This is a genomic window from Sinorhizobium fredii (assembly GCF_002944405.1).
In the GTDB taxonomy this organism is placed as follows: domain Bacteria; phylum Pseudomonadota; class Alphaproteobacteria; order Rhizobiales; family Rhizobiaceae; genus Sinorhizobium; species Sinorhizobium fredii_C.
In genome coordinates, this window is sequence record NZ_CP024308.1 from 228660 (window position 1) to 342268 (window position 113609).

Here is a 113609-nt window from a genome sequence, read left to right on the forward strand (position 1 = left end):
GGCGGGGGTATCGATGATGAATTCCGTCACGCCGTGGCGCCGGTGCAATGCATCGAGCTCGTCGTGCACCTGCTGCGCCGTGCCGTGGACCACGCTCGGGGTTTTCTCCTCGATGCGGTATTCGGCAACACCGGCCTGACGGGCGAATTCCGCGGCCTGTTCCTCGCTGCCGACATTGACGCTCTGGCCGTCGGCAAGGAAAACCTTGAAGATTTTCAGGCCCGCGACGCGCTCGCGTGCCCCACCCTCGGTTTCTGCCGCGAGCGCCGCGAGCGCCAGGATCGGTCGGTCACCACCGGACGCCTGTTCGTAGGCCTTGAACGTCTTGTCTAGATTGTCCGGATCGCCGTTCAGGTGCCCGGCGAAGACGAGCTTCCAGCCCTTTTCGGCCGCGAGCCTGGCGCTCTCCACGCCGGCTCCGAGCAGGAAGCGGTCCGGCGCGGTTGGCGGCAAAGGGGTCGCGAATAGACCGCCGTCCCGACCCTCGTCCGGATCAAGATAGCGGTTGAGATCGGCAAGCTGCTCGGCAAAGCTTTGCCGGCGCGAAGGATCGACCGCCGCCTGAAGCGCCCGCGTAGCAAGGGGCAAGCCGCCCGGCGCCTTGCCGACGCCTAGGTCGACGCGTCCGGGCGCAAGCGTGGCGAGAAGGTTGAAGGTCTCAGCCACCTTGTAGGTGCTGTAGTGCTGCAGCATCACACCGCCTGATCCGACGCGGATCTTGGACGTCCTCGCAAGGAGATAGGCGATCAGCGTTTCCGGCGCCGAACTTGCAAGACCCGCCATGTTATGATGTTCAGCAACCCAGAACCGGCAATAGCCCAATTCCTCTGCCCTGGCTGCGAGCGCGGCCGTTGCCTGCAGCGCATCGGCGGCCGTTTTTCCTTCATCGAGGGGGCTCTTGTCGAGCAGGCTGAGCTGGTAAGCCATGGAGCTGTTCCGGTTTCCGCCAGGACTGAACTCCAGTTAATACATAATTTTTATGCACTTTAAGAAATGCGGTTCTGTTTGCGCCTGCGAATGAGGAAAGTTGTCGCTTCTACCGCCGATTGAAGAGGCGTTTACCGTCCTTAGCCTCCTGCCCGTGCTAACCGATCGACGTCAGACATTCGCGGCGCCCACGCCGGGCGGACCTAGCCGAGCGGCGAAAGTCGGGCCAGGGTGTCCCCTCGCCTGTCGCTGTGAAGCAAGTGCAGGCAGCGCCGTTTCAGTCGCATGAACTCGCTTGATGCGATGATCTTGGTGGTTCTCGGTCTGTCAAAGGGGACTTTGATTTCTTCGTGAATCCGGCCGGGCTGCGCCTGCATGACGATGATGCGGTCTGCAAGCAACAAGGCTTCGTCGATGTCATGGGTGACGAAGACGATGGTCTTGCGGAACTGCTCCCAGATTTCGAGCAACAGTTCCTGCATCCTGAGCCTCGTCAATGCATCCAGTGCTCCGAAGGGTTCGTCCATCAGCAGGAGCTTCGGCTGGTTGATGAGGACGCGCGCGATCTCCACACGCTGCTGCATACCGCCGGAAAGCTCGGACGGATAACGATCGGCAAACCCGCTCAAGCCGACCAGATCGAGCACCCTCTCCGCTTCGAGCCTCCTCTCCGAACGCCCAATGCCGCGCATCTTCGGACCGAAAGCGACGTTGTCGCGGGCATTCTTCCAGGGAAAAAGCGTGTGGTGCTGAAAAACGATGCCGCGCTCCGGATCGGGGCCGTTAACGGCTAGACCATCGACCGAGAGCCTGCCCGCGGCCGGAATGATATGCCCTGCCAATGCACCGAGCAGCGTGGATTTGCCACAGCCGGAGGGACCCAGGAGGCAAACGAACTCGCCGGGCGAAACCTCGAAGCTGACATCGCTGACGGCTTCGAACATCGTGCTGCCGCGGCCAAGCCTGATCGAAACGTGCTCGGCCTCGACTCGTCCGGTCGCAGCACCGGCTATGCGCTTCTGGATGTTCATTGACGGCCTTCCTTCTTGTTCCATGGCAGGAGTGCGGTCCCCGCCGCCTTGAGGAGCGCACTGCTCGCCATGCCGAGCAGCCCGATCACGACCATGCCGACGATGATCTCGGGATAGTTCTGCAAGGTGTAGGATTCCCAGGTGTAGTAGCCGATGCCGAACTGGCCGGAGATCATCTCCGCCGTGACGAGGCAGAACCATGACGTTCCCATGCCGATCACCAGCCCTGTGACGATATTCGGCGCCGCACCCGGAATGATGACCTCGAACAGCATGGCGGCGCGGGTGCTTCCGAGGCTCCTGGCCGAGGCGATCAGCCGCGGATCGACACTTTCCACGCCATGGACCGTGTTGATGACGATTGGAAACAAAGCCCCGGTGAAGGTGATGAAGATCATCGAGAGTTCCGACGATGGGAACATCAGAACCGCGAGCGGGATCCACGCGACGGCAGGGATCGGCCGCAACAGTTCGAGAGGCGTCTGCAGAAAATCCCCGAGAACGCGAAAGCGTCCAATGATGAGGCCGAGCGCGACTCCGACGGCAGCCGCGATCGCATAGCCTGCAAAGACCCGTCCAAGACTGCTCGAGACATGGGCGAAAAGCCGCGGCGAGGCAAGGAAATCGAGCATTGCGATAACCACATCCACCGGCGACGGCACATTCTCGAAGGTAACGATGCCGAGACTCACCTTGAGGCTGGACGCCATCTGCCAAACGAAGAGGCAGATGGCGAGCGAGCCGGCCCGGCGCAGCCAATGTCCGATGAGGGAGCCGGTCATCGGTGGCCTCAGTTGCTTGCCAGGATCGACGATTTCACGCCGGTAAAGTCAAGCACGTTTCCGCCATGTGCCTTTGCCCAGCTTTCCGCATTTTCCTTGAGGAGGAACGCGCTGACCTCGCCGCTGTCGGCACGCACGAACCAGGCCTGCTCGCCGATGAGCTTGATTCCGCTCTCGCGATCCTGGGCGTAGAAGACCCGGATCGCCTTGCCATCTCCTTCTATCGCCTTGAGGGCCTTCAGCGCGTTTTCGGGCGAGGCATAGTGCCTGACCTGCGGTTCTCCATCGACCCAGATCTCGGCGACGCGCTTCGGATCCTTGATTGGCTCGCTGGTGGCAGCATCCTTGGCTGTAAGCGGCAACTGCTCATAGTTCTTGAGGGCCGCCTCGTAATCGAGGCCCGACGCCTTGAACGCAGCGCGAATGAAGCGGTCGTCGACGAAGCTGTCGACGTCCAGCGATCCGTCCGCCTTCTTGAGAGACTTTAGGGTTTCGATGGCCGTGGCGACGGCCTGCCGATACTGAGGTTTCCATGTGAGGTCGCGGGTCTGCAGTCCGAGAGGACCGTGGAACAGATAGTCGACCTCGGCCTCGACACCGGTGACCTTGCCGATCAGCTCGCTGTATTTCTCAGGCTCCTTGGCGATCAGCTGATCCGCCTCGATCGCAGCGCGAAGATAGGCGACGACGATTTCCGGATATTTTTCCGCATAGGAGGCGTCGACCAGAGCGCCATGAAAGGTCGGCGTCTTCGCCTGCGAGCCATCATAAATCTTTCGGGCAAAGCCGCGCCACGGGAAGAGCTCGGCGAAGGGAACGAAATCGGCATGGGCCTCGATCTGGTTTGCCTTGAGTGCGGCGCCGGCGACCTCGGGAGCCTGGGTGATGATGCTCACGTCGCTCTCCGCGTCCCATCCCTGCGCCTTGACAGCGCGAAGCAGCATGCCGTGCGAGGTGGAGGCAAACGGCACCGAGATCGTCTTGCCCTTCAATTCAGGAAGCGACTGGATCGGCGAATCCGTGGGCACGACAATGCCGTTGCCGCTACCGTTCACGCTACCCGAAAGGACGGTGATGAACAGGCTCTTCCGTCCGGCCTTGAGGTGCGCGAGGCCGTTGAAGGAGCCGGGAAAATCCGCCATCACCCCGAAGTCGAGCTTGCCGGCGATCTGCTCGTTGGTGATCGGTGCGCCACTCGTGAAGTTCTTCCATTGAATGTCGTAGGTGGCGTCCTTGTACTTGCCGTCATGCGGAAGATATTTTTCAAGCAGCTTCAGCTCGCGGATGAGCAGGCCGCCGGTCGCGGTGTTGATGGTAGTATCCTGAGTGCCGATCGCCACCCGGATGGTCTCGGCCTGGGCGGTTGAAGCAAAGCCGGGTGCCGCCAAGGCAAGGGCCACGAGATGTGTGCGCAAGTTCATGGTTCTATCCCATAGTCGTGCCGCGGGTTCTTGCCCGCCGGCTTCCAGTTGACTGACCCCAGTGTCGATCGCCGAACCGCTGTCGAGCGAATTTATGAGGCGGCTGTCAAAGCGGGATAAGCAATTATTTGCGGCGTGCCGGCCGGCACTTTGGCGCAAGCGTTCGGCTACTAACCCGGATTTTTGCTTATGTAATAAGCTGTTAGCTGCGGCATAGGCATCCCGGCCGGTGGTGGTAGCGGGACAAACGTCCAAGCTCCTCCGGAAAAGAGCAATGATTTTCCTTTATATTAGATAGATTCTATATAGTTTTATCCGGGGACTGAAGAGGGAAGTCATCATGAGCCTGGAACTACGCACCGAGAATATTGGGAAAGATCGACGGCCGGAACTGCCGCCGGAGCTTCCAGACCCGGTCATCCTGCCCGGCTACCAGGCACTGTTCCTGAGCGAAAGCGTCGACGGATTGGACGAGGGCGCCCATTTCCTCGACGCTTTGAAGCCGGAGGAATGGGCAAGGCTCAACAGCCATGGCCGGCACTTAGCCTTCTCGAGCGGTGCGGCAATCTTCGCCCAGGGCGACAGCCACGACGGCATATTCATCATCAAGACCGGTCAGGTTCGGGTCTTCTATACCGCTCCGTCAGGCCGTGAGATCACACTTGCCTATTGGACGGACGGGCACTTCATCGGCGGCCCGGAAATGACAGGAGGCGGCACGCATATCTGGTCCGGCGAGGCACTCAGCGATTGCGAGATCCTGTTCCTACCGGCCTCCGCCCTGAGAAAACTCGTCGTTGAACTTCCGAGTTTCGCCCTCTGTCTTCTGCAGGGATTGGCCGCGAAGGGCAAATGCTATTCCGCCATGGCCCAGATGCTCGGGACGCGATCGGTCATCGAACGCCTGGCGCAGTTCCTCACCAATCTCGGACAGCTTCATGGCGTGCGCGACGGGCAGGCGGTGATCATCAATGCCAAGGTGACACACGACCAGATTGCCGCCATGGTCGGATCGACGCGTCAATGGGTCACGATGATGATGAAGCGCTTCCAGAAGGAGGGTCTGGTTACGGTGACGCCGCGGCATATCCGCATCGAGCGCCCGCACAAGCTTATGAACATGGTATCGAAGGGCGGCGCCTGACGCCGCCCTTGCGCGAGAGATCTACCCTAGCTTTGTAAGTGCCCAGCGAACCGTCTTGCGCACGTCCGGATCGGCATCGGATGCAAGTTCCATCAGCGACTCCCGTGCGGCGGGATCAGCGATCTCGCCGAGTGCGGCGGCCGCCTCTTTACGCAGAGCCGGGATCTCGCTTTCGAGCAGTTGCGCTATGGCCGGGACCGCCGTCTGCACCTTGAGCTTGCCCAACGCGCCGAGGCTTTTCTGCTGGACCTGCCAGTATTCATCGCCAAGACCTTTCACCAGCACGTCAGCGTCGCAGACCCGACCGATGCGGCCGAGCGATTCCGCCGCGGCCGCCCTGACTTGCCAGTTCTCGTCGCTAAGAGCGGCGGCCACGGCGGCACGGGCTGCGGCTTTCGTCGTGAAGGTCAATGCGTCGACGGCGACGGCCCGGACGCTCGCGTCGGCGTCGCACGTCGCATCGATCAGCGACGGCAGGGTCTCCTCGAGCTTGAGGTAGGCAATGACGGCAAGGGCCTCGGCCCTGACGTTCGGATCCGCGTCGCGCATTGCGCCAAGCGCCGGCCCGAGCGATGAAGACGAGCGCAGCGCTCTCAACCCCCGAAACAACGCGGCACGGACAAAGGCGCTTGGGTGGCTAAGGGAAGGCAGGATTTCCGCTGCCGCTGCCGGGTCCTTGACCTCAGCAAGACTATCCGCCGCTGCTTGTGCGACCGATGGGTCGTCATCCTTCACCAGCTTGGCGAGGGCTCTCGCGGCATCGCGCGTCTCGAACTCGCCAAGCGCGATCGCCACCTGCAAGCGCACGCTCGCATCGTGATCCTCGCCAGCGGCCAAGAGATGTGGCAGCACGTCGATGCTTGCAGTTTCGGCAAGATCAATCACCGCGAGCCTGCGTACGGCCGGGTCTGCGTCGGTGAGCCGCTCGGCGATCTCCTCGGCGTCGCCGAAGTCTTCGAAGGGGTCGAACGCACTCATGTCAGCGCAGCAGATACGGAATGTTGACGGTGACCGCGCCGGTCGGGCAGTCCGTTTCGCACGGCATGCAGTACCAGCATTCGTCGAACTTCATGAAGGCCTTTCCGGTCAGATCGCTGATCCGCAACACGTCGAGCGGGCAAACGTCGACGCAGACGGTGCAGCCTTTGTCGGCAATGCATTTCGCATCGTCGACGACGACGGGAACGGTGGTGGGCGAAAGCGCGAGGGGCATTTTCTCTCCTGGTCAGGCTTGATTGGAAACGCGCAGGCGCTCGTAGGCGGTGCGCTCCTCGTGCTCGATTGGCACGATATAAGGCTCGATCGCCCGCTTTTCGGACACCATTCGGCCGTCGACCTTGCGAAGCAGCGTATGGCAGAACCAATTGTCATCGTCCTTGTCGGGGTAGTCGACACGATTATGGTAGAGGCCCCAGCGGCTCTCGGTCCGATAGAGCGAAGCCTGGGCCGCCATGTCGGCGCAATCGAGAATCGAGGAGACTTCCAGCGAGCGCATCAGTTCATGCGGATTGCGCGCGACGAGCGCCCTCTCGAGATCTTCCCTGACTTCTGCAAGCCGCGCCTGCCCGATCTGCATCTTCGCGGTAACCTTGGGCGGCTGGAGATAGTCGTTGACGAGGCGCCGGGTCTTGTATTCCAGCTGGTTCGGCGGAATGCCGTCGTCGCGCCGGGTCGGCGCCAGCACACGTTGGCGCTCGAGGCTGACCAGTTCGCTGTCGAACTCCGGCAGGTCGATCTCACCCGCAACCCCGGCAGCGTGTTCGCCGGCGATCGCGCCATTGGTGAATGCGCCGAGCATGTAGTTGTGCGGGACACTCGCCATATCGCCTGCGGCATAGAGGCCCGGCACGGTGGTGCGGGCGAATTCATCGACGAAGACCCCGGACGCACTGTGCCCCGAGCAGAAGCCGATTTCCGAGATATGCATCTCGATCATCACCTCGCGGTAGTCGGTCCCGCGCGCTTGATGGAACCTGCCGCGCGACGGCCGCTCAACCTTGTGCAAGATCTGTTCGATCTCGCCGACGGTGTCGGGATGCAGATGATTGAGTTTCAGGAAGACCGGGCCCTTGCCCGACTGCAGTTCGTTGTAGAATTCCTGCATCATCTGTCCCGACCAGTAGTCACTCTCGATGAAGCGCTTGCCTTCGCTGTTCGCCGTATAGGCGCCGAACGGACCAGCGACATAGGCGCAGGCCGGTCCATTATAGTCCTTGATCAACGGATTGATCTGGTAGCATTCGAGATTGGCCAGCGCGGCGCCTGCGTGATAGGCCATCGAATAGCCGTCACCGGAATTCGTGGGGTTCTCGTAGGTTCCGAACAGGTAGCCCGAATGCGGCAGGCCGAGCCGGCCCGCTGCACCCATGCAAAGGATCACGGTCTTGGCGCGAAGCACGAGAAACTCGGCCGAGCGCGTATTCACCGCGATGGCGCCCGCTATCCTGCCGTCCTTCGCCGTCAGCAGCCGTGTTGCCATGAAGCGGTTGGAAATCAGGATCCTTTCCCGCCTGATCTGGCGGTAGAGCGCCTTCTTCACCGTGTCGCCGTTCGGCATCGGCAGGACATAGGTTCCGAGATGATGAACCTTCTTCAGGTCGAAGTCGCCATTGGCGTTCTTCTGGAAGCGTATGCCGAAGCGGTCGAGCTCCTCGATGATTTCGAAACAGCGTGAGGCATACTTGAACACCGGCGCCTGATCGACGATGCCGTCATTGGCGATGGTGATCTCCTTGGTGTACTGCTCCGGCGTGGCGTATCCCGGCACGACGGCATTGTTCAGCCCATCCATGCCCATCGAAATCGCGCCTGAGCGCTTCACATTGGCCTTTTCGAGTAGCACCACGTTCAATTCGGGATTTCGCTGCTTCGCTTTCAACGCCGCCATCGGTCCGGCCGTACCGCCGCCGATCACCAGAACATCGCAAGTTACTTCCGTGAGGCCTTCGACAAAATTGTCTTCCATTGTTGTTCCCTAAGCCTCACGAATTGGCGATGTCCCGCAGATAGCTCCACGGATAGATGCCGCGGTCATGGCCATCGGAAAAACCTAGGCGCACGGCGTAGGAGCCGATCGTCTCGGCGCTCGTGATGGTCACGTCGTCGAACGAACCCTCCCTGCCCTCGATGGAAGATCGGACGTGATGAGCCGCTCGGCTGAGCGCGCGCAACCGTGAAGCCGGGATGGAGGAGAGATTGCCGTCATCCCACGTGATGGCGAGTGAGCGGCGCTCGGCGTTGATTCTTAGTTCCAAAGGTATCATGGCGTTTCCTGATCGTTGGACGCCATTGTAGGAATCGACCCCGGTTGGACACGCAATAAATTGCCTGATCGGCCGCCGCGGTGAAAAAGCGGCGGCCACTCTCTCTTCCCTGCAGCATTGCTGACTTGTCGCTCTACTGCGGGAGGCGAAAATGGTCGTCGACCCGGCGCAGGTGGCGCGTTTCCTTCGCCCATCCGATCGATCGACGATAACTGCCGAACAAGTTCGCTTGCTTCACGTTTTCCACCGTCAGCCCGTATGCGTTCGCCGGATCGGGATCGACGTAGAGCGAATCCACCGGACAATAGACCTCGCACATGAAGCAGGTCTGGCAGTCGCCCTGTCGGGCGATAACCGGAGGGCCGTCGCAATGGCGTCGAACACGTTGGTCGGGCAAACCTTGACGCAAAGATTGCAGTCGGTGCAGGTTTCCGTGTCGATGACTTCGATCATTACTCGGCCGCCTCGCGAAAAATCGGTTCTTCAACGGGTTCCGGCCTGACCGCGATATGTCCGAGCCCGCTGACGATCAGCCTATGGCGCTGTGCCGGATCCTGTTTCGAGAAATCATCCCGGCGGTGCATGCCGCGCGTTTCGGTGCGCGCAAGCGCAGCGCGGTACATCCAGCGCGCCGTCGCGGTCATCGCCGCCACCTCCCGCAGACGAAGCAAGTCTAAGTGGGAGACGCCGCCGCTAGTCTCCAGTCTTTCCCAAAGATCATCGAGGCGATGAACCTCGCGGGACAGAGCAGCCTCGGTCCTGAAATAATTCACGTCGAGCGGAAAGACCGCCTGCTGCACGGCCTGCAGTGCCGCGTTCGTGTCGAGCTCTCGCGCGGCCCCCGCATAGCCCGCTCGACCAAGGCGCCGCAGCACGGGACTGGGCTTTTTCTTCAGCGCAAACTTAGCAGCAGCGGTCCCGGCAAAAGCGCCGGTCGCAATCGCCCACGCGGCATTGTGGCTGCCGCCGCCGGTAAAGCCGCCGCAAATCGGCTCGCGGGTCGCATTGTCGCCGGCGCATAGAGACCCGGCACCGTGGTGGCGCAGTCGAGCCCCGTCAGCCGCAGCCCACCGGTGCCGCGCACCGTGCCTTCGAGCCGAAGCGTAACCGGAAATCTCTCGGTGAAGGGATCGATGCCGCGCCGGTCGAAGGGAATGAAGAAATTCGGTTGTGCGCGGCGCATGATCGCCTTCAACGCGTCGGTCTCGGCGAGATCGAGCCGTGCATAAACAGGCTCCGACAACAGCGTGCGGGCGATGATCGAGCGTCCCCGCGCTGAACCCGCGCCCTCGATCAGGGTTCCATCCTCGCGATAGAACCGCGCGAAACGATAAAGCGCCGTCTTGGTAATCGAGGCGAAGCTCGGCGAACGTAAGCCGACGAGAACTCCATGCCGGAAAGCTCCGCTCCCGCTTCCGCCGCCATCAGATATCCGTCTCCGGTTAGCACGTCGCAGCCGAGCGCCTTGCTCATGAAGGCACATCCGCCTGCTGCCATGATGACGGCAGCCGCGCGCACGATCCAGTTGCCGCCCTCCTGCCGACGAATGCCGGTCGCGCCGGCGATCGCGCCGGTGCCGTCGCGGACAAGTTCGAGCGCCGGCGAATGATCGAGTATCCGAACACCGGCATTCTTCACCTTGCGGCGCATCAGCCGCATGTATTCCGGCCCCTGGACCGAGATACGCTGCTCGATCCCCTGCTCATTGGACGGAAATGGATAGCCCCAGGCAGCCAGCCGATTGACGCTTTCCCAGGTTTTGTCGAGGATCGGAACCATCCAGCGCCGCTCAGAGAGATAGCCGCCCATCCCCTCCCGGCTTGCCATGGCGGTTTCCCGCTCGCGCGGATCGGGCGGCACGTACCAGATCTGGGTGCCGGCTGAGGCGGTGGCGCCGGAACTGCCGCAATGCCCCTTGTCGACCAGGACAACCTTCGCGCCAGCTGCGAACGCATTGAGCGCTGCCCAGCAGCCGGCTGGTCCACCGCCCACGACGAGGACATCCGTTTCGATCTCGAGAGAGGATTCCCGATTGCCTGGTGTCGGATCGCGCTCAGTCATGACGATACCTCTTGATCGTGTTTCGTATTTAGTACACTAAAACGGTCGATTATAACTGCAACCGAGGTCCTCATGCGGATTGCCAGCCTTGCAATGTATGTCAGCCCGCCACCGGTCGCGGCGGCGACGACGGCGCTGTGGGCGTTCATTCGGGACGACTTGCGGCGGGAGGGACTCCATGATGTCCCGGAAGGCTTGAGCGCCGACATCCGCTATGACGAAAGCTGGAGTCACCCTGACCTGTTGCTGGCGCAGACCTGCGGCTATCCTTACATCCGGCATCTGCGCGGCAAGGTCCGGCTCGTCGCGACACCGGTCTATTCGCATCCGGGCTGCGACGGTCCGGCGAAATGCAGCTTCATCATCGTGCGCCAGAATTCGCCAGTGCGCGCCCTTGAAGAGCTCCGCGGCGCGCGGGCCGCCATCAACGAAGCCGGCAGCAATTCCGGGGTCAATCTGTTCCGCGCCGCCGTCGCGCCGTTTGCGAGCGGCGGCCGGTTCTTCGCCTCCGTGGTCGAGACCGGAGGCCACCGCGCCAGCATCGACGCCGTCGCGTCCGGTGCCGCGGATGTGGCCGCAATCGACTGCGTCACCTATGGCAATACGCTGCGTTTCGATCCCGAACGCCTGGCCGGAATCCGCGTGCTTGAAGAGACCGTCAAGGGTCCGGGGCTGCCGTTCATCGCTCGCGCGGCGGCATCCGACCGAGAAATCACGGCTCTGCGCGGGGCGCTCAAAAGGGCGATCGCCGAACCGTCGCTGGCCGAAACGCGCGACACGCTGGCGCTCAAGGATTTCGTCGTCCTTGCGGACGCGGATTACGAACCATTGGCCGAGCTTGAGCGATCTGCGCATCGCCTTGGCTACCCGGTCATCGCCTGAACGACGCCTGTCTCGACTGGAAAATGGCAGGCAACGGCTCGGCCGTCCGAGACGGTCTCGAGCCGCGGCTGCGTCGTTGCGCAGACAGCCCTTGCGACGGGACAGCGGCCGTGGAAGCGGCAGCCGGGCGGCGGCTCGTGCGGGCTCGGCAACTCTCCCTTCAGCACAATCCGGTCGCCGCGTCTTTGCGCATCGACTGTCAGGTTCGAGGAAAGCAGCGCCTGGGTGTAGGGATGCGCCGGACTTGAAAAGAGCTGGCGTGTGCCGCCGCATTCGACGATCTGTCCGAGATACATGATAGCGACCCGATCGGTGACCCGTCCGACCACGTTGAGGTTGTGCGAGATGAACAGGTAACTCAGTTGCAGCCGGTCCCTCAGCGATCGCAAGAGGTTGAGCAGTTCGCCCTGGACGGAGATGTCGAGACCCGCAGTCGGCTCGTCGGCAACGATGATCGAAGGCTCGGCGGCAATCGCCCGCACCAGCGCCACCCGCTGGGCCTGCCCGCCGCTCAACTGGTGCGGATAGCGCGGCAGCAGTTGCTTGCCGAGGCCGATGCTTTCGGCCAGCGCTGCGATGCGCGCCCAGCTTTCGGCCGAATAGGTCCTGCGGATCTTCAGCGGCTCGGCCATGAGCGCGCCGACGGTGAGGCGCGGGGAAAGCGAGCTTGCCGGATCCTGGAAGAGAAGCTGGACCTTGCGCTGCAGATCACGCCGCCGTACGGCAGTGCTACTGCCAAGCACTTCCCCGCCAATCGCGAGCTCTCCCGAAGACAAGGGCTGCAGTCCGGCGATCGCGCGGGCCACCGACGTCTTTCCGCATCCGCTCTCGCCCACGAGGCCGAGCGCTTCGCCGGGACGCAGTTCGAGCGAGAGGCCGTCGACGGCGGTCATCCTGCCGTAGCGGATTACCGCGTTCTTGAGGGAAAGAGCGAGCGCACTCATCGCGAAGCATCCTGCCAACAGGAGAACCTGTGTCCCGCCTCCACCTGCCGACGTGGCGGCGGTTCGCTGCATCGCGCGTGGCTTTCGGTGCAGCGCGCAGCGAAGATGCATCCGGCGGGACGACATGCCGGATCCGGTACGATCCCCGGAATCGTCGCGAGGTCCTGTTCGGGATCGAAGTCGGAATAGGGATCGATCTCGCAGGCAAGCAGCGCGCGGGTGTAGGGATGGAGCGGCTTGCGCAGGACCGCCTTGACCGGCCCGCTTTCCACCACCGTTCCGGCATACATGACGACGACGCTGTCGCAGAGTTCGGCGATCAGCCCCATGCTGTGGCTGACGACGAGCATCGAGGACCGGGTCCGCCGCCTCAGGCGCTGCAGCGCTTCGACCACCTGCATCTCGATCGTCGCATCGAGCGCCGTCGTGGGTTCATCGGCGATCAGCAGCTTGGGCTCGACGAGCAGCGCCATCGCGATGACGACACGCTGCCGCATGCCGCCGGAAAACTCATGCGGATAGGCACGCATCCGTCGTGGCGCATCCGGCACGCCGACTTCGGCGAGCACGCGCTCCGCCCGCGCCCACAGTTGCGAGCGGCGGTCCTTGGGGAAGCGGCGGCGCTGTATGTCGACCAGTTGCGTGCCGATCGTGAATAGCGGATTGAGCGAACTCATCGGATCCTGAAAGACCATGGCAATCTCGGTGCCGCGGAGCGCTTCGGCCTCCTTTGTTGCAAAGACATTCTCGCGGCTATCGAAGGCGGCGCGGCCGGCAGACACTTCAGCATCGTCCGCCAGAAGGCCAAGCAGGGCGAAGGCCACGGTCGACTTTCCGCTGCCGCTCTCGCCGACGAGACCGACGGCCTCTCCATGTCCGATGGTGATGTCCACCGAATCCAGAACATGCGCGGTCGCCCCGGCGCCGGGATAGGAAACGTTCAGTTTCTCGATGGCGACAAGGGCTTCGCTCACAGGTGCTTCCTCAGCTTGGGATCGAGTGTGTCGCGCATGGCCTCCCCCAGAAGCGCAAAGCCGAGAGTGGCAAGGATCAGTGCCAGGCCGGAAAAGGTGGCGAGCCAGATCGATTGCTCGAGATAGGTGTAGCCGTCGTTGAGCAGACTGCCCCAGCTCGCCAGCGGCGGCCGCACACCGAGACCGAGGAAACTGAGGCCTGCCTCGATGGTGATGACGACCGGGATGTCCATGCAAGCGAGCACGAAGATCGGGCCGATGATGTTCGGAGTGACATGGTGCAGGATAACCCGCCAGCGCTCCGCCCCCAGCACCTTTTCCGCCTCGATAAAAGGACTGTTGCGAAGCGCGATCGTCTGCGCCCGTGCGACCCGGCCGAAATGTGGGATGAAAACGATGCTGACAAGGAGCACGACGTTTCCCAGCCCCGGCCCCAGAACCGCGACGAGCGCCAGCGCAAGAATGATGCTCGGAAACGAGGTGACGATATCGAAGATTCCGACGATCGAGAAGTCGACCGCACGCGGCGACAACGCGGCCGCAATGCCGAGCGCAACGCCGGCGATAAGCGAAATGGCGATCACCGACAAGGCGACGCCAAGGGCGACGCGGGAGCCGTAGATCAGGCGGCTTAGGATATCGCGGCCAAGATGGTCGGTGCCGAGAAGGTGCTGGAAGGATGGATCCATCAGCCGCTTTGCTGGCGCGATCGCATTTGGGCCATAGGGTGCGATCAGCGGCGCGGCGATTGCGACCAGGCAGATCATCGTGACGGCAAAGAGCGCGAAAGCTCCGCCCGGTCGGCGGGCGATTTGGAGCAGGGCCGGCATGGCTCAGGTCCCCCGCGCTGCGGCGAGGCGGGATCGCTCGCGTGGATCGAGGAGGCTCTGCGTCAGATCGGCAGAAAGATTGGTCAGCACGTAAAGAAGCACCGTGATGAACACGCCACCCTGCACCACCGGATAGTTGCGGGTGCGGATCGCGTCATAGATCAGCGAGCCGAGGCCAGGCCGATTGAAGATCACTTCGACGAAGACTGCGCCGCCGAGAAGTTCGCCGAACCCCATCGAGAGAATCGCAATGGTCGGTAGAATCGCCGGCTTCAATGCATATTTCATCAGGATCTTCGCTTCGCTGACGCCATAGGCGCGTAGAGTGCGGATGTGGTTCTCACCCAAAACCTCCAGCAGCGACGAGCGCAACAGGCGGGCGAGGTAGCCGATCCAGCCGACGGCAAGGGCGGCGGTCGGAAGCACCAGATGCCACAACTGGTCGCCGACAGCACCGGCCTCACCTGCTCCGAGTACCGGGAACCAGCGCAAAGTCACCGAGAACGTCATGAGCAGGAAGACCGCGACCACGAAGCTCGGCGTCGAGATGAAACCAACGCTGAGGAACGCCACGAGACGGTCCGTCTTGCCGCCGGGATTGCGCGCCGACAACAGCGCCAGCGGCACCCCGAACAGAATGGCCGAGAGCATGGCGGAGAACGCCAGCGCCACCGTGTTGGGCAGCGCCGCCGCAACGAGCCCGGCCACCGGCCGGCCGTTGAAGACATCCTCTCCGAGATCACCGGACAAAAGGTGGGCGAAGAAGGCGAGCACTTGCTCGCCGACCGGCCGGTCGAGGCCGATACGGGCGTTCAGCGCGGCGACGGCCTCCGGGGTCGCGCGCGAGCCGAGAATGACGGTTGCCGGATCGCCCGGTATGAGGCGCGTCAATGCCATCAGGATCACGACGGAACCGGCAACGGCGAGAAGCGCCGTCGCCAGCTTGAAGGCAAGGTGGATCCGGAAAGACGCGCCTCTCATTGCCGGGCGCCCCTTTCAGGCTTGGCGAATACCGGCACGGTGTCAGGCCGTGGCTTCGGTGAAGGCCGTGTACAGCCAGTTGTTGCCGTTCGGCAGGACACCCGGCTTCAGCCATTTGCGCGAGGCAAAGGCATTGAGGTTGTGGGTGATCCAGATGAAGGCTGCGGATTCATCGAGAAGCTTCTGGGCATCGATATAGATCTTTTCCCGTTCGGCCTGATCGACAGTGACGCCACCCTTCTCATGCAGCGCGTCGAATTCGGCATTTTTCCAACGCTGCCAGTTCCACTGCCCGACCTGGGCCGAAGTGAACCATTGCGTCTGGAAGCCCGGATCGAACTTGCCGTTGAACTTTATGAGCGACAGTTCGAGGTCTTTGCTGGCATCGTTCTCGCCGAGCGCCCAGTAAGCGGCGGATTCCAGCGCCTCGATCTCGACCTCGATGCCGACTTCGGCGAGATTCGCCTGAATGATCTGCGCGATCGCTTCATAGCGTGCGGTGGACTCGATGGTCAGCTTCGTCTTGAAGCCGTTCGGATGGCCGGCTTCGGCAAGAAGCGCCTGCGCCTTCTCGAGGTCACGCGAATAGACCGGGGCGTCCTTCCAATAGCCGAGCAGGCTCGGCGCCAAGAGCGAATTGGCGCGCGGATAGAGTCCGGAATAAGCGCCCTGCAGAATCGCATCGACGTCGACCGTATAGCGGATCGCCCGGCGCACGCGGATGTCGTCGAACGGCGCTTTTTCGATATTCGGGCCGAACCAGACATAGTCGATCGCGGGGATCTCGGTGACGCTCGCATCCGACAGCCCGGCAAGCTCCTTGCCGCTTTCCGGATCGATTGCCGTGAAGTCGATCTCGCCGGAGCGGAACGCGATTTCCGCGGTCTTCTGCTCGCCGATCGGCTTCCCGACGATTTGCTGGAAATGCGGTTTGATCGGCCCCTTGTAGTCCGGGTTGATTTCCAGGACGAACTGTTCGCGCGGCGTCCATTCCTTCAGCACGTACGGTCCGCTGCCGATCAGCTTGGTGGCGATATCCTTGCCGAGGGCCTCGAACGCTTTCTTCGAGATGATGCGTCCGGACCCGTCGGCCAGCGCGATCGTGTAGAGGGCGGGCGCCGGGTTCTTGAGAATGATGCGCCCCTCGAGCGGACCGGTCACTTCTACGCGCTCGAGTGCCGCCCAATCCTTGGCATAGGTTACCGGCTTGCCCTCTGCATCGGGCTTGATGAAGCGCTCGAAGGAGAATTTCACATCCTCCGCCGTCAGCTCCCCGTACCCGCCGGTAAAGGTCAGTCCGCTGCGAAGCTTGAAACGGATCTCCCTATCGCTGACCTGCTCCATCTCTTCGGCCGCGTCGAGCTCCCACTCGATCGAGCCGGGTTTGAAAGAAATCAGCCCCTGCTGCACCGACCAGATTACATTGAGATCGATCGGCCCGGAACGGTTCGCCGGGTCGAGATTGGATAGGTCCTTCTCCACGCGCACCACGATCTTGGTGCGATCGGCACTTGCAAATGCCGGATGAGTGCCGCCAATGGCGACGACAGTGGCAAGCGATGCGCCGCCGATGAGTACCTGCCGGCGGGTCGAATTGAATGTCATGGGATGCCTCCAATTTTCGCGGCATCCGACCACACTTGGCCGGTCCGCGCCCTCAACGAAGGCGATTAGAGTTCATTGTACATTAAATCTACAGACTAAATCAACTCAGTCGTAGGTCAATTTCGGAATGCCATTTCGTATTTTCACTTGAGTTGGCAACGGCATTGCGAATCCGTCGTTCGCAGCTCGCTAGCACTTGATCTAAATAGTCGTAATCTATAGAAATGATATATTAGATTACAGTGCTGTTTTTGCAGCGCTTTTCCTTGTATCCCGGAGTTTCGAGTGTTGCCTATCGGCAGTTTTTCTGCTCTCAAGAGCCCATCCATAAGCCGACTGGAATGGCCGACCGTCGCGCTTTCGGGGGCCATCTACGGCGGCTATCTGGCGCTCACGTGGTGGTGGGCGTCACTACCGATGCCGCTGGTCATGGCCGCTGGCAGTTGGCTAATTGCCTGGCACGGCTCGCTTCAGCACGAAGTGATGCATGGCCATCCTACCCGCAATCGGCGGATAAACGATGCGATCGGCTGGGCACCACTGTCCTTGTGGCTTCCCTATGCGATCTACAAGGATAGCCACCTCACCCATCACCGCGACGAGCACCTGACCGACCCGATAGAAGATCCGGAGTCCTCTTACTTCACAAAGGCCGCCTGGGATCGGCTCGGAGCTTTCGGGCGGTTGCTCGCCGCATGGAACAGCACCCTGCTCGGCCGGCTGGCGATTGGCCCGGCCATAATGATCCTGAACTTCCTTGCCCAGGAACTGCGCGCGGTCTTTGAAGAAGGCGGCGAACGTCGGAGGATCTGGCTGAGCCACAGTGCGGGTGTGGCAGCTGTGCTCGCCTGGGTTTTGCTGGTCTGCGATATGCCTCTTTGGCTTTACGTGTTTGGCTTCATCTACGGCGGCGCGGCACTTACACGGCTTCGCTCCTATGCCGAGCATCGCTATGCCGACAATCACGAGGAGCGTACGGCGATCGTCGAAAACAGCAGGCTCCTTGGTTTGCTGTTTCTGCACAACAACCTGCACGTCCTGCATCACAGCCGGCCAGGCATTCCCTGGTACCGGATCCCTGCGATCTACCGCCAGAACAGAGATGCTCTCGTCGCCCTGAACGGCGGGCTGGTCTACAACAGCTACCTCGAAATTGTCCGGCGATTTCTCCTGAACCCGCATGACGATCCGCGGCATCCGCGACATCGATGAAATCATCCGGAAAGACGCCTAAGTTCGTCAAATTGGACAGCGACCGACGCGTTATTAGCCTCGTTACCAGCCCGCATGGGCAGTGCGGGATCCCGGCCTACCGAAATTGTCACTGCCTTCGATGTCACCTCTCCGCGCTGGAATTTCCGTCAAGGGCTGGGTCGGAGCGACCTCTTGCCCGCGGGGTGCGGCTCACGGCTGTTGCTGATGGCTGAAATCCGCCACATGCTGCAATAGCCTCTGTGATCTTCCCTCTCACTGGACGCATTCTGCAGCCGGGTGCAATCACCTGACTGCAGAATGCGGCAAAAGCAAAAGCAAACGCAGAGACAGGTGGCCCACCCAGCTCTAGTTCGGGGCGAGACGCGCACCGGTGAACGCTCTCGGGAATAGCTCGTCCTTCGGTCGTCGCTCAGTAGACAAACGCTCGCTCGATGACCTGAGAAGGTCGAATAAGGCATATCCAACTTGCCAGCGACCGAAGCCGCTCGCGATGTTGATATGCCCGGCCTCGCCGAGATCGATGAGCGCACTGCCCCAATATCGTGCCGTAAGCCGTAATCTTTCCACTGACATGTAGGGATCATTAAGACTTCCGACGACGAGGCTCGGGAACGGCAGTCGCCAGCGTGGCATGTCGCCGAAATTTATTGCGCAGGGATGCAGCTCCTCCGTCGTTTCGAGGTCACATGGCGCCACCAGCAGTGCGCACCGTACGCGTGATGCAAGGGGATGGTTCGCAAGGTTTGCAGCAAGCGCGCAGCCGAGGCTATGGGCGACCAGCCCGATATCGCCCGGGCTGGCTTCAATGGCGCTTTCGAGGCACCCCATCCAATTGTCCAGATCGGGACAGGTCCAGTTGTCCTGCTCGACAATTTGGCTGTCCCTATTGTCGCGCGCCCAATGACGCTGCCAATGTTCTTCGGGCGATCCATTGAGCCCCGGAAGAATGAGTGTTTCGATGTCCGGAACCAGTGGTCTCATGCGCGCGATCTCCTTCGCGAGGACTGGCAGCCACTTACATCCGGCATGCCAAGTGCTTCCACGTGCTCGTGCTCGAAGTTTTGTCACTGGCAGCGCATTGGGGTCCATTTCCAATGCCGACGCGGCCATGGTTCGCCTATACCTCGTCGAGAATTCGCGCCTGCAATGAGACGGCTGCGGTGTCCGCTGCCCCACGACGCGGGCGGGGAAGGTCGATCGGCATGTCGAGGGCGATCCCGCCGTCGCGCAGGACGATCACCCGATCGGCAAGTGCGACCGCCTCGGCGACATCATGCGTGATCAGAACCGTCGTAAAGCCGTGCTCGTGCCAGATGCGTTCCAGCAGGCGGTGCATCTCCATGCGCGTGAGGGCATCGAGAGCCCCGAAGGGTTCGTCCAGCAGGAGGACGCCCGGCCGGCTCACCAATGCGCGCGCGAGGGCCACGCGCTGGGCCTGACCCCCCGAAAGAACAGCCGGCCAGTCGTTTGCCCGATCTGCAAGCCCGACATCGGCTAGAGCCGCCGCCGCGCTATCGCGCCAATTCTTTGTCCGAGCGATGCCGACATTGCTGATCACCCGATGCCAGGGAAGCAGCCTCGCATCTTGAAACAGGAGCCGCACATTCGACTGAAGCGACTTTACCTCAGCACCGCCCACTGAAATCACACCGCTGCTCGGCCGGTCGAGGCCGGCAATGAGACGCAGAAGCGTGGACTTGCCGCAACCGGATCGCCCGACGATCGCCAGCAATTGGCCGGCCGGAATCTCCAGATTCAGCCGCGAGAGCACTCGCCTGCTCGCGAACGATTTCGACAATCCGTCGAGGAGCACGGTCTTCCCATTTACCGGGCGTTCCTCCTGTTTCCGCGGAATCAGCTCGCTGACGACGGTCCGCTCGGTCGGACCCGGCACTTCCCGGAGAAGGGGCCGGCCACGCACACGAAGATAGGATACAGGCTCGCTCATGATGTCGCTTCCCCGGTTGGGTTCATTCGATAGGCGGGATGCCAGGCGAGCGCGCGTGCCTCAATCAGGCGGGTGATGGTATCGGCAACCTTGCCGAGCAGCGCATAGACGATGACGCCGAGCACGACGACATCGGTCTGCAGAAATTCCCGCGCGTTCATGGTCATGTAGCCGATACCCGAGGTCGACGAGATCGTCTCGGCGACGATGAGGGTCAACCACATAATGCCGAGCGAAAATCGCAGACCGACCAGGATTGACGGCAAAGCGCCCGGAAGGATCACCCGCCAGAACAGGGCCAGGCGGCCGAGCCCGTAAACGCGTGCCATCTCGATCAAGCGGACGTCGATCGTGCGAATTCCGTGGAATGTATTCAGATAGAGCGGAAAGGCGGTTCCGATGGCCACGAGAAAGATTTTCGCCTCCTCGCCTATTCCGAACCACAGGATGACGAGCGGGATGATGGCAAGATGCGGTACGTTGCGGAGCATCTGCATCGAGGTGTCGAACACGACTTCGACAAGCCGTGAAATTCCGGCCAGGATGCCGAGGGCAAAACCTATCCCGCCACCGATAATGAGGCCCTTCAAAGCCCGTTCCGTCGAGATCGCAGCATTCGTCAGGAGCGTGCCGTTGCGCACGCTTTCCAAAAAGGCCGCGGCGACAGCGCTCGGCGCCGGCAGGAGACGCATCGACAATAGTCCGCTGCGCGAGGCGATCTCCCATATGACCAGAAGACCCAGCGGCAGCGCCCAGGAAGCCAGGAACGTAAGTGCCGCCGCGCTTCTGGGTTGGGGTAAACGGGTTGCCATCAGGACGCCTTTCTCGCCGGCCTGGTTTCGTTGCCGCCGGTCACTTCTGGACTGCGTCGGCGATCTTGATCGCCGACGGGATCAGACCGAGCTCATGAAACACGTCGGCGATCTTCTGCTGCGCGGCGACCACCTCCGGCGTGATCGGCTTTACGCCGTATTGCCGCCGCTCGACGGCGACTTCGAGCACCTCCTTCGGAAGACCGAGTGCCGGGGAGAACTGCTCGGCAACGTCGCTGCGGTTGGCATTGATCCAGGTGTCCACCTCGCCAAGCGACGCGACAATGGTATCGACCACCCCGGGATGCGCATTGATGAAGTTCCGCGAAGCGAGATAGAACTCGTGGTTGTCCACCACGCCGGTGCCATTCGCGAGCTGTCTCGCGCCTGTAGCGGCTTCGGCGGCTGCGAGGAACGGCTCCCAAATCACCCAGGCGTCGACGGCGCCCTTTTCGAAGGCGGCGCGCGCATCCGCTGGCGGCAGGAATGAAACTTCTATGTCGGAATAGGAGAGCCCTGCCTTCTCGAGCGCCTTGACCAAGAGATAGTGGACGTTCGAGCCCTTGTTCAGCGCGACCTTCTTGCCCTTGAGGTCGGCAACCCCTTTGAGCGGGCCATCCTTCGGGACGATGATTGCTTCCGCTTCCGGGGCCGGCGGCTCATAGCCGACATAGACGAGCGGGGCCCCGGCCGCCTGCGCAAAGATGGGAGGCGCTTCACCCGTCGTACCGAAATCGACGGAACCTACGTTGAGCGCCTCGAGGAGTTGCGGTCCGGCGGGAAATTCCGTCCACTCGACCGTATAGCCCTGCGGCTCCAGCTTTTCCTCGAGCAACCCCTTTGTCTTCAGCAGAATGAGCGTGCCGTACTTCTGGAACCCTATCCTGACGATCTTGTCCTGCGCATCGGCAACCGTGGCGAGGCCAAGAGCGATACCCCCGGCGAGGGCAATCTTTGCAAGGTACCGTATAGCTGCGTTCATCGATTGGTCTCCCAAAAGCAGTGCATCCTGACCGACAAGGCTGCCACCTACGGCCCCGCGAGGCGGGAACTGCAATGGAGATTGCCGATGTGCCACTTTACGGGCTCGAAGACATCTCTCTCAAATAATAATCTACTAATTTCATCAAAAAAATGGACAACATTTTTCTTCGGACCCTGAGCGCCAGTCCGGAAACCCGGAATGACGCTCGGCTGCCGAAACCGCCATTCGCGTGCTGCTGCGAATGGCCATATGCTGTTATTGTCCCGGCTTGTAGATCTGGTCGAAGACCCCGCCATCGGCGAAGAATTTCGGCTGAGCTTCCTTCCAACCGCCGAATTCGTCAATAGTGACGAGTTTCACGTCGGCGAAGCGGGCGGTGTCCTTCGGGTCGGCAAGCTCCGGCTTGAACGGCCGGTAATAGTGCTTGGCGGCGAGCTTCTGGCCGGCATCGCTGTAGAGATAGTTGAGGTAGGCTTCCGCCACCTTGCGGGTGCCCTTCGCGTCGACATTGCCGTCGACGAGGGCCACCGGCGGCTCCGCCTTGATCGAGATCGACGGCGTGACAATCTCGAAATTGTCGGGGCCGAGTTCCTCGAGCGAAAGATAGGCCTCGTTCTCCCAGGCCAGCAGCACGTCGCCGAGGCCACGCTGTACGAAGGTGGTGGTTGCGCCGCGCGCCCCGGTATCGAGAACCGGGACGTGCTTGAAGAGCTGCGTCACATATTCCTGCGCCTTGGCATCGTCACCGTTGTTGGCGGCGCGCGCCCAGGCCCAGGCCGCGAGAAAGTTCCAGCGGGCGCCGCCCGAGGTCTTCGGATTCGGGGTGATGACCTGGATGCCTTCCTTGGTCAGGTCGCCCCAATCCTTGATGCCCTTCGGATTGCCCTTGCGGACCAGGAAGACGATCGTCGATGTATAGGGCGCGCTGTTGTTTTCGAGGCGGGTCTTCCAGTCGGCCGGGATCTTGCCGGTCGCCTTGGCGATCGCGTCGATATCGGCTTCGAGCGCCAGCGTCACCACATCGGCCTCGAGGCCGTCGATCACCGAGCGGGCCTGCTTGCCCGAGCCGCCATGCGAGGTCTGGATTGTTACGGTTTCGCCCGTATCGGTCTTCCATTTTTCCGCGAAGGCGGCGTTGAAATCCTTGTAGAGTTCCCGCGTCGGATCATAGGACACGTTCAGAAGTGTGGTGTCTGCCTGAGCGAGACCAGCAGCACCAAGCTGCACGCTACCGAGCACGAGCGACAGTTTCAGAATTCCGGCAATTTTATTCGAAAGCATTCGAACCTCCATTATTTGCTAATCTATCCATTTAATTGATTGTCACAACGCAAACAAATGACGCGGCAGGCATCGTCCGGGGAAAGACCTATTCTCTTTGACCTTCAACCCGCAATTTCCTGCCATCTTGAACCGAATCTCCGTTCGCGCCCGCGGATGGTTTGAATTCGAAGCGAACCCGCATACTGAATCATTCCCCCCGAAACAGCTTCCACTTGGTCGGCCGGAACGCGATGCGGGTGCGGTCAGCCGAGGACGCACGCTCGGGCGACAACTCGATTTCAACCGAAGATCGTTCCTTACCTATTTCCAATTCCAGATGGCGGGTGCCCGCCACGCGGCGGCTCGCCGTCACGCGGCCGGCGAGGCAGCCGCTCGAACCGTCGATGAGCTCGACGTCGTGCGGGCGGAAATAGAGGGTTGCCGCGCCGTCCGGCTCGTTCGCGGCACGCAGGCCGATCGGCCTGGCCTCGAACCAGATCTCGCCGCTCGCCAAAGTGACGTTCAGGCAGTTCGATTGGCCGATGAAGCCGTAGACAAAGGGCGAGACCGGGTGGTCGTAGATCTCGTCCGACGTGCCCACCTGCTCGATCACGCCCTTGCTCATCACGACGACGCGGTCGGCAAGCTCGAGCGCTTCTTCCTGATCGTGGGTAACGAAGACCGTCGTGTAGCCGGTGCGGTCGTGAATTTCCCGCAGCCAGCGACGGAGTTCCTTGCGGACCTGCGCGTCGAGCGCGCCGAAGGGTTCGTCGAGCAGCAGCACGCTCGGTTCGACCGCCATGGCACGGGCGAGAGCCACTCGCTGACGTTGGCCGCCGGAGAGCTGGGCCGGATAGCGTTTTTCGAGCCCCGCGAGTTGCACCAGCTCTATGAGGTCGATCGCCCGGCGGCGGATCTCGTCGGCCGGCGGACGCTTCTTGCTGGGCCGCACCTTCAAACCGAATGCAATGTTGTCAAGCACGGTCATGTGTCGGAAGAGAGCGTAGTGCTGGAAGACGAAGCCGATGTTTCTCTCCTGCACCGTCTTCTTCGATGCATCCTCGGTGCCGAAAAGGATCATGCCTTCGGTCGGGCTTTCAAGCCCGGCAATCAGCCGGAGCAGTGTCGTCTTGCCTGACCCCGAGGGGCCGAGCAGCGCGATCAGCTCGCCTGAGTGGATATCGAGGCTCACATCCACGAGCGCCGGAAAGCGACCGAATTCCTTGCGCAGGTTCTGGACGCGGACTTCCATGATTGTCTCGTCCCTTCGATGCCTGCCGCGCCCAGCAGTCGCGGCGCCGTAGCGAAGCTCTTCGCCGTCTGTCGACCGGTATGGAATCCTATCGACCCGGCTTGTAGATCTGGTCGAAGATTCCGCCAGTGCTGAAGAATTTCGCCTGAGCTTCCTTCCAACCGCCGAATTCGTCAATCGTCACCAGGTTGAGATCGGCGAAGCGGGCAACGTCATCGGGATTGGCAAGTTCTGGCTTGAACGGGCGGTAGTAATGTTCGGCAACGATCTTCTGCCCAGCGTCGCTGTAGAGAAACTTTAGGTAGGCTTCCGCCACTGTCCGCGTGCCCTTTCTGTCGACATTGCCATCGATAAGCGCCACCGGCGGTTCGGCCTTGATGGAGATCGAAGGCGTGACGATCTCGAAATTGTCTGGGCCGAGTTCCTCGAGCGCGAGATGGGCTTCGTTCTCCCAGGCGAGCAGCACGTCGCCAAAACCGCGCTGGACGAAGGTGGTCATCGCTCCCCACGCGCCGGTATCGAGAACGAGAACACGCTTGAAGAGCTGCGCCACATACTCCTGCGCCTTGGCCTCGTCACCGTTGTTGGCAGCGCGTGCCCAGGCCCAAGCCGCGAGGAAGTTCCAGCGGGCGCCGCCCGAGGTCTTCGGATTCGGCGTGATGATCTGAACGCCGCCCTTGGTCAGGTCACCCCAATCCTTGATGCCTTTCGGATTGCCCTTGCGGACCAGAAAGACGATTGTCGAGGTATAGGGGGCGCTGTTGTTTTCGAGCCGCTTCTTCCAATCGGCCGGGATCTTTCCGGTCGCCTGAGCAATGGCGTCGATATCGGCTTCGAGCGCCAGCGTCACCACATCGGCTTCGAGGCCGTCGATTACCAACCGCGCTTGCTTACCGGAACCGCCGTGTGACATATCGATGGTCACCGTCTCGCCGGTCTCCGCCTCCCATTTCTCGGCGAAGGCGGCATTGAGTTCCTTGTAGAGCTTACGCGTCGAATCGAAGGACACGTTTAAGATTGTCGTGTCGGCGAGAGCGGAGCCGATTAAGCCAATCTGCAGAGCTCCGACCACAAGAGCTCGTCTCACGAGCCCGGCAAGCCTATCCGTTCTCATCTCGATCTCCATGCTTCGTCCGGTGAAACTACGCCCCAAACGCTGGATAGGGAAAGCAGAGATGAAGGCGGTTTGCCACGCTTGTCCGCGATCAACAACGTGCGCATGTCCTTAAGAGCATTTCTCGCCGTGATGATTTCAGGCGAAAAATCACCGGCACGTTAATTGAGGGCACAGCGTTGGTTTCCCGCTAAACAACGAGAACGTGAAACGTATCATGAACGCGATTATATCACGCGCTGCATTTTGACGGGTTGAGCGGTTTTCGGTCGGTTGCTTTCGAGCCGAGGAACCGATCTGCACCAGAGAGATGCCAGCACCCGCACGAAATCCATGACACGCCGCACGCTCGCCCTCGCATGACCGGCGAGATTACCGCGTTCCATCCGCGCCGCGAGGATGCCGTCGCATCCCTGCACGAAGTGTTCGTAGCTCTTGGAGGCTGATGCCCACCGCATCGAGACTCTGGCTAAAAGCCGTCGGATGATGATGCGCCACAAGGCTGTCGATAACGATTGCGCAGGCTGCACTGGGGCAGAGCTTGGCAATTCCGCGCCGGCCCGTTCGATGATCGTGTCGCCGAGAGGATATCGTAACCGCGCTATCCGTGATCGAGCCGCACCTGGTCATGAAGATACTCTCTTCCGTCGGGCGGGTCTACGGCACGGGGTGAACGTTCAAATAGGACATCAAAGCCTGCATCGTTTTCATCGCGACCATTCCGTGCGGGCCGTTGTCGGACACCACCGTCACGTCGGCCAAAGCATAAGTTGGGTAACGATCATCTATCAATTTGCGCAGGGCGCCTTCGGGATCGGGCGTTTGCAGCAGCGGCCGGTTGGCGCGCCGGCGCACGCGGCGGATCAATACGTCGAAATCGGCCTTCAGCCAGATCGACACCGACTTCTCCGCGACCCGCGCGCGGGTCTCGGCATTCATGAAAGCGCCGCCGCCGGTCGCCACCACTTTCGGCCCTTTGGCCAGGAGCCGCGCGAGCATCCGCCGCTCGTCGTCGCGAAAATAGGTCTCGCCGTGCTGGGCAAAGATTTCCGGGATCGTCATCCGGTGCGCCGCTTCGATTTCGGCATCGGCGTCGACAAAATTGAGCCCGAGCCGCGCCGCGAGAGGCCGGCCGACCGACGTCTTGCCCGAGCCCATCATGCCGATGAGCACAATGCAGCGCCCACCCAGAGCGGCGAGAAGAGCCGCTTTGGGCTGAGAATTGAGAGACATATTCATGGATGCCCCGATAACACTCCGCCTATATGGCTGACGCCATTGAGCACCTGCGCTCGCGGGCGAAGTTGCTTCCAACGATCTCCTGGCCAATACCTCGCCGGTCGGGTGGAAATCGCTTTCTTGGCGACTTCCTGTGGGATCGCCTCGAAAGCAACCGGCCGAGCCGTTGCTTAATTCGCCAAATCCATTTGGTCGAAAATAGGCTTTTGCCGCACACGCACGGCTTGGCAGAACTGTAATATGGTGCAGCCTAAAGAACTGGAAAGAAGCTCCAGAACGGCCCCTGTTCATGTTCCCGTTGTTGTTCAGTCCGGACAACTGGACCGCTTTCGTCGTAATTCTGCGTTTGTGCGGGCATGTTCCCGGCACTGAGTTCATTCGCACCGGCTTTCAGGCGCCAAGGGGCGAGGAGATCAAAAGAAAAGTTCACCATACCGAGCGGCATTTGTCATTCCTCTCGTTTCGGACGCCGAACAGCGTCCATTCTGATTGTTCGTGGCTATCCACCAAGCGCGAAATACCGCCCATCGCGGTAAACCAGTGAACCACGATTGCCGAAGCGAATACCGACCACGCGGCCAAGCACGATGGCATGGCTGTGTCGTTCGATGAGCTCCTCGACTTCGCAATCGATGGCCGCCGCCGCATTCTCCAGAACCGGCGCTCCGCTCTCGAGGCGGATCCATTCAGCGCCGTGGTAACGTTCCGCCCCCTTCAGCCCACCGAGACCGGCGAACTGGTTGGCAAGTGTTTCGTGGTCGTGTCCCACCACATTGACGCAGAAATGGCCATATCGCTGGACGACCGGCAATGTTGAGGCAGAACGGTTGAGGGTGACGATCATGCGCGGCGGATCGATCGAAAGGGCGGTCGCCGACGTGACCGTCGCTCCAGTCCGAGTCTCGCCCTCCCCGGCCGTTATGATGCTGACTCCACCGCCAAGGGCGCGCAAAGCACGCTTCAGGCCCTCGGCATCGACGTGGTGGTTGGCGGGGTGGCTGGTGGTGGCCTCGACATCGAATGCGCGCACAGAAGGTTGGACGGACATCTCAATCACTCCTCTGTTGAGTATGAATTTCACTGCGTTGCTTAGCCCTGCCGCGTCATATCAGATCAGGAAACACGGTCATGCCTGCGATTGGCGGGGCCCGGCTTGCGCCCGATTGGTTTTCAGGCTGGGGAAAATTAAGAACCCGCCACAACCCTCAGATTGCCGCCGTGACCGCCGCCGCCGAATACCTGGTGCTCGCCAAAGGTCGAACGGATCTGGTTGCGCGGGGGGCCGAGGCCGATCTCCGGGAAGAGCAATTCAGAAACGCGATAGGCTTCCTCAAGATGCGGGTAGCCGGAGGCGATGACCGTATCGATTCCGAGATCCTGATACTCCCTCAGACGCGCGGCGACCGTCTTCGGCGAACCGACGAGCGCGGTCCCCGCACCTGAACGAACGAGCCCGATGCCGGCCCAGAGATTCGGCGCCACCTCGAGCTTGTCGCGCCGGCCGCCGTGAAGAGCCAGCATGCGCGCCTGTCCGACGGAATCGGAATTCTTCGCAAATCCCTCTTGCGCGGCGGCGATCGTCTCGTCAGAGAGCTTGGAAATCAGCCGGTCGGCGGCGGCCCAGGCCTCCTCGTCGGTCTCGCGCACGATGAAGTGCAGGCGGATACCGAAGGTGACCTTACGGCCTTTGTCGGCCGCGGCCTTGCGTACCTTGGCGATTTTCTCGCCGACCTGATCGGGCGTCTCGCCCCAGGTCAGGTACTTGTCTACTAGCCCTGCCGAAAACTCGATCGCCGCATCCGACGATCCGCCGAAATAGAGCGGCGGGCGCGGCTCCTGAACCGGCGGGAAACCGAGTTGCGCGTTATGCGCCTTGATGTATTTGCCATCCAGGTTGGCCTTGCCGGTCTCGAGGAGCTGATTGAAGATCTGGAAGAACTCGTCCGCATGCTCGTAGCGCTCGTCATGTGCCAGGAAGACACCGTCGCCCGCGAGTTCCTGGGCGCTTCCACCCGCGACGATGTTGAGCAGAAGACGCCCGTTCGAAACTCGGTCGAGCGTCGAGGCGAGCCGAGCATAGTAGGCAGGCGAGGCGATTCCGGGGCGAACGGCAACCAGGAACTTCAGCTTTTCCGTGAAGGCCGCGAGATTGGCCGCAAGAACGAAGGATTCCTCGCAGGCGACGCCGGTCGGGATGAGCACGCCGGAATAGCCGAGGCGGTCCACAGCCGTCGCGATCTCACGAAAATAGCCCGGATCGGAGGGTCGGCTCAGGTCATCGGATCCGAGATAGGCGCCGTCCCCCGAGGATGGAATGAACCAAAGGAAATCGAGCGGGTTGTCAGTCTTGGTCATTTTCTATCCTTTCAGCCGAAGCGGCAGCGTCTGCCTGCAAGACATCGTGATCCGCCTCTACCTTGCGCCAACCGCAGTCCATTACCGATCATGTGCTGATCATATTATAATCTATAGTTTTACTAAGGAATATTTTTCCAAAAAGAACATCTTCCCGGAGATTATCCCTCACCCTCAGGGGAGTAAGCGAATGCCCGTTTTATCCGATCGCCGCCGAGACGCTTTGGCTGCCGTTGATGGCGGAGACGACCCAAGAGCGCTTTCACTTCGCGGGCAACGAAAGCCGCATGCTCGGTCACCTGCGGTAGCCCCATCAGTTCGCCAAAGGTGCCGCGAGCGAGCGGCCCCGCTATGAGCAGGCTTGGATCCGCAAGGCCGCTGGTGCCGACGGCTCGGGCCTGGAGATCGCAAGCAATGCCGAGCCCGGTTTCGCATAGCGTCAGTGCGCCCGACACTTCCAGCGCTGAGAGGAAGGGCTGGGATCTAAGGATGTCTCCGTGAGCGGGACCGGTGGTCACGACGATGACGTCCACGGCAATCCGGCGCCATGCGCCCTGCCCCCTCTCCTTGAGGTCAACCACGATCTCCTGCCCTTCGATCGCCGCAGATGCGATGGAGGCGGCGAGAATGTTCAGCCTGCCGCTTTCCACCGCGCGATCAAGCACCTCCTCGACCTGCGGCGCTATGCGGAAGCGGTGAGCGTCCCAATAGGGTCGCGCAAGGCGGGCAATGCGCCGACGTTCGACAACAGGAAGAGCCCGCCAGATCTGCTGGCCTTGCGCTCTGACGGCATCGAGGACGGGATGCCAGTCGAGCCCCTGTTGCCGGGCCGCGTGAAGCGCCTGGCGGATGCGACGAAGAAGTTCGGAGGCGCGGGTGATCGGTTCGGAGACGAAGTCGCCATAAGGATCCTGCGCGACGGCGGGATGGCCTCGGGACCGCAAGCCCCGCCGCGAGATGGAAATGATAGGACCGTGATGGCCCCGCTGATCGAGCGCGGCGACGACATCGGCCGACGTAAGACCGTTGCCGACGATGAGAACCCGATCCGCTGGCGCGATGACCTCGAACGCGCCGGCTTTCGTCGGATCGGCCACCAGCTTCGCATGCGACAGCACGGGCAATAAAGCTTTCGGCAAAGCAGGCGCCGGATGACTGACCGCGATCACCACGATATCAGCCACCAACTCCTGACCATCGCTGGCGGAGATCGTCCAATGGCCCGCCGAGCGTCTGATGCCGAGCACCTGGGCGCGTCGGTGCTCGATCGCCCCGCTCGAGAGAAGAGGCGCAAGCTCGCTCGCAACATAATCACCGAACACGGATCGGCGCGGATAGGCGACGCCGTCCGTGGTCATGGGATCTGGGTCCCCGGCGAGCGCATCTGTCCGTTCCAGATAAGTGAGGAAACTCTCCGGCTCGTCCGGATAGAGGCTCATTTTGCCGGCGGGCACATTGATACGATTTGTCGGTTCAGCCGTGTCATAGGCGAGGCCGGCACCCAGCCTGGCGCGCGGCTCAAACACGACCACGCGCGCCTCTGGCCGCTCACTGCGTGCCAGATGCAGTGCGACGGCGGCACCGCTGAAGCCGCCTCCGACGACAGCCACGACTGGCAAAAGCTCAATTTTCCGCATGCCGCACCCTCGAAGATTAAATGGCCCCGTGCCGCGGTGGTAAAAGCCCATTCAGGTAATAGTTGCCGATATGATGATACTTCCATCGCACCGGATCATGCAGCGAATGGGTGCGGGCATTGCGCCAGAACCGATCGAGGCCGTAGCTCTCAAGCGTCGAGCGCGCGCCGCCGAGTTCGATCAGCTTTGTCGCTGCGAGTTGGGCGACCTCCGTTCCAAGCGCCTTGACCTCCGCTACGGCGATCGATGCCGCAGCGACCGTGTCTTCCGTGGGAGTTTCCATTGCGATGTCGAGGAGCCGACCGGCGCGGAAAAGCAGGGCATCGGCCGCATGCACGCGGATGGAAACATCGCCCACGGCATGGACCGTGTGCGGATCCTCGTATCCATGCTCGATCGAGAGCTCGAAAAAAGGCCGAGCGTGAGCGCGCACATAGGAGATGGTTTCCGACAACGCACCGCGCGCCAGCCCGACCTGTACTGCGGAGTGAATGATCTGCGCGAATGGTCCCATCGGCGTCGGCTGTTCGAAAACCACGTCATGGTCGACAACCTGAAAGACCTTGACCTCAACGTCGTCGAAGGTGACCGTGCCGCTGCCGGTCGAGCGCTGGCCGAACGAGCTCCAGTCGTCAACGAGATCGAGACCGGGCGTCGCCCGATCTATGAAGGCGATATTCACCCGTCCGTTGTCGTCTTTCGCCACGGCGGCGATGATGTGGGCGAAGAGTGAGCCGGTCGAGTAGAACTTCTGGCCGTTCAGGATGAGCTTGCCGTCGCGCTTTTCAACCCTCGTCTTGAAATCGACCGGCGTCTTCGTGCCGATCTCGGTGAATGCGTTTCCAAGACGATCCCCATCGAGGATACGCGCGAAGAAGTGCCTCTTCTGTTCCTCGCTGCCAGCGAGCCTCAGTGCCTCGACCATGTAGAAATGGTTCTGGGGGATCTGGCCTATGCTCGAGTCCGCGGCCGAGATGATCGCCGTGACTTCGGCAAGCGTCACCGCCGAAACTCCGGCGCCGCCATAGGCCTTCGGCACGGTTATCGCCCAGAGGCCCGATTGCGAGAAGCGCTCGATTTCCGCAATCGGCAGGCGCCGCTCACGGTCGCGCGCGGCAGCGCCAGGGGCGAACTCGTGGGCGAGCTCACGAGCCACTGCGAGCGCTTCGGAGTCATCCTTAATTCGGTGGGCTTTGGTCCGGCGGGGCGGCATGTGCGGCGCAGCGCGGCCGGCCGTAAGCGCGGCCTCCCGATGCAGTTTGCGGTCGTTCTCGCTCATGCGCCTCGCCTCAATTCCAGGCATGACGCGGCGGATGAACGCCGTTCAGATAATAGTTCCCGACGTGATAGAACTTCCAGCGGACCGGATCGTGCAACGTATGGACACGGGCATTGCGCCAGTGTCGATCGAGGTTGTGCTCGGCAAGCGTCGAGCGCGTGCCGGCAAGCTCGAACAACTTGTTGGTCGAAAGAATCGCGATTTCCGTCGTCAGTACCTTGGATTCGCCAGTCTTGATCGTTGCCACCGAGACCGTCTCGAGCGTCGGGTTCGCCTTGGCGACATCAATGCTGCGCCCGGCGATATCGAGCAGCGCCTCAGCCGCGTGCAGCTTGATCTTCAGGTCGCCGACGGCCGCGATCGTGAACAGGTCCTCGCCGGCGGTTTCCTTGCCGCTGTCGATCCACGGACGGCTGTGATTCCTGACGAAGGCGATCGTGTCCTCGATCGCGCCGCGCGCAATACCGACGTCGATCGCCGACTGGATGATCTGGGAAACCGGGCCACCGACCGTCGGATGATCGAAGGAGGTGACATGCACCGCGCGGGAACGCGGCACGCGGACGTTTTCGATTTTCACCGACCCGGAGGCTGTCGTGCGCTGCCCGAAGCTCGACCAGTTGTTGGTGACCGTCAGACCAGGCGCGTCGCGATCGGCAAAGACCAGGTGGCCCTGCCCATTCTCGTCGACCGCGACGATCGGCACGACATGCGCAAGCAACGCGCCGGTCGTATAGAACTTCTCGCCATTGACGACCACGTCGTCGCCGTCGAAAACGACCTTGGTTTCGAAGGCCGCCACCGTCTTGCTTTTCAGTTCGGAGAAGGCATTGCCGTAGCGGATGCCCTGAAGCGCCCAGGAGAAAAACAGCTTCTTCTGTTCCTCGGTGCCGTCGAGATCGACGGTCGCAACGATAGCGAGATGGTTCTGGGTGATCTGGGCGATCGCCGGATCGGCGGCGGCGATGGTGGCGATAACCCGCGCAAGCGTCGCATAGGAGACCTCCGCTCCGCCGTAGGCCTTCGGCACGTTGATGCTCCAGAGGCCGCTCTGGGAATACTCGTCCAGCTCGGCGATCGGCAGCAGGCCCTCGCGATCACGCAGGGCAGCGCCGGCCTTGAACTTTTCCGCCAGGCGTTCGGCGATTTCGAGCGCTTCCGCATCGCTCTGGATCACGTGCGCCGGCGTCGCCGGCTTTGGACGCGGCGGCACCGGATCGCTGGAGTTCACGCGGGGATGGACGGAATAGTCGATTTGCGGGTCGGGAAGAGTGCCCATGGTCTGATGCTCCTTGGTGAGAGTTAGCTGCCGGTGGCCCGCAGCGCTTCGCTGCGTTTGACGGCTTCGATGTCGCGGTAGCTTGCGCCGGGATGCGGCGCCTCCAGGCGGGGCCCGCGGCCGAAGAGTTTTTCACGCAGCGTGCCGGAACGGTATTCGCGGGGATAGACCCCGCGCTTCTGCAATTCAGGGACGAGATGGCCGACGATATCCTCGAAGGTTTCGGGCGTCACCGCATAGGCGAGGTTGAAGCCGTCGACGCCGGTCTCCTCCGCCCATTGTTGCAACTCGTCCGCAACGGTAGAGGCAGAGCCAACAACGACCGGCCCCATGCCGCCGACGCCGCCCCATTCGGCGAGCTCCCGAATGGTCCAGCGCTTGTTCGGATCGCCCTCGGACAGGCTTTCGACCGCCGAGTGAATGGCGTTCGTCTCGACCTTCCGCACCAGGTCATCCGGCTCGTAGCGCGAGAAATCGATGCCGGTCCAGCCGGACATGAAGACGAGTGAACCGTCATAGGAGACATAGTCGAGATATTCGCGAAACTTTGCCCGCGCCTTCTCGTCGGTCTCTTCGACGATCACCGTCAGCAGATTGTAGATCTTGATGCTTTCGGGAGATCTTCCTGCGGCTGCCGCCCTCGCCCGTATATCGGCGACGTAGTTGCGCAGGATTGTCTTCGTCTGCGCCGCGACGAAAATACATTCGGCATGCTCTGCTGCAAACTTCTTGCCCGGTCCAGACGCGCCCGCCTGGTAGAGGACCGGAGTGCGCTGCGGCGAGGGTTCGGAAAGATGATAGCCCGGCACCTCGAAATACTTGCCGCGATGGCCGATTTCGTGGACCTTCTCCGGATGGGTGAAGACGCGGGTTTCCCGGTCGCGCACCACGGCCCCATCCTCCCACGACCCTTCGAGAAGTTTGTAGATGACCTCGAGGTATTCATGCGCGACGGCGTAGCGGTCGTCATGCTTGCGCAGGCCGCCCTGACCGACATTCCTCGCGCCGCTTTCGAGATAGGAGGTGACGATGTTCCAGCCAACCCGCCCCTTGGTGTGGTGGTCGGCCGTCGAGAGGCGCCGCGCGAAGGTGTAGGGGTGCTCGAAGGAAATCGATGCGGTGATGCCAATGCCGAGATGCTCGGTCGCAAGCGCGATCGGCGCCGCCAATTGCAGCGGGTCGTTGACCGGAATCTGCGCCGCCTGATGGATGGCGTGATAATTGTTCCCTTTGTAGACATCGTAATAGCCGATCACGTCGGCGATGAAGATGCCGTCGAAGACGCCGCCCTCAAGCGTGCGCGCCAGGTCCTGCCAATAGTCCAGGTCCTTGTATTTGAAAGACCTGTCCCGCGGATGCGCCCACAGTCCCGGCGACTGATGGCCAACGCAGTTCATGTCGAAGGCGTTGAAGCGAATGGTCTTGCTCATTGAGGCTCCGTCCGGTACGGCCGAGATGTGGGTTCGCCTCAAGCATCGCAGGTCATCTGCAGCAATACAGTTATTCCATAATTTTAATGTATTTACAGATGGAAGTTTTTTCTTAGATTCGCCCTCATGCGAGCAAAACCAATCACCGGGGCCGATCCCGCGTGGAACGAGCCAGTGGCGCGCGCCCCAGCCACGATCGCGAATTCGATACGCCGCCGCGCGGACGGCATCGACCGAAGCTGATCGCCGACCGACGCCGCTTGAAGACGCCCGGACGGCATGCTTGCCTGGTGCAACATCCCGCCTTGCTGCCGGCACCGCAGACTTAGCCCTGAATGCCGTACCCCAGCCTCGAAATGATAGCGCTTACGACGTTTGTCGCCTGCACGCGGATATCGGGAGCCGCAGTAATTTCCCAGAACTAACCGGCTGTCAGAGCACCGACTGCGTAGAGTCCCGGCTGCGGCCTTCCTTCGCAATCAATTACACAGGAGTCCTTGTCGACCGAGAGGCCGAGCCCGAGCTCATCGGCGGCGATCAATCCGTGTCGTTGCATTCCTTTAAGCAGCGGAGAATGGGCGACACCGGCGCGCTCCATGCCGGTGCAGTTAACGATCCAATCTGCATTGAATGACCTTGAGCGGTGGCTCTGCCGCTGTCTGTAGCTCACCAGCGCGCCACGACGTCCTTCCTCGATCGCCTCGAGGAAACCGGCATGGACCGTAACAATGCCGTCGTGTCTCAGGGTCTCGAACCGCAGGAATATCTCGGGAGCGATGCGATGACGATGGATGTTCCACCACGCGAGCCCATGGCGCAGGAAACGGGCACGCTGATCGTTCGAGAGCTCCTGCCACAGCCCTTGCGTCACCGGCCTGAGACCGTCCATCACACCCCGCCAGTCCGCGCCGTTGCGAACCTGCCTGCGGAAGCCCTGAAGCAAGGCACTGAGTTCCCGCGAAGCGGCAAGATCCGGTTCGACCGGCACCGCACGGTGGCTCGCCTGCGCATGCGGATGCGGCAGTAGCCCACGTCGAGACAAGACGCGAATCGGTCCGCGGTGACCGTGTACCCGCAATGCAAGCACCTGATCGACCATCGTCAATCCGGAGCCAAGAATGCAGATGGTGTCGCTGCGGCCAACCCTCGAAAGCCAGCTCAGCCGCCATGGATTGCGCACGATGAGCTTATGCGCGCCTATCGCGATATGATCCTGTTTTAGCGGCAGATCTGCGTTGCCGATGCCAAGGCAGAGCACTACGTTGCGTGCGCTAAGCTCCGTGCCATTGTCCAGTTTGAAGACAAGGCCAGCCTCGCTGGAATGACTGCAATTCTGCGCCTTCGCCTTGACAAAATCGAAGCTCGCGCGGCGGTCGCCATTTCGAAGCAGCGACGCCAGCCGATCGCGCAGATAAAGACCATAGTCGCCCCGCGATGCGAAGCCCTCCGACGACACCTTTCGCGCATGCTGCTCGAGCCAGCGGACGAAATCTTTCGGCTCTTCTGGAAAGACGCTCATGCGTCCCGCAGGGACATTCAACCGATGGACATAGAACTCCGTTCGATAGGCCGTTCCCCTGCCGAACCCCGGATCATCTCCAACCACGGCCATTGAAGCAGAAGGTGGCAACGAGCGAAGAAGATGGATGGTTACTGCGATCGCAGAAAATCCTGCACCGACAACCGCGACATCGTAGAGCAAGGGCGCCTCCTCATCGGCAGTGACCCGCTTTGCCTGCTGCGGCACGGCCCCCCTGCTGCAATCCCGGAGAATAGTATCACGCCAAACGCGGCTCCATCCCTATAAAAAAGATCGATTTTGAGTTAAACTGCAACTGAACCGGACGCGATGTCCGCACCACCGTAGACGCGCACAGCGGACAGTTGATCGACGATAGGGATCCACAATGAACGACGATCGCTCGGCTTCTCGGCACGGCACCGCAGGTCGATATGTTCTTGTAATGGCGTTCACGGCCGTGAGTGCTGCGGGCCTTTTCCTGATCGGCGATCCGGCCGGATTGATAGCCATGAAAACGGCCTCCGTCCCCTTGCTGTTTCTCGCCAGTCGCGGTCTCGATGCGATCTTCATGTCCGGCGCTTACCGCAAACCTTGGAGCGCGGCTTTTTTCGAACGGCATTTTCTGGATTCCGTCGTTTTCGCATGCTGGCTCACAGTGGTCACGTGGAGGCCAAGCCTCAGTGCGACGGGCCAGATCCGTTCGTTTCTCCTCACCGTCACCATCATGACAGCGATCAAGGCTCTGCTGAGCGGATTTACGAGCGAAAGCGACGATCGCCACGGGTGAGAACACGCCCGACCGAAATCATCGATCGGCAGGCATCCGGGGGCCAGTGCCCCGGATGCTCGCGTGCGCGATTGAAGCTCAGCTCCAGGCGTGGAGCGGCGGGTTCTCGCCGTTCAGGAAATACTTGCCCAGAATGGCATATTTCCAGCGCACCGGATCGTGCAGCGTGTGGGTGCGCGCATTGCGCCAATGGCGGTCCAAATTGTGTTCGGCGAGCGTCGAACGCGTCCCGGCCAATTCGAAAAGCTTATTCGTGGCGGCGATCGCGATCTCCGTCGAGAGGATCTTGGCCTCCGCCGTGACGATCTGGGCTTCCGCCACGGATCCGGCCGTTGGATTTGCAACCGCATGGTCGATCGCATATCCCGCCTTTTCGAGCAGCGCCTGCGCGGCGTGGAGGCGCAGCGTCAGGTCACCGACCGCCTGGATGGTGTAGGGATCATCCCAGGCGTTGTCGAGACCACTGTCGACCCATGCACGGCTTTTTGTGCGGACGAAGGCGACGGTCTCGTCGATCGCGGCCTGGGCAATGCCGGTATCCACGGCCACCTGAATGATCTGGAAGATCGCTCCGTCCGCCGTCGGCTTGTCATAACCTTTGTAACCTGGCACCAGGTGCGTCTTCGGCACCTTGACATTGTCGAGTATGACCGTACCGGAGAGCGTCGTGCGCTGTCCGAAGGACGACCAGTCGTCCACAACCGTCAGCCCCGGCGCATCGCGTTCGGCAATCGCGTACCAGGCACGGCCCTGGTCGTCGAGGGCGACGATCGGCACCAGGTGAGCGAGCAGCGCACCGGATGAATAGAACTTCCGTCCGTTGACGATGACATGATCGCCGACATCAATGAACTTCGTCTCGAAATCGACTGCCCGTTTCGAGCCGAATTCCGAAAAGGCATTGCCGAAGCGGGTGCCGCGCAGCACTTCGGCAAAGAGCAGCTTCTGCTGTTTCTCGTCGGAGACGGTGCGGATCGCAGCAACGACGCCGAGATGGTTCTGGGCGACCTGGCCGATCGAGGAGTCGGCGGCGGAAATGATCTCGATCACCTTGGCGAGGGTCGCATAGGAGACTTCGGGACCGCCGAACTTTTTCGGCACATTGATCGACCACAGCCCACTCTGCGAAAAGGCATCGAGTTCCCGGACAGGCCAGATACGGTCGCGGTCGCGGGCGGCTGAACCGGGGGCAAATTCAGCGGCGAGCTTCTTCGCCACCTCGATCGCCTCGGCATCGCTCTTGATGACATGCGCCGGCTCGCTTGGCCGGGGCACCGCCGGAACGCCACGGGCGGCGTCGCGTGTACTGATGTTAGAAATAGTCATTCGGGTTTCTCCCTGTCGATGGGTTGTTGTCAGTAGGCGGCGAGAACGGCGGCGCTCGGCTTTTGCCCTAGATAGAGGGCCTTAATGTCGTCGCGGAACTTGAGGTCACGGGCATGACCGGACAACACGCTGATGCCGTTTTCGAGGATGACGGCCTTGTCGGCATAGGTGAGCGCCACGGCAGAGTTCTGCTCGGCAACCAGGATGGAGAGGCCCTCTTCCCGGTTGAGTCGACGCAGGGTGCGGAAGATGTCCTGGACGACGAGCGGAGCGAGTCCCATGGAAGGCTCGTCCAGGACGAGGAGACGCGGCCGCGACATCAGCGCCCGGCCGATCGCCGTCATCTGCTGCTCGCCGCCGGAGGTAAGGCCCGCTGCCAAGTGGCGCTTTTCCTTGAGGCGCGGGAACCAGGCATAGATCCTCTCGAGGTCGGCCGCGATTTCACCCCGTTTTGCGCTGCGTCCGATGCCACCGGAGACGAGGTTCTCCTCCACTGTGAGGCTGCGGAAGCAATGGCGGCCTTCGAGGACCTGCACCAGCCCGGCCCTGACGAGTGCGTCGGGCGAGACCGCGGCGACATCGAGTTCTCCGAACCTGATGCGTCCCGCGACGATCTGGCCGCGCTCCGCCGGCAGCAGGTTGGATACGGCTTTCAGCGCCGTCGTCTTGCCGGCACCGTTGGCGCCAAGGAGGGCGACGATTTCGCCGCGCTTCAATGTTAAGCTGACGCCGTCCAGCGCCCTGATTGCGTGATTGTAGGTTGCCTTGACGTCTTCGACCGTGAGCAGGATATCCGCTTCAGCCATGTCACTCTCCTTCTCGTTGGAGTTCGGGCCGGACATGGTGTCGGCATGGATCCCCCTCGCCGCATGTCCGACCCGCCCCCATCAGTTGGTCGCGGCCTCCGCATCTTCAGCCGTGCGCAACTTGATGCCCTTTTCCTCGGCATAGGCCTCGGACGACTTCTCGATGATCGGACGCAGCAGCGCCCAGTCCGGCGCGATCCAGTCGGAAACGACGTTCCACTTCTTGCCGTCCCATTGCTGGAAGGTGACGTAGCCGTTGCCTTCGTGATTATCCCAGGTGACGTTGATCGAGTGAAACAGGTTCTTCGCGCCGAGCGCCTCGACCCGGGCCGGATCGAGCTGCAGATGCTCGAAGCCCCAGCGGACCTCGTCTCCGGTCAGTGTCCGATTACCGAACTTCTCCTGGGCGATGCGGATCGCCTCGACGTTCAGGATGCCGTTGACGATGCCGAGATTGTGGTAGACCGAACCGATGCGGTTCTTGTCCTCGAGGTTGCCCAGGCCCTTATCGTAGATGGCCGAGACGATCTCCTTGACCACCGGATACTCGGTACCCGAGGCCTGGGTGGTGATTGCCGTGTAGCCCTTGGCGGCCTCGCCGGCCGGGATGACGTCCTCTTCCGAGTTCGACCAGACATTGCCAATGATATGATCGACCGGGAAACCGGTCTTGGCGGCAGTCTTCAGCGCCACCGGGTTCATCACGCCCCAGCCGCGCAGCACGACGTAGTCGGGCTTCGTGCGGCGGATCGTCAGCCATTGCGACTGCTGCTCGTTGCCGGGATGCGGCACCTCGATCTGCTGCAGTTCGAAGCCGTATTTCTCCGCGAGGAGTTCATAGATCGGGATCGTCTCCTTGCCGTAAGGCGAGCCGTGATAGAGCACGACGATCTTCTTGCCCTTGAGGCTTTCGACGCCACCTTCCTTAGAGGCGATGTAGTTTACGATGCCGGAGGTCTCGCTGTAGGGATTGAGCAGCAGCGGGAAGACGTAGGGGAAGACCCGACCGTCGGTGGAATCGGTGCGGCCGTGATTGATGGTGATCAGCGGCACCTTGTCCGCGGTGATCCGGTCGATCATCGCATAGGCGATGCCGACGGAGAGCGGGTTCCATGCGGCGACGTTCGGATTGCTCTTCAGCCGCTCATAGGCTTCGACACCGCGCTCGACCTCGTATTGCGTCTCGGCTTCCGACCAGGTGAGCTTGACGCCGTTGACGCCGCCGTCGCGGGTGTTGATCAGGTTGAGATAATCGATGAAGCCACCAAAGAAACCGGTGCCACCGGCCGCATAGGGACCGACGCGGTAGCTTTGAAGCGGAAAATACTGCTCGTCGGCATGGGCTGCCGGGAGCGCCATCGTAAGCGCGACGCCCGCGGCCAGCGCCGCAATCTTAAATTTGCTGAGGATGGTCATTTCTGGACAAACTCCGGGTGTTGGTCGGCGCGATCGCCGTACCTGATTGATGGAAAGTGGATTTCTTGCTTTTGGGAGCGCATCCGCTCCGGTCTTCGTCAGCGCCGTCCGAGAACGGAACCGAGGCGTCTCACGTTCCTTTCCCAGAGGGCGACGAGTCCGTCCGGTTCAAGAACGAGGAAGAGGATGATCAGGCCGCCGAGCACGATGCGCTGGCTCATGTCGAGCACGCCGGAATCGAAGATGTCGCCGAGAAAGAAGGCACCAAGCCGCGACAGAAGGAGCGGAAAGACGACGATCAGCGCGGCTCCAAAAAAGGCGCCGCGGATCGAGGCGAGGCCGCCGATGATGATGATGAACAGCACCTGGAAGGAGCGGTCGAGATTGAAGCCTGCCGGTTCGACCGTTCTAAGATAGGCGAAGGCCCAGAGCACGCCGGCAACGCCGATGATGAAGGACGAAATCGCGAAGGCGAGCAACTTCGCCCGCAACACCGGCACGCCGATGATGCGGGCGGCCGTCTCGTTGTCACGCACCGCAATGAAGTTGCGCCCGGTCTGCGAGGCGACAAGCCTCAGCGCCAGGAAGGTGAGCACTGTCACGATGGTCAGCGCGAAGAGATAGCGGTCGGCGGCGCTATCGAAAGCGAAGCCGGCGATCACCAGCGGCGGAGCGTCGATGACGCCGGAGGCCGAATTGTTGGAGAACCAGCCGAATTTCGTCAGAGCCCACTGTACGAAGAACTGTGCGGCAAGCGTCGAAACAGCGAGATAGAAGCCCTTCAGCCTGAGACTCGGCAGGCCGAAGACAATGCCGATCGCAGCGGCCGAAAAGCCGGCAAGCACGATGCTTAACACAAGCGGCAGGCCTTCGACGCGCAGGTTGAAGTTGTAGGCGGCGAAGGCGCCGACCGCCATGAAGGCGGCGCTGCCGAGCGAAACCTGGCCGGCATAGCCGGTCAAGAGGTTCAAGCCAACGCCGGCGAGGCTCAGCGCCAGGAACGGCAGCAAAATGGCCTCGAAGAGGTAGCTGGTGCCGACAAATGGCACGACGAGGTAGGCAACGGCAAGGAGCGCCAATGGAGCCGGCCAGCGCGGAAGCGTCGCAGACGCGGGGAGGTGGTTTGCGATGGAGGCCATGGTCAGAGCCTTTCCACGAGCTTCTGGCCAAACAGGCCGGAGGGACGAATGAGCAGGAAGGCGAGTGCAGCGACATAGGCAAACCAGCTTTCGATACCGCCGCCGAGATAGTCGCCGAGATAGACCTCGGCGAGCTTCTCGGTCGCGCCGATCAGCAGGCCGCCGACGATGGCACCCAGGATCGAGTCGAAGCCACCGAGGACGAGGACCGGAAGAGCCTTGAGAACGACAAGCGACAGCGAGAATTGCACGCCGAGCCGTGCGCCCCAAAGGAGGCCTGCCACCAGCGCCACCAGGCCGGCGGTCGCCCAGACGGTCGCCCAGATCCACGGCAGCCGCAGACCGACGGCGAGCGCTGCGAACTGGTCGTCCGCGACCGCTCGGAAGGCGAGGCCGACACGGGTATAACGGAAGAAGACCGACAACAGCGCTACCATGCCGGCCGCAACTGCCGCGGCGAAGATGTCGAACTGGCTGATGAAGACGCCGCCGATATCGAAGGGGAGGTCCTCGATGCCGAGCTCGAGCGCATGCACCTGCGTTCCCCAGACAAGCTGGGCGGCACCCTCGATGACGTAGGAAAGACCGAGCGTCGCCATGAAGAGCGTGATCGGCGGCCTGTTGGTGAGCGGGCGAAGTACGGTGCGCTCAATAACGATGCCGATGACGACCATCAGCGCAAAGGTGATGGCAAGCGCCAGCGGGAAAGGCACGCCGCGCTCGACGAGACTGACGAAGGTCAGTGCCGCGAAGAGCAGCATCGCTCCTTGCGCGAAATTCAGCACGCCGGAGGTCTTGTAAATCAGCACGAAGCCGATCGCGACCAGCGAGTACATCACGCCCGAGAGCAGCCCGCCGACGAGCACCTCGGTGAAGAAAAGCCAATCGAGGTCCGACATCAGATCCCCGCCCCATCTTCGTTTTCCGGTGCGACGCCAAGATAGGCGTCGATAACGCTCTGGTCGTCCCGCACCTCTTCCGGCGTGCCGTCGGCGATCTTGCGGCCATAGTCGAGCACGGCGATACGGTCCGACAGTTCCATGACGACGCCGATATCATGCTCGATCAGGATCACGGTGGTGCCGTAGGCTTCGCGGGTCGCCCGCACGAAGCCGGCCATCTCGTCCTTCTCGGTGCCGGTCATGCCGGCCATCGGCTCGTCGAGAAGCAGGATCTCCGGCTCCGCCACCAGCGCACGGGCGAGTTCAACCCGCTTCTGCAGCCCGTAGGGCAAGGTGCCGGCAAGCCGGCCGGCGACGTGTTCGAGATCAAGGAAGGCAAGGATGCGCCGGGCCCGGTCGCGCGCGTCCGCCTCCTCGCGGCGGGCGGCGCCGACACGGGCGATCTGGCCCAGGAACGTCGAGCGGACCGTGTGCGCTCGACCAGCCACCACGTTGTCGAGGACGCTCAAGCCCTTGAAGAGGGCAAGGTTTTGGAACGTTCGTGCGACCCCGAGGCGCGCCAGCCTGTCGGTCGGCACCGCACGATAGCGGTGGCCGCCGATCAGCACATGGCCGCGATCCGGCCGGTAGACGCCGCTGATGACATTGATAAGCGAGCTCTTGCCGGCGCCATTCGGACCGATGATGGCGCGGATTTCGCCGCGCCGCACGGCGAGATCGACATTGTCCAGAGCCGTGACACCGCCGAAAGAAAGGCTCACGCCTTCAAGGCCAAGCAGCACGTCGCCGGAAATCGCCGCATGCGCCTGAGGCGTCGGCCTGGCGGCAAGGTCGAGGAGGTGCTCCTGGACCTCTGGCGGGAAGGCGGACGTGCCCAGCCCCCCAAGGGCAAATGTCATCGCGTGCATGTTTTCCCTCTCAGACGGCTTCCAGGCGCCAGGGCAACCCGTTGCCAGCGGCGCACAGCTCCGCCGGCGATCCCAATGAAACCCCGGTCATTCTGTAGTGGTACGGACCGGCATTCCGGCCCGCCTTCTTACGTTCAGGTGCTTTTCTGCCGATTACTCCGCAGCGACCGGCTGCAGCGCTTCCGCCGCTTCCAGTTCGCGCACCAGCGGAATGACGTGCTTGCCGAAATATTCGACCTCTTCCTGGAAATGCAGGAAGCCGAGCAGGATGAGGTCGGCACCGGCGCGCTTCAGATCGAGGATCCGCTCGGCCACCTGCCGAGGCGTGCCAATCAGGTTGGAGCGGAAGCCGTCATTGTACTGGACCAGATCCTCGAAGGAGGATTTCGCCCAGTTGCCCTCGCCTTCCGGCGAAGCCTTGCCGGCATTCTTGACTTCATGGCCAAAGGCGTTGACTGCCTCCGGATTCGCCTTTTCGATGATCTCCGCAAGCACGGCCTTCGCCTCTTCCTCAGTCTCGCGGACGATTGCGAAGGCGTTGACGCCGACCCGAACCGAGTGGTCGCTTTCCTTGGCCTTCTGGCGGATATCATTCACCTGCTTGGCGATCTGGTCCGGTGTGTTGCCATTGGTGAAGTACCAGTCAGAAACGCGTGCCGCCATGTCGCGCGCGGCGCGCGACGAGCCGCCCTGAAAGATCTCCGGCTGCGGATTGATAGGCTTCGGCTTCAGCGAGTAATTGTTGAAGCGGTAGAAATCGCCGCGGAAGGTGAAATTGTCCTCGGTCCAGATGCCGCGCAGCGCCCGGATGAACTCTTCCGAACGGCGATAGCGCTCGTCGTGGTCCAGCCAATGCTCGCCGATTGCGGCGAACTCGCCGCGGAACCAGCCGCTGACGACGTTGACGGCGACGCGGCCGTTGGTGAGGTGGTTGATCGTGGCGATCTGCTTGGCGGCCAGCGCGGGGTTCCACGGCCCCGGCAGGATCGCCGCGATGACCTTCAGCGTCTTGGTTGCTTCCAGCAGCGCATGGCTGAAGGAAACCGATTCATGCTGGAATTCGGCACCGTAGCCGGCGGTGAAGCGGATCTGGCTCAAGGCGTATTCGAAACCGTTCTCTTCGGCGATCTGCGCCAGTTTTCGGTTGTAGTCGATCGACCAACTTGTCCGCTGTTCGATATTGGAAATGACCAGCCCGCCCGAAACGTTCGGTACCCAATAGGCGAATTTCACCGGCTCTCTATTTGCATGCGACATTTGTCTTCCTCTCCAGGGTTTCATGCCTTTGGTGGCAACCAGTGCCGGTCCATTTTCACCGGCAAACAACGTGGTTCTCTGCGGACTTACGGGTAACAAGCGCGCGAGGTCAGCGATGGCGCGATCGACGCGCTCGAGCACCACCGGATTGGTGAGCCGATAATCGACAAAATCGGTCTCGACCGCATAGATGGAGGTCGGTAGCGACAGCGCGTTGAAGAAGCCGAAAAGCGGACGGAGCTGATGCTCGACCATCAAGGCATGCAGGGGACTGCCGCCGGTCGCGGCGAGGAGCACCGGCCTTCCGGTCAAGGCGCGGTAGTCCACCAGGTCGAAAAGATGCTTCAACGCACCGGTATAGGAGGCGCGATAGACGGGCGAGCCGACGACAAGAACGTCGGCGTTTTCGACCGCATCAATGATTTCGCGTCCTTCGCTCTCGAGCTGATCGGCTCTCAACGCCCGAAAGAGAACCGGCGCCGCATCGGCGAGGTTGATGACACGTTTCACGCCACCGAAGCGGCTCTCAACCGCCGACGCCATGACGTCGACGAGCGAGGCTGTCCGCGATGGTCGCTTTACATTGCCGGAAAGTCCGAGGATCTTCATTTGCGTCGCGGTTCCATGTTGCTGACTTACTCTATCAATTTAATGTACTAGCGTAAGAAAAATTCTCCTAATTTTGCCGACGCGGAAAATTCAAAAATTCGGATCGGAGGGCGCCGGCGCGGTTTCACGCCTAATTTAGGCCGCCCTTAAAGTCGTGGATCGGTGCGAACAAAACCGGAGTGCCATCAGGCTGCGTCGACTTTTCGTCGGGCCCAATGCGAAGAGCGAGCGCGCTGAAGGCCAGCTCGACCAACCCATAACTCCCTCATGAGCATCTCCCGTGCCGCTGCACGCTTCGGAGAATGTGGTGCTCCGCAGGCCCCGCCCTCGAAGGAAAATCATTCCACATTACTACACATATTCTATATACTATATGTGTATTCCACTCCTCGCCTGTCGCATCATGCAGTACGAAGGCCGCAGGCAAGCAGCTCGCCCGCCGGTCAGTAGCCGCAAACAGGATCCCGATGGAGGAATGCATGTCCAATCCCATTTTCAGTCAGACCTATCGCCGCCGCAGCGTACTGAAATCGCTCGCAGCCGCCGGCGCGCTGCCCTTCATCGCGCCGCTCGCCTCGTCGACGGCACTCGCCTCAAGCAACAAGTTTGCGGGCCGCACCATTAACCTCCTGATCATCCAGCCGCACGTCGTAACCGGCAAGAAGATCGCCGAGGATTTCGAGAAGCTGACCGGAGCCAAGGTCAATGTCACCGCGGTGCCCTATGACCAGGTCAGCGTCAAGGCGACGCTCGACGTGCAATCGGGCGCCAACGAGTTCGATGTCATCGACTACTTCTATACCTACAAGGGTCAGCTCGCCGATGACGGCGTCATCGAGGACGTGACGGATCTCATCGAGCGCGACAAGGCCGAAATCCAGCCGGAAGATTTCATCCAGACCATCTACGACCAGTACACCTTGCACGACGGCCGCCGCTATGGCCTGCCCTATGACGGCGACAGCCATCTTCTCTTCTACAACCGAGAGCTTTTCGACCGCTATGGACTGAAGGCGCCGACGACCTGGGACGAATACAACGAGAACGCCAAGGTCATCACCGAGGCCGAGTCGAAGAACGGTATCTATGGTGCCGCCGTGCTTGGAGCGAAGATCCCGGTCATCATCCTGTCCACCTACGCCAACCGACTGACGGGCTTCGGCGGCAATTTCCTCAAAGCCGACGGCTCGTCCGCACTCGATAGCGCAGAGGCCCTGGAGGCGCTGAAGTCGCTGCTCGCCTCCGCGCCGCACGCGCTCCCGACGCCGCTCGAGACCCGTTTCGAGGAAGGCTTGCCCGCGTTCCTGAACGGCAAGGCGGCGCAGATCGACTTCTGGACCGACCTCGGCGGCTATGCTCAGGATCCCAAGGGGTCGAAGATCGTCGACAAATGGGGTGTGACCCGCATCCCGATCGGCGGCGGCAACAAGACGCCGCGCCTGGCCTTCAACGCCGGCTTCGGCTTTGCAGTCACCACCGGATCGCAGAACAAGGATGTGGCCTGGGAACTGATCAAGCTGGTCACCAGCAAGGGCTATCACGAACAGCTATTGGCGCTCACCGGTTCGGGCATCGATCCCGACCGCCAGTCGGGTCTGAGATCCGAGAAGTTCAAGGCCTTCCAACCGCTCGTGCAGCCGCTGCTCGACGGCGGCGCCTTGGAAAACAGCCTGGCCTGGCCGACGGCCGTCTATGCGCCGAAGCTCGAAAACGCGCTCACCGACGAACTGGCGCTGGCGCTCGCCGGCACCAAGAGCGCCGAACAGGCGATCTCCGATGCCCATCGGGCCTGGACCGAGATCATCGAGTTGAACGGCTGATTGCGCGACCCATCGCTTCCTCCCGGCGCGCGCCGGCAATTTCTTCAAAAGAGGCAAAGACCATGAGCGAACACTCCTTGCCGAAGCGCAGGCTCGGCCGCAGCGGATTCGACATCACACCGGTTGGCTTTGGCGCCTGGGCCATCGGCGGTCCCGACTGGGGTTGGGGCTGGGGGACGCAGGACGATGCCCAGTCGATCGCGGCTATCCGCCATGCGCTTGCGCGCGGCATCAACTGGATCGACACGGCCCCGGTCTACGGTCTCGGCCATTCCGAGGAGATCGTGCGGGAGGCACTCTCGACGATCCCGAGATCCGAACGTCCGCTGGTGTTTACCAAGGCCGGTCTCGTCTGGGACCCCGAAAAGCGCAATGCCCTTCCCGCCCGTATCGGTGATGCAAAGTCTTTGCGTCGCGAGGTCGAGGATTCGCTGCGGCGCCTCGATGTCGAGGTCATCGACCTATACCAGATGCACTGGCCGGCCAATGACGGTACGCCGATAGAGGAATACTGGGCCACCTTTGCCGACCTTAAGGCGGAGGGCAAGGTCAGGTCCATCGGGCTTTCGAACCACAATAGGGAACTGTTGCAGCGCGCCGCGACGGTTGCCCCCGTCGACGTGGTGCAGCCGCCCTTCTCCGCCATCAAGCGCGGATTCGCCGAGGAGGGCCTGCCATGGGTGCGGGCGCATGGCAGCGGCGTCCTTGCCTACAGTCCCCTGCAGTCGGGCCTGCTCACCGGTGCTTTTACTCCGTCACGCGCTCGCGCTCTGCCCGGGAACGACTGGCGGTCGCGCGACGAAGAGTTTGCAGGGGAGGCACTCTACCGCAATCTTGCCTTCGCGGATGGGCTCAGGCCGATTGCGGCGCGGCACCGCACCACCGTTGCGGCGGTCGCGGCCGCCTGGGTTCTCGCCTGGCCCGGGATCACGGGCGCCATCATCGGAGCGCGCAAGCCGGAGCACATTGACGGCTGGATCGACGCTGCAACAATCGCCCTTTCGCCCCGCGACCTCGACGATATCGAAGACATGCTTCTCGCGACGCGGGCCGGCAGCGGGCCGACACGTCCCGATCTCTCGGAGGCGGCATGACCGCCTTCGCCGCCGATGCCCTGCGGCTTGGCGAAACCCGCCGCACTACGCGCCGGACCATCCTTCCGGCGCGGCTGGGCCGGGCGCTGTGGATCGCGCCGATCATCCTCGCACTGAGCGTCACGACGCTTTACCCCACCGTCTTCCTGCTGGCACTCGCCTTCAGCAAAAGCACGCTCGGAAAGCCGTTCCGCGGCTTCGTCGGCATCAAGCATTTCGCGACGACCTTACAGGATCCGCTCTTCCTCTCGGCGATCGGAAGAAGCGTCGCCTATGCGCTTTCAACATCGCTGCTGCAACTCGCGCTCGGCTTCGTGATCGCGCTTCTTTTCACCTCCCTTTTGAAGGCGGGTCGTTTCCTGATGAGCCTCGTGCTGCTGCCGCTGATGACGCCGCCGGTGATGGTCGGCGTCGCCTGGAAGCTCATTCTCGCGCCAGCCGGAGGGCTCTTGAACGGTACTTTGATCAAATACGGGGTAATCCCCGAACCGATTTCCTTCCTCGGCCATCCCTTGCTCGCCTGGCTGGCGATCGCCCTCGCCGACCTCTGGCAATGGACGCCGTTCATCGTCATTCTCTGCTTTGCGGCGCTCTCGACAATCCCGGAAGGCGTCCACGAGGCAGCACTCGTCGACGGCGCCAATGCCTGGCAACGCTTCCGGCACATCACGCTCCCGCTCGTCGCCGCACCGCTCTCGTCGATCTACCTTCTGAAACTCATCCTCTCGTTCAAGCTCTTCGACCTCGTCTACATCCTGACTTTCGGCGGACCCGGTTTTGCGACGACATCGGCCGGCTTTTCCATCTACCGGCGGGCGATCGAGCAGTTCGACGTCGGCCGTGCGGCGGCCGAGACGATCGTCTACGGCCTCGTCATAGGCTTGGCGACGCTGCCGGTCGTCCGCCTGCATCAGCATTTCGAAAGGCGGGAATCATGAGGCTCGGCACTCGACATCTTTGGCTGGCCATGGCCACGGCACCAATCGTCGGCTTCTTCGCCCTGCCCATCCTCTATCTCGTCGCCGTTTCCTTCAAGACCAAGGACGATGTACTGAGCGGCAATTTCTGGCCGACAGTGCCGACACTGGCGAACTGGCCCGGCGCGTTCGAAGCGGCTGGCATTGCGGGTTTCATATTCAATTCCGTCGCGGTTTCCGTGCTTGGCGGCCTCCTCACTATCGCATTGGCGTTACCCTCGTCCTATGCGGTGTTGCGGCTCAAGATTGGCGGCAGGTGGCTGGCGGACCTGACGCTTTCGAGCTATATGGCGCCGCCCATCGTCGCCTTGATCCCTCTCTTCTTCCTGCTAAAGGCAGCCGGGCTTCTCAACACGCGCGCCGGCCTCGTCCTCGTTTACGGCTTCGCCAACGTGCCCGTCGCCTTCTGGCTTCTGACGCCCTTCCTGCGCCGGACGCCGATCGAGATCGAGCAGGCGGCCGCGATGGACGGTGCGGGACCGCTTCGCACGCTTCTTCAGATCGTCGCCCCAATCATCGCACCCGGCATCGTGGCGACGCTGATCATCGTAACCGTGCTGTCCTATAACGAATTCCTCTTCGCCTCCGCCTTCACTTTTTCCGATGCAACGCGAACGCTGCCAGTCGGCATCTCGCTCTTCCAGGGCGACAGGCTGGTGAATTTCGGCCAGATGGCAGCGGCCTCGCTCGCCGGCATCGCCCCGGTCTACCTGATCGCGCTCTTCATGCAGCGCTATTTGATCAGCGGGCTCGCACATGGCGGCGTGAAGTAAGAGAAGTCACCAAACGCTACGGTCATGGCAAGACTGGATTGACTACAAGCCGGCACCACACAGCGGAGTCTGCATTGGCCCGCCCGGCCCTTGGCTTGAGAGCTTGGGAAGCTCGCACCACCACGTCCCGTCATTTCGGGAGTGCAGATCTTCCTGCCCGGTGTAGATGCGGGTCTCGTGGTTGTGCTTCCGCGCGAGAAACATTCTCCACTTACCATATAAATTTAGTGTATTATTCCTGTCGAAACAGCGGCCCTTCGTTACGCTCTGACCCGTTGAATCCACGACATCACCGACGACGTATCTCGTCCAACAGGGGCAAAACATGAATCTGAAGAGTCTTATCACTGCAATCGTGGCCGCTGCCGGCAGCCTCTCGATGGCTGCCGCCGCTGATGCCGCCGACAAGAAGGTGGTCGTCGCCTACCAGACGGATGCGCTGCCCTCCTCTGTGGCCATAGCCAATGGCGACTTCGCCAAGTCCACAGGCTACGACATCGATTTCCGCAAGTTCAATTCGGGCGCCGAAATCTTCGCCGCCATCGCCTCCGGCGATGTGCAGGTCGGCTATGTCGGGTCCAGCCCCTTCGCGGCTGCGGCTTCGCGGGGTCTTGACGTAAAGGCGTTTTATCTTTCCTCCATCTCCGGGATCGACGAAGCTCTGGTGGTCCGCAACGGGTCGGGCATAGAAAGTCTGAACGATCTCAAAGGCAAGAAGCTTGCGGCTGCACCTGTCTCAACAGACCACTACCAGCTTCTGGCACTGATCAAGTCACTCGGCCTCACGGAAAAGGACGTTCAGGTCTTTGCAATTCCGCAGCCTGAGATCGTCGCCGCCTTTAACCGCGGCGATATCGATGGCGGCTTCGTCTGGGATCCGGCGCTCACCGAACTGAAAAAGAACGGCAAGGTGCTCGTCACCTCCAGGGATGTGGCCGACAAGGGCGCGGCAACGTTCTCGGCCTGGGTGGCGACGTCACAGTTTGCGGCCGACAATCCGGACTTCTTGAAGAGCTTCGCCTCGGTCATCAACAAATACTATGCCTCCTATGCGTCCGCCGAAGGCGCATGGAGCGCCAAAAGCGAAAACGCCAAGTCGCTCGCCAAATTGCTCGGCGGTACCCCAGAACAGCATGCGGCCGCATTGAAAAATCTCTCGTTGCTGACGCCTGAGGTTCAGGCTTCGCACGCCTGGCTCGGCGGCGGAGATAAGTCCGGTGCGGCCAAGATCCTGAAAGAAACGGCCGCTTTCCTGAAGGATCAGGGGAAGGTCTCCGAGGTGCTGCCGAACTACGGTGACTTCGTCACTGCCGACGCGCTGACAAGCGTGAGCAACTGAGCTTGCCTGACGCCGGCGCGCCAGCCGCGCCGGGTCTCGAATCTACGAGTGAGCACATGCTTAAAGTCGATCACGCCAGTGTCTTCTTCGCGGCGCGCGACGGCCAGACCGTCCATGCGCTTGACCGCGTGTCTTTTGAAATTCCCGAGAGCGGCTTTATCGTCGCCCTCGGCGCCTCAGGATGCGGCAAGTCGACATTGCTCAACGCGATTGCCGGATTCCTACCTCTGTCGGATGGCGCCATCATCCTGGATGGGCGACCTGTTCGCGGTCCTGGCGCCGACCGTGGGGTGGTTTTCCAGAAGGACGCGCTTCTCCCGTGGAAGACGGTGATCGACAATGTCGCACTTGGTCTGAAATTCGCGGGCGTGAGTAAAGGCGAGCGCAGGGCACGCGCGCATGAACTGCTTCGGCTGGTCGGCCTCGGTGAATTCGCCAAGGCCCTGCCCTATGAACTGTCCGGCGGCATGCGCCAGCGGGTGGGCATTGCGCGCGCCCTCGCTACCGAACCCGACATCCTTCTGATGGATGAACCTTTCGGCGCCCTCGATAGTCTGACGCGCGAGCAGATGCAGGAACTATTGATCTCCATCTGGCACAAAGCAGCAAAGCGGATCTTCTTCATCACCCACTCGATCGAAGAGGCTCTTTTCCTTGGGACTCAGGTCCTGGTCATGTCTCCACGGCCGGGCCGCGTCGTTGCCCGCTTCGATCTCGACTTCGTCCGCCGCTTTGCCGAGACCGGAGATGCACGATCGATCAAGTCGTCGCCAGAATTCGCGGGTCTGCGCGAAGAAATACGGGCCATTCTTCACAGCGCCGAAGATTTCAGGAGCGCGGCATGAGCGACATTGTCCAGACGACCACTGTTTCATCCGCTGGGACGAGGCCGGCGCCAAAGCTTGTCAAAATGGTAAGCTTCGGCGTAGGCGAGAAACCCACAATCGTCATAAGCGTTGCGACTGCTCTCGCAGTTGCAGCTCTATGGTGGGTCGTCGCCGAGCTCGACCTGGTCCCGCATCTTTTTCTGCCGAGCCCTCGGGAGGTTCTGACCCAAGCGGGCGTACTCTATTATGACGGCTATGCGGGCGCATCCCTGTCCGAGCACATCTTTGCAAGCCTCTTGCGCATCGTCCTGGCGGCGTCGATCGCTATCGCGGCAGGAATTCCCTTAGGCCTGCTCATGGGCCTAAACCGCTGGGCGAAGGGTATCTTGGACACGCCGATCGAGTTCTACTGGCCACTGCCGCCTCTCTCCTATCTGCCACTGATGATCATTTGGCTCGGCATTGGTGAAACGTCGAAAATAACGCTGCTGGTGCTGGCGATGTTTGCACCGGTCTGCCTGTCTGCTCAGGCGGGCGTCCGTTCATTACCCATCGAGCGCGTCAATGCGGCCCGATCGCTGGGCGCTCGCAGGATTGAACTCTTCACCGACATCGTGTTGCCGTCAGCCCTGCCTGAAATACTGACCGGCGTGAGGATCGCAGTCGGTATAGGATGGGGCACACTCGTGGCCGCCGAGCTGATCGCCTCGACACGCGGAATCGGTTTCATGATCATGTCCGCTGCACAGTTTCTTGCCACCGACGTTGTCTTCGTCGGGATCGGCATCATCGCGATCTGCGCCTTTGCCTTCTCCGCCACCATCCGGTTTATCGAAGCCGTCCTCCTTCCTTGGAAGGGAAAGCTGTAAACGGCCACCGTGTCCATTGTCGGCGCCAAAGCAGCCATTCGACACTGTTACCGCGAATTTCCGGAGTCCACCCACCCACGACGCTGGTGAAGGTGAATTCTCGACCCTCCTGCGACAATGGGGAACGGGAAAGATCGACCCATTGCGGACACCCGCAAAAGTCCCCCGAATTGCCGGTGCCAGCGTGAAAGCAGCCTCCCAAGCAGTTGCAGGAACTGGACGAGCACGACCAATCGACTGAGCTGTCTGCAGCGTCGGTCAGCGCGTGACGCTGGCATCCTTATCGATCTGTCCGTGCACGGGATCCGGAACCAAGGGGTCGCTCTTTATGAAATCTTTACGCGCGCGACCGAAATCCCCAATCGAATCCAGACCTCTTACGGACGTAAGATGAACGCAGCGCGGTCTGCAAATCCCTACAAAGGCCCAATCGGTACAGGAAATGCTGGCACAGACTTGCGCGCCTGGAATTGGAGCTTTGCGGATAGTCGCAGAGCGGAGGCATTACGGAGAGTCGATGACAGCGTCCATGGATCACGCGCCCGCGCAGGCGAACAACCTGCGTCAATTTCTGGTGCTCACCCTTGGATCGGTCGGCGTCGTCTACGGCGATATTGGGACGAGCCCGCTCTATGCCTTCCGCGAGGCACTCCGTCCCTTTGCCGCAGGAGGGGTCGAGCGCGGGGAGGTCATCGGCCTCATTTCGCTGATGCTCTGGACCCTCACGATCATCGTGACCTGCAAATACGTGCTGTTTCTGCTGCGGGCGGACAATGACGGTGAGGGTGGGATGCTGGCGCTGCTGGCCCTGCTGATGAAGAAGGCGCCCCGCCAGACGACGATCATGCTCATGGCTGGAATCCTCGGTGCCGCTCTCTTTATTGGTGATGCGATGATCACGCCGGCGCTTTCCGTCCTCTCCGCCGTGGAGGGCCTCAAGCTCGTCACGCCAGCGTTTCAGGATTACGTGCTGCCGATCTCTGTGGCGATCATAGTGCTGTTGTTTGCCATCCAGTCCCGCGGTACGGCAGCCGTGTCGAACCTGTTCGGACCGATCACCCTCCTCTGGTTTCTCGCCATGGGAGCGGCCGGGATTGCCCACATCGGCGATGATCTGGGGATTCTGGCGGCCGTCAACCCCGTTCATGGCGTTGCCTTTTTGTGGAATGGCGGTCTGGTCGGCTTCATCGTTCTCGGCGCCGTCTTCCTGACGGTGACCGGAGCCGAGGCGCTCTATGCCGATCTCGGACATTTCGGTCGAAAGCCAATCCAGGCGGCCTGGTTTGCAGTCGTGTTTCCGGCGCTGGCTTTGAATTATGTCGGACAGGGCGCCCTGGTGCTGTCGCATCCCGAGGCCATTTCCGATCCATTTTTCCTGATGTTCCCGAAATGGGCTCTGTTGCCGATCGTGATTTTGGCCACGGCAGCGACGATCATCGCCAGCCAGGCCGTGATCACCGGCGCGTTTTCACTCGTCCGACAAGCGATACACCTCGGCTTCCTGCCAAGATTCGAGATCTGCTACACCTCGGAAACGCAGACAGGACAGATCTACCTGCCCTTGGTCAACAGCGCGCTGCTGATCGGCGTGCTCCTCCTCATGTTCGTGTTCGGCAGTTCCGAGTCGCTTGCCACCGCCTATGGCGTGTCAGTCACTGGCGCAATGGTTGTCACGACCATCCTCGCCTTCGAATTCGTCCGCCATCAGTGGAACTGGCCCGTATGGACTGCAACCGCGGTCCTGCTTCCCCTGTTCCTGCTGGAGCTCACGTTTCTCGGCGCCAACCTCTTCAAGATCCATGACGGCGGCTACGTGCCCATCCTCTTTGCCGGGGTCGTGATGACGCTGATGTGGACCTGGCGAAAGGGTGTCAGGATCCTGCGTGAGAAGACCGCGCGCCAGGATGTTCCGCTCGACAGGTTCATTGCCGCGGCCGAGCGAAAGACCGAGCATGCTCCCATCGTGGTACCGGGAACGGCAATATTCCTGACCGCGACACCCGATATGACCCCGGCTGTTCTGCTGCACAACATCAAGCACAATCACGTATTGCACGAACACAACGTCATACTGACGATCAAGACCGCCAAGGTGCCCTACGTACCGGAGAAGGACCGCTACACGCTGACAAGACTCTCCGACCGGTTCAGCAAACTTGAGCTGCGCTTCGGCTTCATGGACGACCAGAACGTCTCGCGGGCGCTCGCACACTGTCGCAAGGAGGGCTTCAAGTTCGAGATCATGACCACGTCGTTCTATCTCGGCCGGCGCAAGCTTGTCGCAGACCCGCAGTCGGGCATGCCGAAATGGCAGGACAAGCTATTCATCGCGATGGCGGACTCGGCGATCGATCCAACCGACTATTTCCATCTTCCCGCAAACCGGGTCGTCGAGCTCGGCGAGCAAGTCATCGTCTGATCCAGACCAGCTAGTCGTCAAGAATTAACTGGCTGCGTCTTCGTCGCCGATAAAGCGATATCCAACGCCCGGCTCCGTGCGGATGATCCTGGGGTCGGCCGGATCGCGTTCGATCTTGCCGCGTAGTTGACCTATGAAGACTCTGAGATAGTGCAAGTCTTCGCCGTGCGCGACACCCCAGACGGAGGTGAGCAGCGCTTTGTGGGTCACCACGCGGCCGGCGTGCCGCGCCAGCATGACGAGCAGATCGTATTCCTTCGGCGTCAGCCGTAGCGCTTTGCCATCGCGGCTCACCAGCCGCTTGACGATATCGATCGTCAGTCCGTCTGCAGCAAGGCTCGTCTGGCCGCCCTCCATCTGGATACGATGCCGCAACGCTGTGCGGATGCGTGCGGTCAACTCGCCGATGCCGAAAGGCTTCTCGATATAATCGTCAGCACCAAGATCGAGTGCCGCAACCTTTTCGCTTTCCCGGTCACGCGCCGAAAGAATGATGATCGGCACATTCGACCAGGCGCGTATATTTGCGACGACGTCCTTGCCGTCCATGTCCGGCAGACCGAGATCAAGGATGATCACATCGGGCACGCTCGTTGCGGCGGCCTTCAGCGCCTCGCCGCCGGTCATCGCCTCGACCACTTCGTATCCGGCAGCGCCGAGGGCAGGACGAAGAAACCGCTGAATTTGTGGTTCGTCGTCGACCACCAGAATGCGCGCAGCGTTCATCGCTATTCCTTCTCCGGTAGCTGATGCTCGGCCGCCGGCAAACGCATGGAAATGCGCGTGCCGCGCCGCCGGACGGCAGGGCTTTCGGCCTTGACGTGCCCACCCATCGCCTCGATGAAGCCCTTGGCTATCGCAAGCCCGAGCCCCGTTCCAAGCGAACGGCCGTCCGGTTTTCCCTTCCGGAAAAACTTATCGAACACTCGTTGGAGGTCGCCCGGCGGAATGCCTTTGCCGAGGTCGGTCACAGCAAGGACGAGCTCGTTGCCCTCGCGTCGGGCGTAGATGCTGACCGGCTCATCGCCGCCGAAACGGTTCGCGTTGTCGAGCAGATTGAAGAGCACCTGGCCGAGCAGCACGCTATCGCCGCGTATGAACGGCAGATCGGCAGAGATGCTCGTTTCAAAGACGCGGTCGGGGAAATACTTTCGCGCCCGCTCCACGGCCGAACGAACGACATCGCCGACATCGACCCAGTCACGCTTGGCGTTCACAGTTCCCGCCTCGATGCGCGTCATGTCAAGCAGGTTGGCGACGAAGCGCGTCAGCCTCTCGCTTTCTTCTTCGATTGATTTCAAGAGATCGTGCTGACTGTCGGCGGGCATTCGGTCGCCGAACTGTAGGAGGCTCGTCACTGCGCCAGTGATTGTCGCCAGCGGCGTTCTCAGATCGTGCGACATGGAGGAGAGCAGTGCGGCGCGAAATTTGTCCCCTTCGAGCTGCGCAGCCCGATCGAGGCTCTCGCGGGAAAGCCGCGCACGATCGATCGCGATGGCCGCCTGGTCGAGGACCGGTGCGAGCGCCCGCTCCTCATCGGCGTCCAGTGGCCGGTTCTTTTGCAGGAAGCCGCATACTCCGACAACACCGTGCGGACTGAGAAGCGGCCGGAACTGGAACGAGATGTTCGGCAGTGTTCCGGTATCGTCGCCGGCTGCCTCGCTTTTCTCGAAGGCCCAGCGTGCAGCCATCATGTCGGTCATTCCGAGTTCGGTGTCCGGCGGCCAGGCGGCCTTCAGGGCAATGTCGCCATCTTCCGGCACCAGAAGCACGGCGTTACGCCTTAGCGTAGTCTGTATCTGGGTGACTGCGGCCCACAGCACATCCTCCGCATTGGCGGTACCGGAGAGCTTTCGGGAGAAGTCATAGAGCGCCTGCATTGCCGCCGCGCGCCGCTTGGCCGCTTTTGCCTGGTCGCGCACGCGAGATGCCAGCCCGCCGGCAATGATGGCGGCGGCGAGAAAGATGAAGAGGGCGAAGACCTCGTGCGGCTCGGCCACGGTGAAAGTGCCGATGGGGTCAATGAAGAAGAAATTGTAAGCAAGCACCGACAGCAGCGCCGCCCCGATCGCCGCGATGTAGCCGGCATAAGTAGCCGAGATGAGCACCGCCAGCAGGTACAGAAGCGAAATATTTTGCAGAACAATTAAGCGCTCAATCAGCAAGCCGATCACCGTGGCCGCTGCGGAGGCGGCGGCGGCGATGGCGAGCGCGCGCGCTGTATTCCTGGAAGGCGTCGGAATACGCGGGCTCTTTGGCTTTTGGACCGGCTCATCCTTGTCGGTGACGAGGTGAATCCCTATCCCCGACGCCCGCGCCGCCAAGGCATCCGGCAGAGAGCGCCGGACAAGTCGAAGCGGGAACCGATGGCGCCGCGTGCCGATGACGATCTGCGTCGCATGCTCCCGCCTGGCGACTTTGAGAATTTCCTCGACGAAATCGCTGCCTATGATGCGGCGCGTCTCCGCACCCAGTTGCTCGGCGAGCCGGAAGGTCTCATCGAGCTGCCGCATCGCCTCGCTGTCTGCCATCTCACGGTCCGCCCGCTCGATGGAAACCACGATCCAGTCGGCGTTCAGGCCCGAAGCGAGGCGGCTTGCCGTCCTCACCACCTTGTCCGACAGCCGGTCCGGCCCGATGCAGACGATAAGCCTTTCGCCGGCCGGCCAGGGGCCCTCGATGGCGTTCTGCCGGAGGTAGTCGACCATCTGGTCGTCGACCCGTTCGGCGGTGCGCCTGAGCGCCAGTTCGCGCAGCGCCGTCAGGTTGCCGAGCCGGAAGAAGCGGTCCACGGCGCGCTTGGCGTTGTCGGGCAGGTAGACCTTGCCCTCCTTCAGCCGCTCGATGAGCTCGGCCGGCGGCAGGTCGACCAGAATGACATCGTCGGCGCGTTTCAGCACCGTATCGGGGATGCGCTCGCGCACCGGGACGCCGGCGATCTGGGCGACGACATCGGACAGGCTTTCCAGGTGCTGGATGTTGAGGGCCGACCACACATCGATGCCAGCGTCGACCAGCTCCTCGATATCCTGATAGCGTTTTGGATGGCGGTATTCGCCGATATTGGTGTGGGCGATCTCGTCAACGACGATGACGCGCGGACGGCGGGCGAGCGCCGCGTCGAGATCGAATTCGGAAAAAGTGCGGCCGCCATGGACGACCTCGCGGCGCGGCAGCACCTCCAGCCCTTCGAGGAGCGCAGCCGTCTCGCCGCGGCCATGCGTCTCCACAAGGCCGATGACGATATCGGCGCCCTCGTCCTTCAGGCGCCGCGCCCGCAGGAGCATGGCATAAGTCTTGCCGACGCCGGGTGCGGCGCCGAGGAATACCGTCAGTTTCCCTCTGTTGCCCTGTTCCGCCAGCGCCAGCAGGGCATAAGGATCGGGGCGGCTCGTCAGCTCGCGGTCATTCTCGGGCATTCAACATCTCGAAGTCGCTCAGGCCCCGGACGCGTCCAGGGCGAGGTTCAGTTCTAGCACATTGACGCGCGGCTCGCCTATGAACCCGAAGAGGCGAGTTTGCGTGGCGTTTTCAACCAGGCTTGCCACATCCGCCTCCGGGATGCCCCGCGCCCGCGCGATCCGGGCAATCTGGGCGCGGGCAAATTCCGGCGAGATATGCGGGTCGAGGCCGGAGCCGGAGACGGCCGCGCCATCGGCGGGAATGTCTCCCGCAACGCCCGCCGCGCGCAGCCGTTCGATGTCCGCCGCCACGCGGTCCTTGAGCTTGACGGAGGTAGCGCCGAGGTTGGAACCGCTGGAGGCGCCGGCGTTATAGGGTTCCGGTCCGGTCGCCGACGGACGAGGCCAGAAGTATTTCTCGGAGACGAAGTTCTGCCCGATCAGGTCGGAACCGATGACGGCGCCATGCTTCAGGATCAAGCTGCCATTGGCCTCAGCCGGCATCAACGCCTGCGCAGCGCCGGTGATCACCAGCGGATAGGCGAGACCCGTGATCGCAGTCAGGCCCAGGATGAAGACGAAGGCGGGGCGAAGTTGCTTGAACATGATCACACCAGATTGAGATTGGAGACGACGACGTCGATGAGCTTGATCCCGGCGAAGGGCAGCACGAGACCGCCGAGGCCGTAGACCAGCAACGGCGCAGGAGCGCGGCCGCGCCGACGGGACGGTATGTGACGCCCTTCAGCGCCAGCGGAATGAGCGCCACGATGATCAGCGCGTTGAAGATGATGGCCGAGAGGATCGCCGACTGCGGCGAGCCGAGGCCCATGATGTTGAGCGCGCCGAGTGCCGGATAAGTCGTCACGAACAGCGCCGGGATGATGGCGAAATACTTCGCCACGTCGTTGGCGATCGAGAAGGTGGTGAGAGAGCCGCGCGTCATCAGCAATTGCTTGCCGATCCCGACGATCTCGATGAGCTTGGTCGGGCTCGAATCGAGGTCGACCATATTCGCCGCCTCGCGGGCGGCCTGCGTCCCGGTCTGCATGGCGACACCGACATCGGCCTGGGCAAGCGCCGGCGCGTCGTTGGTGCCGTCGCCGCACATGGCGATGAGCCGGCCGCCTTTCTGCTCCTTGCGGATATAGGCGAGCTTGTCCTCCGGCGTCGCTTCCGCGAGGAAATCGTCGACGCCCGCCTCGGAGGCGATTGCCGCAGCGGTGATCGGGTTGTCGCCGGTCACCATCACCGTGCGGATGCCCATCATGCGTAGCGCGGCGAAGCGCTCCTGATGCCGGGCTTGACGATATCCTTCAGGTGGATGACGCCGAGAAGCCCGCTGCCGTCCGCCACTGCCAGCGGCGTGCCGCCGGTGCGGGCTATCCGGTCGACCGCCTGGCGGAACTCGACAGGGACCTTATCCTCAGCGAGGCCGGCGAATTTCAGGACCGAGTCCACCGCCCCCTTGCGCAACCGGCGGCCGCCATGGTCGACGCCGGAAAGCCGGGTTTCGGCGGCGAAGGGAATGATCGCGTCGATCCGCGCATCGGGCACCCGCCGTCCGAACTCGCCGGTTGCGAGCGCGACGATCGAGCGGCCTTCCGGCGTCTCGTCCGCGAGACTGGCGAGCAGCGCCGCATCGGCAAGCTCCGCCTCGGTGACGCCCGGCACCGGCAGGAAGTCGCTCGCCATGCGGTTGCCGAAGGTGATCGTGCCGGTCTTGTCGAGGAGCAGCGTGTCCACGTCGCCGGCCGCTTCGACGGCGCGGCCGGATGTCGCGATGACGTTGAAGCGCACCAGCCGGTCCATGCCGGCAATGCCGATAGCCGATAGTAGCCCGCCTATGGTGGTCGGGATCAGGGTGACAAGCAGTGCGGCGAGCACCGTGACCGAAAGCACGGTCGCGGAATAGCCGGCAAGGCCCCAAAGCGTGACGACGGCGATCAGGAAGATCAGGGTCAGGCCGGAGAGCAGGATCGACAGCGCGATCTCGTTCGGTGTCTTCTGCCGCTGCGCCCCCTCGATAAGGGCGATCATGCGATCGACGAAGGTCGAGCCGGGCGCCGTGGTGATGCAAACCTTGATCCAGTCGGAAAGCACCTGCGTGCCGCCGGTGACGGCAGAACGGTCGCCGCCAGCCTCGCGGATCACCGGCGCCGACTCGCCGGTGATCGCGCTCTCGTTGACCGAAGTCACGCCTTCGATAACCTCGCCGTCGCCGGGGATCAGTTCGCCGGCCTCGACGAGGACGAGGTCGCCGACCTTCAGCATGGTGGCCGGGATCTCCTCCGTCTCCCGCCCCTCGGGGGACAGAAGCTTGCGTGCGGCGAGCTCCGATTTGGTGCGGCGCAGGAAGTCGGCCTGGGCCTTGCCGCGCCCCTCGGCGACCGCTTCGGCGAAGGTGGCGAAGAGCACCGTGAACCACAGCCAGGCGGCGATCTGGCCCGAAAAGAGCGGGCTTCCGCCAGCGGTGACGAGATCGCGGACGAAGAAGAGCGTGACCATCGCCGCCACGACCTCGGTCACGAAGATCACGGGGTTGCGCACGAGCTGTCGCGGGTCGAGCTTGACAAAGGCTGCCTTCGCCGCCGGCAGAAGGATCGCCGGATCGAAGAGCCCCGCCGCCATTGCTTTCTTGTACATGGTGGTTTCCTTCAAAAGGTCTGGCCCGCGAGCATGGCGAAATGCTCGATGATCGGACCGAGGGCGAGCGCCGGGAAGAATTGCAGCCCGCCGAGAATGAGGATGATGCCGATCAGGAGGCCGACGAAGAGCGGCGTGTCGGTCGGGAAGGTGCCCTTCGAGGCCAGGACGCGCGCCTTGGCGGCAATGGAGCCGGCGATCGCGAGCACGGGGACGGCATAGGCGAAGCGGCCGAACAGCATCGCGACGCCGAGCGTCGTATTGTACCAGAGCGTGTTGCCCGAAAGCCCGCCGAAGGCCGAACCGTTGTTGCCGGCGGCGGAGGTGAAGGCGTAGAGGATTTCCGACAGGCCGTGCGGGCCGACGGTGCCGATGCTGGCGACGGCCGAAGGCAGGACAACGGAAATCGCCGTGAAGCCGAGGATTGCGAGGGGCAGGATGAGCACCGCGAATATCGCATATTTCATTTCGCGCGCTTCGATCTTCTTGCCGAGCAGTTCCGGCGTGCGGCCGACCATCAGGCCGGCGGCGAAAACGGCGAGGATCGCGAAGACGATCATGCCGTAGAGGCCGGAGCCGACGCCGCCGGGCAGAACCTCGCCGAGTTGGATGAGGAGCATCGGAACGAGGCCGCCGAGACCGGTGAACGAACCGTGCATGCCGTTGACGCCGCCGTCTGAAAGCCCGGTCGTGACCGTCGCATAAAGCGCCGTCATGGCCTGGCCGAAGCGGACTTCCTTGCCCTCCATATTGCCCCGCGCCGGATCGAGCCCGAGCGCGGTGAGGATCGGGTTGCCGGCCGCCTCCGCCCAATAGACGACGCCAACGCTGACGATCAGGAAGGCGAAGGTAACGGCGATGAAGGCCCAGCCCTGGCGGCGGTTGCCGACGAGCTGACCGAAGGTGTAGATGAGCGCCGCCGAGATCGACAGCATGGCGAAGATGTTGAGGTAGTTCGACAGCGCCGTCGGGTTCTCGAAGGGATGCGCGGCATTGACGTTGAAGAAGCCGCCGCCATTGGTGCCCAACTGCTTGATCGCCTCCTGGCTGGCAACCGGACCGAGCGCGATCGTCTGCCTTACGCCTTCAAGCGTGGTCGCCTCGACGGACGCGCGAAATGTCTGTGGCAGGCCCATCGCCACGAAGGCGAGCGCCACGACGACGGCGATCGGCAGGAGCACGTAGAGGGTCGCACGGGTGAGATCGATCCAGAAGTTGCCGACCGTCGACACGGCCGAGCGTGCGAAGGCCCTCGTGACGGCAAGCGCGATCGCGATGCCGCTCGCGGCGGAAACGAAGTTCTGCACCGTCAGGCCCGCCATCTGGCTGAAGTGGCTGAGCGTCGTCTCGCCGCTGTAGTTCTGCCAGTTGGTGTTGGTGACGAAGCTGACGGCGGTGTTGAAGGCGAGATCCGGAGGCACATTGCCGAAGCCCTGCGGGTTGAGGGGCAGCAAGGCCTGGCATCTCAGGATCGCGTAGAGCGACACGAAGCCCGCCATGCTGAAGGCGAGCAAGGAGAAGGTGTAGGCGAGCCAGCTCTGCTCCTTCGCCGGATCGACGCCGGCGAGGGCATAGAGGCCGCGCTCGACGGGACCGAAAATAGGCGAGAAGACGTTGCGCCCGCCGGAAAGGACCTGAGCCATGTAAAGCCCCAGCGGCTTGATGACGATCAGGACGGCGAGGAAGAGGAGGCTGATCTGCAGCCACCCGATGACAGTCATGGGAATTCTCCGTGGAGGCGGGTCAGAAACGTTCGGGCCGAACGAGCGTCACGAGCAGGTAGGCCGCGAGCGCAAGGGCGACGGCGAGGCCGATGAGGGCTTCCAACATCGAACCCTCCTAGAGCCGGCTGAGCGTGCGCGCGTATACCGCAAGCACGACAAAACCGCCGATGCTGGCGACAACGAAAAGGGTGTCGGACATGGGCATTCTCCGATTGTCAGTGTCATCCGGATGATGCCCCCGCCTCGGGTCAAATATCGATTGGGATCCTTGAGCGGCCGCGTAAGGAAATGATAAAGAGCCGGAATGGGCGTGAAGAACCGCATGGGTTGCCCGCTGAGTGAGAGTCGCACTTCAGGCGGGCTGATGAAGGCTGTGGGCGGCCTGTAGCGTCCGACCCGCTGATCTCGGGGGGATCCACTTAGACGCGCGAAGCCCCAGCGAGTGCGTCCGCGTCCAGTCTCCGCATTCCACCCGAATAGTCGCCCCTCGAAATACGATCAATCCGCTTGAAGGTTGAGCGCTGCGGTGTGGGGGGTGGCTCTTGGGAGGAATGCTATGTCCAGTTGGAACTCGGGCCGCATCATCGGTCAGAAGCCCCCATTGAAGCCGAAAGAGCTCTGGGCTATCCGAACCCGCCTCCAGATGCTGGGTGCGGTGCGTGACCTGGCCCTGTTCAATCTCGCGATCGACAGCAAATTGCGAGCATGTGATCTCGTCGCGATCTCAGTTGGCGATGTTGCGATTTCCGGAAGGATTCGCGACCGAGCGATCATCATTCAGAGGAAAACCGGCCGACCCGTGCAATTCGAACTGACCGATCAAACGCGGGAGGCTGTCGCTGCATGGATCGGAAGCCGTAGGCTCGGTGACCGGGATTACCTGTTTCCGAGCCGCGTGCCGCATCTGTCGACACGGCAATATGGCAGGATCGTCGAAAGGTGGGTGTCGAGCATCGGACTTGATCCCCAACGCTACGGTACACACTCGATGAGACGGACGAAGGCGGCGCACATCTACAAGAAGACGGGAAACCTGCGCGCCGTCCAGCTCTTGCTCGGCCACAAGAAGCTGGAGAGCACCGTGCAGTACCTCGGGATCGAGGTGGACGACGCCTTGGCCATTTCTGAGCAAGTGGAGCTCTAGCGCTCAAGGGCGGCGCTTCTCATTGAGGCGCCGCCCTCGCTGGTCCGAATGAAGGTTAAGGCCCGACCTTTCTGCGACGGATCGAACCGGAAAGATCGACCTACACCAATCATCGACACCAGACGCAGGGAATGGCTCGATTGTGCTCAATCGAGCCATTCCCGGTCCTCGTTCCCTACGGCCGCAACGGGTCAACTGCGCCGGTCGCTGCGGGCAAACTGCACGGCCGAAAAGCGGACTTTCAAGACGTTCGGATTGGCGGCTGATAGGGACGAGTTCGACCCGTTGCGGACCTTGGCACCTGATCCTGTAAACGGCTTGGCTGGGCCCCTGAGCGGACCTCCATGAACCGGTCGAAACCGGCAACTGAGCATCAAACGCACGTTGGTATGCCGAGCCGAGGCAGAGGCACATCGTCCGCCGAGATTTGGGAAGGAGCTGCGGGGATAATTCCAAATGAGTTGCTCATACGAGGACTTTAGATGGCGACGAACTATCGTACGCACCCTTCGCTCAAACGAGGAGGTGCGGAAACAACGTGAGAAGATGGACTGTCAAGACGGCGATATGTTCGGCCACAGCGTTGGGGCTCTGAAAGGTCTTGAAATCCGCCATTTCGACGCCGATATTTTCATCACTTCCTTTTCATCCGGCGCGAATGCGAGAAGGAGGACATCATGCTCAACCCGGAATTGGTTTGGATGACGCCCGTGACCGTCCGCATGAAGGACCGGGCGCCCCAGGTCTTTGCTTCTGTCAACGACGCGCTCGATTTCCTCGAGGGGGATTGGGCAAATCGAGGCAGCAAATACAACCGAGCCGTTCAAACGTGTCGTCGCGCTCTAAACCGAATGACGCCAGTCGCCATCGCGCGCGAAGCCTTCATAGACTTCTGCCGTGATGCAGGCATGTCGACGTCGGACACGGATGGAATGCTTGCGCCGAAGACCGGCGGCGGTCAGCACTCGCTCGCCTAGAATGGCTAGAATAGGGGCACTCTTAGTGCCCCTATTCGTATTCCTCCTCGCGCGCGGCCGCGCACCATTTCTTTGTGTTCCAGCCTTCGCCCTCATCGATTGCCCAAGATGCAGGCTACCGGGCACACCGTTGGAATCATGGTGGCTATTTGTCCATCGAAGAAAGTTGTCCTCTTGAAGATCAATTTGCCCAAAATTACATCGTCTTACGCAGCGTGCGCAGCACGCAAAAACACCGTCAACAAGCTTCATTCGTGGAGGTTGTCATGGCAAACGGACTGATGGAGGGCAAGAAGGCACAGGATTGGCTCAATCTGGTGCTCGGTGTCGCCCTGTTCGTCTCACCGTGGGTGATCGGGTTCGCCCCTGAGACCATGCCGGCGTGGAACGCCTGGATCGTCGGCATAGTGCTCGGCGCTCTGGCAATTGCCGCGTTCGCGGCGTTTGCGGAGTGGGAAGAGTGGGCCAACCTGGTGCTCGGGATCTGGCTGATCGTCTCGCCCTGGCTGCTGCAATTCGCGACGAACATCAACGCGATGTGGACCCACGTGGTCCTGGGTGTGCTCGTCGCAGCCGTGTCGGCCTGGGCGCTCTGGGACTATCGGCAGAACCCCCACGCCCATGTATGATCCGAGAGTACCGCCCGCCGCTGCAGCGGCGGGCGGTTCCGGAATGATGATTGGAACCGAACATTCGCCACCAAGAACAGTATAGCGCTTCGGCAGTCACGGCTCCCCCTGAACACTAGCGGCGCCTGTCTTCCACGACGGTGTAGTTGAGTTTCTGTCGTTCTGCGTAGGCAATGGCGGCATCGCGAGACGGGAAGCGCAGTTCGACCTGAGTGAGCGTGTCACTCCCGCCGGTATAGCCCATGAGATGATCGATGACCGGCGGGTCTTTCCGTTCGAACACCAGCAGCCAAGGTCGCCTTGACAGGCGCGCTGACGTCATCACGGAACGTGAGGGGCGAAAGATGCGTGCTACCGCATCAATGCTCGCCCGTGGCTGGTCCTTGTCAGCCGCGGGGTGTTGGCTGTCGCTGACCTGCTCTGCGAACTTCCGGGCAGCGCTATCAGATTTTCCCTGTCGAAAACGGAGTGCCGTCATGGTTGTCGAATAGCCGGCCGGGCAATCGGCACCCGGCCGGCGGGCGGTACTATTTGGCTCTATCGATGCTGATCCGCTTGACGTTGGCTCGCGCCTTGTCGGTCTTCGGCAGCGTCACTGCGAGCAGACCGTTTTTGAACGTTGCGGCGACCTTGTTCACATCGACCTGGCCACCAAGAGCCAGCCGCCGTTCGAAGCGCCCGTAGTAGCGCTCTGTGTACCGGCGATCCTTGTCCTCGGTCTCCGATTTCTTCTCGCCGCGAAGCGTTAGCACACCATCGTCCAGCAGCACCTCGACATCGTGTGGATCGATGCCCGGGACCTCCGCTATCACGCGGATTTCGTTGTCGTTCTCCTCGACCTCCACTGTCGGCCACGATCCGTTGAAGGGGGTCATGCCACCGAACGCCGATGGCTGACCGAAGCCGCGGAAGACGTCGTCAAACAGCCGGTTTACATTGCGGTGCAGCGAAAGGAACGGATCTAGGTCATCGCCGCGAAAGGCGCTTGGAACCTGGCTGCTGCTACGATTCCAGGGGATCAGGTCACGTACATTCATGGCTTCATCCTTTCTTCGGTTTCGTTCACTCCTTTTTTTGCGCTCTCTCCCGGCCCTCGCCTTCGAAAACAGCCGAGGCTTGAGCGGCGCGCCGGTTTAGGCTGCCTTGTCGCCTTCGATCTGCTTCGAAGCGGGCTTGGTCACTTCGGTTTGGATGGTGATCCGATGTGGCTTCATCTCCTCAGGGATCTCCCTCCTGAGATTAATGACAAGCAACCCGTTTTCGAGCTTTGCGCCCTCGACAAAGACATGATCGGCGAGTTCGAATTTACGCGCGAACGGCCGCACGGCGAGCCCCTGATGGAGGTACTGTGCCTCCTCATCCTTGGACTTGGCGCCGTTGACCATGAGCATGTTCGCCTCATGGGTGATCGTTAGGTCGTCTTCGGCAAATCCCGCTACCGCGATTTCGATTCGGTAGGAATCTTCGCCAAGTTTCACGATGTTGTAGGGCGGCCAGTTTTCAGCGTTCAGACTGGCGTTTTCCAGCAGATCGAACATGCGATCGAAGCCGATGCTCGACCTGTAGAAGGGGGTAAAGTCGAGGCTTGTTCTCATAGCTACATCCTCCGTAGAGCAACATAGATACGAGGAAGCGCCAAGAAGCTCGGCGCTCCCTGACCTGGCCGACCCCAATGGGGCGTCGGCAGAAATGAGTTGGGGATCCCACCGCGTTACGTCAAGGGGGGTGGCGGGAAATGAAGCTATAAATTCATGGGATTAGCACTCACATGGATCGAGTGCTAAAAAATTGCGCCGCCCTCTTGAAACTCGAAAAATCAGAAACCAGATCGATTGGCGCGATGCCAAAACATCGTGCGTCCCGCGTCGGATTCGAGCCGGATGCGGCGCGGAGGAGCTTCTATGAAATCTGTTTGTCCACGAGGTGAGCGACATGACGTTCCGTCCCCTGCATGACCGCATCCTGGTCCGCCGCATTGTAGCCGAGGAAAAGACGGCCGGCGGCATCATCATCCCCGATACGGCGAAGGAAAAGCCGCAGGAAGGCGAGGTCATCGCCGTCGGCCCGGGCGCACGCGATGACAGCGGCAAGCTCGTCGAGCTCGACGTCAAAGCCGGCGATCGCATCCTGTTCGGTAAATGGTCCGGTACAGAAATCAAGCTCAATGGTGAGGAGCTTCTGATCATGAAGGAATCCGACGTCATGGGCGTGATCGAGAACGAAGCCTCGGCGAAGAAGGCCGCCTGAGAGCCGGGCCAATTGGAGGAGTAGAAAAAATGGCTGCCAAGGAAGTGAGATTCCATACGGAAGCCCGCGAGAAGATGCTTCGCGGCGTCGACATTCTCGCCAATGCGGTGAAGGTGACGTTGGGCCCGAAGGGTCGCAATGTGGTGCTCGACAAATCGTTCGGCGCTCCACGGATCACCAAGGACGGCGTCACCGTCGCCAAGGAGATCGAGCTTGAGGACAAGTTCGAGAACATGGGCGCCCAGATGGTGCGCGAAGTGGCATCAAAGACCAGTGACATCGCCGGCGACGGCACCACCACGGCAACGGTTCTCGCCCAGGCGATCGTCAAGGAGGGAGCGAAAGCCGTGGCCTCGGGAATGAACCCGATGGACCTCAAGCGTGGCGTCGACAAGGCGGTGGAGGCTGTGGTCGAGGAGCTGCGCAGCAATGCCCGCAAAGTCACCAGAAACGATGAGATCGCCCAGGTCGGCACCATCTCGGCCAATGGCGACACGGAGATTGGCCGCTTCCTCGCAGAAGCGATGGAAAAGGTCGGCAACGAAGGAGTGATCACGGTCGAAGAAGCCAAGACCGCGGTCACGGAGCTCGAAGTCGTGGAGGGCATGCAGTTCGACCGCGGTTACCTCTCGCCCTATTTCGTGACCAATCCCGAAAAGATGCGCGTCGAGCTGGAGGAGCCCTATGTGCTCATCCACGAGAAGAAGCTGTCCAATCTGCAGGCGCTGCTTCCGGTTCTCGAATCTGTCGTTCAATCCGGCAAACCGCTGCTGATTATCGCCGAGGACGTCGAGGGTGAAGCGCTCGCCACGCTCGTCGTCAACAAGCTGCGTGGCGGCCTGAAGGTCGCTGCAGTGAAAGCGCCTGGTTTTGGCGACCGCCGCAAGGCCATGCTCGAGGACATCGCCATTCTGACCGGCGGTACTGCGATCTCCGAGGATCTCGGCATCAAGCTCGAGAACGTCACGCTCGAAATGCTCGGCCGCGCCAAGAAGGTGGTTGTCGAGAAGGAAAACACGACCATCGTCGACGGCGCTGGTTCGAAGACGGAGATCCAGGGTCGCGTCGCCCAGATCAAGGCGCAGATCGAGGAGACCACCTCGGACTATGATCGCGAGAAGCTGCAGGAGCGTCTCGCCAAGCTCGCCGGCGGTGTTGCCGTGATCCGCGTGGGGGGCTCGACCGAGGTCGAAGTCAAGGAACGCAAGGACCGCGTCGATGACGCAATGCATGCAACGCGGGCGGCTGTCGAGGAGGGCGTGCTGCCCGGCGGTGGCGTCGCTTTGCTGCGAGCCGTCAAGGCCCTGGACGGCGTTCAGACCGAGAACGCCGATCAGAGGCATGGCATCGAGATCGTGCGCCGTGCGATCGAAGCGCCGGTGCGCCAGATCGCCGAGAACGCGGGTGCCGAAGGCTCGATCATCGTCGGCAAGCTGCGCGAGAAATCCGAATTTGGCTATGGCTGGAACGCCCAGACCAACGAGTTCGGTGACCTTTACGAGCAGGGTGTGATCGATCCGGTCAAAGTCGTTCGAACCGCGCTGCAGGACGCCGCTTCGGTCGCCGGGCTGCTGATTACCACCGAGGCAATGGTCGCCGAGAAGCCGAAGAAGGAGGCGCCGGTTCCGCCGATGCCGCCTGGAGGTATGGACTTCTGACGGAAGCGATGGGTTCGCGCCTCAGGGGCGCGGACCCATCGAACCATGGCTTGCCCCTCGATGGGTGAAGCGTTCGAACATCGGTTTGCAGCAGGGCGGCAGGAGCCCGAGATCGGCTCCAAGGAGGCCGGACCCGAGGCCCGTCAGCCCGCTCCGAAGGAGGATCTAACAAAATCGGGGCCAAAAATGACCACGCGTTCGTCGAAATTTGTTGGCGTATTCGCCGCACTCGTTCTCGTTATGGTTTCTGGGCCGCTGCCGGCGGCGCAGCCGCAGGCCGCCCTTTCATCAAGCACTCAACGGTCGCTCGCTGACGTCCTGGAAGAGATCACGCCGGCGGTCGTCAACATTGCTGTGAGGTCTCGCACACCTGCCGAAACCAACCCTCTGTATAATGATCCGTTTTTCCGCCGCTATTTCAACCTGCCTGAGCAGCAGCAGCGGCTGAGCGCCGGTTCCGGCGTCATCGTTGACGCCGAAAATGGCTATATCCTCACCAACCACCACGTCGTCGCCGACGCCGGCGAGATTGCGGTGACGCTGAAGGACCGCCGTCGCTTCACCGCTGAACTGGTGGGCAGCGATCAGGCAACCGATATTGCTTTGCTGAAGATCGAGGCTGAAAAGCTGACGGCGCTGCCCTTGGGCGATTCCAATTCTCTCCGGGTCGGCGACTCCGTTGTCGCGATCGGCAACCCGTTCGGACTGGGTCAGACCGTGACCTCCGGCATTGTCAGCGCCCTTGGGCGTGGCGGCATCAATGTCGAGGGCTACGAGGATTTCATTCAGACCGACGCTTCGATCAATCCCGGCAATTCGGGAGGAGCACTGGTGACGGCCGATGGCCGGCTGGTCGGCGTCAACACCGCCATCATCGCGCCGGCCGGCGGCAACGTCGGTATCGGCTTTGCGGTTCCGATCGCGATGGCCTCCGCCGTGATGCAGCAACTGATCGAGCACGGCGAAGTGCGGCGCGGCCGGATCGGCATTTCCATTCAGGACCTGACGCCGGACCTGGCCGAAGCGCTCAAAATCGAGGAGACGTCCGGCGCCGTCGTCGGAAGCATTGAGCAGAATTCGCCGGCAGCGCGTGCCGGTCTTCAGGCTGGCGATGTCATCATCGCCGTCAACAATCGCAAAATCACCGGCTCGGCAGATCTCCGCAATCGGATCGGTTTGGCTCAGGTCGGATCACAGGTCGAGATCGAATATCTGCGCGATCGGGCTCGCAAAAAGGTGACAATGCGCATTGAGCCGGCCGAGGCAAATGCTGAGGCCGATGCAACGCCCGCTCCCCTGCAGGGCGCGCAGTTCGAGGATGCGGCTGGTAATGTGGTTGTCTCCAGCATTGAAGGAGGAAGCGCAGCGGCGCGATCGGGTTTGCGCGCCGGCGACGTGATCGTTGCCGTTAATCGAAAGCCCGTCGCCACCGTGGCGGAGCTCGCCGCGGCGTTGAAGGACGCCGGCGGCGCGATTGCGCTCGATCTGTTTCGCGGCGGCTCAAAACTGTTCCTGGTGATCGGTTAAGCGGCCGCCGCGCGTGTGAATGGCGAACGTTGAAGGGAGAATGAGATGAGGACAATTGCTCGATGGATCACTGCAGCAGCATTGGCCCTTGGAGCGACATCTGCATGCACACAGGCTGTTGCTCAGGACCAGCAACAGGAAGTCGCCAAGCTTACCGGCTTCTGGCTCACGACACCGCATCCTGAACTGGCGATCCGCCCGGGAGAAACCGAAACGATTCCGCTGACGCTGCGCAATGCCAATTTGCCGCCGCAGCGGGCGTCACTTGAAGTTACAGGCATCCCCGATGGTTGGGGGTGGTCGCTGAAGGGCGGCAACCGCGAGGTTTCGGCTGTCATCGTGGCGCCTGATGCGACACAGGAAATCAGCCTGGAAGTGACGCCGCCGGAGGGCGCTAGCGGCGAGACCGTTCCGATCAACGTGAAAGCGCGATACACAAACCAGACCATAGATCTTCCCCTTGCGGTGAAGCTATCGGAGGCAGCGGAGGGTGGCCTTGAGCTGAAATCCGAGTTGCCGGCTCTGAGAGGCACGGCCAGCTCCACCTTCAGTTTCAAGATCGAAGCCACCAATGGTGGCGCGGAGGAGAACTTGTTCAGTCTCGCCGCCAACGTGCCCGAGGGATTTCAGTCACGCTTCAAGCGCGGCTATGGCGCGGAAGAGATCACCGGCTTGCCGATCGAGGCCGGTGCGAGCGAGAACCTGACATTAGAAGTCACGCCGCCGAGGTCAGCGCCGGCTGGCCGCTATCCGGTCGTGGTGGAGGTAGCGGGTGGTGGAACCAGCGCTACGGCCGAGCTGAGTATCGAAGTAACTGGCCAACCGGACGTTACGCTGACTGGCCCGCAGGAACGCCTCTCGGGACAGGCAGAGGCCGGCAAGGAGGCGAGCTTCCCGTTTACGCTCGCCAACAATGGCAGCGCGCCTGCGACCGACATCGAACTGTCGGCCACTCCCCCGTCAGGCTGGAAAGTCGAATTCGAGCCCGAGCGCGTCGATCTGATCGCGCCCGATGCCACGAGACAGGTGAACGTCAGGATTACCCCTTCTGAAAAGGCGATAGCGGGCGACTACATGGTCTCGGTGCGCGCGAGCGGCGGACCCGTGTCTGAGTCGGCTCAGTTCCGCGTCACCGTCAACACGTCGACGATTTGGGGCATGGCGGGGCTTGGCGTCATTGCAACCGCGGTGCTCGTGCTCGGTCTTGCTGTAATGAGGTATGGACGGCGATGAGCACGGCGGTCGTAGAGGCAAAAGGACTGGTGAAGCGCTACGGCTCCGCCGTGGCTGTTGCCGGAATCGATTTGTCGGTTCGTGCCGGAGAAGTCGTCGGCTTGCTCGGACCAAACGGCGCCGGCAAGACGACCACGATCCTGATGCTGCTGGGCTTGACCGAGCCGACCGAGGGCAGCGTGCGCATTCTCGGTAAGGACCCGCTGCAGCAGCCGCTCGAGGTGAAGCGAGAGGCAGGCTATCTGCCAGACGCCGTCGGATTTTACGACAGCATGTCAGGAAGAGAAAACCTCGCCTATACCGCTCGCCTTGCCGGCATGTCTTCCGAGCTTGCAAGGGAACGCATCGCCGCGGCGCTCGACAAGGTGCGGCTGACTGAGGTGGCTGACCGGCGTGTCGGCACGTACTCCCGTGGCATGCGTCAGCGGCTCGGTCTGGCCGAACTTCTGATGCGCAAGTGCTCCGTCGCCATCCTCGACGAACCGACCTCGGGCCTCGATCCACAGTCGACCGAGGAATTGCTCGATCTGATCAAGGCGCTGAGCCGCGACGGCATGACGATCCTGCTGTCGTCGCACATGCTCAACGTGGTGCAAACGGTCTGCGATCGCATTGCGTTGTTTAGCAACGGCAGGATCGGATTCCTCGGCACCATCGAAGAGCTCGCCGATAAGATCGGTGGAGGCGCATTCATCATCGATGTCGAGGCCGATGGCATCGACCTTTCCGAACTCGGCACGTCGGCCGAGGGCGTGAAGTCGATCGTGGCCGGTCGCCAGGGCCATTGGCTGGTCGAAGCCGAACGCGATGTTCGCCCGGAGCTCGCCCGCCTCATCGTTGATGCTGGTGGTTCCCTGAAGAATTTGGACCTGCGCCGGGCGCGGCTCGACCAAGCCTATAGTCGGTATTTCCGGGAGGTTGTCCATGACGCGTGAAGGTTCCCCCTTCAAGGGCACGGCAACGATTGCCTTCAAGGAAGCGGCCGATCATATGACCAGCGCGCGGATGCATCTGATCATGCTGCTCGTGCTGCTGACCGCGATCGGCGCCGTCTATGGTGCGATTGGGCGCATCACCGCAACGACAGCCGAGGATCCTTTCCTGTTCCTGAAGCTGTTGACGGAGGCGCGCGAGCCGCTTCCATCCTTCGCCGCCTTGCTTGGCTTTCTGTTGCCGCTGGTGGCGATCGCGCTGGGTTTCGACGCAGTCAACGGCGAATACGCCCGGCGGACAATGAGCCGGCTCCTGGCGCAGCCGATCTACCGCGATGCGGTGCTGTTCGGAAAGTTCCTCGGTGGCTTGCTTGTTATCGCCATCGCGCTGCTGACGCTCTGGCTGCTCATGACAGGCCTCGGCATCCTGTTCCTCGGTCTGCCTCCGTCGGCCGCCGACATCGTGCGGGGTGTGGCCTATCTCGCCGCGACGCTCGCCTACGCCGGTGTCTGGCTGGCGCTGGCGATCGCCTTCTCGACCTTGATCCGCTCGCCGGCGACCTCGGCATTGGCCGCCCTGTCGGTCTGGCTGGTGCTTGCGGTGTTCTGGGACATGATCGCGCCGCTGTTTGCAGGCGCGCTGGCTCCCATCGATCCGCTCGAGCCGATGACGGTGGTCACGCAGTTCGAAACGCAGCAGGCCATCAGCAGGTTCTCGCCTCAGACGCTTTACGGCGAAATCACCGGAATGCTGTTGAACCCCTCGGCGCGCTCGGTCGGCCCCTTGTTCTTCGATCAAGTCCAAGGCGCGATTGCCGGCGCACCGCTACCGACCGTGCAAAGCCTGCTGGTCGTATGGCCGCAGCTCTCGGGACTGGTCGCGGCGATGATCCTGCTCTTCACCCTGGCCTATGTCATCTTCCAGCGTCAGGAGGTCAGGGCATGATCGTTGCCGGGTGCTTCGTCACCCGCAAACTTGATGTCGCGTGAATGGAGGAGAACGATGGAGCACCATCGCTTTCGACATCCGGTCCCAATCTTCGTAGGTCTCGGATTTCCGGCCGAGATCCACGGCGTGAGCGAGGCCTACGCCTGGCTGAATGAGTGGCCGCCGTCAAAGCGGAATCCGGCTCACGCCATCGCGCTCAATGCCTGCAAAGCGGCAATCGCGGGCGAGATCGATGCCGAGGTCGCTCGCACGGCGCTTGTTGCCTGCGCGCGGCGGGCCAATCTCCTCGCGCCTGACGCCGGCACGATCGTCGGCGCGAACAGACCGACTCAGTCGACGTCGTTTCACAGGCCGGCGGCTGTAAACTGACCCGGTTATCGAGGCAGCGTCGATGCCGATCACCGCCGTGAACACCCAGACCACCGGCACTATCCTTGTCGCGTGACAATGACGGAAAGCGCCCGCCTGACTTCCTGGCGAACTTCATCGGGCTGATGACGGAGGGCGTCGGCTAACGTTCTAAGCTCGCGCCTCAAACCGTAGAGCTGATCCAGCAGCGCTAGGATGATCGGCACGGCGTCATCGTTGACGTTCATGTCATCGCGCAGCTCACAAACCAGACGGATTCGAGCGATGTCGACATCATCAAACAATGGAGCGGTCGCTACTTGAGACGGCACGATCCAGCCGCGGCGCACCCACTGGCGCAACTGTCTGGCGGTGAGAGTGCGGAAAAGTTCGAGAACCTGTCCTTCTGTCAGTCTCATGAGGCCCTCCTCAGCGCTTCGCGCGGATCGTAGGGATGTGCCCGGCTCCAGGTTTCCACGAGGCTTTCGAGAGCCGGATCTATCTTGTCGGGCAGAACCACTTGCAGCTTGATGCGCTGGTCACCGGCGGGGCCATGTCCACTCTTGACGCCCTTACCCCTGAGACGCAGTACATCCCCGGTGTTCGCCCCCTTCGGCACCGTCATCGACACCCGTCCGGAGACGGTAGGCACCTCGATCTTTGCGCCAAGCACCGCTTCGTAGAGTGTAATTGGCAGATCGATTTCGATGTCGTCGCCGTTGCGCCGGAAGAGCGGGTGAGAGCGGACTCTAATTTCGACGATGGCATCTCCACCCGCCCCGCCGCCACTCCCCGGCGCTCCCTTTCCTCTCAGCCGCAGCTTGCTGCCATCACGCGTCCCGGGCGGAATGGTCAGAGCGAGGGTGTTTCCGTCGGATAGGGTGATGCGGCGGCGGGCGCCATTAACGGCATCGAGAAACTCGACCTCCAATTGGTAATAAAGGTCCTGCCCGCGTGCTTGGAAACCACCCCCTCCCCGGCCACGGCCGAACAGATCGGAGAAGATATCGGACAGATCCTCGAATTCGCCCGCGCCGCCCGCCGATGTGTACCGGCCGGCCTGATTGGTGTCGGCGTAATTCCCGTAGAAACGCTGCTGGGGTTGCTCCATTCCGGAAGCATCGATCTCGCCGCGGTCAAAACGGGCGCGCTGCTCAAGATCGTTCAGTAGATGATAGGCTGCCGAAAGCGTCTTGAATTGGGCCTCCACCTTCTTGTCGCCCGGATGCAGGTCCGGATGCAGTTCCTTTGCGCGCTTGCGGTAGGCCTTTCGAATCTCGCTCTGCGTGGCCGTACGCGGAACGCCGAGAATCTGGTACGGATCTTCACTCACCTTATCACTCCGCCATGTTGACCTGCGCGCCGAGCGCCCCGCATTCTGGAGATGGCTGCGTCGAATTGCGCAGTCGTTCAGTCCAGCTCCTTCAGGCCCAAGTTGCCGTACTCGGCGTGCGGTCAAGGGGTTCTGTTCAATATGGCCGTTGTGGTCTGATTTGCCAGCCTCGCCGCTGTCACCGGAATCACAATATGAGAAGGTGGCGCACGACACGGCGGGGGCCTTCGATGAAACGGCAGCCGTAGAATGCGGCAAAAATTTGCCCAGCCTGATCGAACTGACATCAGACCCCGCGGCATTGAGGAAGTCGTCCATGACACAAAGGAAGCAGTCGACAGGCCGGCTTGAGTCGCTTGTCCGGATGCACTGAACCAGCGCGTCGGGTACCCCCCTCTCCGCGATCTTTTGAGCACAGAACGGGCATTCGCTGAGGTTTGCCAAGCCTCCTCTCGACCCGTTGCGGACTTCGGTAGTACTTAATCAGAATGGCCGAATACCGAGCCGAAAGCGGCTTTTTGACCGAGCCCGCGACATGCGTTTCAGCCGCTGCAGGTGCTCCTCAATGAGGGCAAGGTCGCAATATAGCACAAGTGGTCGCACTTCACGTTTCAGAACGCCCGCTAAGCTGAAGCGCGCGCGGAACATCGCGACGTTGCAGCGATTGGGTGTACAAAGCGGGAGTCAATCGAATGTCAGCCATTGCGCGAGATCCTGTTTTAAATAGCACCCTGCCCTCCGACCCGCGGATCAGTGCGGCCGGCCTTGAACGTCGAGCGGTGCACGGCCGGAGCAGCCCTTTCACAGCAGCCGTCGCCAGCGGAACGATTGCGAGCCTGACGACGACGGCGGTGCTCTCCCTACTGGCCAGATTGGAGGGACGGAGCATTTTCCAGCCAGCCAATGCCACGAGCCATTGGCTTCATGGCGAGAAAGCCGGCCACGTCAGGGTCGCGGACACGAAGCACACGTTGGTCGGCTACTGCACTCATCACCTGTCGGCGATCTTTTGGGCTCTGCCCTTCGAAGCATGGCTTTCGGCCGACCGCTCCGGGAAAGCGACCTTCACACTGCGCAAGGCGGCGATAACTGCCGCGTTTGCCTACCTGGTCGACTATCACCTGGTTCCGGAGCGGCTGACCCCCGGTTGGGAGACCGTTATCTCGAAGAGATCGATTGGACTGACCTACGTCGCAATGGCGCTCGGTCTGGCGGCGGGAGCCATGGTGTCACGGTCGCAACGCCCGAATGCCGACAAATGAAACGTCCTGACCGGCGCCGACGGCGGCATTGCGGTATCCACCTGTCGAGACGACCTCTTAGGCAGTCAGCGATACCTGCCCATCAGCTTCGATCCGGCGCGAGATTGCAGATTTCCAGCTTCGGTGCATAGAAAAGATGCCTCGACGCATGCCGCCATAAAGCAGTTCCTTGCGGAACTCACATATTCGGCGTGACGCAATGCTTCGCGACAGGCTCGAACGGCACGTGCGTGCAGCGGTCCATGGCTCGGCCATTCGTTCTCCAGGAAATCGAGGGCATCATACGGCCCACAGAATTGACGTCTCATGCCGTTTTGCAGCGTTACCCACAGGGGTCCACGCCAAGGCGCTTCCTTCATTTTCGGACCTCCTCAAAGGTCGTACTCAGAACCGCCAACCCATCCTGTTCGTTCCCTACACTACAGTGATTCTTTGCCGGTGGTTGCCATTCCGGTCCGACTGCGTTTCACTGGCGGCCCTTTCCTGCTCCTGGCGACTCCGTTGTCCGACTGTTCCTGAGAAGCGGCGCCGACGCCGCCTTGGCGTTCAAGTTCCTCGGTAGCCTGCTGCCAGTGGCGCTCATGGTCTCCGTCAAGTCGGCCCTCGCGCTACCAAATCTCGTAGGCACGCCTGCGAACACGTTCGTCCATTTCGTTGTCGGTTCCCATCATTTTCTCCCTGTTACTTGCGCAGCAGATGCTGCGTCCCTCAGATTCTTCTCGTCGGGATTGCGCTCCTTTTTCGATGGTGAGCTCTTTGCCGGCTTTGGAGAAGCGGCCGATTTGTTGTCTTGCGCGCTCCTTTTCAGTTCTCGTTCGATCGTTTCCCGAGAGCCCTCGGCCGGGTCTTCGCTCCGTTTCTTGCCGTCAACCATGATTGCTCCTCCGGCTCTGATGATCGGTGCGAAAAGCAGGTCCGTGCAAACCAAGCAAAAACGAAGATGTTCCCCCCTCTCAGATGGACATGCCGCTCCGACGAAGCCCGTAACCTTTGTGGATGCTTCGGGTTCGATTTCCGCAAGGACAAGAACGAAAGGCACGCCAACCGTGGCTTGCGGTGCCGCAATCCATCGCGGGACACAGGCTGCATCCGGTTCAATACGGGCCGGGGCTCCATTGCCGACACCTAAGTGTTTGACGAACCCCAGAATTGAAGTGGTTCGGAATTTCCTTCGATGCAGTCTGTTCCGGACTTCATCTCTGCGCCAGGTCGGGGTGCAAGCCGGCGTTTTGTATCGACGGAACTAAATTGAACAGTGCGCGTTTAGTACCGCCGCAAATGGCAGATATACGTAAGGAAGCGGTGTTCTGAACGCCCCCAAATGAATGCCGCTCCCGGTTTTTCAGTCCATGGCTTGTAAACAAGGCAGTGTCCGTTTTACGCGCGGGCACTGCTTAGTCGCGGCAGCTCCGCCGAAGCAAGCGAGACGCGAAGCATGATGATATTCGATGACGACGTGGAGGCGGCGCTAGCTCTCGCCTCCGAAGAACTCCAGATGACGCGGGAAGAGCTGATGCGCGTGCTCGTTCGCGAGTGCCTGGAGTCATATGCTTACCTGCCCCTCAACGACGACGAGGGCAGCGAGACTGCGGGAGGCGCCTAGGTATCGCCGCGGAATCACACCGCTCTTTTGCGCCAAGCTGCCACCGTTCAGGCGAACCCTGATCCTCTTAAACGGAGGAGCCGCAGCTTCCCGCTTTCCGTCCAGGCGATATTCCACCTCGGCGACCAGCAGCGTCTGAACGAAGACGCCGCCGTCGCAATGATCTCCTCGAGCGATTCCGCGCATCTTCGCCAACTCGGCATATTCCAGCCCCTGCCGCAGCCGCCGACATATACAAGCTCGCCACCTTTCGCGCTCCCAGCGGCAGCCGACCCATCGCACCTTCATCCGTTCTCAGCGCGGTTCTCTACGGACAGCGGCGGAACCTTCGGCGTCTTAGCCGGACGAGCTCGGTCAAGCCGGCGGTGCCACAGCCGGAACACTGTATGTCAGGCAGCCCGCTGCGGGAGCACCGCCGACCATGATCGCGCCACTTCGATAAAGCTGATAGGCCAAGACAGGAGACTCAAATCTGACGACCCACAGAGTTCCGCTGGCATCCGTCGAGACCACGGAGCCGTTCGCGGCAGCGATCGCCTGCACTATCGCGCTTGCCGAGTTGTTTTCGCCGAACAGAACCGCTTGGGGCGAACCTCTCGCTGCCGGAAGCAAGCTGGCGACGGCAGCGCCGATGGCGACCGCGGACAGACCGAATATCAGAACGGTTGGACGCGACCGTAGCGGTCCTTTCGGGAACCGCCAGCCAAGCAACAGCGGCCCGATTCCGAAGACGGCAAACCAAAGCAGGTCCCAGAAGAGCGGGTTTGGGCTGTCCATCTTGACGCGGTGCAGGCCGAGCAGCCAGTGCGAAAGAACCGCGTCCAAGACGTGCCAGGCACCGAAACCCATTAAAGTCCAAGCCATGGCAGTTCCGACGGTGAACTCAGACATCTCCGGGTCGCGGCGCTGCCGCCACAAGAGCCCAAGGCCGACGAGCAGCAGGACATACATGGCAAGATGAAAAATGCCGTCGGCCATCACCTGGAGCCGCAGGTCGGCCGCGCGACTCGCTAAGCCGGAGAGCAGGTGATGCCATTGTAGAATCTGGTGCAGGAGTATCCCGTCGAAGAAGCCACCGATCGACACGCCAAGGGCAAAGCAGCCGATGAGCCGTGATCTTTGTGTACGGGGCAAGTTCATCCCTCCATCATCCGGCCAACCGGGTCGGCGACGGGAGCGGTGCAACGTGCCCGCCACCAATTGCCCGACGGCATACTCGTGCTCAAACGGCGTGTTGCTTTCGTCTCACATCTGTTCCGCTTGAGCGCCGCTGTCCGGCTTTGCCCTGGCAAGGATGGGCTTCTGTCCCATCGCCATCGTCGGAACAGATTTGAAGCTGCCCTTGCCATCGATGGACTGGCCCTGCGACCATCGCCCAGCTACGGCGTCGGTGCCGTCCTGCTGGTATCCGAGGAAGGCGTAGCTGAACTCCAATTGTTCCTGCTCCTGGGGGAAGCTGTTCGGGATGGGAAAAGCCCCCGCCTGGCCGCCAAGGTCTTCGAGGGCCGCAAGCCACTGATTCTGATGCATGGTGTCCCTCGCAATGAGGAAGGAAAGCATGTCCTTCATGCCAGGATCGCTCGTCATTCCGTAGAGCCGCACGGCCAGCACGCGACCGGTCGCTTCTGCCGCGACATTGGCGGTCATATCCGCAGCGATGTTGCCGCTGGCATAGATGTGGGACATGTCGAAGGGCACACCATCCGAATCGACCGGCATCGCTGCCAGACCGGAGGACAGCAGATTCTTGAGATTGATGCCGCCGAGGACTGCACCGCCGACCGGATCGGCCGCAACCTCCTCGCGGATGCTCAAGGGTGCGCCCTCGAGGTTCAGCGCGACTGCCGTCGCCAGCATCTCGATGTGACCAAGCTCCTCCGCGGCGGTATTCATCAGGAGGTCGCGGAACTTGGTATCGCCGCGTGATCCGCAGGCCTGGAAGAAGTACTGCATGGCAACGCGAATTTCGCCCTCGACGCCGCCAATCGCCTGTTGCAGCGCGCGGGCGAACAAAGGGTCGGCGGTTTCCACTCGCACGGGGTATTGAAGCTTGCCGTCGGTAAAGAACATCATCGCCTCCTCGGTGAAAAGCGCCTAACAAAACGCCTGGAGCCTTGTTCCCGGGAGAGGGAAATCCGTTGCCCAGCCTACGGATTGGCGGTGATCAAGCGTTGCCGCGGCGATGTTCGAATGGCTGACGCCGCTTGCATCGACCAAATAGACTGCGCCACTGCCTATCACCTTGAACTTGTGTCCCTCCTCGAGCCAGGATGAAATCAAGGCGAACTGGTCGAAGCTCACGGCGGAGCAGCAGAACCAGATCAAGCGGGATTGCAACACGATGCAAACCGCGGCGGCCGCGGGAGGCGGAAGCGCATCAGACTCAAGCGGGTCAGCGGCTGGAACTACGCCCAGGTTTCGGGTGAAACCACTGCAAGCACGACCACTGGATCAACGTCATCCGGTTCGGCAGCGGGCACTTCCGCCAGCGGCGGCACGATGACGGTCGCGCAACTCTGCACCATGGTCAACTCGATGTAGAGCTGGCCAGCGGTATCGCGGGAGACTCCGGCACTCTCGCGATACCGCCATCCGCAGGGGCAAATGCTTCTCAAAGCCAGACTCTATAGCCCTCACGTGTGCTGGTGAGGCTCATCCGTGTGCCGCCCACCATATTGTTCGTCGAGTTCTTTGATAAGGGTTTGGCCCTTCTTGCGATCCACCAGTTTAAGAAGCTCGTCCAGCTTTGCTTCCATTCGATCGGAACCCTCCTTCGATTGGGGAGATCCCACGAACAGCAGGAAGGCTAGCCCACCAACCTGCCAGAGCAACTGAAGGAATTCCGACTGCCAGTTTTCCAGCGTGTCGCGCGACATCTCAATGATGTAGCCGCCGGAGTCTGCCGGTTGCCCAAGAGCGCTCTGCTCGTCGACATACGCGAACCAGCCGAATATCCAGTGGCCGACGATGGACAAGGCAAAAAAAGCGAACGTGATCCAGGCATAGCTATAGGCTCGCCAGATGGATCGTGATTTCGGTTCGATCATGGGAAGACACCCTTGTGCTTTGCACATCCAGTTCTGTGTACGTCAGAGAGGATGCAATCCTATGGACATTGCAATTTGCAGATCCAACGACGCCGCAGCACCTTTGTTCCTCCACGCTGGTTCAATCGAAATTGTCATCCTTCGCAGGCTAACACGAGCGCGCCGGCGCCGATCGACCCGGTAAGCTCGCGCAATGCGTTCCGTCTATTGCCCAGCCAGTTTCTGGGCATGTTCGAGGTGACGCTGAACAATCGGAGATGCCTTGGCCGCATGCGCTTTCAGGGGCTCACTGTCGCCGGTTTGGGCATAGCTTTGCATGAGCTTCAGAGCCTCCTGGTGCGCCATGAGTTGGGCTTCGATGTAGGCCTTGTCGAAAGCATCGCCTTGCGCATTCTGGAGTTTGTTCAATTGTGCGGCGTGCTTGTCGATCATCTGGGTCGGAACAGTGATTTTTGCGTCTGCGGCGGCAACCTTCAGCTCCTGGCTCGCTTTCGTATGGTCGGCGACCATCATTTCAGCGAACTGCTGAACACTTGCCTCCTTGCTGTTCTTGGCGGCGAGCTGGCCGGATTGCACCTCGAACATATCGGAGCTCGCAGCCATGGTTACGAACCCCTCCGACGACATCTGTTGCGCGTTGACGTGTGACGCACCGGCTATCAGTGCAGCGGCGATGGCGATGTTGATCACTCGCATGTTTACCTCCGGGGGCTTGGCTTGCGAAGAATGTTCCCAACCTCAAAAGAGCTATGATGTTCCCCGCACGCGTCACCTCTTAAATTCGCTGGAGCTGCGGCTGCGTCAGCAGACGTACTTGACGAAATCCGACGCTCGGCAGGCGCGTGTAGCTGCCGGGCGGCCGCTTTCCGAAACGACCTCCGGAAACGCATCAATGCCGTCGACGCACTAGGGCAATCAAAGCCGGAGCGTGACTGCGACGAGCCTCCGCAAACGGCATCGCTGCTTCTATGCCGTCGTCTATGAAGGATCGTCTCACTACCTCCGCTGTCCGAAGCCTCGACAACGCCGCACGGCAGCCTCTGACGGCTCGGTGGAAGCGCCTCCGATGGTTCGGCCACTCGTGTTCGAAGAAGTGGAGCGCGTCATAAGGGCCGGAACGGTCGTTCTATGCCGTTCTGAAGTTTTACCGAGAAGGGTACGCGCCAGGATCTCCTTCACTGGAACCTCATCGGTCAGCCCAATCGACTGACGAATGTGCAGGTTGTGTCATCCACGGGTGCATTTTCATATCAGCCGGAATCGCTTTGCGTGCTGCAAGGCCGCCCCTGCTATGCTAGGCCTCGAATTAGGGGGTGAATACAAATCGTGCAACGCTGCCTCATCAAAGCGGCTTTCATGCTCGGAAATTTTGGGCAAAAAGCCCCAAAAAGCGGATTGTCGAGGCGGCCTGGTGTGCTCGCTTCGCAGCGGCCCGAACCACAGCAGAACCACTGCCGCCTCCAGCGGCAGGGCCATGACGACGATGAGCACCACGCCTTCCATGGGCCTCTTCGAGGAGCGAAACGCTCCATTAGTGTTTGGCGGTCAACCCTTGCTGATCGCGTTCGAGGAACTTGCGGGTGATAGCGGCAGCGTGTTCGTCGAGCCATTGCGCCATGGCGAGCTCCTGCTGCAGGATTGTTTCGCAAACCCGTTTGGTCTCCTGGTCGCCGGCATAGTCGGCCGCGGCGATGAGGATCTTGTAGCTGGCGATTTCCATCTGCTCGAAGGTGTAGCTGGCAAGCGAGCCCTTGACGACCTCGTCATTGACGAACAGTCCACTCAGGCCTTGGCCGAACGCTACAATCTTCCCAGTGATGTCCTTGATACTGGAAGCGCCGCCGGTCCGTTCGAGGCACCGATCAAGCATGACGATCTGATCGCGGGTTTCCTGAAGGTGTTTGTCGATCCGTGCTTTGAGCTCGGGGTAGTTTTCCAATCTTGCGGACTGGCTGGTGAGCATTGTGATTGCCTGCTCTTCCATGGCGCGTGCATCCCTTAGCCAGGCATGGAGATGATCGGCCGGTGTGCCCATTGTCCCTTCCTTTCGCCCTCACACTTCATCCTTCCTGCAACGTAGAACCTGAGGCCCCGGGAAAAGGTTCCGTTCCATGATCACGGCTCCACAGCATCAGCGGCACATGAACTGGCGGGGACGGTATGATGCACAGGAACTTCCGGATCAACTGCTTGTTAGAACGGCAATTCGATCGCCACTGCGACGTTAGGCCCCTCAGGAGTCAAGATGCGCATGATCTTTGGAGCAGTTGCCGGCCTATGCGCCACGATGGTGATGACAATGGCAATGCGCCGACTATACGCCATGCTGCCCCCGGGTGAGCGCTATCCGCTTCCTCCGTCGGAAATCCTGGTGAGCCTGTGCGGTTCGACGAATGACAGAGCGCATACCACTCGAACAGTTTTGGCCCATTTTCTTTACGGAAGTCTTTCGGGCGCCATCTACCCGCTCGTCCGAAGCAAGCTAGAGGGGCCAGGCTACGGCCTCGCGATCTGGGCTGCGAGTTACCTCGGATGGATCCCGGCCGCCGGGATACTTGCTCCGGCGACAGAGCATCCCTTGTCACGCAATCTGCTGATGCTCGTCGCACACGTCGCGTGGGGCACAGCGCTGGCGGCGGGCTTTCGCGAACTAGAGCTCTCTCGAAATGACATATTCACCCGAGATCCGGCGCCTGACGTCCGCTCGCGACAAATCACCTGACGCCGAAAGGCATTCCGACGAGCTGAGCTGGGCTGAAGCGCAACCTCCTTCGGCCGGACGACCACTCAAGTTTCTGCTTCGTGCCGGAACATCTTCCTCTTTGCTCGGTTCTTCTCCGGTCAGCGGGTGACCGAGGAGGCTACCATGATCACTCCCGAGGAATTGGAAGACCGTATTCGTCGACGCGCCCATGAGATCTGGGAGCGCGAAGGCCGGACCTATGGAAATCACGAGGGCCACTGGCTCCGAGCTACGAAGGAAATCGAGGACGAAGAGCAGGCCAAACTTCCAAAGAGAAACCGCCGGAAAGCACCGTCGCCGCACTAGTTTGGTGACGCCGGCGCCGATCAGCGCCGAGAGGAGCGTATGTTCGCTAGGCTGCACTTCGTGCATCGAAAGAACAGAGCAGCGCCCAACTGACTTGACCGCGATCCTTGAGCGGGCGTCCATGCACTGGGAAGCACGGAAAGGCGGGTTCCACCAAGGCAGTCCTGTTCTTGTCAGCGCCAGCATATGCGAGGAAGCAATCTCCACTCCTGCAACTCAGGGCTGCCTGTACTCACCGCCCGTTCGTTCGGCGGCGGGTCTCTCCGCGTACTTCCCTCCCTCAGGCACGGCCACACGGTCGAAATTAGAGGCGAGCCGATGGAGTGCGTCACGCATCTGCACGCCCTGCATGGCAGGGCCGTGACCGGTGACCACCCTGTCGGGCTCAAGCGATGCGAGCAGTTCGACCGAGCTGCGGGCATTGTCCCAATGCGTCGTGTAGTACATCGGGGGACCGTGCATTTCCGGCTCCTGCACCGCGACGGCATAGGCGGACTCCTGCCGCGTCGTTATGAAGGCGTCTCCCGCGACGATCGTCCGGTCCGCCTCTCTCCAGAACGACACGTGACCAGGGGTGTGACCGGGCGTGTGAAGCCAGCGCCAGCCCGGCATATTCGGGACGCTGCCATCATCCGGTAGATTTTGTAGCCAACGGCTCACATCGACGGGGCCGCGCGGATAGAGCGGGGACAGCATCGACATCAGGCCGCCGCCAACGGAGGGGTCTGGCGGAGGATAGGCGGCGCTGCCGTCGAGATAGGGTCGCTCGAGCCCGTGCGCATAAACGGGAGCCTCCCATTGATCGGAAATCTCTTCGAGAGCGCCGACGTGGTCGAAGTGACCATGCGTCATCACAATTGCGGCCGGCCGTGATTTTGCACCGAAACGTTCCTCGGCGGCCCGGGTAATGAGGCCGGTCGTCCCCATCACGCCGGCGTCGATCAGAACCCACTTGCGATCGCCGGCACCCGGGCTTCCGAAGAACACGACATTGACAATGCCAAGGCGCCGGTAAGCGACGTCGGAGCACAGCTCCAAGGTGCCGTCGTCATTTGCCGTGTTGCTCGGCGGGTTCTCGGCGCGACTATGTGGATCGAGCGGTACTTGCTGGGCCATTTTCCCTGCCTCCTTCCGCTGGATAGAGAGGTGTCGAACCATCGCCGATGGGATTGGTTCCGAAGGGTCGGGTCACTCGCCGCATTTCGATCCTGACAGCCGAGGAGCAACGCACTGTCCAGCTCTTCTCGGCCACAAAAACGGAAGTCGGCCCCAAAAAGGCCTGCCACAGTGGGCCGGCCAATCCGCTCTAGGAGTAGAGAGCGGGGGAACAACATTCGAGGCCGCGTTGCCGAGCCCGCGTGGTCTCAGTCTAACGATCATTCCGCCGCGCGTGTCGGAGCAGCGTGGCGTAACGGCACTACTCATGCGCTACAGCTTGCTCGGGGCAGGCCGGTCTGTTGGCCATTGCCAAAGCGAGACCGTCTAGATCAGGACCACGCCCGCCGCGAACATCGGGTTGGTCCTCATTCGACCCCGCCTTCCTACCAGTTTCACTAAAGCGTCCGATTTCATTCGCTGCCGGCTTTGTCCACTCGAACGGTTGGACAACCCGACATCCATAGAGAACCGGCTGGCAAGCACCGGGTTCCAAGTGAGACACTATGCGCGCCTGAGTGTCCGCTTCAATCCTCGCGGACTACACCTTGGTAGAGGGCTATGGGGCACGCCTTCCTGCTGGAAATAATGTGTAGGCACCTCCGTCTGTTCCAAGGGGATACATTTATGAGTTAATCGAGAACAGAGCGAGAATTCTGGTTTTCCTCTGGCACCTCGAAGCGCCACCAAGCTTGCAACCAGCTCTGGACCAGGCGGCTGTTAATTATTCAGTGCCCTCATGGTCGTCGGCGGTCCGCGCTTTGCCGAGCATAGCGCGACGCAATGTTTCCGCATGCTCGCGACCTTCATCGGCCCGCCGGCTGTTGACTGCGGCAGCGGCGTCTCGACCGCTGCGCCGCGCGTCTTCGGCCATTTTTTCACTGAGCGTCACCCTTTCCTCGATGATGCGTAGCGCAACCCGCATCGCCTCGTCGACGGAACCCTCGGACTCGGCCGCCAGCGTGTCGGAGGTGTAGGCATGGCCGACCTGACAACGGAAGCGGAGCGGCGGCCAGCTCTTGACCTGTGAAAGAACGCCGCCGCAGGCGGGGCAGGACATTGGAACGACATCGGCCATCATTGCGATCCTTTCAGCGTCGACCTGCCGGCCAAGGGCGATATCGACCTCGAGCCTGAGGTCGTCCGGCACGGGAACCGGCGGCCCGGCCTCCTCGCTCGTGAGCTTGACAAGGAGTTGAGGCAGATCCGCAAGTGAAGCGCGATAGTCGACGTCGCTCGCCTTCAAGGCTCCGAGCGGCATGTCGGGCGCCGCCGCATCCTGCGGATTCTGCACCACGGTAACGCCGCCGCAGCGCTTCAGATCGGCAAGACCCGCCGCACCGTCGTTCAACATGCCGGTCAGGACCACTCCGACCGCTCGGGTGCCATGAGTCATGCCGACGGATCTGAAGAGGGGATCGACCGCCGGCCGGGCCAGGTTCTCGCGCGGTCCCCGACCAAGTCTGACAACGCCGTCGACGACGAGAAGATGGTGGTCTGCAGGTGCCACATAGACACGACCAGGCTCGACTCGCTCGCCATCGTCAGGCATTGTGACGGGAAGGGCCGTATGCTCGCTGAAGATATCTGCGAGCAGATTGTTTCCGCGCGCACCGACGTGGATGACGATGAACACGGCGGCCGCGAGGTCGGAAGGAAGCCCACCGAGCAATTGCTTCAGGGCGGCAACCGCTCCCACCGACCCTCCAATGGCTATGACATCGCGGCGGCCCATCGCATGCTCCATTTGCCCTACAACGTTCCACGAGCGGATAGGTTCGATGTCGAGTTGATTGCGCGCCCTTCATCCTGGCAGGCAAGGGAAGATTTTCCCAAAACCCCTATTGGGTCCTTTCATCCGCTGCTATAAAAAATAACGCTGGGGCCGCCGTTCGAAGTAGAATGGCCGCCAATTTCGAATCCCGCAGTGGAGGCACGTCGAGCCGAGATCGTGGCTGATCAGGCGATGTTGCCGGGAGGTTAAGCATGGACCAGAAATTGGATCCGCCGATTGTCGGAATTGGGGCTTCTGCAGGAGGCGTCCAGGCACTTCAGACCTTCTTCGATCACATGTCGACCGATACCGGCGCGGCTTTCGTGGTCATCATCCATCTTGATCCGCGTGCCCGCAGTGAGCTCGCCAATATCCTGGCGTCCCGCACCCAGATGCCGGTGACGCAGGTCGACGACACGGCGAAGCTCGAGGACAACCACGTCTACGTCATTGCGCCGAATCGGCGGCTGAAGATTGCCGACGGTACGATTGCCGCGCTTGAGTTCGAAGAGACGCGCGCGGCTCGCGCTCCAATCGACTTTTTCTTTCGATCGCTCGCCGAACACAATGGGACCGGCTTTGCCGTCATTCTCACCGGTGCAGGTGCAGATGGTGCGGTCGGCGTCAAGGCCATCAAGGAGGCCGGCGGCATTGTCCTGGTGCAGGATCCGAACGAGGCTGAATATGCCTCCATGCCCCGCAATGCCATTGCGACCGAAGTGGCCGATTTCGTGCTTCCCGTCACCGAGCTTTCCGAGCGCCTGATCGAGTTGCTCGCCAGCCGCGACGCACTTCCCTCCCACCCGATCCGATCCAGCGACGAAGATCTGCTGGCGCGAATCCTGGCGCATGTGCGCGTTAGGACCGGTCACGATTTCTCGCAATACAAGCGGGCCACGATCTTGCGCCGCATCGGCCGCCGGGCGCAGGTCACCAGGAAAGAAACGCTTGCCGACTATTACGCCTATATGCGCGAGAATCCGGAAGAAGCGCAGGCGCTTTTCAGCGATTTCCTGATTTCGGTTACGACGTTCTTTCGCGACCCGGCGGCGTTTCAATCGCTGGCCGAGAACGCCATCCCGCAACTGTTCGACGGGAAGGAAGCCGGCGACAGCATTCGGGTCTGGGTTCCCGGTTGCGCCACGGGCGAGGAAACCTACACGGTCGGCATTCTTCTGCTCGAGGAAGCGGCGCGCCGCGATCTCGCGGCCGACATCCAGGTCTTCGGCTCCGATCTTGATGTCGGCGCTCTGGCGATCGCCCGCGAAGGGCGCTTTCCCGCGACGATCGAAACCGACCTTAGCGAGGAAAGACTGCGGCGGTTCTTCCAGCGGGAAGGCGATCATTATCGCGTGCGCCGGGAGCTGCGCGACGTCGTGCTGTTTGCCAGCCATAGCCTGCTCAGGGACCCGCCCTTTTCCCATCTCGACATGATCTCCTGCCGCAACCTGTTGATCTATCTCGATCGGCAGCTTCAGCAGCAGGCCTGCCAAACGTTTCATTACGCCCTCAACCCGGGAGGCTTCCTCTTCCTGGGGTCGTCGGAAAGTGCCGACAACCCGAACGGGCTCTTCCGCACGGTCGATCGGGAGGCACGCATCTACAGGTCGGTGCCAGGCGCCGGCGATCGCCGCCCGGTGCTGCCCGTGCTGCTCGGTGCGCACCATGGGGTGGAGCGGACACCGGTGGTCGCACGACCGCCCTTGGCGGCCGGGAGCGTCAGTGACGCAGCCTTGCACCGGCAGATGCTCGAAAAAATCGCCCCGCCAAGCATGGTCGTGGATGAAAGCCATCGGGCGGTCCATCTCTCCGAGAACGCCGGCCGCTTTCTGCAGCCATCCGGCGGACCGGTCAGCACCGATGCCACGGACCTCGTGCGCGAGGAATTTCGCTTCGACCTCCGGGCGGCGCTGCACCGTGCCTTCGAGCGCAACGAAGCGACGCTCAGCATGCCGATCCTCGCTCACCTCGATGGACACCCTCATCGCGTCTATCTCCAGGTAAAGCCGGTCCTTCAAGGAACCGACCCGACGCGCCATGCCCTGGTGTTGTTCATCGAAGGCGATGTGCTGGACCCTTCCGAAGACGCCGTCGAGTCGTCGAACGGTCGCGTGCCGACCAATCTGGCGGTCCGGCAATTGCAGGAGGAACTGCAGCTCGCCCAGAACCGGCTTCGGGCGACCAGAGAGGAATCGGAAGCGGCCAACGAGGAACTGCGCGCCGCAAACGAAGAGCTCCAGTCGATGAACGAGGAGTATCGGTCGACGGCGGAAGAGCTCGAGACGAGCAAGGAGGAACTGCAGTCGATCAACGAAGAGCTGCAGACTGTCAACAACGAGCTCAAGCTGAAGCTGGAAAGCGTGTCCCGTGCGCACAGTGATTTGCAGAATTTGATGGCCGCGACCGATGTCGCGACACTTTTCCTCAACCCGTCGCTCCGCATCAAGCGCTTCACGCCGCGCCTGATGGAGATTTTCAACGTCACCCAGAATGACGAAGGACGGCCGATCACCGACTTTACGCATCATCTCGAATACGAGAACCTGGCGGAAGATGCGCGCTCCATATTGGAGGACCTCGCTCCTGTCGAACGGGAAGTCAAGAGCCGCAACGACGGTTGGTATCTCGTGCGGATGCGTCCCTATCGCACCATCGACGACAAGATCGATGGAGTGGTGGCGACATTTGTCGACGTGACCCAGCGCCGCAAGGCCGAAGAGATGGCGCGAGAAAGCAAGCAGCGCCTCGAGCAGGAAATGCGGCTGGTCGAGCTCTCACGCTCGCCGATCTTCGTGTGGGATTTCGACGACGGCATCAAACAGTGGAATCGAGGCAGCGAGGAGCTTTACGGCTATTCGCGCGAGGAGGTCGTCGGGAAACAAAAGGAAGAGCTGCTCAAGACGGTCGTGCCGGGCTCGTCATTCAACGTGCTGCGGCAGGCCCTCCTTGAAAAGGGCCATTGGAGCGGCGAACTGAACCATACGACAAAGGACGGGCAGGTGCTGACGGTGGAGAGCCAGATCGAGCTCCTGCCGCTCGGCGACCGACGCCTTGTCCTCGAAAGCACCCGCGACGTCACAGACCGCAAACGCTGGGAGCGGCGCCGGCAGCTCCTGCTGAACGAACTCAGCCACCGCGTGAAGAACACGCTTGCCGTCGTCCAATCCGTGGCGCGGCAGACGCTGCGCACCACCCACTCGAGCGAGGACTTCGTCGAGCGATTTGAAGGGCGCCTCGACGCCTTGGCGAGCGCCCACAAGCTTCTCGTCGATTCGGAATGGAGGGGCGCTGAGCTTGGTGCCCTGGCGCTCAGCCAGCTCGAAGCCTACGCGGGCACCGACGGGCGCAGGCTGCAGATCGAGGGGGAGCCGGTCATGCTGACGCCGGACATCGCCACGCCCTTCGGTCTCGTCCTTCACGAGCTGGCCACCAACGCAGCCAAATACGGTGCGCTCACCACGGCAGACGGGCAGGTCAGCCTCCGCTGGAAGGTGGGGAACAATGACCGGCGGCTGGTTGTTACCTGGGAGGAACGCGGTGGTCCGCCGGTCGAATCGCCGGCCGAACAGGGCTTTGGCGGCGTGTTGATCGAAAAGAGCTTGCCAGGAGCGACGGTGCACCGTGATTTCCGGCCAGACGGCGTCGTCTGCACAATCGAGATCAAGCTCCCGGAGAGTCCGCAAAATGGAGCGGAAAGCTGATCATAACCTGCCTCTTGCCGGCGCCAGAATTCTGGTGGCGGAGGATGAGATTCTGATCGCGCTCGACATGGAGGCCGCATTCCGCGATGCCGGCGCCGACATTGTCGGACCATGCATGACGCTGGAAGCCGCCTTGGATGCGGCCAGAAACGAGCCGCTCTCGCTCGCCGTGCTCGATATCCGCCTTGGTGATGTGACGACCGAGAATATTAGCGATTTGCTTGCCGAACGCGGCATTCCATTCCTGTTCTATAGCGGCCAAAAGCTACCCGACGCGATGGAGCAGAAATGCAACGGCGCGGTGGTGGTCGACAAGCCGGCCACACACAGCGATCTCGTGGGCGCTGCGGCGAGAGTGCTGGCGAGCTAGACATTCGGTCCGTACCTTACTGAGAAGCAGTCCTCCGGTTTTCTTCTCCGCCAGGGCCATATTCAAGGTAGCTCAAAATCCCCGTAACGGCTTGCTTGTACCGCACAGCGGTCACTCCGCATGTCCACCATAGATTTCCGCCCTCGACCCGACTGCGACGTGAGCCTGAACCGGAACGATCGACCCAATGCGGTCATCGAAAGCAGTCGTGGTGATTGGCTCGACAAGGCCCCACTGCGGCCGCTCGGCTCATTGCAAAGCGAGAGTACCGCCGCGCCATCGCCGCGTTGAGGTATTCGAACCGGGAATGCCCAAATTGACTTCGAGGGCAATTGGCGAGGCAACTGTATACTTCCTATCGCAAGCGCACGGTCAAGACTACGTGGCGGCATCGTCGATCCGATCCCTAAGTGCGGAAGCCGGACCGTGAACGGCTATAAAAGCGTTTGCCTTTGCTATTTGACATCCCCGTCGCGTTAGGCTCACCCTGCACGTTCTCGCAGGGGGACGCCAACGTGGAAGAGGCATTCTATTTCGGCCCGTTCTCGATAGTGCCCACCCGACGCAGCCTGTCGCGGAACGGCAGCGTGGTTCCGCTGGGAAGCCGTGCCCTGGATATCCTCCTGTTTCTTGTCTCCCATCCCGGCGAGTTGAAGACCAACGCGGAGATTGTCAGGCAAGTCTGGCCCGACACTTTCGTGGATGAGGCCAATCTCCGGGTGCACGTCTCCGCCCTAAGGAAAGCGCTAGGGGACACGCAGCGCGAGCCGCGATTCATCGCAAACATACCGGGCCGCGGGTACACCTTCATCGCCCCAGTGGAGCGCCGCGGCCCCGCGGCCGTTTCCCCGAGACCGCCTCACCAGCTTCGGCCCGAGCGTCCCGAGCCCCGCATCTTCGGACGCGACCACGCTGTCGCGGCGATCTCCGATCAGCTTAGCAAGGGGCGCCTGGTGACCGTCACCGGCCCCGGAGGAATGGGCAAGTCCACCGTCGCAAGAGCGGTCGTCTCGCGAGCCGTGAGAGACAACGAGGTCCTCTGGATCGGCCTGTCAGAGCTCTGGAACGGCAACTTGATCCCGACCGTCGTTGCCTCCAGATTGGGCATCCTCGCCAGGACCGACGACCTCATGCGCGAAATCGCCTCGGTCCTGCAATCGCGCAACATGCTGTTGGTAATGGACAGTTGCGAACATCTCGTAACCAGCGCTGCCAAATACGCGGAGAACCTCCTGGCTGACACGACAAACCTGCGCATCCTCGCCACCAGCCGCGAGCCGCTGCGCGCGGAGGGAGAACGCGTCCACCGTCTCCCGTCCCTCGATCTGCCGCCGCCGGCCACGGCGGAGATCGCGTTGAAATCGCCTGCCGTCCAGTTGTTCGTCGCGCGGGCGGACGCCTGCCTCGGGGCTACGAGCTGACCAATGAAGACGCGCCGCATGCCGTCGATATCTGCACGAGGCTGGATGGCATTGCCTTGGCCATCGAACTCGCCGCCGGCCGGCTTGAAGCGATCGGCGTCAATGCGCTTTCCCGTTCCCTGACCGACTGCTTTAAGGTGCTTACAAGAGGGCGGCGAACCGCCCTTCCGCGCCACCAGACGCTCCGTCCCACACTGGATTGGAGTTATCTCCTCTTGCTGCCGCAGGAGCAGCAAGCCCTCAGAGAACTATCCGTCTTCCGCGGGCGCTTCACGCTCGAGGCCGCAAGCGCCGTTCTCTCGGACCCAGAGGCCGACGAGCTTATCGCCGCCCTCGTCGCCAAATCCGCCGCGTTTCGATCCTGAAACGCTAGTCTAGCGCGCCTGCGGGGAGAACAGGCGCAACCCGTGAGTGATCTCATCGAATGCTCGCGACTAGAGCAGTTGAGCGCGACCGAGAGCTACCGTGGAGAAATAACAATCGCTTATTCTCTACAAGAAACGCAGGCAAGACGGAGGCAGCAGTTTTCAATTCCGCATCAAGGGGTTGCACGACAACGCTGCCGCGCGTCGATAAAATCAGGAGAGTGAGCCGCCATCTCGACCCGCTCACGCGCTGTCGGGACACCGGACCGCTGCCAACTCTATTTCATAAATGGGTGCCCTAGAGGGGGCGGCGGGTTACTTACGCTAGGGCGCCGTCAGCCCTCCAAAGACCAGTAAACCGCCGAGAAATATCGCCGCGAACAGCACGCATGTGTAGAAGCCGGGCTCCCGAAAGACCCGCATATCCTTTCGCAGGCTCATCGATGGGCACTCCTGCATTCTTATCAAAACGCATCACGGGAGCCGCAGTTCCAACTCCTCTTCTCCGGCAGGAACAAAGAACCGTCTCGCCCGTTTACTTGCGGCGCCGAGCATCGGCCGACGCGCCCAAGGTCAATAATATGCGTTTCTTGCATTTATACTGCTGCTCTGCAGCGCTTCTGGCCTTTTCCTCGTTGACCGCCTCCGGCCAACCGCCAAAAGACCGTCCTTCCGTGTCGGCTCCGCCCTTCGCCGATGCCACTGACGATGCGGAATGGAGTATGCCGACGAAAAATACGGCGGCTACACGCTTTAGCGAATTGTCGGAAATCAACGTCGAGACAGTGAAGGATCTGCGCGTCGCATTCACCTTTTCCACCGGCGTCAACAAGGGTCATGAAGGCGCCCCGCTTGTGGCCGGCAGTTTGATGTTCATCATCTCGCCTTATCCAAACATCGCTTATGCGCTCGACCTGACACGACCGGGAGCGCCGGTGAAATGGCAGTACAACGCCAAGCCGGACGCCTCCGCTCAAGGGGTCGCCTGCTGCGATGTCGTCAATCGTGGCCCCACCTATTCCAACGGCCGGCTGTTCTTCACGACGCTCGATGCCCACGTGGTGGCGCTCGATGCAAATAGCGGCCGTGAGATCTGGAAGGTGAAGCTCGGCGAGATCAATCGCGGCGAGACCATGACAATGGCGCCGCTCGTCGTGAGGGACAAGGTGATCGTTGGCATATCCGGCGGCGAGTACGGGGTGCGCGGCTGGATTCAGGCGCTCAACGCGGCCGACGGCAAGACCCTATGGAAAGCCTTCAGCACCGGCCCCGACCAGGACGTGAAGATCGGAGCGGGCTTCAAGCCCTTCTACGAAGGGGATCGGGGCAAGGATCTCGGAGTCTCGACATGGCCTCCCAATGCCTGGGAAATCGGCGGCGGCACCGTCTGGGGGTTCACGAGCTACGATCCCGAACTCGAGCTGATCTTCCATGGCACGGCCAATCCTGGTCCGTGGAACCCGAACCAGCGGCCGGGCGACAATAAATGGACCGACACCGTCTTCGCACGAGACCCCGATACCGGCGAGGCGCGTTGGGCCTATCAGTGGAACCCGCATGATTATCATGACTGGGACGGAATCAACGAGAACATTCTCGTCGACGTGGAATGGCAGGGCAGGCCGCGAAAAGCCCTGGTCCACCCCGACCGGAATGGGCTGGTGTATCTGCTCGACCGCACAACGGGCGAAGTTCTCTCGGCCAACTTGTATCACCCCGTCAACACACATCAGGGCGTCGACCTCAAGACCGGCCGGATCAAGATGAACGAGAAGAAATATCCGCACGAGGGCAAGGTGATCCGCGACGTCTGCCCGACCGCGCCTGGGGCGAAGGACTGGAGCCCGTCCTCCTTCTCTCATCAGACCGGCCTTCTCTATATCCCACACAACAACATGTGCATGGATTGGGAAAGCACCGAAGCGAACTTCATCGCCGGAACCCCTTACGTCGGCGCCGAGGTGCGCATGTATGCCGGGCCCGGCGGCCATCTTGGCGAGCTCTCCGCCTGGGACATCGTCGCCGGAAAGGAAGTCTGGACGATCAAGGAGCGCTTCCCCGTCTGGGGCGGTACGATCGCTACCGCCGGCGGCCTGGTTTTCTACGGCAACATGGAAGGCTGGTTCAAAGCGGTCGACGCGAAGACTGGCGAAGTGCTGTGGCAGTTCAAGACCGCGTCCGGGATCATCGGCCAGCCGACAACCTATCGCGGTCCCGACGGCAAGCAGTACGTCGCCGTTCTTTCCGGCGTAGGCGGCTGGGCGGGTTCGATCGTCTCCGGCGATCTCGATCCGCGCGACGGAACCGCCGCCCTCGGCTTCGTCAACGCCATGGCCGACCTGAAGCAGGCCACCACAAAGGGGGGCAGTCTTTATGTCTTCGCGCTGCCTTAGCGCCACGGCAGCCTTGCTGCTCTGCCTCTGCGCCTCGAAGCTCGAGTCGCGCGAACTGAAGGTCTGCGCCGACCCGAACAACATGCCATTCTCCAACGAGCGCGGCGAAGGCTTTGAGAACAGAATTGCCGAGTTGCTGGCCCGTGAGCTCAATGCGACGCTTGCCTATACCTGGCGAGCGCAGCGTCGCGGCTTCCTTCGGGAGACGCTTAACGCAGGGCGCTGCGACGTCGTTATCGGCGTTCCGACCGAGTTGGAGAGCCTCGGCACGACCCGTCCCTATTATCGCTCGGCCTATGTTTTCGTCACGCGTGACGACGCGGCGTCCGTCGCGTCCTTGGACGATCCGTCGCTTCGCAATATGCTGGTCGGCGTTCAACTCGTCGGCGACGACGGCTGGAACACACCGCCCGCGCATGCGCTGACCCGCCGCGGCATCGTCGACAACGTCCGCGGCTATACTCTCTATGGCGACTATCGCGAGCCCAGCCCGAACGCCACGATCGTTTCCGCCGTGGCCCACGGCGAAATCGACATAGCGCTCGCCTGGGGCCCAACTGGCGGCTACTTTGCCGCACGCGAGCAGCCGCGCCTGCATGTCAGAGCCGTCAAGCCTCTCGATGAGCCCGGCCTGCCGATGGCCTGGCATATTTCCCTCGGCGTTCGCAAGCGCGACAAAGCGCTACGCGCCGAAATGGACACCCTGCTGGCGCGGCTCGCGCCGCAAATCGATGCGATTCTGAGCGAATATGACATACCGCGCGTCCCGCCTGCGACCAGGTCGGCAGGTGTTGAGCCATGAAGCATCTGCTATCGATCGCTGCCGCTCTCGCCGTTCTTGCCGCTTGCGAGCGGGAGGACCGGGAATTTCGCCCCTCGCCCGTCGCAACCGAGGGCGAGGCGTCGATCACCTTGTCCAGCATCTCGCCGGGCGTCGTCGGACTGGGGACACCGAGGGACATCGGAAAGGCCTATGAAGAGAACGCCTATCATCTGAGCGAAGGCAAACGACTCTTCAACTGGTTCAATTGCAAAGGCTGCCACGCTAATGGCGGCGGTGGCTCCGGTCCGGCATTGATGGATGACAGCTGGATCTATGGTGGCGAGTTCCAGAACATCGCCCAGACAATTCGCGAAGGGCGCCCGAACGGCATGCCTTCCTTCCGGGGGAAGATTCCGGATGAGCAAATCATGCAGATCGCGGCTTACGTCCGTTCGATGGAGCGGCAGGTGCACCAGGACGCTGCACCCAGCCGCGACGATGATCTGATGCCGCGGCCGTCCGAGCATCGGCTGCCGACGTCGCCCCCGGTCGCGGGCGGAACGGTCCCGCCATCCGGCCAAGCACCGCAGTGAGGCTGCGATGCTTGACCGGCGCTCCGTCCTGCTGCTCCTCCCGCTCATCCTGGCAGGTTGCGCCGGCTGGCAATCCGTGCTCGACCCTGAGGGCCCGCGGGCGGATCTGCTGGCGAATCTGTTCTGGGTGTTCACCGCCATCGTTGCCGCGGTTTGGCTCATGACCATGGCGGTACTGGTCCTTGCGCTCCTGCGGCGGCGCGCCGCTCGAGCCGACCCGCTCGTGCTCGAGCCGGAGGCCGAGCGGAGCATGGCGCGCGCCGTCGGCGCGGCGGCAGCGCTGACCGCTGCAATCGTCGTGGCGCTCACACTGGTGAGCTACGGTGCGCAGCGAGCCCTGTTCGACAGCCACGAGGCTGAACTGACGCTGCTGGTCAAGGGCCACCAGTGGTGGTGGGAGGTAACCTATGAGGACGCTCAACCCTCCCGGAGCTTCACCACCGCCAATGAAATCCATGTTCCCGTCGGTGAACCGGTTCTTCTCAAGCTACGGTCCTCGGACGTCATCCATTCCTTCTGGGTGCCGAGTCTCGCGGGCAAGATGGATCTTATCCCCGGGCGCGAGAACCTGCTCATCATCGAGGCAACCAGGGAGGGTGTCTATCGGGGACAGTGCGCGGAATTCTGCGGCTGGCAACACGCGCATATGGCGATGACCGTGGTCGCGCATTCCGCTGAGGACTTCGAGCGCTGGCGAGAGAGCCAGATCAGCGCAGCCAAGCCGCCCGATAATCCGGTGCGCAAGCGCGGCATGGAGATCTTCCTGACCCGGCCATGCGTGATGTGCCACCAGATCCGCGGCACGCCGGCAGCGGGCAGGGTGGCGCCGGACCTGACTCATTTCGGCAGCCGTTTACATCTGGCCGCCGGCACGCTCGCCAACAACCGGGGTAATCTGGCCGCCTGGATAATCGACCCGCAGGGCATCAAACCCGGCGCGCACATGCCGCTGGTGAAGCTCGGAGCGGAGGAAATCGAACCGCTGGTGAGCTATCTAGAGGGCTTAAGGTGAGCGAGACGGTTCTAAGGTCCCCCAGCAAGGAAGCGCTCGACACCGATGTCAAAGACGGCGAGCTGCCGGCGCGGCTTGCCGCCACCTGGGGCACGGCCGCCGGGCTAATCGGCGCCCTTTCTACCGTCGACCACAAGATCATCGGCCGTCGCTATATCATCACCGGTTTCTTCTTCCTCTTCCTCGGCGGACTCGCGGCCGTTGCGATACGCCTCCAGCTCGCGCGACCCGACAACACGCTCATCGGCCCGGACCTTTACGACCAGATCTTCACCATGCACGGCACGACGATGATGTTCCTCTTCGGCGTGCCGATCGGCGAGGCGATGGCGGTCTATCTCGTGCCGCTGATGGTCGGCACGCGCAACATCGCCTTCCCGAGGCTGAACGCCTTTTCCTATTACGTCTATCTGTTCGGCGGCCTGATGATCTGGATCGCGTTCGCGCTCAATATCGGACCCGACAACGGTTGGTTCTCCTATGTGCCGCTTGCCGGCCCGGAATTTTCCCCGGGCAAGCGGGCCGATTTCTGGGCTCAGATGGTGACGTTCACCGAAGTCTCGGCGCTTGCGGTCGCGGTCGAGATTATAATTACGGTCTTGAAGCTGCGCGCGCCGGGTATGACGCTCGACCGTATCCCGCTTTTCGTCTGGGCAATGTTCGTGAATGCCTTCCTGATCATCTTCGCGATGCCCGCGGTGATGCTGGGCTCGACGATGCTCATCCTCGACCGCCTGCTCGATACCCACTTCTTCAACCAGGCCGAGGGAGGCGACCCGCTGCTCTGGCAGCACCTTTTCTGGTTCTTCGGACACCCCGAAGTCTACATCATCTTCCTGCCGGGCACGGCTTTCGTCTCGGCCATCGTGGCGACCTTCGCCCGCCGCCCGGTATTCGGCTATTCGGCTGTCGTGCTTTCTCTCATTGCAACTGGCTTTCTCTCCTTCGGCCTCTGGGTCCATCACATGTTCACCACCGGCCTGCCGCAGCTCGGCGCGACCTTCTTCACCGCCTCCAGCATGATGATCGCCATTCCCTCGGGCATCCAGATCTTCTGCTGGATCGCGACGCTGTGGGACGGCAAGCCGGTCTATCGCACGCCGCTTCTCTTCGTGCTCGGCTTCTTCTTCATCTTCGTGGCTGGCGGTCTTTCCGGCATCATGCTTGCCTCGGTGCCGATCGACACACAGGTTCACGACACCTACTTCGTGGTGGCACATTTCCATTATGTCCTGATCGGTGGCGCCGTCTTTCCGCTAATCGGCGCGATCTACTACTGGTTCCCCAAGTTCACCGGCCGGATGCTGAGGGAGGGGCTGGGCCGCTGGCACTTCTGGCTTGCCCTCATCGGCTTCAACATCGCCTTCTTCCCGATGCATATCTCTGGCCTCAGGGGCATGCCCCGGCGGGTCTATACCTATCCCGCCGAGATGGGCTGGGATGCGCTGAACCTCGTCTCAACGCTAGGCGCGACACTGTTCGTCGCAAGCTTCCTCGTCTTCCTCTACAACGTCGTTGTCAGCAGCCGTGGAGGCGAGATCGCAGGCGACAATCCCTGGGACGCCTCTACCCTCGAATGGGCGACCACGTCGCCACCCCCACCGCACAACTTCGACCACGTGCCGTTCGTCACCAGCCGCGAACTGCTTTGGGCCGAGCGCCAGACGCTACCTGTAGTGGCGGGACTTGCCGTCGACAAACGGGAGGTGCTCGTCACGACAACGACACAGGCACTTCCCGATCTAAAGGAAAGCTCACCTGATCCGACGATCTGGCCGTTAATTTCCGCGATAGTCGTGACGGCCATTTTCATCGGCAGTATTTTCACGCCGTGGGCGGTCGCCTGGGGTGCTCCCGTCGCCTCTTTCGTCATCATTGCCTGGTTCTGGCCGAAGAGCACTGAGGAGAACGTTTAGATGGAGCACCGCGTCGTTCGAGATCTGACTGAACTGCCGAGCTACGCATTCGGTCCGCGCATGACCATGTGGTGGGGCACGCTGGCCTTCTGCGTGCTCGAGGGGACCGGCTTCGCGCTGGTGCTTGCGGGTTATCTCTATCTCGCCTTCATCAACCCAGAGTGGCCGCTCGGCCCGCCACCGCCTTTACTCTGGTCGGGCATCTTCACACTCGCGACACTGGCGAGCCTCGTTCCCAATTTCTTCGTCGAGCGGGCCGCGCGCCAGGAGAACCTCTCCAGAGTCCGCCTCCTTCTGGTCGTGATGAGCGCCGCTGGTCTACTGGTCACCGGTGTCCGCGTGATGGAATTCGCGGTGCTTCCGGTACGATGGGATTTCAATGCCTATGGCTCGCTGCTCTGGGTGATTCTCGGGCTCCATGCGACGCATCTCGTCACCGATGTCGTTGACACCGTGGTCGTCACGGTCCTGATGTTCACTCGCCATGGATTCGGCAAGCGCTTCAGCGACGTCGAAGACAATGCCTTCTATTGGAATTTCGTGGTCCTCTCCTGGCTGCCCACCTATGCCGTCCTCTATTGGGTGCCGCGGCTATGATCGCAAGGGTACTCCATGACGGCCTCCCCTCGTCCGGGCTCTATGTCAGCCCTGTCGCATGGCTCCTCAGCACGCAGATCAACTACATGCTGCCGGGGGTCGCCTGTCGCACCGGCCTACCCGCCGTGCTCATCGCTGGCCTGGCGCTGGCGCTCGTCAGTGCGTTTTCCGCCTTCCTATCCTGGCGTGCCTGGCTGGTGCTGGCCGGGCCCGCACCCTTCGCGCAGGAAGAGGGCCGCCCCCACGGCTTTGTCGCGCTCCTCGGGACAACGGCTGCGGTCCTCTTCACCCTTGTGATCCTGCTGCATGCATCAGCCAATCTGTTCCTCACTGGGTGCGAACGATGAGGATCGCGCTTGTTACACTGTTCACGCTTTTTGCTGCCGAAGCGGTGGCGCACGAGCTGGGCGTTGGACCGGACGACTCCTGGACCTCGCTCTGGGCGGCCGCGCCCCTAGCGCTCGCGTCGTACGCCTATGCTGTCGGCATGTGCCGGCTTTGGTCCGCATCCCGGCTGGGCAGGGCCGTCCATCTGAGGCGGGCCACATGCTTCGGCCTTGCCTGGTTATCGTTGGTAATCGCGCTACTCTCGCCGTTGGACGGGCTGTCCACGCAACTCTTCACCGCCCACATGGTGGAACACGAGATCCTCATGGTGGTCGCCGCTCCGCTGCTCGTATTGTCTCGGCCGCTCGCACCTATGCTCTGGGCATTGCCACGGAAGGTCAGGTCGGCCGTCGGCCGCGCACTCGGCAGTAGCATTTTCCTCTTTCCGATCCGCAAATTGGCCATGAGCCCGCTTGCCGCAACTGCACTGCACGCGGTGGTTCTCTGGCTGTGGCATGCCCCAAGCCTTTATACGGCCGCTCTCGCCGAACAGCCGATCCATTGGCTTCAGCATCTCAGCTTCTTCTGCACCGCATTGCTGTTTTGGTGGGCTCTGCTCTTTGGCTGCGGTCGGCGAGAATACGGTGCAGCTATCTTCTATCTTTTCGCGACCGCGCTTCAGTCCGGCTTCCTCGGCATCCTGCTCGCTTTGGCGCGCGTCCCGCTTTATCCGAGCCAAGGCATTGCCGCAGTTAGGTGGGGCCTCTCGCCTATCGAGGACCAGCAGCTTGCCGGCCTTATCATGTGGGTACCGGCGGGAATGGTCTACTTCATCGCCGCCCTTGCGCTCGCCGCGCTCTGGATAAGAGGCTCCAGCGCATACATTCACGGAGAAAACTGCTATGATCTCCATGCGCGCTAACAGCGGCTGGAAGGGTGCATTCTTGGTTGTAGCCCTGTCCGCAACCGCAATTCTTGTCTATGGCGGCTATACACTGAAGGCGGCCTCTGAACGCCGGGCCGCGGCGATCGCAATCGCGGGGGGCGAGCCGGACAATGGCCCGGCGCTGCTGGCCCGGTACGGCTGCCGGGGCTGCCACGCCATCCCTGGGGTGGCTGGCGCAGGCAATCGCGTCGGGCCACCCCTGAATGGTCTTGGCGACAGCGTTTATATTGCCGGCGTTGTACCCAACACGCCGGACAACCTCGTCCGCTGGATCGAGAAGCCGCACGAAGTCGACCCACGCACGGCGATGCCGGCGACTGGTATTTCCAAAAGTGAGGCCCGAGACGTGGCTGCCTACCTTTACTCGCTGCGCTGAGCATCCTTCCCGGGCAACGCGAGGAGGTAAGCTCGGTTTGAGGAGTCGGTACGATGGGCTCAAACGCATTCAGTCGATCGCCTGGTTCGAACCCAACGATATTGGCCCGGCCCCTCGACGAGCTTCGGTCGAGCGCCCATCAACGGCCTTGGCTTCGCGCTCATTTCATCCGCTGGTGCCTGGCGGTCTTGCCGCTACCTAGCGTGTCCAAAGTCTTGCTCCATAAGTGAAGGGCACGATATCTCGCAGCGCCTCGCCACGCATAAGCGACGCTACGGCGCAGAGTGCAAGCGAGGCGGCGAGAGAGCTCATAAGGGCTCATTGTGAACTTCAAAGATTACCGCTCATTTGAAAGAAACTGCCTGAAGCGCTCGGATTTTGGGTTCCGAAAAACGTCGGCAGGATGCCCCTCTTCCTCGACAACGCCCTTGTGCAGAAACATAACCCTAGTGGATACGTCGCGTGCGAAGGCCATCTCATGGGTGACCACGAGCATAGTTCGGCCTTCTTCAGCGAGTGAACGCATAACTTTCAGCACCTCGCTAACGAGCTCCGGATCCAGCGCGGAGGTCGGCTCATCGAAGAGCATGACCCTTGGTCGCTGTGCTAGCGCACGCGCGATTGCGGCCCGTTGCTGTTGCCCACCGGACAAGTGCCCTGGGTAGAAGTTGCGCTTGTCGGCAATACCGACCCGCTCGAGTAAAGCCTCCGCCTCTTCAATGCATTCGGCGCGATTGCGCTTTTGCACGTGCACGGGTGCTTCGATCACGTTCTCGAGGATCGTCATGTGCGACCACAGATTGAAGCTCTGGAACACCATTCCAATGTGTTCGCGAAGGCGGTCGACTTGCCGCCGATCGGCTGGCTCCGTTTTGTAGCGTCCCTTTTTCAGCCGAAACATTTCGCCGCCAATACGGACTTCACCGCTGTCGGGGACTTCGAGCATATTGATGCACCTTAACATCGTCGACTTTCCGGATCCGGATGAGCCGAGGATCGAGATCACGTCACCTTCCTGCGCTTCGAGGGAAACTCCCTTCAGAACTTCAAGCGGACCAAAGCGTTTGCGGAGGTCCTTAACTGAGACGGCGGCTGTTTTGTTTTTATTGTCAGCCGTGAGAAACGTTCCCCTGTCAGACATGCGTACTCCCGTTATGCCAAAGTTGGTGGCCTCATGCGGAGATGGGGCGAGAGCCAGAATTCAACGATCATCATCAAACGCGTGACGAGGAAGGTGATCGCAAGATAGATCGCACCGGCGACGATGAAGACCTCGAAGGCTCGGAAACTGTCGGCAATCAGCTTGCCCGCGAGGCCGGTGACCTCCATGATGGTGATCACGGAGGCCAGCGCCGTCGCCTTGAGCATCAGAATGACCTCGTTGCCGTAGGCTGGAAGTGCATGCCGGATGGCGATTGGCAGAACGATGCGCCTGAACAGCAGCGGGCCTGACATGCCGCAGGCACGTGCGGCCTCAACCTGCTGGACGGAAACGGCGTTCAAGCCTCCGCGGAAGATCTCGCTGGTATAGGCCGCTGTGTTCAATGTCAGTGCGATCACTGCACACCAATAGGGCTCGCGGAAGATTGCCCAAAGGCCGAGTTCCTGCAGCAATGGTCGGAATTGCCCAAGGCCGTAATAAATGAGGAACATCTGTACAAGCAGCGGCGACCCTCGAAAGACGAAGACGTAGCCTCGGGTGAAACCACGGCCGACCGGCCCCCCGACCACCGCAACAAGCGAAATGATAAGCGCAAGGATGCCGCCGGCAAAAATGGACGTCGCTGCGAGCTCCAGTGTGAGCGGCAACCCCGTCAGGAGGATGAGAAAAGTCTCCCACATGAATGCAATGTCCATCACAGAGAACTCCGGGTGCCGCGCATGGTTCTCGTTTCCAAATGGCGGAAGGCGATCGACGATGCCCAGGTGATGACGAGATAGAGGACGATGGCGGTCAGGTAGAACTCGAACGGGCGCCGTGTCGAACCGGCCGCGATCTGAGATTGACGCAGAAGTTCGACCAGGCCGGTGATGGAGATCAGCGCCGACTCCTTCAGCACTAGTTGCCAGGTATTGCCCAATCCCGGAATAGCGTAGCGCAGAACCAGGGGTGCGACGATGCGGCGAAACTTCGGCCAGGGCCGCATCCCGACAGCACTCGCGGCCTCGAGCTCGCCGCTGGCAACCGATTTGAAGGCGCCACGAAACACTTCGGATTGATATGCAGCGGAAACAACGCCGAGCGCCAATGTGCCGGTGAGGAAAGCCGGCATCCCAATGAAGCCTTGATAGCCAAAGAGGCCGCCGAGATACCCCAGAAATGCGCTGCCGCCAAAATAGAACAGGTAGATGACAAGGAGATCGGGCACACCGCGCAGGATGGTCGTGTAAGCATCCGCCAGCCAACGGAGCACTATGTAGCGCGACAGCTTCATAAAGGTGACGACTGATCCCAGGATCGTACCCGCCAGGAAGCCGCAGATCGAGACCCCGAGCGTCATGGCCGATGCACTAAGAAGCAATGTGCCCCAACCGGTCTCGCCAAAGCCGACGAGCGCCAAGTACCTGTCAATGAGTTCCATGCGTATCGGCCTCTCTGCGCCAGGCGAGTTAATCCATAGCCCGTCGATGCGCCCAGATGCGCTGCAGTTTCGACATGTTCTTTAGTGAGCTCTGAACATGCGCTCGAGCAGCCGCTTCGGCCGCCTCGGGGTCGCGCGCGCAGATGGCATCAGCAATGGCCCGGTGCTCATCCAGATCGGTATGTTCGAGATCCACCCACAGAACCTCGAGCCAAAGCGCCAGCCGCAGCTGTTGATAGACCTGCTCGCTTAATCGAGTGAGCGCATCATTGCGAGCCGCCTCCAGAATGACACGGTGGATGTAAAGGCCAAGATCAAGGTTTCGGGCCGCATCGGAAGGAGTGTCGTTGGCACTTTCCTTGAGCTCGACCATCTGCGCGATGACGCCGCGGAGCCTATCGAGGTCTTCTTCCGTCGCCGTGACGCACGCGAGCCGGGCCGCACACACATCGAGCGCCTCCCTGACAACCAGAAGGTTGCAGAACGCGGTGATATCCAAGTCCGAAACCGTGTAGCCGAGGTTTCTCTGGCCGACGACCAAACCTTCCTCTTCAAGCTTCATCAACGCTTCACGAAGAGGAGTGCGGCTTACTCCAAGCCTCTTGGCGAGAGCGTTTTCGGAGAGCCGCTCGGAAGGCCGAAGCTGTCCGGTGAGGATCAAATCCTTAAGTCGAGCATATGTCGTCTCACGCAGCGAAGCGCGCGGCTCGTTTTTGGTGAGTGTCAAACCAGTCCCCTTTCATAGCCCTCGGCCCCGAAGCCGGACTACCGCAAAGAAAGATATCGTTTTTCCTCTTGCCAGATCAAGCGGCATACAGATATGTATACAACATTGCCCACAGCATTCAATCGGATTTTGTCGATGTGGGGAATTGGCAGTACCCAGGGGGAAAAAGGGCAAAATGGAGGACCTTACATGCCCGAGATCTTAAGCCTTGAGGAACTCCGTGCCCGATTTGGGAACGCGTCTGGGGCTGACATTTTCGACCCCGAGTTTCGCAAGGTCGCGGACCAGGTCTTCGGCAAAGGCGATCGCCGCCAGGCGCCCTATTGCGGCGTTCCGACATTGCTGAAAGCTCCTCTTCGGCAAGATGCTGCGCCCCCCTTTACGGATATCGATGTGGCGCTCCTCGGCATTCCGTTGGATCTGGGCGTGACGAACCGCCCCGGTGCGCGCTTCGGCCCTCGCGCCGTTCGTAACGTCGAGAGAGTAGGGCCCTATGATCACGTGTTGCGTGCGGTCCCCGCCACGCACGTCCGTGTCGCAGATGTGGGCGACGTCCCTTTTCGCAGCCGTTTCGATCTCGTTAGTTCTCACGAGGATATCGAGCGGTATGTTCGCGGCCTGGTCGACGCTGGCGTTGTGCCGCTCTCGGTTGGCGGTGATCACTCCATAGGACTGCCGTTGCTTCGCGCCGTCGGCCGCGATCGTCCGGTGGGCATGATCCACATCGATGCCCATTGCGATACGAGCGGCTCGTTTGAAGGCTGCAAGTTTCATCATGGCGGTCCGTTCCGGCAAGCCGTACTTGACGGCGTGCTGGATCCCCGCCGGACGATCCAAATCGGTATTCGTGGCAATTCCGAATATCTGTGGGAGTTTTCCTACGCCTCGGGAATGACAGTCATTCACGCCGAGGAGGTTGAGGAACTCGGCATCAAACACGTGATCGAAAAGGCTCGCGCGGTCGCGGGCGACGGCCCGACCTATGTCAGCTTTGACGTGGATGCCTTGGACCCGGCATTTGCGTCAGGCACCGGTACACCGGAAGTGGGAGGGCTCACCTCCGCGCAGGCGCTCGGCATCCTTCGCGGCCTATCCGGTCTCGACATTGTCGGCGGTGACGTCGTCGAGGTCGCGCCTCAATACGATCCGACAACGAATACGGCGCAGATCGCCGCTCAGGTCTTATTCGAAATCCTCTGCCTTGCCGCAGAGGCGACAAGGATCCGCGCGTTCCGGCAAATCGAGCCATCACGCTGATCAAAAGCAAGTCCCGCTCAATAATGAGCGCCAAACCAAGAAGGGGAATGAAAATGAGAACAATCGAACTTGCACTCGCCAGCATGGTTCTGGGCGCGGCTGCTACGAGCGGCGCCTACGCCCAGGGCAAGCCAGCCGAAATCACCATTGCCACTGAAGGCGCCTACGAGCCGTGGAACTTCACAGGACCCGACGGGAAGCTTGCTGGTTTTGAGATCGATCTCGCCAATGATCTTTGCGGCCGCATGAAGATCAAATGCAACATTGTCGCGCAGGACTGGGACGGGCTTATCCCCTCACTGATCGCCAAGAAGTTCGATGTCATCATGGCATCGATGATCGTCACGGAGAAGCGCCTTGCCGTCATCTCCTTCAGCGAACCTTACGCGCCAACGGCGGCAGCATTCATGGTTGAAAAATCGGGCCCGCTCGCCAGTCTCCCCGGCACCGGAACGAATATCGATCTTGCGGGCGACAAAGCGAAGGTCGAACAGGAATTGCAGCCTCTTCGGGACGCCCTGAACGGCAAGGCGATTGGCGCTCAGGTCTCCACGGCAAACGTCGCTTTCCTTGATACTTATTTCAAGGATGTCGTCGATCCGCGCGAATACAAGACCGTCGAGCAGCACGACCTCGATCTGCAGGCGGGTCGCATCGACGCTGTCATAGCGCAGAAGACATCGCTGACCGCGACGCTGTCGAAGGAGGACTTCAAAGACTACACCATCGCCGGCCCGACCTTCACCGGCGGGGTATTCGGCCAGGGTATCGCTGCCGGCGTTCGCAAGGACGACGCCGAACTCAAGGCCATGCTTGACGAGGCGATCCGCGCGGCGAAGTCTGATGGGACGATCAACACCCTTTCGAAAAAGTGGATGAAGATCGGCCTCGAATAATCGACCGAAAACCATCCTCCCATCCACAAGAAAGACAGCCGCCGGACGCTCGAAAAGTTCGGCGGCTACATGGAACATGCCTGGAACACCACCGGAGAGCTATCGTGACCATTCTTCTCAATTCCCTGGAAGCGCGCGACGCGGCGTTTGTCCTTCATCCCTATACGAATGCGTCCCAGCATCTGCAGCACGGCCCGCTTGTGATTTCCGGGGGAGAAGGGATCTACATCGTCGACAGAGACGGCAATAAGTACATCGAGGGGCTCGGTGGTCTGTTTTGCGCTTCGCTTGGCTTTAGCGAACAACGGCTCGTCGACGCTGCCATGCGGCAAATGCAGGAATTGCCGTTCTATCACAGCTTTGGTGGCAAGTCGCATGAGACGGCAATCGAACTTGCCGAACGGCTGATCCGCCTTGCTCCGGTCCCGATGTCGAAAGTGTTCTTTGCCAATTCGGGTTCAGAGGCCAACGACACGGCTCTGAAACTTGTCTGGTACTATCACAATGCGATCGGCAAACCGGAAAAGAAGAAGGTCATCTCCCGCTGGCGTGCCTATCATGGGGTGACAATTGCCTCCGCAAGTCTCACGGGATTGCCGAACAACCATCGCGATTTCGATCTGCCGATCGGCGGGGTGCTTCATACCGATTGTCCTGAATATTATCGCTATGGTCTTTCCGGCGAGACCGAGGAAGAATTCGCGACGCGTTGCGCTGCATCGCTTGAGAATCTGATCCTTGCTGAGGGACCGGACACGATCGGCGCCTTCTTCGCCGAGCCGTTGATGGCGTCGGGTGGCTGCATCGTTCCCCCGCCGACCTATTACGACAAGATCCAGGCTGTGCTCCGGAAGTACGATATTTTGCTGATCGCCGATGAGGTGATCTGCGGCTTCGGCCGGCTCGGCACGATGTTCGGCTCAGAGAGCTTCGGCATGCAGCCCGACATGATTTCCATGGCCAAGCAACTGTCGGCGGCTTACCAGCCGATTTCCGCGCTGATGATCAACGAGAAAGTCCACGCCGCAATCGTCGCCGAGAGCGAGAAGATCGGCACCTTCGGGCACGGCTTTACCTATAGCGGTCACCCGGTCGCCACTGCAGTGGCCCTCGAGACCCTGAAAATCTACGAGGAAAGAGACATCGTAGGGCACGTCCAGAATGTCGCGCCGCTCTTCCAACGAAGACTCCGCGCGCTCGCAGAACATCCGCTCGTCGGAAACGCGCGTGGACGAGGCTTGATCGGTACGCTTGAGCTTGTTCGCAACAAGGAGACCAAGGAACCCTTCAATCCGGCGAACGGCGTCGCGATACATGCCGGCAAGCGAGCACAAGCGCACGGTGTCGTCACGCGTGCCATCGGCGACAACTACTCTCTTTGCCCACCTCTGATCATCACGGAAACGCAGATCAACGACATGTTCGACCGCTCGGAAAAGGCGCTCGATGACACCTATGCGTGGGCGCGCGCCAGCAACCTCTATTCATAAGGACGATTCCATGCGGAACTTCGAACAGCCTGGGCGCTCGATTGCAGTTGGCCGCAGCGGCATGGCAGCGACCTCTCATCCCATGGCAACCCTGACCGCCATCGAAATACTCAAAATCGGCGGCAAGGCCATCGATGCGGCCGTGGCGGCCTGTGCGGTTCAATGTGTAGTTGAAGCCGGCTCCACAGGTATCGGCGGCGATTGCTTCGCCTTGCTGGCTCCCAACGGCAGCGACCAGGTGATCGCCTATAATGGCTCGGGTCGCACGCCCGCCGCCGCTGAATTCAAGTGGTTCACGGACCAAGGTCTCTCAGAGATCACACGGTCTTCGCCTCACGCGGTAACCATCCCTGGCGCCGTCGATGCCTGGACGCGGTTGGTCGCAGATCATGGACGCATGTCAATGGCCGATATCTTGGCGCCGGCGATCGCGCTTGCGCGGGACGGCTACGCCATCACCCCGCGCGTTGCTGCCGACATTTCGCATCAGCGCGCGATGCTGGCGCTCGATTCGTCGACGCGCCGCATTTTCCTCGACAATGATGAAGCTCCCGCAGTCGGGTCGGTTCAGCGTCAGCCGGAGCTTGCCGAGACTTTGTCGGCGATCGGCAAGTATGGCCGGGAGGCATTCTATCGGGGCGATGTCGCGGAAGACATGGTCTCATACCTCCAGGCGCGCGGCGGCCTGCACACCCTGGAGGATTTCGCCTCCGCCGCGGGGGAATACGTTATGCCCATCAGTGCAAGCTATCGTGGATGGACGATTCATGAATGCCCTCCCAATGGGCAAGGCATCATTGCTCTCATGATCCTGAAGATATTGGAGCGTTTCACCCCGTCGGGCGATCCTCTCGATGCCGACAACCTCCACATCGAAGTCGAGGCAACCCGGCTTGCCTATGCTGCGCGCGAACGATGGCTGGCGGACGCGGCAACATCAAACGTGCCGATCGATTTTCTTTTGTCGGACGAACTTGCAGACGAGCTTGCCTCCATGATCAGACCGGACGAGGTTTGCGACGCCGGCGGTCTCATCGATGGTGTCGAGCACTCCGACACCGTCTACATCTCGGTGGTCGACAAAGATCGCAATGCCGTTAGTTTTATAAATTCCATCTTCCACCCTTACGGTAGCGGTCTCATGGCTCCGAAATCGGGGGTGTTGTTCCACAACCGCGGCCAGAGCTTCGTGCTAAAGGACGGGCATCCGAATGCGATCGGTCCACGCAAGAGGCCGATGCATACGATCATTCCGGGAATGGTCACGCGGAACGGCAAAACCGTCCTCTCATTCGGCGTCATGGGTGGGCACTATCAGGCAATGGGACATGCGCATTTTCTGTCGAAGCTGTTCGACTTTGGCATCGACATCCAAACCGCGATCGGGCTTCCTCGTCTGTTCCCCCTCCCCGGCACCCGGACGGTCGAAGCCGAGGAAGCAATTCGAACTGCGATCGGCGAAGACCTCGAGGGTCGCGGCTTCCAGGTGATCCCACCGAAATGGGCCATCGGCGGAGCGCAGGCGGTGTGGATCGATCATCAACACGGATCCCTGCTCGGCGCGTCTGATCATCGCAAGGATGGCTGCGCCCTGGGGTACTGATTTCAGAGCATCGGAGAAGGTGATGTCCGACTATCCGCAAACGCAACTCTATATCGGCGTTGGCGGGACGGATCGAAAGAACGCCTTTCGATCGTCAATCCTGCCTCCGACGAGGTCATTGGAACGGTGGCAAATGCCGGGCGGGATGATCTCGACGAAGCCCTCGCCACAGCCGCAACCGGGTTCACGGCCTGGTCTCGGATCAGCGCATTTGAGCGCGCTAAACTGCTGCACAAGGCTGCCCAGCTACTGCGCGAACGGGCTGAAAAGATCGCGACGATCATGACTCTCGAACAGGGAAAGCCGCTCGCGGAGTCGAAAGCGGAGACTCTGGCGGCGGCCGACACGATCGACTGGTTTGCCGAGGAGGCGCGGCGGGCATACGGTCGTGTTGTCCCTTCCCGTGTCGCCAATGTTCGGCAGACCGTCGTGAAGGAGCCAGTCGGTCCGGTCGCCGCCTTCAGCCCCTGGAATTTTCCGTTGAACCAGGCCGTGCGCAAGGTAGCGGCCGGTCTTGCGGCCGGTTGTTCCGTCATCCTGAAGGGGCCGGAGGAGACGCCGGCGAGTTGCGCAGAACTTGTTCGCGCATTCGCGGACACCGATTTGCCGGCCGGCGCACTCAATCTGGTTTTCGGAATTCCCGCCGACATCTCCAACCACATCATTCCGCACCCGATCATCCGCAAGGTCTCCTTCACGGGATCGACCTCCGTTGGCAAGCAGCTTGCGGCTCTTGCCGGTGCCCATATGAAGCGGGTGACGATGGAACTTGGCGGTCACGCGCCGGCGATGGTGTTCGACGATGCCGACGTCGATCTCGCAGTCACGATGTTGGCCGGAGCGAAATTCCGCAATGCGGGCCAAGTCTGCATTGCCCCGACCCGCTTCCTCATACAAGAGAAAATCTACGCGAGGTTTCTCGAGTCCTTCGTCAAGGCCGCAGAGGCCGTCAAGTTGGGCAATGGACTGGATTCGGGCACGACCATGGGCCCGCTTGCAAATGGCAGACGCCTCGAAGCCATGGAATCATTGACTGCGGATGCCGTCTCACGGGGCGGAAGGATTGCGACCGGCGGCGAGCGCATCGGCAACCGCGGAAATTTCTACAAACCCACGGTTCTGACAGATGTGCCGCTGAGCGCCCGGATATTGAACGAGGAGCCTTTCGGCCCGATCGCGGTGGTGAGTCCGTTTTCGACCTATGAAGCCGCCATTACGGAAGCGAACCGACTCCCCTACGGCTTGGCAGCCTATGCTTATACGACATCCGGGAAAACGAGCGCCGCACTGAGCCGCGATATACAGAGCGGAATGATGTCAATCAATCACCATGGGCTGGCGCTGCCGGAGCTTCCCTTTGGCGGCATAAAGGACTCGGGCTACGGGTCCGAAGGTGGAGCAGAGGCGATGGACAACTTCTTCAACACCAAGCTGGTTACAGAAGCGATTTGATTCCTAGAGAGCACCATGCGCCGCTTTTTGCCTGATACTTTCACGATCCTACTCGTCTGTAGCGTCGTCCTTGCCTCGCTGCTTCCGGCAAGCGGGAGTTTCGCGGATCATTTCGGCGTTGCCACAAGTCTCGCCATTGCGCTTCTCTTCTTCCTGCATGGCGCGCGGATGTCCACCGATATTGTCATTGCCGGCATCCTGCATTGGCGCCTGCACCTCGTCATTCTGCTGACGACATTCGCCGTTTTCCCATTGCTTGGCCTAGCGTTGGGCCTCATTCCCCATTCGCTCCTGCCGCAACCGCTTTATCTCGGTATTCTCTTCCTGTGCGTCCTGCCGTCGACTGTGCAATCATCCATTGCATTTACGTCAATAGCAGGCGGGAATGTTCCGGCCGCCATCTGCTCGGCCTCCGCCTCCAATATCCTCGGCATGTTCCTGACGCCTCTTCTCGTCGGCTTGCTCTTTTCCGTCGGCGGCCATGGCACGTTCTCCTGGGATGTCATGGAAAAGATCCTGCTGCAGTTGCTCGCGCCATTTGTCGCCGGGCAGATCCTACAGCCGTGGATTGGAAATTGGGCACGCTCGAAGAAGAGGATTCTCACTCCTGTCGACAGAGGTTCCATTCTGATGGTTGTCTACGTCGCCTTCAGCAAGGCAGTCGTCGAGGGATTGTGGCAAACCTTCTCGCTGAGAGATATAGCCGTCGTTGTCGGGCTTGACATGCTACTGCTCGGCTTT

At 61.4% G+C, this 113609-nt stretch carries 101 protein-coding genes and 8 pseudogenes (2 of these 109 cut by a window edge); 44 read left to right on the forward strand and 65 right to left on the reverse strand.

Annotation, left to right across the window (positions count from 1 at the left end):
* The 4 genes from NXT3_RS20480 to NXT3_RS20495 all read right to left on the reverse strand — a co-directional run.
* Nucleotides 1-927, reverse strand: partial view of an MsnO8 family LLM class oxidoreductase gene (locus NXT3_RS20480; protein ID WP_104840207.1) — the 5' portion only. It extends 69 nt beyond the left edge of the window; 927 of the gene's 996 nt are visible here — the first part of the coding sequence; the start codon lies at nucleotides 925-927; its stop codon lies beyond the left edge, outside the window.
* A gap of 203 nt (nucleotides 928-1130) precedes the next feature.
* On the reverse strand, nucleotides 1131-1958 hold the full coding sequence (locus NXT3_RS20485; RefSeq protein WP_064253803.1) for an ABC transporter ATP-binding protein: 828 nt from the start codon (nucleotides 1956-1958) through the stop codon (nucleotides 1131-1133).
* The gene (locus NXT3_RS20490) at nucleotides 1955-2740 is read right to left on the reverse strand and encodes an ABC transporter permease (protein ID WP_064253802.1); all 786 of its coding nucleotides are present in this window, start codon (nucleotides 2738-2740) and stop codon (nucleotides 1955-1957) included. The genes NXT3_RS20485 and NXT3_RS20490 overlap by 4 nt, the downstream gene beginning before the upstream one ends.
* A gap of 8 nt (nucleotides 2741-2748) precedes the next feature.
* Entirely contained in the window at nucleotides 2749-4161 is a 1413-nt protein-coding gene (locus tag NXT3_RS20495; protein ID WP_104840208.1) for an ABC transporter substrate-binding protein, read from the reverse strand.
* Between the two features lie 340 nt (nucleotides 4162-4501).
* Between NXT3_RS20495 and NXT3_RS20500 the strand changes: the two genes are divergently transcribed.
* Complete coding sequence (locus NXT3_RS20500; RefSeq protein WP_082912401.1) at nucleotides 4502-5305, forward strand: Crp/Fnr family transcriptional regulator; 804 nt, start codon at nucleotides 4502-4504, stop codon at nucleotides 5303-5305.
* Nucleotides 5306-5326: 21 nt separating this feature from the next.
* Here NXT3_RS20500 and NXT3_RS20505 read toward each other — a convergent pair whose 3' ends face one another.
* The 6 genes and pseudogenes from NXT3_RS20505 to NXT3_RS20530 all read right to left on the reverse strand — a co-directional run bounded on the left by NXT3_RS20505 (nucleotide 5327) and on the right by NXT3_RS20530 (nucleotide 10629).
* Nucleotides 5327-6283, reverse strand: coding sequence for a HEAT repeat domain-containing protein (locus NXT3_RS20505; RefSeq protein ID WP_064253800.1), 957 nt, complete (start codon nucleotides 6281-6283; stop codon nucleotides 5327-5329).
* Nucleotide 6284: 1 nt separating this feature from the next.
* Nucleotides 6285-6518 carry a 4Fe-4S dicluster domain-containing protein gene (locus NXT3_RS20510; protein WP_064253799.1) on the reverse strand — a complete coding sequence of 78 codons (234 nt, stop codon included), beginning with the start codon at nucleotides 6516-6518 and terminating at the stop codon, nucleotides 6285-6287.
* 12 nt (nucleotides 6519-6530) lie between these two features.
* A complete protein-coding gene (locus NXT3_RS20515; protein WP_104840209.1) occupies nucleotides 6531-8270 on the reverse strand; it encodes a fumarate reductase/succinate dehydrogenase flavoprotein subunit in 1740 nt (579 codons plus the stop codon).
* Between the two features lie 16 nt (nucleotides 8271-8286).
* Nucleotides 8287-8568: a gamma-butyrobetaine hydroxylase-like domain-containing protein gene (locus tag NXT3_RS20520; protein ID WP_064253797.1), complete on the reverse strand. Its 282-nt coding sequence runs from the start codon at nucleotides 8566-8568 to the stop codon at nucleotides 8287-8289.
* A gap of 133 nt (nucleotides 8569-8701) precedes the next feature.
* A pseudogene (locus tag NXT3_RS20525) lies at nucleotides 8702-9021 on the reverse strand (4Fe-4S binding protein).
* Nucleotides 9021-10629 (reverse strand): annotated as a pseudogene (locus NXT3_RS20530) (FAD-dependent oxidoreductase). The pseudogenes NXT3_RS20525 and NXT3_RS20530 overlap by 1 nt, the downstream one beginning before the upstream one ends.
* Before the next feature lie 72 nt (nucleotides 10630-10701).
* On the opposite strand from NXT3_RS20530, the gene NXT3_RS20535 reads away from it, so the two are divergent.
* Complete coding sequence (locus NXT3_RS20535) at nucleotides 10702-11511, forward strand: phosphate/phosphite/phosphonate ABC transporter substrate-binding protein (RefSeq protein WP_064253794.1); 810 nt, start codon at nucleotides 10702-10704, stop codon at nucleotides 11509-11511.
* On the opposite strand, the gene NXT3_RS20540 is transcribed toward NXT3_RS20535, so the two are convergent.
* Genes NXT3_RS20540 through NXT3_RS20560 form a run of 5 tightly spaced genes read right to left on the reverse strand, consistent with a single transcriptional unit; the run spans nucleotide 11493 to nucleotide 16845 of the window.
* Complete coding sequence (locus NXT3_RS20540; protein ID WP_104840210.1) at nucleotides 11493-12455, reverse strand: oligopeptide/dipeptide ABC transporter ATP-binding protein; 963 nt, start codon at nucleotides 12453-12455, stop codon at nucleotides 11493-11495. The two genes, NXT3_RS20535 and NXT3_RS20540, sit on opposite strands and share 19 nt — an antisense overlap.
* Nucleotides 12452-13429, reverse strand: coding sequence for an ABC transporter ATP-binding protein (locus NXT3_RS20545; protein ID WP_104840211.1), 978 nt, complete (start codon nucleotides 13427-13429; stop codon nucleotides 12452-12454). The genes NXT3_RS20540 and NXT3_RS20545 overlap by 4 nt, the downstream gene beginning before the upstream one ends.
* Nucleotides 13426-14259 carry an ABC transporter permease gene (locus NXT3_RS20550; RefSeq protein WP_104840212.1) on the reverse strand — a complete coding sequence of 278 codons (834 nt, stop codon included), beginning with the start codon at nucleotides 14257-14259 and terminating at the stop codon, nucleotides 13426-13428. The genes NXT3_RS20545 and NXT3_RS20550 overlap by 4 nt, the downstream gene beginning before the upstream one ends.
* Before the next feature lie 3 nt (nucleotides 14260-14262).
* Complete coding sequence (locus NXT3_RS20555) at nucleotides 14263-15240, reverse strand: ABC transporter permease (RefSeq protein ID WP_104840213.1); 978 nt, start codon at nucleotides 15238-15240, stop codon at nucleotides 14263-14265.
* Nucleotides 15241-15282: 42 nt separating this feature from the next.
* Complete coding sequence (locus NXT3_RS20560; protein ID WP_104840214.1) at nucleotides 15283-16845, reverse strand: ABC transporter substrate-binding protein; 1563 nt, start codon at nucleotides 16843-16845, stop codon at nucleotides 15283-15285.
* 294 nt (nucleotides 16846-17139) lie between these two features.
* Between NXT3_RS20560 and NXT3_RS20565 the strand changes: the two genes are divergently transcribed.
* On the forward strand, nucleotides 17140-18057 hold the full coding sequence (locus NXT3_RS20565; RefSeq protein ID WP_104840341.1) for a fatty acid desaturase: 918 nt from the start codon (nucleotides 17140-17142) through the stop codon (nucleotides 18055-18057).
* 348 nt (nucleotides 18058-18405) lie between these two features.
* Here the strand turns inward: NXT3_RS20565 and NXT3_RS20570 are convergent, their stop codons facing one another.
* The 16 genes and pseudogenes from NXT3_RS20570 to NXT3_RS20640 all read right to left on the reverse strand — a co-directional run bounded on the left by NXT3_RS20570 (nucleotide 18406) and on the right by NXT3_RS20640 (nucleotide 36355).
* Nucleotides 18406-19041 carry an RBBP9/YdeN family alpha/beta hydrolase gene (locus NXT3_RS20570; RefSeq protein WP_104840215.1) on the reverse strand — a complete coding sequence of 212 codons (636 nt, stop codon included), beginning with the start codon at nucleotides 19039-19041 and terminating at the stop codon, nucleotides 18406-18408.
* 136 nt (nucleotides 19042-19177) lie between these two features.
* Nucleotides 19178-20008 carry an ATP-binding cassette domain-containing protein gene (locus NXT3_RS20575; RefSeq protein ID WP_104840216.1) on the reverse strand — a complete coding sequence of 277 codons (831 nt, stop codon included), beginning with the start codon at nucleotides 20006-20008 and terminating at the stop codon, nucleotides 19178-19180.
* Entirely contained in the window at nucleotides 20005-20820 is an 816-nt protein-coding gene (locus tag NXT3_RS20580) for an ABC transporter permease subunit (protein WP_037390730.1), read from the reverse strand. Before NXT3_RS20580 ends, NXT3_RS20575 begins: the two co-directional genes overlap by 4 nt.
* Nucleotides 20821-20860: 40 nt before the next feature.
* Nucleotides 20861-21802 (reverse strand): sulfonate ABC transporter substrate-binding protein, encoded by a 942-nt coding sequence (locus NXT3_RS20585; protein WP_104840217.1) that lies wholly within the window; start codon nucleotides 21800-21802, stop codon nucleotides 20861-20863.
* A gap of 258 nt (nucleotides 21803-22060) precedes the next feature.
* Nucleotides 22061-23086 (reverse strand): sulfate ABC transporter substrate-binding protein, encoded by a 1026-nt coding sequence (locus tag NXT3_RS20590; protein WP_104840218.1) that lies wholly within the window; start codon nucleotides 23084-23086, stop codon nucleotides 22061-22063.
* 190 nt (nucleotides 23087-23276) lie between these two features.
* Nucleotides 23277-24320 (reverse strand): sulfate/molybdate ABC transporter ATP-binding protein, encoded by a 1044-nt coding sequence (locus NXT3_RS20595; protein ID WP_064253785.1) that lies wholly within the window; start codon nucleotides 24318-24320, stop codon nucleotides 23277-23279.
* A gap of 88 nt (nucleotides 24321-24408) precedes the next feature.
* The gene (locus tag NXT3_RS20600) at nucleotides 24409-25434 is read right to left on the reverse strand and encodes a sulfate ABC transporter substrate-binding protein (RefSeq protein WP_104840342.1); all 1026 of its coding nucleotides are present in this window, start codon (nucleotides 25432-25434) and stop codon (nucleotides 24409-24411) included.
* Nucleotides 25435-26091: 657 nt separating this feature from the next.
* Nucleotides 26092-26607 (reverse strand): shikimate kinase, encoded by a 516-nt coding sequence (locus NXT3_RS20605; protein WP_423827998.1) that lies wholly within the window; start codon nucleotides 26605-26607, stop codon nucleotides 26092-26094.
* Nucleotides 26608-26923: 316 nt separating this feature from the next.
* On the reverse strand, nucleotides 26924-27118 hold the full coding sequence (locus NXT3_RS31745; RefSeq protein WP_158665373.1) for a hypothetical protein: 195 nt from the start codon (nucleotides 27116-27118) through the stop codon (nucleotides 26924-26926).
* 54 nt (nucleotides 27119-27172) lie between these two features.
* Nucleotides 27173-27721: a flavin reductase family protein gene (locus NXT3_RS20610; protein ID WP_104840219.1), complete on the reverse strand. Its 549-nt coding sequence runs from the start codon at nucleotides 27719-27721 to the stop codon at nucleotides 27173-27175.
* 137 nt (nucleotides 27722-27858) lie between these two features.
* Entirely contained in the window at nucleotides 27859-29028 is a 1170-nt protein-coding gene (ssuD, locus tag NXT3_RS20615) for an FMNH2-dependent alkanesulfonate monooxygenase (protein WP_104840220.1), read from the reverse strand.
* A gap of 161 nt (nucleotides 29029-29189) precedes the next feature.
* The gene (locus NXT3_RS20620; protein WP_104840221.1) at nucleotides 29190-30665 is read right to left on the reverse strand and encodes an FAD/NAD(P)-binding protein; all 1476 of its coding nucleotides are present in this window, start codon (nucleotides 30663-30665) and stop codon (nucleotides 29190-29192) included.
* A 16-nt stretch (nucleotides 30666-30681) separates the two neighbouring features.
* Nucleotides 30682-31944, reverse strand: coding sequence for an SfnB family sulfur acquisition oxidoreductase (locus NXT3_RS20625; protein ID WP_104840222.1), 1263 nt, complete (start codon nucleotides 31942-31944; stop codon nucleotides 30682-30684).
* Between the two features lie 10 nt (nucleotides 31945-31954).
* Nucleotides 31955-33223 (reverse strand): SfnB family sulfur acquisition oxidoreductase, encoded by a 1269-nt coding sequence (locus NXT3_RS20630; RefSeq protein ID WP_104840223.1) that lies wholly within the window; start codon nucleotides 33221-33223, stop codon nucleotides 31955-31957.
* Between the two features lie 23 nt (nucleotides 33224-33246).
* Nucleotides 33247-34653 carry an LLM class flavin-dependent oxidoreductase gene (locus tag NXT3_RS20635; protein WP_104840224.1) on the reverse strand — a complete coding sequence of 469 codons (1407 nt, stop codon included), beginning with the start codon at nucleotides 34651-34653 and terminating at the stop codon, nucleotides 33247-33249.
* 325 nt (nucleotides 34654-34978) lie between these two features.
* Nucleotides 34979-36355: pseudogene (locus tag NXT3_RS20640) on the reverse strand (FAD/NAD(P)-binding protein).
* 205 nt (nucleotides 36356-36560) lie between these two features.
* On the opposite strand from NXT3_RS20640, the gene NXT3_RS20645 reads away from it, so the two are divergent.
* Nucleotides 36561-36962 (forward strand): hypothetical protein, encoded by a 402-nt coding sequence (locus NXT3_RS20645; RefSeq protein ID WP_156877961.1) that lies wholly within the window; start codon nucleotides 36561-36563, stop codon nucleotides 36960-36962.
* A 78-nt stretch (nucleotides 36963-37040) separates the two neighbouring features.
* Here NXT3_RS20645 and NXT3_RS20650 read toward each other — a convergent pair whose 3' ends face one another.
* From NXT3_RS20650 to msuE, 8 genes and pseudogenes are all read right to left on the reverse strand, one after another.
* Nucleotides 37041-38288, reverse strand: coding sequence for an SfnB family sulfur acquisition oxidoreductase (locus NXT3_RS20650; protein WP_104840225.1), 1248 nt, complete (start codon nucleotides 38286-38288; stop codon nucleotides 37041-37043).
* A 29-nt stretch (nucleotides 38289-38317) separates the two neighbouring features.
* Nucleotides 38318-39094, reverse strand: coding sequence for an ABC transporter ATP-binding protein (locus NXT3_RS20655; protein WP_104840226.1), 777 nt, complete (start codon nucleotides 39092-39094; stop codon nucleotides 38318-38320).
* A gap of 81 nt (nucleotides 39095-39175) precedes the next feature.
* A complete protein-coding gene (locus NXT3_RS20660; protein ID WP_104840227.1) occupies nucleotides 39176-40510 on the reverse strand; it encodes an ABC transporter substrate-binding protein in 1335 nt (444 codons plus the stop codon).
* 98 nt (nucleotides 40511-40608) lie between these two features.
* Nucleotides 40609-41649 (reverse strand): branched-chain amino acid ABC transporter permease, encoded by a 1041-nt coding sequence (locus NXT3_RS20665; RefSeq protein ID WP_104840228.1) that lies wholly within the window; start codon nucleotides 41647-41649, stop codon nucleotides 40609-40611.
* 2 nt (nucleotides 41650-41651) lie between these two features.
* On the reverse strand, nucleotides 41652-42548 hold the full coding sequence (locus NXT3_RS20670; protein ID WP_104840229.1) for a branched-chain amino acid ABC transporter permease: 897 nt from the start codon (nucleotides 42546-42548) through the stop codon (nucleotides 41652-41654).
* Nucleotides 42548-43459 (reverse strand): ABC transporter ATP-binding protein, encoded by a 912-nt coding sequence (locus tag NXT3_RS20675; protein ID WP_104840230.1) that lies wholly within the window; start codon nucleotides 43457-43459, stop codon nucleotides 42548-42550. The genes NXT3_RS20670 and NXT3_RS20675 overlap by 1 nt, the downstream gene beginning before the upstream one ends.
* Nucleotides 43460-43612: 153 nt before the next feature.
* Nucleotides 43613-44716: a dimethylsulfone monooxygenase SfnG gene (sfnG, locus tag NXT3_RS32565; protein ID WP_234828162.1), complete on the reverse strand. Its 1104-nt coding sequence runs from the start codon at nucleotides 44714-44716 to the stop codon at nucleotides 43613-43615.
* A gap of 102 nt (nucleotides 44717-44818) precedes the next feature.
* Nucleotides 44819-45325 (reverse strand): annotated as a pseudogene (msuE, locus tag NXT3_RS32570) (FMN reductase); the annotation flags it as partial.
* 479 nt (nucleotides 45326-45804) lie between these two features.
* Here msuE and NXT3_RS20685 point away from each other — a divergent pair.
* The 8 genes from NXT3_RS20685 to NXT3_RS20720 all read left to right on the forward strand — a co-directional run bounded on the left by NXT3_RS20685 (nucleotide 45805) and on the right by NXT3_RS20720 (nucleotide 55443).
* A complete protein-coding gene (locus tag NXT3_RS20685; protein WP_104840232.1) occupies nucleotides 45805-47145 on the forward strand; it encodes an ABC transporter substrate-binding protein in 1341 nt (446 codons plus the stop codon).
* Between the two features lie 62 nt (nucleotides 47146-47207).
* Nucleotides 47208-48239 (forward strand): aldo/keto reductase, encoded by a 1032-nt coding sequence (locus tag NXT3_RS20690; RefSeq protein ID WP_104840233.1) that lies wholly within the window; start codon nucleotides 47208-47210, stop codon nucleotides 48237-48239.
* Nucleotides 48236-49177, forward strand: coding sequence for a carbohydrate ABC transporter permease (locus NXT3_RS20695; RefSeq protein WP_104840234.1), 942 nt, complete (start codon nucleotides 48236-48238; stop codon nucleotides 49175-49177). The genes NXT3_RS20690 and NXT3_RS20695 overlap by 4 nt, the downstream gene beginning before the upstream one ends.
* Nucleotides 49174-49989: a carbohydrate ABC transporter permease gene (locus NXT3_RS20700; RefSeq protein WP_104840235.1), complete on the forward strand. Its 816-nt coding sequence runs from the start codon at nucleotides 49174-49176 to the stop codon at nucleotides 49987-49989. The genes NXT3_RS20695 and NXT3_RS20700 overlap by 4 nt, the downstream gene beginning before the upstream one ends.
* A gap of 325 nt (nucleotides 49990-50314) precedes the next feature.
* Nucleotides 50315-51328, forward strand: coding sequence for a taurine ABC transporter substrate-binding protein (gene tauA / locus NXT3_RS20705; RefSeq protein WP_104840236.1), 1014 nt, complete (start codon nucleotides 50315-50317; stop codon nucleotides 51326-51328).
* A 56-nt stretch (nucleotides 51329-51384) separates the two neighbouring features.
* The gene (locus NXT3_RS20710) at nucleotides 51385-52173 is read left to right on the forward strand and encodes a taurine ABC transporter ATP-binding protein (RefSeq protein WP_104840237.1); all 789 of its coding nucleotides are present in this window, start codon (nucleotides 51385-51387) and stop codon (nucleotides 52171-52173) included.
* Complete coding sequence (locus NXT3_RS20715) at nucleotides 52170-53024, forward strand: ABC transporter permease subunit (protein ID WP_104840238.1); 855 nt, start codon at nucleotides 52170-52172, stop codon at nucleotides 53022-53024. The genes NXT3_RS20710 and NXT3_RS20715 overlap by 4 nt, the downstream gene beginning before the upstream one ends.
* A 517-nt stretch (nucleotides 53025-53541) precedes the next feature.
* On the forward strand, nucleotides 53542-55443 hold the full coding sequence (locus NXT3_RS20720; RefSeq protein WP_104840239.1) for a potassium transporter Kup: 1902 nt from the start codon (nucleotides 53542-53544) through the stop codon (nucleotides 55441-55443).
* Nucleotides 55444-55467: 24 nt separating this feature from the next.
* Here NXT3_RS20720 and NXT3_RS20725 read toward each other — a convergent pair whose 3' ends face one another.
* The 6 genes and pseudogenes from NXT3_RS20725 to kdpF all read right to left on the reverse strand — a co-directional run bounded on the left by NXT3_RS20725 (nucleotide 55468) and on the right by kdpF (nucleotide 63320).
* Nucleotides 55468-56169, reverse strand: coding sequence for a response regulator (locus NXT3_RS20725; protein WP_104840240.1), 702 nt, complete (start codon nucleotides 56167-56169; stop codon nucleotides 55468-55470).
* Nucleotides 56170-56171: 2 nt separating this feature from the next.
* Complete coding sequence (locus NXT3_RS20730; protein ID WP_104840241.1) at nucleotides 56172-58862, reverse strand: DUF4118 domain-containing protein; 2691 nt, start codon at nucleotides 58860-58862, stop codon at nucleotides 56172-56174.
* Between the two features lie 18 nt (nucleotides 58863-58880).
* Nucleotides 58881-59450, reverse strand: a complete 570-nt coding sequence (gene kdpC, locus NXT3_RS20735) for a potassium-transporting ATPase subunit KdpC (RefSeq protein ID WP_104840242.1) — start codon at nucleotides 59448-59450, stop codon at nucleotides 58881-58883.
* A gap of 2 nt (nucleotides 59451-59452) precedes the next feature.
* Nucleotides 59453-61490, reverse strand: a pseudogene (kdpB, locus tag NXT3_RS20740) (potassium-transporting ATPase subunit KdpB).
* Nucleotides 61491-61501: 11 nt separating this feature from the next.
* The gene (kdpA, locus tag NXT3_RS20745; protein WP_104840243.1) at nucleotides 61502-63211 is read right to left on the reverse strand and encodes a potassium-transporting ATPase subunit KdpA; all 1710 of its coding nucleotides are present in this window, start codon (nucleotides 63209-63211) and stop codon (nucleotides 61502-61504) included.
* Nucleotides 63212-63233: 22 nt separating this feature from the next.
* Nucleotides 63234-63320, reverse strand: a complete 87-nt coding sequence (kdpF, locus tag NXT3_RS33300; protein WP_104840244.1) for a K(+)-transporting ATPase subunit F — start codon at nucleotides 63318-63320, stop codon at nucleotides 63234-63236.
* A gap of 450 nt (nucleotides 63321-63770) precedes the next feature.
* On the opposite strand from kdpF, the gene NXT3_RS20760 reads away from it, so the two are divergent.
* From NXT3_RS20760 to NXT3_RS20770, 3 genes are all read left to right on the forward strand, one after another.
* The gene (locus tag NXT3_RS20760; RefSeq protein WP_104840245.1) at nucleotides 63771-64358 is read left to right on the forward strand and encodes a tyrosine-type recombinase/integrase; all 588 of its coding nucleotides are present in this window, start codon (nucleotides 63771-63773) and stop codon (nucleotides 64356-64358) included.
* A 677-nt stretch (nucleotides 64359-65035) separates the two neighbouring features.
* Nucleotides 65036-65335, forward strand: a complete 300-nt coding sequence (locus NXT3_RS20765; RefSeq protein WP_104840246.1) for a DUF982 domain-containing protein — start codon at nucleotides 65036-65038, stop codon at nucleotides 65333-65335.
* Nucleotides 65336-65601: 266 nt separating this feature from the next.
* The gene (locus NXT3_RS20770; RefSeq protein WP_104840247.1) at nucleotides 65602-65964 is read left to right on the forward strand and encodes an SPW repeat protein; all 363 of its coding nucleotides are present in this window, start codon (nucleotides 65602-65604) and stop codon (nucleotides 65962-65964) included.
* A gap of 115 nt (nucleotides 65965-66079) precedes the next feature.
* On the opposite strand, the gene NXT3_RS32975 is transcribed toward NXT3_RS20770, so the two are convergent.
* From NXT3_RS32975 to NXT3_RS20785, 3 genes are all read right to left on the reverse strand, one after another.
* Complete coding sequence (locus NXT3_RS32975; RefSeq protein ID WP_104840248.1) at nucleotides 66080-66442, reverse strand: NADH dehydrogenase ubiquinone Fe-S protein 4; 363 nt, start codon at nucleotides 66440-66442, stop codon at nucleotides 66080-66082.
* 49 nt (nucleotides 66443-66491) lie between these two features.
* The gene (locus tag NXT3_RS20780; protein ID WP_104840249.1) at nucleotides 66492-67001 is read right to left on the reverse strand and encodes an Hsp20/alpha crystallin family protein; all 510 of its coding nucleotides are present in this window, start codon (nucleotides 66999-67001) and stop codon (nucleotides 66492-66494) included.
* 96 nt (nucleotides 67002-67097) lie between these two features.
* The gene (locus NXT3_RS20785; protein ID WP_037420281.1) at nucleotides 67098-67559 is read right to left on the reverse strand and encodes an Hsp20 family protein; all 462 of its coding nucleotides are present in this window, start codon (nucleotides 67557-67559) and stop codon (nucleotides 67098-67100) included.
* A gap of 337 nt (nucleotides 67560-67896) precedes the next feature.
* Here NXT3_RS20785 and NXT3_RS20790 point away from each other — a divergent pair, with 337 nt between their 5' ends.
* The 7 genes from NXT3_RS20790 (at nucleotide 67897) to NXT3_RS20820 (ending at nucleotide 74879) form a co-directional block, all read left to right on the forward strand.
* Nucleotides 67897-68211 carry a co-chaperone GroES gene (locus tag NXT3_RS20790; RefSeq protein ID WP_037420378.1) on the forward strand — a complete coding sequence of 105 codons (315 nt, stop codon included), beginning with the start codon at nucleotides 67897-67899 and terminating at the stop codon, nucleotides 68209-68211.
* A gap of 29 nt (nucleotides 68212-68240) precedes the next feature.
* The gene (gene groL, locus NXT3_RS20795) at nucleotides 68241-69869 is read left to right on the forward strand and encodes a chaperonin GroEL (protein ID WP_097539772.1); all 1629 of its coding nucleotides are present in this window, start codon (nucleotides 68241-68243) and stop codon (nucleotides 69867-69869) included.
* A gap of 186 nt (nucleotides 69870-70055) precedes the next feature.
* The gene (locus NXT3_RS20800; protein ID WP_104840250.1) at nucleotides 70056-71396 is read left to right on the forward strand and encodes a Do family serine endopeptidase; all 1341 of its coding nucleotides are present in this window, start codon (nucleotides 70056-70058) and stop codon (nucleotides 71394-71396) included.
* An 81-nt stretch (nucleotides 71397-71477) separates the two neighbouring features.
* Nucleotides 71478-72629, forward strand: coding sequence for an NEW3 domain-containing protein (locus tag NXT3_RS20805; protein ID WP_234828129.1), 1152 nt, complete (start codon nucleotides 71478-71480; stop codon nucleotides 72627-72629).
* On the forward strand, nucleotides 72626-73564 hold the full coding sequence (locus NXT3_RS20810) for an ABC transporter ATP-binding protein (RefSeq protein ID WP_104840252.1): 939 nt from the start codon (nucleotides 72626-72628) through the stop codon (nucleotides 73562-73564). The genes NXT3_RS20805 and NXT3_RS20810 overlap by 4 nt, the downstream gene beginning before the upstream one ends.
* Entirely contained in the window at nucleotides 73554-74507 is a 954-nt protein-coding gene (locus NXT3_RS20815; protein WP_104840253.1) for an ABC transporter permease, read from the forward strand. Before NXT3_RS20810 ends, NXT3_RS20815 begins: the two co-directional genes overlap by 11 nt.
* A 57-nt stretch (nucleotides 74508-74564) precedes the next feature.
* Entirely contained in the window at nucleotides 74565-74879 is a 315-nt protein-coding gene (locus NXT3_RS20820; RefSeq protein WP_104840254.1) for a DUF982 domain-containing protein, read from the forward strand.
* Between the two features lie 59 nt (nucleotides 74880-74938).
* Here the strand turns inward: NXT3_RS20820 and NXT3_RS20825 are convergent, their stop codons facing one another.
* Together NXT3_RS20825 and NXT3_RS20830 are read right to left on the reverse strand one after the other, a co-directional pair.
* Nucleotides 74939-75277 (reverse strand): chaperone modulator CbpM, encoded by a 339-nt coding sequence (locus NXT3_RS20825; RefSeq protein WP_104840255.1) that lies wholly within the window; start codon nucleotides 75275-75277, stop codon nucleotides 74939-74941.
* Nucleotides 75274-76191, reverse strand: a complete 918-nt coding sequence (locus NXT3_RS20830) for a DnaJ C-terminal domain-containing protein (RefSeq protein WP_104840256.1) — start codon at nucleotides 76189-76191, stop codon at nucleotides 75274-75276. Before NXT3_RS20830 ends, NXT3_RS20825 begins: the two co-directional genes overlap by 4 nt.
* Before the next feature lie 779 nt (nucleotides 76192-76970).
* Here NXT3_RS20830 and NXT3_RS20835 point away from each other — a divergent pair.
* On the forward strand, nucleotides 76971-77453 hold the full coding sequence (locus NXT3_RS20835) for a hypothetical protein (RefSeq protein WP_104840257.1): 483 nt from the start codon (nucleotides 76971-76973) through the stop codon (nucleotides 77451-77453).
* Between the two features lie 65 nt (nucleotides 77454-77518).
* Here NXT3_RS20835 and NXT3_RS20840 read toward each other — a convergent pair whose 3' ends face one another.
* Together NXT3_RS20840 and NXT3_RS31750 are read right to left on the reverse strand one after the other, a co-directional pair.
* A complete protein-coding gene (locus tag NXT3_RS20840) occupies nucleotides 77519-77812 on the reverse strand; it encodes a DUF982 domain-containing protein (RefSeq protein ID WP_072597431.1) in 294 nt (97 codons plus the stop codon).
* 308 nt (nucleotides 77813-78120) lie between these two features.
* Nucleotides 78121-78327: a hypothetical protein gene (locus NXT3_RS31750; RefSeq protein ID WP_158665374.1), complete on the reverse strand. Its 207-nt coding sequence runs from the start codon at nucleotides 78325-78327 to the stop codon at nucleotides 78121-78123.
* 561 nt (nucleotides 78328-78888) lie between these two features.
* Here NXT3_RS31750 and NXT3_RS32080 point away from each other — a divergent pair.
* Nucleotides 78889-79056 carry a hypothetical protein gene (locus NXT3_RS32080; RefSeq protein ID WP_199773374.1) on the forward strand — a complete coding sequence of 56 codons (168 nt, stop codon included), beginning with the start codon at nucleotides 78889-78891 and terminating at the stop codon, nucleotides 79054-79056.
* Between the two features lie 354 nt (nucleotides 79057-79410).
* Here the strand turns inward: NXT3_RS32080 and NXT3_RS20850 are convergent, their stop codons facing one another.
* From NXT3_RS20850 to NXT3_RS20885, 7 genes and pseudogenes are all read right to left on the reverse strand, one after another.
* The gene (locus NXT3_RS20850) at nucleotides 79411-80190 is read right to left on the reverse strand and encodes a DUF2243 domain-containing protein (protein WP_234828130.1); all 780 of its coding nucleotides are present in this window, start codon (nucleotides 80188-80190) and stop codon (nucleotides 79411-79413) included.
* 111 nt (nucleotides 80191-80301) lie between these two features.
* Nucleotides 80302-81126, reverse strand: a complete 825-nt coding sequence (locus NXT3_RS20855) for a manganese catalase family protein (RefSeq protein WP_104840344.1) — start codon at nucleotides 81124-81126, stop codon at nucleotides 80302-80304.
* A gap of 563 nt (nucleotides 81127-81689) precedes the next feature.
* A complete protein-coding gene (locus tag NXT3_RS20865) occupies nucleotides 81690-82103 on the reverse strand; it encodes a DUF6766 family protein (RefSeq protein WP_104840260.1) in 414 nt (137 codons plus the stop codon).
* A 204-nt stretch (nucleotides 82104-82307) separates the two neighbouring features.
* The gene (locus NXT3_RS20870) at nucleotides 82308-82799 is read right to left on the reverse strand and encodes a DUF4142 domain-containing protein (protein ID WP_104840261.1); all 492 of its coding nucleotides are present in this window, start codon (nucleotides 82797-82799) and stop codon (nucleotides 82308-82310) included.
* Nucleotides 82800-82992: 193 nt separating this feature from the next.
* Nucleotides 82993-83160 (reverse strand): annotated as a pseudogene (locus NXT3_RS20875) (DUF982 domain-containing protein); the annotation flags it as partial.
* A 188-nt stretch (nucleotides 83161-83348) separates the two neighbouring features.
* Nucleotides 83349-83606 carry a hypothetical protein gene (locus NXT3_RS20880; RefSeq protein ID WP_104840262.1) on the reverse strand — a complete coding sequence of 86 codons (258 nt, stop codon included), beginning with the start codon at nucleotides 83604-83606 and terminating at the stop codon, nucleotides 83349-83351.
* Between the two features lie 28 nt (nucleotides 83607-83634).
* Entirely contained in the window at nucleotides 83635-84138 is a 504-nt protein-coding gene (locus NXT3_RS20885; RefSeq protein WP_104840263.1) for a ferritin-like domain-containing protein, read from the reverse strand.
* A 210-nt stretch (nucleotides 84139-84348) separates the two neighbouring features.
* Here NXT3_RS20885 and NXT3_RS20890 point away from each other — a divergent pair, with 210 nt between their 5' ends.
* Both NXT3_RS20890 and NXT3_RS20895 read left to right on the forward strand, forming a co-directional pair.
* Nucleotides 84349-84825: a hypothetical protein gene (locus tag NXT3_RS20890; protein ID WP_104840264.1), complete on the forward strand. Its 477-nt coding sequence runs from the start codon at nucleotides 84349-84351 to the stop codon at nucleotides 84823-84825.
* Nucleotides 84826-84969: 144 nt separating this feature from the next.
* A complete protein-coding gene (locus NXT3_RS20895; protein WP_104840265.1) occupies nucleotides 84970-85152 on the forward strand; it encodes a DUF2934 domain-containing protein in 183 nt (60 codons plus the stop codon).
* Nucleotides 85153-85368: 216 nt separating this feature from the next.
* Here the strand turns inward: NXT3_RS20895 and NXT3_RS20900 are convergent, their stop codons facing one another.
* Complete coding sequence (locus tag NXT3_RS20900) at nucleotides 85369-86268, reverse strand: MBL fold metallo-hydrolase (protein ID WP_104840266.1); 900 nt, start codon at nucleotides 86266-86268, stop codon at nucleotides 85369-85371.
* A 763-nt stretch (nucleotides 86269-87031) separates the two neighbouring features.
* The gene (locus NXT3_RS20905) at nucleotides 87032-88042 is read right to left on the reverse strand and encodes a chemotaxis protein CheB (RefSeq protein WP_104840267.1); all 1011 of its coding nucleotides are present in this window, start codon (nucleotides 88040-88042) and stop codon (nucleotides 87032-87034) included.
* Between the two features lie 251 nt (nucleotides 88043-88293).
* On the opposite strand from NXT3_RS20905, the gene NXT3_RS20910 reads away from it, so the two are divergent.
* From NXT3_RS20910 to NXT3_RS20965, 12 genes and pseudogenes are all read left to right on the forward strand, one after another.
* On the forward strand, nucleotides 88294-91782 hold the full coding sequence (locus NXT3_RS20910; RefSeq protein ID WP_104840268.1) for a chemotaxis protein CheB: 3489 nt from the start codon (nucleotides 88294-88296) through the stop codon (nucleotides 91780-91782).
* Nucleotides 91766-92152, forward strand: coding sequence for a response regulator (locus NXT3_RS20915; RefSeq protein ID WP_104840269.1), 387 nt, complete (start codon nucleotides 91766-91768; stop codon nucleotides 92150-92152). The genes NXT3_RS20910 and NXT3_RS20915 overlap by 17 nt, the downstream gene beginning before the upstream one ends.
* A 515-nt stretch (nucleotides 92153-92667) precedes the next feature.
* Nucleotides 92668-93920: pseudogene (locus NXT3_RS20920) on the forward strand (ATP-binding protein); the annotation flags it as partial.
* A 599-nt stretch (nucleotides 93921-94519) separates the two neighbouring features.
* The gene (locus NXT3_RS20925) at nucleotides 94520-96331 is read left to right on the forward strand and encodes a methanol/ethanol family PQQ-dependent dehydrogenase (protein ID WP_104840345.1); all 1812 of its coding nucleotides are present in this window, start codon (nucleotides 94520-94522) and stop codon (nucleotides 96329-96331) included.
* Nucleotides 96312-97133, forward strand: a complete 822-nt coding sequence (locus NXT3_RS20930; protein ID WP_104840270.1) for a substrate-binding domain-containing protein — start codon at nucleotides 96312-96314, stop codon at nucleotides 97131-97133. Before NXT3_RS20925 ends, NXT3_RS20930 begins: the two co-directional genes overlap by 20 nt.
* Nucleotides 97130-97687 carry a c-type cytochrome gene (locus tag NXT3_RS20935; RefSeq protein WP_104840271.1) on the forward strand — a complete coding sequence of 186 codons (558 nt, stop codon included), beginning with the start codon at nucleotides 97130-97132 and terminating at the stop codon, nucleotides 97685-97687. Before NXT3_RS20930 ends, NXT3_RS20935 begins: the two co-directional genes overlap by 4 nt.
* A 7-nt stretch (nucleotides 97688-97694) precedes the next feature.
* Entirely contained in the window at nucleotides 97695-98699 is a 1005-nt protein-coding gene (gene coxB, locus NXT3_RS20940) for a cytochrome c oxidase subunit II (protein WP_104840272.1), read from the forward strand.
* Nucleotides 98696-100615 carry a cytochrome c oxidase subunit I gene (gene ctaD, locus NXT3_RS20945; protein ID WP_104840273.1) on the forward strand — a complete coding sequence of 640 codons (1920 nt, stop codon included), beginning with the start codon at nucleotides 98696-98698 and terminating at the stop codon, nucleotides 100613-100615. Before coxB ends, ctaD begins: the two co-directional genes overlap by 4 nt.
* Complete coding sequence (locus NXT3_RS20950) at nucleotides 100616-101212, forward strand: cytochrome c oxidase subunit 3 (protein ID WP_104840274.1); 597 nt, start codon at nucleotides 100616-100618, stop codon at nucleotides 101210-101212.
* The gene (locus tag NXT3_RS20955; RefSeq protein ID WP_104840275.1) at nucleotides 101209-101559 is read left to right on the forward strand and encodes a hypothetical protein; all 351 of its coding nucleotides are present in this window, start codon (nucleotides 101209-101211) and stop codon (nucleotides 101557-101559) included. The genes NXT3_RS20950 and NXT3_RS20955 overlap by 4 nt, the downstream gene beginning before the upstream one ends.
* Entirely contained in the window at nucleotides 101556-102461 is a 906-nt protein-coding gene (locus NXT3_RS20960) for a cytochrome c oxidase assembly protein (RefSeq protein ID WP_104840276.1), read from the forward strand. The genes NXT3_RS20955 and NXT3_RS20960 overlap by 4 nt, the downstream gene beginning before the upstream one ends.
* Complete coding sequence (locus tag NXT3_RS20965) at nucleotides 102442-102861, forward strand: c-type cytochrome (protein WP_234828132.1); 420 nt, start codon at nucleotides 102442-102444, stop codon at nucleotides 102859-102861. The genes NXT3_RS20960 and NXT3_RS20965 overlap by 20 nt, the downstream gene beginning before the upstream one ends.
* 337 nt (nucleotides 102862-103198) lie before the next feature.
* Here NXT3_RS20965 and NXT3_RS20970 read toward each other — a convergent pair whose 3' ends face one another.
* The 4 genes from NXT3_RS20970 to NXT3_RS20985 are packed head-to-tail and all read right to left on the reverse strand — an operon-like array spanning nucleotide 103199 to nucleotide 106170.
* Entirely contained in the window at nucleotides 103199-104002 is an 804-nt protein-coding gene (locus tag NXT3_RS20970) for an ABC transporter ATP-binding protein (RefSeq protein ID WP_104840277.1), read from the reverse strand.
* Between the two features lie 11 nt (nucleotides 104003-104013).
* Nucleotides 104014-104718, reverse strand: coding sequence for an ABC transporter permease (locus NXT3_RS20975; RefSeq protein WP_104840278.1), 705 nt, complete (start codon nucleotides 104716-104718; stop codon nucleotides 104014-104016).
* The gene (locus NXT3_RS20980) at nucleotides 104718-105443 is read right to left on the reverse strand and encodes an ABC transporter permease (protein WP_104840279.1); all 726 of its coding nucleotides are present in this window, start codon (nucleotides 105441-105443) and stop codon (nucleotides 104718-104720) included. The genes NXT3_RS20975 and NXT3_RS20980 overlap by 1 nt, the downstream gene beginning before the upstream one ends.
* A gap of 28 nt (nucleotides 105444-105471) precedes the next feature.
* On the reverse strand, nucleotides 105472-106170 hold the full coding sequence (locus tag NXT3_RS20985; RefSeq protein ID WP_104840280.1) for a GntR family transcriptional regulator: 699 nt from the start codon (nucleotides 106168-106170) through the stop codon (nucleotides 105472-105474).
* Between the two features lie 189 nt (nucleotides 106171-106359).
* Between NXT3_RS20985 and speB the strand changes: the two genes are divergently transcribed.
* From speB to NXT3_RS21015, 6 genes and pseudogenes are all read left to right on the forward strand, one after another.
* Complete coding sequence (gene speB / locus NXT3_RS20990; RefSeq protein WP_104840281.1) at nucleotides 106360-107427, forward strand: agmatinase; 1068 nt, start codon at nucleotides 106360-106362, stop codon at nucleotides 107425-107427.
* Between the two features lie 53 nt (nucleotides 107428-107480).
* Nucleotides 107481-108323: a lysine/arginine/ornithine ABC transporter substrate-binding protein gene (locus NXT3_RS20995; RefSeq protein WP_104840347.1), complete on the forward strand. Its 843-nt coding sequence runs from the start codon at nucleotides 107481-107483 to the stop codon at nucleotides 108321-108323.
* Between the two features lie 104 nt (nucleotides 108324-108427).
* Nucleotides 108428-109813, forward strand: a complete 1386-nt coding sequence (locus NXT3_RS21000; RefSeq protein ID WP_104840282.1) for an aspartate aminotransferase family protein — start codon at nucleotides 108428-108430, stop codon at nucleotides 109811-109813.
* A 10-nt stretch (nucleotides 109814-109823) separates the two neighbouring features.
* Nucleotides 109824-111416, forward strand: coding sequence for a gamma-glutamyltransferase (gene ggt, locus NXT3_RS21005; RefSeq protein ID WP_104840283.1), 1593 nt, complete (start codon nucleotides 109824-109826; stop codon nucleotides 111414-111416).
* A 22-nt stretch (nucleotides 111417-111438) separates the two neighbouring features.
* Nucleotides 111439-112868: pseudogene (locus NXT3_RS21010) on the forward strand (NAD-dependent succinate-semialdehyde dehydrogenase).
* A 15-nt stretch (nucleotides 112869-112883) separates the two neighbouring features.
* Nucleotides 112884-113609 carry the 5' portion of a bile acid:sodium symporter family protein gene (locus NXT3_RS21015; RefSeq protein ID WP_104840284.1) on the forward strand. The gene runs 240 nt beyond the window's last position, so only the first 726 of its 966 coding nucleotides appear in the window; it begins with the start codon at nucleotides 112884-112886; the stop codon falls past the right edge of the window.

Excerpts from the sequence above, each read along its gene's own strand:
- NXT3_RS20660 (WP_104840227.1), bottom strand. The coding sequence starts at position 40,510 with ATGACCATCCTCAGCAAATTTAAGATTGCGGCGCTGGCCGCGGGCGTC.
- NXT3_RS20965 (WP_234828132.1), top strand. The coding sequence starts at position 102,442 with ATGATCTCCATGCGCGCTAACAGCGGCTGGAAGGGTGCATTCTTGGTT.
- NXT3_RS20485 (WP_064253803.1), bottom strand. The coding sequence starts at position 1,958 with ATGAACATCCAGAAGCGCATAGCCGGTGCTGCGACCGGACGAGTCGAG.
- NXT3_RS20595 (WP_064253785.1), bottom strand. The coding sequence starts at position 24,320 with ATGGAAGTCCGCGTCCAGAACCTGCGCAAGGAATTCGGTCGCTTTCCG.
- NXT3_RS20670 (WP_104840229.1), bottom strand. The coding sequence starts at position 42,548 with ATGTCGGACCTCGATTGGCTTTTCTTCACCGAGGTGCTCGTCGGCGGG.
- NXT3_RS32080 (WP_199773374.1), top strand. The coding sequence starts at position 78,889 with ATGATGATATTCGATGACGACGTGGAGGCGGCGCTAGCTCTCGCCTCC.
- NXT3_RS20880 (WP_104840262.1), bottom strand. The coding sequence starts at position 83,606 with ATGGAAGGCGTGGTGCTCATCGTCGTCATGGCCCTGCCGCTGGAGGCG.
- NXT3_RS31745 (WP_158665373.1), bottom strand. The coding sequence starts at position 27,118 with ATGCCGCTCGGTATGGTGAACTTTTCTTTTGATCTCCTCGCCCCTTGG.
- NXT3_RS20825 (WP_104840255.1), bottom strand. The coding sequence starts at position 75,277 with ATGAGACTGACAGAAGGACAGGTTCTCGAACTTTTCCGCACTCTCACC.
- NXT3_RS20535 (WP_064253794.1), top strand. The coding sequence starts at position 10,702 with ATGCGGATTGCCAGCCTTGCAATGTATGTCAGCCCGCCACCGGTCGCG.
- NXT3_RS20865 (WP_104840260.1), bottom strand. The coding sequence starts at position 82,103 with ATGATCGAACCGAAATCACGATCCATCTGGCGAGCCTATAGCTATGCC.
- speB (WP_104840281.1), top strand. The coding sequence starts at position 106,360 with ATGCCCGAGATCTTAAGCCTTGAGGAACTCCGTGCCCGATTTGGGAAC.
- NXT3_RS20575 (WP_104840216.1), bottom strand. The coding sequence starts at position 20,008 with ATGAGCGAGCCTGTATCCTATCTTCGTGTGCGTGGCCGGCCCCTTCTC.
- sfnG (WP_234828162.1), bottom strand. The coding sequence starts at position 44,716 with ATGTCGCATGCAAATAGAGAGCCGGTGAAATTCGCCTATTGGGTACCG.
- NXT3_RS20840 (WP_072597431.1), bottom strand. The coding sequence starts at position 77,812 with ATGAAGGAAGCGCCTTGGCGTGGACCCCTGTGGGTAACGCTGCAAAAC.
- NXT3_RS20520 (WP_064253797.1), bottom strand. The coding sequence starts at position 8,568 with ATGATACCTTTGGAACTAAGAATCAACGCCGAGCGCCGCTCACTCGCC.
- NXT3_RS20970 (WP_104840277.1), bottom strand. The coding sequence starts at position 104,002 with ATGTCTGACAGGGGAACGTTTCTCACGGCTGACAATAAAAACAAAACA.
- NXT3_RS20540 (WP_104840210.1), bottom strand. The coding sequence starts at position 12,455 with ATGAGTGCGCTCGCTCTTTCCCTCAAGAACGCGGTAATCCGCTACGGC.
- NXT3_RS20995 (WP_104840347.1), top strand. The coding sequence starts at position 107,481 with ATGAGAACAATCGAACTTGCACTCGCCAGCATGGTTCTGGGCGCGGCT.
- NXT3_RS20980 (WP_104840279.1), bottom strand. The coding sequence starts at position 105,443 with ATGGAACTCATTGACAGGTACTTGGCGCTCGTCGGCTTTGGCGAGACC.
- NXT3_RS20930 (WP_104840270.1), top strand. The coding sequence starts at position 96,312 with ATGTCTTCGCGCTGCCTTAGCGCCACGGCAGCCTTGCTGCTCTGCCTC.
- NXT3_RS20905 (WP_104840267.1), bottom strand. The coding sequence starts at position 88,042 with ATGGGCCGCCGCGATGTCATAGCCATTGGAGGGTCGGTGGGAGCGGTT.
- NXT3_RS20960 (WP_104840276.1), top strand. The coding sequence starts at position 101,556 with ATGAGGATCGCGCTTGTTACACTGTTCACGCTTTTTGCTGCCGAAGCG.
- NXT3_RS20620 (WP_104840221.1), bottom strand. The coding sequence starts at position 30,665 with ATGCGGAAAATTGAGCTTTTGCCAGTCGTGGCTGTCGTCGGAGGCGGC.
- NXT3_RS20725 (WP_104840240.1), bottom strand. The coding sequence starts at position 56,169 with ATGAACGCTGCGCGCATTCTGGTGGTCGACGACGAACCACAAATTCAG.
- NXT3_RS20490 (WP_064253802.1), bottom strand. The coding sequence starts at position 2,740 with ATGACCGGCTCCCTCATCGGACATTGGCTGCGCCGGGCCGGCTCGCTC.
- NXT3_RS20555 (WP_104840213.1), bottom strand. The coding sequence starts at position 15,240 with ATGAGAGGCGCGTCTTTCCGGATCCACCTTGCCTTCAAGCTGGCGACG.
- kdpA (WP_104840243.1), bottom strand. The coding sequence starts at position 63,211 with ATGACTGTCATCGGGTGGCTGCAGATCAGCCTCCTCTTCCTCGCCGTC.
- NXT3_RS20975 (WP_104840278.1), bottom strand. The coding sequence starts at position 104,718 with ATGGACATTGCATTCATGTGGGAGACTTTTCTCATCCTCCTGACGGGG.
- NXT3_RS20550 (WP_104840212.1), bottom strand. The coding sequence starts at position 14,259 with ATGCCGGCCCTGCTCCAAATCGCCCGCCGACCGGGCGGAGCTTTCGCG.
- ssuD (WP_104840220.1), bottom strand. The coding sequence starts at position 29,028 with ATGACCAAGACTGACAACCCGCTCGATTTCCTTTGGTTCATTCCATCC.
- NXT3_RS20655 (WP_104840226.1), bottom strand. The coding sequence starts at position 39,094 with ATGGCTGAAGCGGATATCCTGCTCACGGTCGAAGACGTCAAGGCAACC.
- ggt (WP_104840283.1), top strand. The coding sequence starts at position 109,824 with ATGCGGAACTTCGAACAGCCTGGGCGCTCGATTGCAGTTGGCCGCAGC.
- NXT3_RS20785 (WP_037420281.1), bottom strand. The coding sequence starts at position 67,559 with ATGAGAACAAGCCTCGACTTTACCCCCTTCTACAGGTCGAGCATCGGC.
- NXT3_RS20600 (WP_104840342.1), bottom strand. The coding sequence starts at position 25,434 with ATGAGAACGGATAGGCTTGCCGGGCTCGTGAGACGAGCTCTTGTGGTC.
- NXT3_RS20780 (WP_104840249.1), bottom strand. The coding sequence starts at position 67,001 with ATGAATGTACGTGACCTGATCCCCTGGAATCGTAGCAGCAGCCAGGTT.
- NXT3_RS20870 (WP_104840261.1), bottom strand. The coding sequence starts at position 82,799 with ATGCGAGTGATCAACATCGCCATCGCCGCTGCACTGATAGCCGGTGCG.
- NXT3_RS20935 (WP_104840271.1), top strand. The coding sequence starts at position 97,130 with ATGAAGCATCTGCTATCGATCGCTGCCGCTCTCGCCGTTCTTGCCGCT.
- NXT3_RS20515 (WP_104840209.1), bottom strand. The coding sequence starts at position 8,270 with ATGGAAGACAATTTTGTCGAAGGCCTCACGGAAGTAACTTGCGATGTT.
- NXT3_RS20715 (WP_104840238.1), top strand. The coding sequence starts at position 52,170 with ATGAGCGACATTGTCCAGACGACCACTGTTTCATCCGCTGGGACGAGG.
- NXT3_RS20570 (WP_104840215.1), bottom strand. The coding sequence starts at position 19,041 with ATGAGACCACTGGTTCCGGACATCGAAACACTCATTCTTCCGGGGCTC.
- NXT3_RS20500 (WP_082912401.1), top strand. The coding sequence starts at position 4,502 with ATGAGCCTGGAACTACGCACCGAGAATATTGGGAAAGATCGACGGCCG.
- NXT3_RS20650 (WP_104840225.1), bottom strand. The coding sequence starts at position 38,288 with ATGACTATTTCTAACATCAGTACACGCGACGCCGCCCGTGGCGTTCCG.
- NXT3_RS20810 (WP_104840252.1), top strand. The coding sequence starts at position 72,626 with ATGAGCACGGCGGTCGTAGAGGCAAAAGGACTGGTGAAGCGCTACGGC.
- NXT3_RS20790 (WP_037420378.1), top strand. The coding sequence starts at position 67,897 with ATGACGTTCCGTCCCCTGCATGACCGCATCCTGGTCCGCCGCATTGTA.
- NXT3_RS20630 (WP_104840223.1), bottom strand. The coding sequence starts at position 33,223 with ATGGGCACTCTTCCCGACCCGCAAATCGACTATTCCGTCCATCCCCGC.
- coxB (WP_104840272.1), top strand. The coding sequence starts at position 97,695 with ATGCTTGACCGGCGCTCCGTCCTGCTGCTCCTCCCGCTCATCCTGGCA.
- NXT3_RS20590 (WP_104840218.1), bottom strand. The coding sequence starts at position 23,086 with ATGCTTTCGAATAAAATTGCCGGAATTCTGAAACTGTCGCTCGTGCTC.
- NXT3_RS20815 (WP_104840253.1), top strand. The coding sequence starts at position 73,554 with ATGACGCGTGAAGGTTCCCCCTTCAAGGGCACGGCAACGATTGCCTTC.
- NXT3_RS31750 (WP_158665374.1), bottom strand. The coding sequence starts at position 78,327 with ATGGTTGACGGCAAGAAACGGAGCGAAGACCCGGCCGAGGGCTCTCGG.
- NXT3_RS20900 (WP_104840266.1), bottom strand. The coding sequence starts at position 86,268 with ATGGCCCAGCAAGTACCGCTCGATCCACATAGTCGCGCCGAGAACCCG.
- NXT3_RS20760 (WP_104840245.1), top strand. The coding sequence starts at position 63,771 with ATGTCCAGTTGGAACTCGGGCCGCATCATCGGTCAGAAGCCCCCATTG.
- NXT3_RS20925 (WP_104840345.1), top strand. The coding sequence starts at position 94,520 with ATGCGTTTCTTGCATTTATACTGCTGCTCTGCAGCGCTTCTGGCCTTT.
- NXT3_RS20560 (WP_104840214.1), bottom strand. The coding sequence starts at position 16,845 with ATGACATTCAATTCGACCCGCCGGCAGGTACTCATCGGCGGCGCATCG.
- NXT3_RS20890 (WP_104840264.1), top strand. The coding sequence starts at position 84,349 with ATGCGCATGATCTTTGGAGCAGTTGCCGGCCTATGCGCCACGATGGTG.
- NXT3_RS20915 (WP_104840269.1), top strand. The coding sequence starts at position 91,766 with ATGGAGCGGAAAGCTGATCATAACCTGCCTCTTGCCGGCGCCAGAATT.
- NXT3_RS20700 (WP_104840235.1), top strand. The coding sequence starts at position 49,174 with ATGAGGCTCGGCACTCGACATCTTTGGCTGGCCATGGCCACGGCACCA.
- NXT3_RS20505 (WP_064253800.1), bottom strand. The coding sequence starts at position 6,283 with ATGAGTGCGTTCGACCCCTTCGAAGACTTCGGCGACGCCGAGGAGATC.
- NXT3_RS20580 (WP_037390730.1), bottom strand. The coding sequence starts at position 20,820 with ATGGCAACCCGTTTACCCCAACCCAGAAGCGCGGCGGCACTTACGTTC.
- NXT3_RS20730 (WP_104840241.1), bottom strand. The coding sequence starts at position 58,862 with ATGCCCGAGAATGACCGCGAGCTGACGAGCCGCCCCGATCCTTATGCC.
- NXT3_RS20910 (WP_104840268.1), top strand. The coding sequence starts at position 88,294 with ATGGACCAGAAATTGGATCCGCCGATTGTCGGAATTGGGGCTTCTGCA.
- NXT3_RS20610 (WP_104840219.1), bottom strand. The coding sequence starts at position 27,721 with ATGTCCGTCCAACCTTCTGTGCGCGCATTCGATGTCGAGGCCACCACC.
- kdpF (WP_104840244.1), bottom strand. The coding sequence starts at position 63,320 with ATGTTGGAAGCCCTCATCGGCCTCGCCGTCGCCCTTGCGCTCGCGGCC.
- NXT3_RS20675 (WP_104840230.1), bottom strand. The coding sequence starts at position 43,459 with ATGCACGCGATGACATTTGCCCTTGGGGGGCTGGGCACGTCCGCCTTC.
- NXT3_RS20710 (WP_104840237.1), top strand. The coding sequence starts at position 51,385 with ATGCTTAAAGTCGATCACGCCAGTGTCTTCTTCGCGGCGCGCGACGGC.
- kdpC (WP_104840242.1), bottom strand. The coding sequence starts at position 59,450 with ATGTTCAAGCAACTTCGCCCCGCCTTCGTCTTCATCCTGGGCCTGACT.
- NXT3_RS20770 (WP_104840247.1), top strand. The coding sequence starts at position 65,602 with ATGGCAAACGGACTGATGGAGGGCAAGAAGGCACAGGATTGGCTCAAT.
- NXT3_RS20625 (WP_104840222.1), bottom strand. The coding sequence starts at position 31,944 with ATGAGCGAGAACGACCGCAAACTGCATCGGGAGGCCGCGCTTACGGCC.
- NXT3_RS20495 (WP_104840208.1), bottom strand. The coding sequence starts at position 4,161 with ATGAACTTGCGCACACATCTCGTGGCCCTTGCCTTGGCGGCACCCGGC.
- NXT3_RS20585 (WP_104840217.1), bottom strand. The coding sequence starts at position 21,802 with ATGAACGCAGCTATACGGTACCTTGCAAAGATTGCCCTCGCCGGGGGT.
- groL (WP_097539772.1), top strand. The coding sequence starts at position 68,241 with ATGGCTGCCAAGGAAGTGAGATTCCATACGGAAGCCCGCGAGAAGATG.
- NXT3_RS20695 (WP_104840234.1), top strand. The coding sequence starts at position 48,236 with ATGACCGCCTTCGCCGCCGATGCCCTGCGGCTTGGCGAAACCCGCCGC.
- NXT3_RS20685 (WP_104840232.1), top strand. The coding sequence starts at position 45,805 with ATGTCCAATCCCATTTTCAGTCAGACCTATCGCCGCCGCAGCGTACTG.
- NXT3_RS20955 (WP_104840275.1), top strand. The coding sequence starts at position 101,209 with ATGATCGCAAGGGTACTCCATGACGGCCTCCCCTCGTCCGGGCTCTAT.
- NXT3_RS20855 (WP_104840344.1), bottom strand. The coding sequence starts at position 81,126 with ATGTTCTTTACCGACGGCAAGCTTCAATACCCCGTGCGAGTGGAAACC.
- NXT3_RS32975 (WP_104840248.1), bottom strand. The coding sequence starts at position 66,442 with ATGACGGCACTCCGTTTTCGACAGGGAAAATCTGATAGCGCTGCCCGG.
- NXT3_RS20950 (WP_104840274.1), top strand. The coding sequence starts at position 100,616 with ATGGAGCACCGCGTCGTTCGAGATCTGACTGAACTGCCGAGCTACGCA.
- NXT3_RS20820 (WP_104840254.1), top strand. The coding sequence starts at position 74,565 with ATGGAGCACCATCGCTTTCGACATCCGGTCCCAATCTTCGTAGGTCTC.
- NXT3_RS20895 (WP_104840265.1), top strand. The coding sequence starts at position 84,970 with ATGATCACTCCCGAGGAATTGGAAGACCGTATTCGTCGACGCGCCCAT.
- NXT3_RS20510 (WP_064253799.1), bottom strand. The coding sequence starts at position 6,518 with ATGCCCCTCGCGCTTTCGCCCACCACCGTTCCCGTCGTCGTCGACGAT.
- NXT3_RS20665 (WP_104840228.1), bottom strand. The coding sequence starts at position 41,649 with ATGGCCTCCATCGCAAACCACCTCCCCGCGTCTGCGACGCTTCCGCGC.
- tauA (WP_104840236.1), top strand. The coding sequence starts at position 50,315 with ATGAATCTGAAGAGTCTTATCACTGCAATCGTGGCCGCTGCCGGCAGC.
- NXT3_RS20720 (WP_104840239.1), top strand. The coding sequence starts at position 53,542 with ATGACAGCGTCCATGGATCACGCGCCCGCGCAGGCGAACAACCTGCGT.
- NXT3_RS20690 (WP_104840233.1), top strand. The coding sequence starts at position 47,208 with ATGAGCGAACACTCCTTGCCGAAGCGCAGGCTCGGCCGCAGCGGATTC.
- NXT3_RS20885 (WP_104840263.1), bottom strand. The coding sequence starts at position 84,138 with ATGGGCACACCGGCCGATCATCTCCATGCCTGGCTAAGGGATGCACGC.
- NXT3_RS20800 (WP_104840250.1), top strand. The coding sequence starts at position 70,056 with ATGACCACGCGTTCGTCGAAATTTGTTGGCGTATTCGCCGCACTCGTT.
- NXT3_RS20765 (WP_104840246.1), top strand. The coding sequence starts at position 65,036 with ATGCTCAACCCGGAATTGGTTTGGATGACGCCCGTGACCGTCCGCATG.
- NXT3_RS20635 (WP_104840224.1), bottom strand. The coding sequence starts at position 34,653 with ATGAGCAAGACCATTCGCTTCAACGCCTTCGACATGAACTGCGTTGGC.
- NXT3_RS20645 (WP_156877961.1), top strand. The coding sequence starts at position 36,561 with ATGAACGACGATCGCTCGGCTTCTCGGCACGGCACCGCAGGTCGATAT.